This window comes from Streptomyces sp. NPDC037301 (assembly GCF_055602785.1).
In genome coordinates this window covers 435,015-517,297 of record NZ_JBVJWD010000001.1, presented here as the reverse complement: position 1 = coordinate 517,297, position 82,283 = coordinate 435,015, and the positions used below count along the sequence as shown (strand labels likewise).

Genomic DNA, 82,283 nt, shown 5'->3' with positions numbered 1-82,283 from the left:
GGGTGCGTAGGGGACCTTTTTCTTTTTCAACTCCTTTGTCCGCGCTGCGGAACGCCCCCTCCCTCCCGGCTGGGCAGAGCGGTGGGGCGGGACCCCCACAGACCCCCCCCCCCACTGTCGTACGGATCACACGGCGACCGCGGTCACCGCGCAGATCACGGGCTCCGCTACGGCGTGACCTTCTCGATCACGACGCTGCCGGTGCCCGCCGCGGTCCCACGGCTGTTCACCAGGTGGACCTCGCCGAAGAACTGCCGGCCCTCGGGGGCCGCCCCGGCGACCGAGACCTCGGCACCGATCCGGGCCGAAGCGCCGTTGGCCAGGTTCACGGCCTTCGACTCGTCGACCTTGATCGTGCCGAGCGACGGTGCGTAGTACACATCGCGGTAGTCGTACGTGGTCGTCCCGGCCGGGACGGAGTAGCCGTCGATCACGACGGTGTACGTACCGGCGGCGGGCTTCACCAGGCTGACCGACTCCTCGGACCCGGCCGTGGTGGACTTGCCGACCTCGGTGTTGCCCTTCTTGACGTACAGGTCGATGTCGGCGTTGGTGTCCGACGTGCCGCCGATGGCGACGTCCAGCTTCTCGACGCCCTCACCGATGGTGACCGTGTACTCCTGCTCGTCGCCCGTCTTGATCGACGGGGTGGCGACCTTGGCCGAGCCCAGCGAGCCGCCCTTGAGCGTGCCCTGCAGGTCACCGGCGTTGTTGGTGACCTGCCAGTTCACCGCGGCCGGCGTGCCGACCTTCGCCTCGGCGATGGTCTGCACCGCCGGGGCGAAGGTCGCACCGAGCAGCGAGACATCCAGCTTGTACGGGTTGTCCAGCAGCGGCGACGTACGCCGTGCCTCGACCTCGATCTCCCAGACGCCCGCCTGCGGGTCCTTGTAGGAGCGCACATCGGGGCGGCAGGTGTTGGCCGGGTTCTCGTAGTTCGGGTAGCAGAAGATCGTGGAGCTGTCCTCCATCTGCACCCCGTACGGGTGGATGGAGATGAAGCGGGTCTGGCTGCCCGAGCGCAGCGCGCTCATCGCGACCTCAAGGGTCTTGGCGCCCTCCGGCACGGTCACGAAGTACGACGTGGTGCTGTTGCGCTGCACCGAGCCGGGCGCCTTGAACGCGTAGGCGGGCTTCACGAGCGGTGTGGAGACGACGACCGTGGTGAGGATCTGCTGGTCCACGCCGACGGTCTTGCTGTCGTCCACCTGCAGGATCGCGCTGTGCACTCCCGCGCTGCCCGGCTCCGCCTGGACCTTGACGGTGACCGGCTCGCCGAGCGGCAGGGAGACCGTGCCGGGACCGGTCAGCTTGAACGTGCCGTCGTTGTTCCTCCACGACAGCCGGTGCTTGACGGCCTTGTCCGGACCCGTGGTGCGGGTGATCGTGACGTCGTACGACTTCTTCTGGCCGGCCTTCAGGCCGCCCTCACGGTCGTACAGACCGGTACCGAAGCCGGGGGTCTTCAGCGCGAAGTCGATCGCGGTGTCGACCGGGGCCTTCACCGAGTACTCGTGCGCCGGGGCGCCCTGCTTCTCGATCTGCTTCCAGGCACCGACGATGTTGATCAGACCGGAGCCCTGGGCGTGCGCCGGCACCCCCATGATGTGGGTGGCGGTGCTGGTCAGCGCCGTACGCAGATCGGCCGGCGGCAGCTCGATGTGCTTCTGCTTCGCGGCCGACAGCAGCAGCGCGGTCGCGCCGGCGGCCTGCGGCGAGGACATCGAGGTGCCCTGCAGCATGGAGTAACCCGCCGGCAGGCTGTAGCCCGCCTCCTTGACCGGGCCGCCGGGCAGCCAGGTCTGGGTGGTGTTGATGGACGCACCCGGGGCCGTCAGGATCGGCGCGAAGCCGCCGTCCTCACGCGGACCGCGCGAGGAGAAGGGCAGCATGTCGTACTTCTTGGTGACGTTCGAGCCGTAGTTGGCGGCCCACGTCTCCTTGGAGATCGACGCACCGACGGAGATGACGTGGTCGGCGAGGCCGGGGTCGCCGATGGTGTTCACACCCGGGCCCTCGTTGCCGGCCGAGATGACCAGCTGGACGCCGTAGATGTCGATGAGCCGCTTGTAGAGCTCCGCGCGGGCGTTGTTGCCGTCGTTGAGCGGCGGCAGACCACCGATCGACATGTTGACGACATCGACACCGCGGTTCACGACGAGGTCGATCATGCCCTCGGTGAGCGCGATGTTGGTGCAGCCGCCGGACCAGGTGCAGGCACGCGAGGAGACGATCTTCGCGCCGGGCGCGGCGCCGTTCATCTTGCCGCCGAACAGGCCGTTGGCGGAGGTGATGCCCGCGACGTGGGTGCCGTGCTCGGACTCGATGACACCGATGTTGACGTAGTCGGCCTTGTCGCCGGCTGCGTTGTACACGACGTTCTTGCGGGTCTCGACGACGAACGGGATGCGCTCGACGACATCGGTCGCCGGGTTGTCCGTGCCGAAGTAGCCGACCTGGTGGCCGTCCTTGTACGGCTTCATGACGGCGTCGTTCGAGAAGTTGGCGTCGTTGTTCAGGTCGACGCGGGTGGTGCCGGTGACCGGGTCGTAGAGCACGGCCCAGACGTCGGTGGTGTCACCGTCGCGGTTCAGGTCTCCGGCCATGTCGCCGCCCTTGGTGGCGGCCTCGGAGAAGAGCTGGATCTTGTACGAGCCGGCCGGTGCCGAGTAGGTGCGGCCGCCGATGGTGAAGGTCGGGCCGCTCACCGAGGCCGTCATCGGCAGCCAGGTGCGGTCGCCGTCGTTGACCGGGTCGGTGGCCGTCACCCAGTCGACGATCTTGCGCTCGCCGGTGGTGGTCTTCTGGAGCGCCGGGTGACCGAGGTCGACACCCGAGTCCAGGATGCCGATGGTCACGCCCCGGCCGTCGGCCTTCGGGTGCTGCTCGACGAAGTCGACCGCGCCCGTCTCGAAGGACGGGTTGTACGGGTTCTTCGCCGGCGTCTTCTTGCCGGGCGCCGGATAGGTGCCCGTGGACTTCGTCGTCGCCCCGGCGGCCCGGTCGGCCGTGGGCGTCGGGTCGTCCAGCTTGATCTCCTGCTTGAGATCGATGCCGTGGACGGACGACAGCTTGGAGGCCGCCTTGATGGTCGCCTCGGCGGACGCGGTGGGCACGGTGGCCCGTACGTAGCCGAGCTTGTCGTACGCACGTCCCAGCACGGACCCCTTGACGGCGTCCAGTTGCTCGGTGACCTGCTCGGTCGCACCGGGAGTGGTGGCGACCATCATCGTGACGTTCTTCTCGCCCTTGGCCTTGGCCTTGGCCAGAACATCGGCGTCGGCCGAGCCGAGCTTGTCGGCCGTGGCACCGTTGGCGGCGGACTTGACCGGAGCGGGGGCGGGGGCATCGGCGGCGAAGACCGGGGCGGCACCGGTGGCGGCCAGTGCGGCCACCAGGCCGGCGGCAGCCGCGACTCGGGCCACGCGTCTCGCCCCGGGTATGGAACTGGGGGACTCGGAGGTCATCAGCATCCCTGAAGTGAAAGAGAGAGTCCGGAATTCGGTACCGGATGACCGCTCACCCTTTCGTAAATGACAGGGGTTTGTGGAGAGTCGAGGTGGGCGAGATGTGGACATGGCGGACTTCCGCCAGTGGTACTGATGCGCCATCAGGGACGAAACGGTGAGTAAGTGGCCTCCGTGGCCCGTCCTCAACGAGGCAGGATCATCACATACGCGGCCGGTTCACGGTCGGCCGCCGCCATCAGCGCCGTACGCACCACGACCGCCTGCTGCTCCCGCGCGTCGCGGAGCTTCTTCGGCGAGAGGTGGACGACGGTGACGCCGAGCCGCTCCAGATGTTCCCGCTTGGCGGCGTACGCGGACCACTGCGCGTGGTGATCCTCCTGGCGCCGGCCGTCGTCGAGCCTGCTGTGCCGTGGCGCCCTGGTGTCGAGCACCACGGCGACCGCCTCCTCGAGCCAGTAGGCGTCCACCCCGCCCAGATGTGGGCCGCCGGGCAGCCGCAGGTCCACGTTCCAGAGCGGCTCCGGCAGGCCGTACGTCCGCACCATGTCGTACAGCCGGCCCTCCGCCTGTGCCCGGCCCTCGGCGAGCAACGAGTCGACGGCGTTCACCACATGGGGGCGGCCCAGCAGTCCGGCCCGGCTCAACTCGCGTACGACGGCGGCCGGATCGCAGTGCCCGCCGCGGACGGCCTCGGTGAGCAGACGGCGTACGGCCGAGGTGTCCCCGAGCCCGGCGGCCGCGTCGGCAAGCGCCCGCTCCACCGGGGCCACGGGCAAGCCGCGCACCTGCTCGGGGCGGGGCGGCTCGGAGGCCCGCACCAGATGTACGTACCGGACCGAGCGCAGTCGCCGGATGCGCGGCACCAGTACATCGATCCGGTCCGACGACGCGGGCGGCGGCGTGGCCGCGAAGCCGTACAGGGCGAGCGCGGCAAGCCCGGTGACCATGGCCTCGCCGTACCCGGGCTCCGTGTCCGGCCCGGGCTGCGCGGGTACGCCCCGGCGGCCGGAGGCCGGTGGCCGGCCCGCGTACAGCAGGGCGGAACGCAGCCGTTCCTCGCCGGTGGGTGGTCCCGGGTGCAGGACGTACACACCGGGCAGCGGCTGCTGCCACGGCCCACCGGTCCTGCATCGCGCGGCAGCCTCCGCGGCGGACACGCCGTTTGCTCTCAACTGCGCTGCGGACAGCACACGTTGACGGACATCGCCGGCGATACGGATGCGGCAGGGAGAGAGTGGGGTGTTCTGGGTCATGTTCCGGGGTTTCCCGCATGCGGTCGCGGTGCTAACCCCTGTTACACGCCCGTTGGCAATTCAGGACAACGCCGTCCTAAAGTACGCACGTTCGACGACCCAAAAGGACTGTCCTGGCCACTTCCAGCCCGTCCCGGACACCTCCAGCCCGTCCGGCGTTCGAGGACGGAACCGCTGCCGGGTCGCCGGGCGCTCTCCACGGCCCCCCACCCCCGGACGGGCCAGAAAACCAAGCCCGTCCGGCGATTGAGGACAGAGCCGGAGCGCCCGGCCCAGGCGCATCCGTCAGACCCCGTCCGCCGCCACCGCGTCGCACCCCTGCGCCCGCAACGCCCGAGCCAGATCGTCCCGAGCCTCCAGCACCAGCCTCCGCAGCGCCGGCGCCGCATCCGCGTGCGCGGTCAGCCAGGCGTCCGTGGCCGCCAGCGTCGACGGGTCGTCCTGCAGGGCCGGGAACAGGCCCCTGACCACAGCCATCCCGATCTGGATCGACCGCTCGGCCCACACCCGCTCGATCGCCTCGAAGTACTTCTCCGCGTACGGTGCCAGCAACTCCCGCTGCGACGACTGCTCGAACCCCGTGATCGTCGCCTCCACCAACGCGTTGGACAGCGCCTCCGACTCCACGACGCCCGCCCAGGCCTGTGCCTTCACCGCAGCCGAGGGCCGCGAGGCCAGGCACCGCACCTGGTGCCGCTTACCGGACGCCGTGTCGTCGCGGGCCAGCTCGGCGTCGATCACCGACTCGTCGGCCACCCCGTGCGCGGCCAGCGGGGACAGCAGCGCCCACCGCAGCTCCTGGTCGACGTCCAGCCCGTCGATCTGGGCCGAACCGTCGAGCAGCCCGGACAGCAGCTGGAAGTCCGTGGCCGAGTCGGCGACCGACGCGAAGAACCGTGCCCAGGCCAGCTGGTGCTCGCTGCCCGGCTCGGCGATCCGCAGCTCCCGCAGCGCACCCTCGGCCAGCGCCCGGCCGCCCTCCTCGCGCCACTCGGGGGCGACGTAGTGGACCAGCGCGGTCCGGGTCCAGGCGTGCAGCATCTGCAGGACGCCGATGTCGGACTCCCGGCCGGAGAAGGACAGCACGAGGGAGATGAAGTCACGGGCCGGCATCAGCCCGTCCCGGGTCAGGTTCCACAGCGCGGACCAGCACAGCGCCCGAGCCAGCGGGTCGGTCATGTCACCGAGGTGCGCCCGCAGCGTGGCCAGGGACACCTCGTCGAAGCGGACCTTGCAGTACGTGAGGTCGTCGTCGTTGACCAGGATCAGCTCGGGCCGCTCGGCCCCCGCCAGCTCCCCGACCACCGTGCGCGGCCCCGCCACATCCACCTCGGCACGCGCGTACCGCACCAGGTCGCCGTCGGCGGCGCGCCGGTACAGGCCGACCGCGACCCGGTGCGGCCGCAGGTCCGGGTGGGAAGCGGCGGCCTCCTGGAGAACCGCCAGCTCCGTGATCCGGTCCGCCGAGTCGTACGTCGCCACCGGGGTCAGCGAGTTGACGCCCGCGGTCTGCAGCCATGACCGGGACCAGGCGGTCATGTCCCGCCCGGACGTCTCGGCCAGGACCGACAGCAGATCGCGCAGCTGCGTATTGCCGTAGGCGTGCTTCTTGAAGTAGCGCCGGGCGCCCTCCAGGAACGCGTCCCGCCCCACGTACGCCACCAGCTGCTTCAGCACGGAGGCGCCCTTGGCGTAGGTGATGCCGTCGAAGTTGAGCTTGGCGTCCTCCAGGTCACGGATGTCGGCCGTGATCGGGTGCGTGGACGGCAGCTGGTCGGCGCGGTACGCCCAGGACTTGCGGTTGTTGGCGAAGGTGATCCAGCCGTCCTTGAAGCGGGTCGACTCGACCATGGCGAAGACGCCCATGAAGTCGGCGAACGACTCCTTCAGCCACAGGTCGTCCCACCACTGCATGGTGACGAGGTCGCCGAACCACATGTGCGCCATCTCGTGCAGGATGACGTTGGCCCGGCTCTCGTACGACGCCTGCGTCACCTTGCCGCGGAAGATGTACTCCTCGCGGAACGTGACACAGCCCGGGTTCTCCATCGCGCCGAGGTTGTACTCGGGCACGAACGCCTGGTCGTACTTCCCGAACGGGTACGGGTAGTCGAAGTTGTCGTGGAAGAAGTCCAGGCCCTGCTTGGTGACGAGGAAGACGTCGTCCGCGTCGAAGTGCCGGGCGAGGCCCTTGCGGCACATCGCGCCGAGCGGGATCTCCAGCTCCGTGCCGTCGTCGAACGTGCGGGTGTAGGAGTCGGTGACGTAGTGGTACGGACCGGCCACGATCGCCGTGATGTATGTCGAGATCGGCTTCGTCTCGACGAACCGCCGCACCTCGCCGTCCCGCGACTCCTCGGCCCCGTTGCTCCAGACCGTCCAGCCCTCGGGCGCCGTCACCTCGAAGCGGAAGGGGGCCTTCAGGTCGGGCTGCTCGAAGTTCGCGAAGACCCGCCGCGCGTCGGCCGGCTCGTACTGCGTGTAGAGGTAGACCTCGCCGTCCTCCGGGTCGACGAACCGGTGCATCCCCTCTCCGGTCCGGCTGTACGCGCACTGCGCGTCGACCACCAGGACGTTGTCGCCCTCCGGCAGCCCCTCCAGTGCCACCCGCGTCCCGTCGAAGACGACGGCGGGGTCGAGCGGCTGCCCGTTCAGCGTCACCGTGTTCACGCTCGGCGCCACCAGATCCGCGAAGGTCGACGCCCCCGCCCGCGCGGTGCGGAACCGGATCGTGGTCACCGAGCGGAAGGTCCGCGGACCGGAGGAGGCCCCGTCGCCGTCCCCGTCGGGCCCACCGACGGCGGAACGCAGATCGAGAGCGACCTCGTAACCGTCGACGGTCAGCAGCTCGGCCCGCACACGGGCCTCGTCGCGGGACAGGTTCTCACCGGGCACGGCACACTCCTTTGTGTCACGTTCGAATAGTTTGATCCTCCCATGTCGCCACTCGGCCCGGCAGGCGGGAATGGCCGGTGCGTCCTGAGGCGTTCTCGCCTGCGAATGCCCTTATGAGGAGAGACATGTCTGACAACAGCACGGCGACCGGCAAGACCCCTGCCGATTTCTGGTTCGACCCGCTCTGCCCCTGGGCCTGGATGACCTCCCGCTGGATGCTGGAGGTGGAGAAGGTCCGTGACGTCGAGGTCCGCTGGCATGTGATGAGCCTCGCCGTTCTCAACGAGGACAAGCTCGACGAGCTGCCGGAGGAGTACCGCGACCTCCTGGAGAACAAGGCCTGGGGCCCGGTACGCGTCGTCATCGCCGCCCAGCAGAAGCACGGCGACGAGATCGTCGGCCCGCTCTACACCGCGCTCGGCACCCGCTTCCACAACCAGGGCGAGGGCCCCACCCGCGAGGCGATCGTGGGCGCGCTCCAGGACGTCGGCCTGCCGGCCGAGCTGGCCGACTTCGCGGACTCGGACGTGTACGACGCCGAGCTGCGCGCCTCCCACAAGGAGGGCATCGACAAGGTCGGCCAGGACGTCGGCACCCCGGTCATCGCCGTCCCGGGCTCGGACGGCGAGCAGATCGCCTTCTTCGGCCCGGTCGTCACGCCCGCCCCGAAGGGCGAGGAGGCGGCGAAGCTGTGGGACGGCACGCTGCTGGTGGCGTCGATCCCCGGCTTCTACGAGATCAAGCGGACCCGGACCCAGGGCCCCATTTTCGACTGATCGCACACGGCGCGCTGCGGGGTCCGGCCACCGTCCGGGCCCCGCACCGCTCCACCTCACGTGTACAGCGCGTCCAGCTTCGGCAGCCGCAGCGCCACCCGCTCCGCGTCGTCGAAGTCGAAGTCCCACTCCGGGTCCAGGCCGGGATAGTCGATCGTGAACGAGTCGTCGGGCATGTCCTCACCCGTCGCAGCCCGATGCGCGTCCCAGGCGATCCCGAGCATCCGCTCGCACTCCATCTCCAGGCCCTCGGGCGCCGCAGCCCTGATCACCGGCAGCTCGGCCAGCGTGTCCGGATCGGCGACGACCCGCTCGAACACCTCACGCCCCTGCGCTATCAGCCAGCCCCGGAAGTAGTCGAAGCCGTCGTCGGAACAGCCCCCGTTGACCGTGTACGCCGCCGCCCAGAGCGGAGCCCGGTAGGAGGCGGCCATCAGGTCCCAGAGAAGCTGCTGCGCGGCTACGATCTCGTTCCGGGGCCGGGCGGCGAGCAACGCGGAGGCCCGCTCGACGACGGCCTCCGCATCCTCTGGGGCGGTGACCTGCGCGCGGGCGTCGTCGATCAGATCCCAGAAATCCGTGGTGTCCATACGGTGCAGCATGCCGGAGGGGTCTGACAGTCTCGGGTGCGGCGAGCTGCCGAGGGGGCTGACGGAAGGGATTCGGGCGGACATGAACGTACGACCGGCACGGCGGTCCGAGGCCGGGATGCTGACCGAGCTGGCCCTGGAATCGAAGGGCCACTGGGGTTACGACGAGGCGTTCCTCGCCGCCTGCCACGACGAACTCACCATGTACCCGGCCGACATCGACCGTCGCCGCACCACGGTCGCCGAGGAGGACGGCCGCGTCCTGGGCTTCACCACCCTGGACGGCACCCCGCCCGAGGGCGCCCTCGGCATGATGTTCGTCGCCCCGGACGCCCTGGGCCGGGGTATCGGCCGGCTCCTCTTCGAGCACACCATGACGGAGGCCCGCCGCCTCGGCTTCGCACGCCTCACCATCGACGCCGACCCGAACGCGGAGCCCTTCTACCTTGCGATGGGCGCGGTACGGATCGGCGCGACCCCGTCGGGCTCGATCCCCGGGCGCGAACTGCCGCTGCTGGAAGTCGGCCTCATGTCAGGCTGACCTCCTGCCGGGGGCCGGGGCAGGGCCATCAGGTGTTCCCGGGGCAGACATACCCGCGTCAGTCCGGCACGATGATCAGCTTGCCGCGTACGTGGCCGCCTTCGCTCTCCCGGTGAGCGTCGGCTGCCTGGGACAGCGAGTACGTCCGTGCCACCGACAGGGTGAGTTCGCCGTTCACGACCAGCGCGGCTGCCTGCTCAAGACGCTCACGGATCGCACCGGCGTCGGCGAACACAAAGCGCACGCCGTGTTCCTCCGCCCGGTGGTCGGCGATGGTGACCACGCGTTCCGGCCCGCCGGTCACGTCGACGAGTGCCGGCAACGAGCCCTTTCCCGCGGTGTCGAATGCCGCGTCCGCGCCGTTCGGCGCGATGGTGCGGATCCGCTCGGCGAGCCCCTCGCCGTAGGTCACGGGCTCGGCGCCGAGCGAACGCAGGTACGCATGGTTGCGCTCGCTCGCCGTACCGATCACGGTCGCGCCGAGATGCCTGGCGATCTGCACGGCCACGGACCCGACACCGCCGGCGGCCCCGTCCACGACCAGAGTCTCCCCGGCCTTCACATCGAGGTCGCAGAGTGCCTGGTATGCCGTGTTGGCGGCCACCGGCAGTCCGGCCGCGATCTCCCAGGGCACGTTTCCGGGCTTTCGCGCAATCTGGGCCGCGGGGGCCAGTACGAACTCGGCGTAGCTGCCGAAGCCGATCGAACCGAAGACCTCTTCACCCGCAGCGAAGTCGGTCACGTCCTTGCCGACGTCCGCGACGACACCGGCTACGTCGCCCCCGGGCACCGCGGGGAACTCCACCGGCATCATGGCCGCGACGGCCCCGCTGCGCAGTTGCCAGTCCAGCGGATTCACCCCGGCAGCCCGGACCTCGACCAGCACCTCCCCAGGACCTGGGCGCGGCACCTCGCGGTCCACAACGTGCAATACCTCGGGTCCGCCGTACTCCGTGAACTGCACAGCGCGATACGTCTTTAACATGTTTTCCTTTGCCCATTCGGGTTTTACCGAGACCGGTCAGGAGCGCGGATGCTCCGCCAGCACGCATCCAAAACTACCGAGCGATGGCCCGACGGGGCACCCGAGTTCACCCCGGACGACCACCACCGGGCGCTGTCCCGTCTCGGGTCCCTGCCGCACAGCAGCAGGAGCCGGTCACGCTCGTCGACCGGCAGAACCCGTGACGTCCACCGCTTCCGAAGTCCCGTGGGGCTCCACGCCATCCACCGCTCCCGCAGCCCGGCGTCCGGCCGCGGCCAGGGTCAGGGTGACCGCGAGGGAGGCCGTCGCCATCACGGTCATCGCCGTTGCCGGGGAGGTCCGCTGGGCGATGGTGCCGGCCAGCGTCGCCGCGACGCCCTGCATGGTGAGCATGCCGGAGGAGTGCAGGCCGAGTGCCTGACCGGTGATCTCGTCCGGGGTCAGGGCCATCAGCCGCTCCTGGAGCAGCAGACTCGCCGAGAAACCGACCGAGGCGAGCGCGGCCAGAGCGAACGCCACGGGCAGCGCCGGTCGCGCGGCGAAGAGCAGATACGGGGCGGCCAGGAGCAACTGCATCGGCATGGCCAGCCGCCCCCGCCAACGCTGTGCGACGAACCGGCCCGCCACGGTGTCCCCGACGAGCATCCCCAGCGCGGCGAAGGCGAAGAGGAGCCCCGCGTGTTCGGGGGCGTACGGGACGAACAGCGACTCGCAGCCGACGATCAGCCCGTTCGGCACCCAGAGCGCGAGATAGACCCGGCGGCGCGGGCCCGAGGACCACAGAACGGCATTGGTCCGCCACGTCTGTGCGACCGACGGCCGCCCGGCGGCGCGCGGCGGACGGCGTGCCAGCCCGAACCGGGCCACGGCCGCACCTGCCAGATACAGGGTGGCGGCGACGAGCAGCGTGCCGCGCGCGGACAACGCCGTCACCAGCAGCCCGCCGAGCGCGAAGCCGCCGATCTGCATCAGGCCGACGCACATGTTCAGTACGGAACGCCCCAGCAGATAGCCGTCCTTGGGCAGCACCTCATTGAGCAGGCCGTACCGCACGCCGCCGCCCACCGCGGCGACCACACCCTCCATCAGGGTGATCGCGAACACCACCGGCAGCGGAAGCCCGGGGACGGCGAGGACGGCGGTGGCCAGCCCGAAGGCGAGCGCCATGCCGGTCATCGCGGCCCGTGGCGGCAGCCGGTCCGCCGCCGACATCAGCACGGTCGCGCCGATCACCTGGGCTAGGGAGGATCCGAACATGGACAGGGCGGCGAGCAGCGGTGAGTCGGTCGCGGCGTAGACGAGGGTGCCGAGGGCCAGTCCGCTCATCGTCGACCCGGCGACCTGTACGGCACTGGTCGCGAACAGCGGTCTGAACTGCGGCGTTCGGAAGAGTTCCCGGTAGGTGCGCATGTGGGGGAGTCTCGGAGGGGGCTCACGGCAACCGTTACTGTTTCGCGCGGAGGCGAAACATCATGGGCCTGTGGCAGATCAACACGGACACGCTCGCGGGGAGCCGGTTCGTCGTCTCGCCGCTCGCCGAGACCATCTCCGCCCTGAACTCCCTGGAGAGGGGACAGCCCGAGCACCCCGGCGAACGGGCCTGGCTCGACGCCCATCTGGCGGCCTACCGTGCATGGCAGGCCGCCGACCCGGTCGCCGCCCTTCTTGTACCGGCGGCGCTCGGCGGCAGCTGGAACGCGGACTTCATCACCCCCACGCCGACGGGCCAGGGCACACCGTCCTTCGAGGAGGAACTGGCCCCCATCCGGGCGACCACGCCCGAGCGCGCCCGAGCAGACCTGGTGGTGTCCCTCGGCGGCGGCCCCCTCCCCGCCCTCCTGGACCGCGACGACCTCGCACAGCGCGCCGCCGACGTACTGGAGTGGGTCTGGCAGCGGACCGTGCTGCCGGACTGGCCGCGCCGCCGCCGGATTATCGAGGCGGACATCGTCGCGCGGACCGGACAGCTGAGCCAGGGCGGCTGGGCCGCCGCCCTGAGCGGCCTGCGCCCGGGAATGCGGTGGCTCGGCGGCAGCCGGCTCCAGATCAACGCCCACGACTATCCGCCGAAGCAACTGGCGGGTGCGCGGCTGCTGTTCGTCCCGGTCACCCAACGCACGGGCTGGGTCTCCTGGGACGACGACGCCGAGCGGTACGCGGTCGTCTACCCCTGCTCGGGCGCCCTGGCCGATGCGGGGCGGGCGCGGGTGCCCGACAGCCTGGGCCGTCTGCTGGGCCCCGCTCGGGCAGCCGTCCTCGTTCTCCTCTCCAGCCCGAAGAGCACCACCCAACTGGTGGCCCTGACCGGCCAGGGGCTGGGGTCGGTGGGCCGCCACCTCAAGGTGTTGCTGGACGCCGGCCTGGCGGGCCGCCGCAGGGCCGGTCGATCGGTCCTGTACTTCCGCACGGAGGCGGGCGACGTGCTGGTGGGGGCCGCCGCGGGTGACTCGTCCGGTCGCGGACGGGACTAGGCTGCGGCGCGGTGTCGGAGGTGTGCGCCGAAGGGTGGCCGGGTGAGCATCGAACTCGCCCTGGAATCAGCGGATACGACGGAGGATCAGGGATGGGGGCCATGGCGGATTCGCGGTGAACGTGGCTACGGGCAAGGCCCGCACGGGGCGCGCGGACCAGTTGATCACGGTGACGCCCGCTCGTGCGGTGTAGGCGTACGGCTCGCCGGCCTTGAGCCGTATGACGGCCTCCCACTGACCGTGGTCGAGCCAGCGGAAGGTGCGTTCGTGGTTTTCCGCGTCGAACCCGGAGAGCAGATGCCGTACGGAGACCCGCATCCAGATCAGCGCCTGCGTCGGGGTGGCGGCCTGCTCGGCCCGTACGAGAAGTCCGTCGACGGTGACCTCGCACCGCCAGGCGGTACTGAGGGGCGGCGTCACTGCAACTCCGCCCGGCCGATGGCGAGATGGACCCAGACGGTCTTGCCGGGGTCACGCGGCCGTACGCCCCACTTTGCGGCGATCGCGTCCACGATGACGAGGCCCCGGCCGGAGAGGTCGTCGAGCGACGGCGTGCGGAGTTCGGGCATCCGCCACTGGTAGGAGTCGGACACCTCCAGGATGAGCGTGCCGTTGCGACGACGTAAGCCCAGCTCGAAGTAGTCGCCGGTCCCCTTGGCGTGGTCGATGACGTTGGTGCTCAACTCGCTGACGATCAGGGCGGTGTCGCCGACGAGCCCGCCGAGTCTCCACTCGGTCAGGACCCTCTCGGCGTGGCGTCGGGCGGCGGGGACGGAGTCCCTGCGGGCCCGGAATCTCTTGATGTGCGTGCGCCCGGACATGGGTCCCCCAAGGTCGGTGGGTGGGCAGGCGGAATTGCGGTCACGTGTCGTGTTCGGCAATGAGCACTGTGTGATGCAAGCCAAGCTAGAGGTGGACTTCAATGGAAGGCAAGTTGCTTACAGATGCAAGCTTGCATTCACTCGTGAGGGTCAACTCGCTAGCGTCTGCGAACAGTTAGTGGGCACACTGGCCCGGAGAGTGAGGGGGGCGTATGCCCGCAGGTGGGAAGCCCACGGTGCGCAGTCGCCGGTTGGGGGCGGCGCTGAAGCGCCTGCGCTTGAACGCGTTGCTTGACCAAGAACATGCTGCTGAGGCGGTGGCGTGCTCAACGGCCAAGATCAGCCGGATCGAGTCCGGGGCGGTCAGCGCGCGGGTGGGCGATGTGCGCATGCTGCTCGACCTCTACGAGGTGGAGGACGCCGAGGAGCGCAAGCTGCTGGAGAAGCTGGCTCGGGACAGCAACAAACGCGGTTGGTGGCTGGATTTCGAGACCGACCAGCCCATGCGCGACATCCTGGGCGACTTTCTTTCGCTGGAGTCCGATGCGACGTACATCCGTACTTGGCAGCCCTTGCTGGTGCCAGGTTTGCTCCAGACCCCGGACTACACGCGAGCCCTGACCGATGCCAGTCCGGACGTCGTCGATGACGCGGCGGCCGACCTGGTTGTCAAAGTGAGGCAGGAGCGGCGTCGGATCTTTGAGGAAAACGGTGCGCGGTTCGCAGCTGTCATCTGGGAGCCGGCAATCACTGGTCCGATGCCCAATCCGGTGGTCCACCGGGAGCAGTTGGCCCATCTCATCAGGATGGCCAAGCAGCCGAACGTGACCATCCAGGTGCTGCCCATCAACGAGTGGACAGCGGCCAGGGTGTCACCATCCTTCGTTGGGCTTTCGTACGCGAACGAGACGTCCCCGGAGGTCGTTGTTCTCGATACGGTGTCCAACTGCGTCATCCTTGAAGATCACGACGTCATGGCTGGCTACGTGCATGCCTTTGACGCGCTCAGGTCCGCCGCTTTTACACCGACCAAGAGTGTCGCCTTCATCCGGACGATCATGAACAGCATTGCCGTAGGGAACGAGGAATCGTGAGCAGCCAGATAATCAGCACCCGTTTCGTGAAGTCGTCGTACTCCTCCGGAGGGCAGGGCTCCGAATGCGTCGAGGTCGCCCACACCGCCGACGGCGGCCGGGCTGTCCGGGACAGCAAGAACTGGGACGGCGGGCTCCAGTTCTACGCCCCCGAGGGGTGGGCCGCTTTCATCGACGGGGTGAAGGCCGGGGTCTTCACGGGCTGAGCCAGTCCGTGACCTCGGCCACGTCCCCGACGGTCACCACGCCCTCGCGGACCACCGCGTTCTTCGCGCCGAAGCTCACCTTGTTCTTGTACTCCGGCTCGCGCCGGTACGTCGCGAGGGTCCGGACCGGTTCCGGGCCCGCGCGGCGGCCGGTCTCCTGGTCGACGAGCGGGACATTGCACCGCATGGCCCGTACCGAGTAGGCGAGTTCCGTCGTACCGAGGGTCATCCGGCGTACCCGGTCCTCGAAGTGCGGCTCGTCGTTGCCGGTCAACACGATGTTGGCGCGGAAGCGGTTCATCGGCACCGGCTCGGCGTCGCCCCGGGCGGCGATGCGGGTGTTGAGGCCGTCCAGGGAGGCCATCGAGGCGACCAGCACCGCGTGGGCGTCGGCGAAGTTGACCTTGCCGGGGGTGTCACCCCAGCCGTCCCGGTCGAAGCCGGGCGCCACCCGTACCAGGCGGGACTTCGCGCCGAGCGCGTCGGAGAACCATTCCGCCGCCGCGTCCCCCTGGTCGGCGGCCGCGCCGAGCGGGCGGTCGAACATGCTGACCTCGCGGCGCGGGCCGTCCCGGTCGACGTCCAGACGCAGCGGCTCCACTCCGTCGGCGGACAGGGCCAACGCTGCCCCGTCGTACAGGACTTCGACCCTGATCGCGGCCATCGAAGGATGCGTACGCTGGCTGCGGAATGAGCCGTCCGCCGCGTCCACGACCATGAACGTCCGGTCGTGCTCAAGACCGGTCGCGCCGACCCGCGCGGAATCGACCGTGATCCCGGCACAGCCCTTGACCGGGTAGTAGGCGAGCTCTCGAACAGTGATCGTCACGATGTCCCCTCCGGGGCAGCCGCTTCGAGGTCCTCGACGCTGCCGGACATGATGGTGCGGATGTGTCGGGTGAGGTGCTCGGTGGGCCAGTCCCACCAGGCGACGGCAAGGAGCCGGGCAACGGTCTCGTCGTCGTACCGGGTACGGATCAGCCTGGCCGGATTGCCGCCGACGATGCCGTAGTCGGGCACGTCGCCGACGACGACCGCGCCGGCGCCGATGATCGCGCCGTGCCCGATCCTTACCCCCGGCATCACCATGGAGTTGTAGCCGAACCAGACGTCGTTGCCGACGACCGTGTCACCCCGGCCCGGCAGCCCGGTCAGCAGATCGAAGTGCTCGGCCCAGGAGCCGCCCATGGTGGGGAACGGGAACGTGGACGGGCCGTCCATCCGGTGGTTGGCGCCGTTCATGATGAACCGCACTCCGGTCCCCAGCGCGCAGAACTTCCCGATGACGAGCTTCTCCGGGCCGTAGTGATACAGCACATTGCGGGTCTCGAACGCGGTCGCGTCGTCGGGATCGTCGTAGTACGAGTAGTCGCCGACCTCGATCAGTTCGGACTTCACCAGGGGCTTCAGTTGAACGACCCGGGGCTGACTCGGCATCGGGTGCAGAACGGTGGGGTCGGCGGGAACGGAACTCATGGCGCCCATCATCGCATTCACCTCGCATGATGTAAGTTTCTTTTGGGAACTCACAAGTGATCGAGAGAGGAACACGCTGTGACGCTGGCGCAATGGGCCGAGGTCGACGACTACTTCAACGGTCTGCTGGTGGGCCCGGACGAAGCTCTGGACGCGGCCGTCGAGGTCAGCGACAAGGCCGGGCTCCCGGCGATCCAGGTCGCCGCCAACCAGGGCAAGCTGCTGAACCTGCTGGCCCGGCTACAGGGGGCGCACACCGTGCTGGAGATCGGCACCCTGGGCGGTTACAGCACCATCTGGCTGGCCCGCGCGCTGCCCGAGGGCGGCAGGCTCGTGACGCTCGAATCCGATCCGGAGTGCGCCGAGGTCGCGCGCGGGAACATCGAGCGCGCCGGTCTGTCGGATGTCGTCGAGATCCGGGTCGGCCGGGCCCTCGACACGCTGCCGGAGCTCGCGGAACAGGGGTGCGGGCCGTTCGACGTCGTGTTCATCGACGCGGACAAGCCGAGCAATCCCGACTACCTGGCCTGGTCGCTGAAGCTGACCCGGCCCGGCAGCCTGATCATCGCCGACAATGTCGTACGCGACGGAGAGGTGGTCGACGGCGGGAGTGGCGACCCGAAGGTGCAGGGTGTGCGCCGGTTCACCGAACTCGTCGCGGCCGACCCGAGGTTGAGCGCGACCGCTCTGCAGACCGTTGGCAGCAAGGGGTACGACGGGCTGATGCTGGCGCTCGTCACCGACGGCCGGTAGTCGAGGGGCGGTGAAAACTCCTTCGACGCGGGTGACGGGGTCCGCCAGAATGAGGCGCATGAGTTTGAACGTGATTGACCCGGTTCGTATCGGTACGGAACAGCTGGCGGGAGGGCGGCTGCTGGGCTGGGCCGAGTGGGGGCCGCTGGACGGGGCGCCGGTGCTGCTGTCGCCCGGTGCGGCCACCAGCAGGCATCTCGGGTTCGGTGCCGATGTGCTGGACGGTCTCGGTGTGCGGGTGATCTCCGTCGACCGCCCCGGTCTGGGGGTCTCCTCGCCTGCGCCGGGGCGTACGTTCGGTGACTTCGTCGACGACATCCGCGCGTTCACCGGTCTGCGCGGCCTGGAGCGGCCCCTGATGGTCGGCAACTCGCAAGGGGCGCCCTTCGCCCTCGCCTGCGCCGCCGCCGGAGTGGTCGGCGCGCTCGCGGTGGTCTCCGGTGCGGACGAGATCGCCGCGCCGTACTTCGCCGACGCGCTGCCGGGGGAGCTGCGGCGCCTCGTCGATCTGGCGGTGTCGGACCCGGCCGCCGCAGAGAAGCTCTTCGCCGGGTTCACCCCGCAGGCGATGTGGGACATGGTCATGTCCGGAAGCCCGGAGTGCGACCTCGCCGTCTATCAACAGCTCGCGTTCGCGGCCGCCTACCGGCGCGCGCTCGACGAAGCCTTCGCGCAGGGGGCCGACGGCTATGCCCGGGACACCGTTCTGGCCATGGGTCACTGGGGCATCGAACTCTCGGACATCGACGTACCGGTGGACCTCTGGTACGGGGAGAAGGACACCGGTCACTCGCCCGACCAGGGGGCCGGCCTGACCTCGCGCATCCCGCGGGCGGTCCGGCACCTGGTGCCGGATGCCGGCGGGGCGGTGCTCTGGACACATGCCGAGCAGGTGCTGAGCACCCTGCTGGGGCGCGCCGCAGGCCGTTGAGGCGTCGGACGCACAGAAGGACCCCCGCCTGTCACGTCCAGGCGAGGGTCCCCCCTTCATCCGCCTGCCCGGTGAAGGTTGAGAAGACGATCACGAGGCAGGACGTTCATGCGCCTCCCGGTCAGGGGGCGAGCAGCAGTACGTCGGCGCGCTTCTTGGCGGCCGCGTAACGCTTCGCCACGTCCTGCCAGTTGACGACGGCCCACATCGCCTCGATGAAGTCGACCTTCTGGTTCTTGTACTGGAGGTAGAAGGCGTGCTCCCAGGCGTCGAAGACCAGGACCGGGACGGAGCCCTGGCCGACATTGCCCTGGTGGTCGTAGACCTGCTCGACGATCAGCCTGCCGCTGACCGGCTCGTACGCGAGGACGCCCCAGCCGGAACCCTGAGTGGTGGCCGCGGCCTTCGTCAGCTGTGACTTGAAACCGGCGAACGAGCCGAACGACTCCGTGATCGCGTCCGCGAGGTCACCGACACCGTCGGCCGCGAGGGGCTCGCCGCCACCGTCGCCGGTCATGTTGTGCCAGTAGATCGAGTGCAGGATGTGGCCGGAGAGATGGAACGCGAGGTTCTTCTGGAGCCCGTTGATCGCTCCCCAGACCCCCTTGTCGCGCGCTTCCTCCAACTGCTCCAGGGTGTCGTTCGCACCCTTCACATAGGCGGCGTGGTGCTTGTCGTGGTGGAGCTCGATGATCTGCGGATTGATGACCGGTTCGAGCGCCGCGTAGTCGTACGGGAGTTCCGGAAGCGTGTACGTGGCCATGTGGTCGAACCCTCCAGCTGCTGTCCTGTTGTTATTGCAACCTATATGCAAGAGCAGGCTAACAGCAGGAGGAGGCGAAGGTGATCAGCCCTTCGGACTAGGACTCGTCTCTCCGGTCAGTCGATGACGGAGCGACGCGGCGCCGCTGCCAGGGCAGAGTCGCATCGAGAGCGGCGGCGAGTTCGGGGATCGTGGGCCTGGTAGCCGGGTCGGGGCGGAGGCAGCTGTCGACGGCCGCGCCGGCGCGTGCAGTGGCGGCGGTTCGCCCTCGCTGCGGCGGCAGCGGCAGCGGGCCTCGCCCTTGGCGGCGGCGGTTGGGTGCTCGGCGCATCCGTCGGCCGTCCGGCCCCGGTCGCGCCCATCGTCTCCCCGGTGCAACCGCACCTGCTCACCGCCCAACTCGCCCACGCGGGCAAGTCGTTCGGGCAGGTCTATCTCTACACCGGGTCCTCGCCCTGGTTGTACATGGCGGTGGACGCCGACGGGCACTCCGGCACCGTCCGCTGCCAGTTGCAGCGGGCCGACGGCTCCATCGTCAAGGTCGGTTCCTTCACCCTCAATGACGACGGCTACGGCTCCTGGGGTGGGCCCTACCTCGCCGGCACAGCACCTGTCACCGGCGTCCGCCTGCTCAACGCGGACGGCTCCCTGCTCGCGAGTGCCACCTTCAACCAGCCTTACAGCTGAGGGGGCGGGTACCGGCCGGCGGTCCGCGTCCTCGGACCGGGAACGAGTGCTCATGCGCGGGCGTGCGTACGGGCCGTGGCGAGCCGGGCCAGATGGTCCGCGTACGCCTTCGCATAGAACACCGCCCGCTCCGGGTCCGGTTCGACGACCGTCGTCGGGGCCGTCCAGGCAGCCGTGTCCAGCTGCGCACCGAAGCGCTGCGCCGCCGCGAGCACCGCGCCCCGCGCACCGACCTCGCCCTCCACGATCCGGACCGGCCGGCCCAGCACATCGGCGAACAGGCGCATCCAGGCAGGGGAGCGGGTGCCGCCGCCGCACAGGGCGAGGGCGCCGGTGAGGCCCGCGGCCTCCAGGCAGTGGCGGGCGGCGAAGCCGATGCCCTCGCAGACCGCGCGGATCAGATCCGCCGGGGTGGTCTCCAGGGACACACCGGTCAGCTCGGCCCGCAGGCGCGGCTCGACGAACGGGGCGCGTTCGCCGGACGGGGCGAAATAGGGGAGCACGCGGACACCGTTCGCGCCGGGCGCAGTGGCGGCGAGGAGCGAGTCGACCTCTGTATGGCGTACGCCGGTGGTGGTCAGGATCCAGTCGAGCGCCGCGGTGCCGACCATCGCGGGCATGGCGCGCAGCCAGTGGCCCGGGCGGTCGGTGGAGATGTGCAGACCCGCCGGCTCGCCGTCCAGATCGAGCCGCTCCGTGGCCACCAGCGCGGCCAGGCAGGTGCCGACGATCAGCAGACCGTCGCCGGGCCGGGTGACGCCCGCGCCCAGGGCGGAGGCCGGCAGATCGTACGGGCCGTTGGATATCCGTACCCCGGAGGGGAGTTCGGCGGTGGCGACCGGATCGCTGACCGGGGCGAGGAGCGCGGCCCGGTGGCCGAGGCCGAGCGCGGCCACGACATCCGAGGAGTACATACGGGTCATCGGGTCCAGGAACGGCATCGACGCATCGGAGACATCCGTGGCCCGGACCCCCGTCAGACGCTGGAACACCATGTCCTTGCAGTACAGGGCGGTCGTCGCCGCGTCGAGCGAGGCCGGGTCGTGACGGTCGAGCCAGGCCAGCACCGGGCCTGGACAGCCCGGGAACATCGCGCTGCCGGTGCGCCGGTAGACGGATCCGAAGACACCGGACGCCAGCCAGGCGTCGACCAGTTCATGGGCTCGGCCGTCCATCCAGGAGATCGCCGTACGCACCGGCCGGCCCGCCGCGTCGACCAGCCAGACGCCGTCGCCCTGACCGGTGAGGCCGGCGAACGCGACCCCGTCGGAGCCCAGCGCGGCCAGGACCTCGCAGACCGCCCCGTACACCTCGTCCATGTCCTGCTCCACGAAACCGCCGCGGATCGTGAGCCCCACGGGGCGGGACTCGACGGCCAGCGTGCGGCCCTGCGGGTCGAAGGCCGCGGCCTTCACCATGGATGTGCCCGCATCGATGCCGATGTACCTCGTCATGGGACAGGCTCCCCTCACAGCGCGTGGGCGAGCGGTTCGCCCCGCACATAGCGCGCCACCTCGGCAGCAGCGATCCGGGCCGCCTTCTGTGCGACCGACCGGCTGGCGCCCGCCACGTGCGGGGTCATCAGCAGATGCGGGGTGCGGAAGAGCCGTGACGTGGGCGGGGGCGGCTCCTGCTCGTACGTGTCGAGTGCCGCGGCCCGCAACTGCCCCGAGTCCAGGGCGTCGCACAGCGCGTCCGTGTCCAGCAGCCCGCCCCGGGCCGCGTTCACGAGGACCGCGCCGCGCGGCAGCTGCGCCAGTTCGCGGGCGCCGATGAGATGCCGGGTCTCCGGGGTGAGCCGGGCGTGCAGGGTGAGGACGCGGGAGCGGTCCAGGAGCGCCTCCAGCGAGGTGGCGCGCATGCCGTGGACGTCGCCGCGCACATACGGGTCGTACACCTCGACCTCGGCGCCGAACGCGGAGAGCACCCGGGCCACCCGGCTGCCCACCGCGCCGTAACCGATCAGGCCGACGGGGGTGTCCTCCAGCTCCAGGCCGCAGTTCTCGTATGTGTAGTGGGAGGCGTCCCAGCGGCCGTCGGCGGCGAGGGAGCGGTGGGCCTCGGGGATGCGGCGCAGGGCGCAGAGCATCAGCCCCACGGCGAACTCGGCGGTCGCCGCCGCATTGCGTCCGGGCGCGAAGCACACCCGCACACCCCGGGCCCGTGCCGCGGCCGCGTTCACATTGACCGGGCCGCCCCGGCAGACCACGACCAGCCGCAGATCGGGTGCGGCGGCCAGGACCCGCTCCGTGAACGGGCCCATCTGTGTCACGCACACCTCGACCCCGCCCAGGGCGCGGATCAGTGCGTCCTCGGCGTCGCTCGCCTCGTCGACCTCGGCGACCTTGCCGAAGGGCTCCAGGGGCCAGGGGAGGGTGAGTTCGGTGAGATGGGGCTCCGGGCCGAGAGCGTGGTGCAGGGCCTCGGCGATCAGGGAGTTGCGGACGAAATGGTCACCGGCGACCAGAATCCTCGTCGCGGGGCGGACCGTCATGGGGCGGGTCATCACAGAGCGTCTCCTGTCCGGGCGTCGAAGACATGGATGTGCCGGGGATCGGCGGTGATGCGTACGGTGTCGTCCCGGTCGAGCCGTACCTCCGGACCGGTCGCGACGACCAGCGGCTTCGTCACCCCGTCGAGCGAGAGCGTGGCGATGCCGGATTCCAGCAGGGGTTCATGGGCGGCGACCCGGGCCCGTACACCCGTGTCGTCCAGGCGCACGTCCTCCGGGCGGATGCCGAGCACCACCGCGCGCCCCGCCGCGGGCCGCTGCGGTACGGGGATGCGCACGGAGTCGGAGAGGCGCACCACGCCCGCCCCGTCGGCCGTCCCCGGCAGCAGATTGATCGCTGGTTCCCCGACGAAGTCGGCGACGAACAGATTCACCGGGGCGTCGTAGATCTCCTCGGGCGTGCCGAGCTGCTGGATCTCGCCGTCCCGCATCACCGCGATCCGGTCGGCGAGCGACAACGCCTCCTCCTGGTCGTGCGTGACGAGGATGGTGGTGTGGCCGCTGTCCCGCTGGATGCGTTTCAACTCACGTCGTGTGGTGTCCCGTTGCGCTGCGTCCAGATGGGAGAGCGGTTCGTCGAGGAGCAGCACGTCGGGGGTGCGGATCAGGGCGCGGGCCAGGGCGACCCGCTGCTTCTGGCCGCTGGAGAGTCCGGCAGGCCGGGCGCCCAGGAGGTCCGTGATCCCGATGCGTTCGGCCATGTCGGCGACCCGGCGGCGGATCTCGGCCCGCCCGTACCGGCGCCGGGCGGAGAGTCCGAAGCCGAGATTCTCCGCGACGGTCAGCGGCGGATACAGGGCGTAGTTCTCGAACGCCACCCCGATGTTGCGCTGTTGGGCCGGGAGCGGCACCACGGACGAGCCGCCGATGAGGATGTCGCCGTCGGTGACCGACTCCAGTCCGGCGATCATCCGCAACGTTGTGGACTTGCCGCAGCCGGACGGGCCGAGCAGCCCCAGCAGTTCGCCGGAGCGCAGCTCGATGTCGATGGAGCGGACGGCTTCGACGGCGGCCCGGCCGCGTCCGGTGTAGGTCTTGCGCAGTGCGCGCAGGGTCAGTTCAGTCACCCGTCATCGCCGCCTCCCGTTCCGGGTTCCCGGCCGGTGCCGCAGACCTCGTAGGGCACCTTGTGCTCGTCGAGTTCGCGCAGTGCCCGGTCGGACGCCCCGTCGTCGACCAGCAGCAGATCGAAGCGGGAGAGCGGGGCGAGCCGGTGCAGGGCCACCCGGCCCAGCTTGGAGTGGTCGAGCAGCAGCACATTGCGGCTCGCCGAGTCGAGCATCGCCCGCTTGACGGAGACGATGTGCTGCTCCTGGTGGTAGGCGTAACCGCCGGACACCGCGGAGGTGGAGGTGAAACAGATGTCGACCTGGAGCGACTGCACCGCCTCCACGCACGAGACGCCGAGGAAGGAGGAGTGCAGCGGATCGAAGTCGCCGCCGAGGCCCATCAGATGGATGCCACGCTCCTGCGACAGCAGGTTGATCGCTTCGAGGAAGTTGGTGACGACGGTCAGCGGAGTGATGGAGCGCAGCCTGCGCGCGATCTCCAGCGTGGACGTCGAATCGTCGAGCATCACCGCCATGCCCGGCTCGATGAGCTGCAGGGCCCGTTCGGCGACGGCGGCCTTCTCGGCGCGCATCGTCTTCAGCCGGTAGGAGACGTTCGACTCGAAGACGCCGGAGGGCTGGGCGGTGACACCGCCGCGGAATTTGCGGACGATGCCCTGTCGTTCCAGCTCGTCCAGATCGCGGTGGATGGTCATCAGACTGACGTCGAAACGCTCCGCCAGTTCGGCGGCGCTCACCTCGCCCTGCGCGAGGACGTACTCGGCTATGGATGCCTGGCGCGGGGCGGGGCCCCGCTGCGGAACGTTGTTCACGTGCTGATCCTTCGTCCTGGACGTGCCGGCCGGTCGGCCTCGAACAGCAGCAGACTCTCAGGCGGTACGGAGAGCCGGACCGGGCGGTCGGGTCTCAGGCCCGCCGCGTCGGCGCGCGGGGCGACGAGGGACAGCTGCTGCCCACCGATCCTGACCGTGACCTCGGTGGCCCGGCCCAGCAGCTCGGTGACGTGAACGGTGCCGGTCAGCTGCAGGGCCGGGCCCTTGCCGGTGCCGGCCGGCTCCACGCCTGAGCCCTCGCCGGGCCCCAGGAGACCGATGTCCCTCGGCCGTACGCCCAGTTGGACCGCGGTGCCCGGCGGTGCGGACACCGTCAGCGGCAGCTCGTACGCCCCGTCCGGCGACCGGAAGTGTCCCTCTGCCGTCACCGTGCCCGGCAGCAGATTGATCCGGGGTCTGCCGAAGGACCGGGCGACGAAGGTGTCGTACGGGCGGTGCCACAGCTCCTCACGGGTGCCGGTCTGCACCATACGGCCGTCCCTGATCACCCCGATCCGGTCCCCGAGCGCCAGCGCCTCCACCGAATCGTGGGTGACGTACAGCGTGGTCGTGCGCCGGACCGAGCCGATCGCCCTCAGTTCCGCGCGCATCGCCTGCCGCAGCTTCGCGTCGAGATGCGACAGCGGCTCGTCGAGCAGGAACGCCCGGGCCGGCCGCACCAGCACCCGGCCGAGCGCCACCCGCTGCCGCTGACCGTTGGAGAGCCGGCCCACCGGACGGTCCAGCAGGGCCCCGATGCCGAGGAGTTCGGCAATATCCCCGATCCGCTCGCGCGCCTCGTGCGCGGGGAGGCGGTGGCGCGGCGAGCGGAGCGGGGACGCGAGATTGTCGTACGCGGTGCGGTGCGGATACAGGGCGTACGACTCGAAGCACATGGCCACGCCCCGGTCGTACGGCTCCACGCCCGCCATGTCCACCCCGCCCAGCTCGACCGCACCGGAGTCCGGCTCCTCCAGGCCCGCGATCGTCTTGAGCGTGGTCGTCTTCCCGGCGCCGGACGGGCCGAGCAGACAGAAGAACTCGCCCTCGGCCACCTCCAGGTCCAGGCCGTCGAGCGCGGTGTTCTTCCCGTACCTCTTGTGCACGGAACGCAGCGCGATGGCTGCGGGGCCGGTCACGACTTCACCGCCCCGAACGACAGGCCGCGCACCAGGTAGCGCTGGATGGTGAGCGCCAGCAGCAGCGGCGGGACCACCGAGACCAGGGCCGCCGCGGCCGTCAGGTTGTACTTGGGCCGGTCGCCGCCGAGGAAGGACAGCGCGCCGACCGTCACCGTCTGCGCGTTCGACGAGGTGAGGATCAGCGGGAAGACGAAGTTGTTCCACGCGAAGATGAACGCCAGCAGCGAGACGGCCGCGATCCCCGGCTTCACCAGTGGCAGCGCGACCTTGAAGAACGCCTGCTTGCGGGTGTAGCCGTCCAGCAGCGCCGCCTGCTCCAGCTCGGGGGAGAGGTCCAAGAAGTACGACCGCATGATCCAGACGATCAGCGGGAGGGTGACCAGCTGCAGCACCCACACCATGCCGGCATATGTATCGAAGAGTCCGAGCTTCTGGTAGAGCACGAACAGCGGGATGATGACGGTGAGTTCGGGCGCGAAGCGGAACGAGAGCAGGGTGAACATCAGGTTCTCCGAGCCGCGGAACCGCCACCGCGCAGCGGCGTACGCGGCGGGCAGCCCGATCACCAGCGACAGCGCGACCGCGCCCACCGACACGACCAGGCTGTTCACGAAGAACCGTACGAACGGCACGCCCTGGTCGTCCCCGGCGCCGAGGACCGTGCGGTAGGAGTCGAAGGTCGGGGTGAACGAGAAGTACGTACTGAACAGCTCGTTCGCCGGCTTCAGCGACAGGATCACCATCCAGGCGACCGGGAACAGCGCGAAGACGAAGTAGAGGATCAGCGCCAGGTCGGCGGCGACGGCGAGCACCCTGCGCTTCATCCCGGCACCTCCGCCGCCCGGTTCTGGATCCGGCCGAGATAGCGCACCAGCACCATCGTGACCAGGTAGACCACGGCCCAGAGCACCACCATGTAGCTGATCCCGAACGAGTAGCGCTGGAAGCGGATCGCCTCCAGATAGGCCCGGATCTGGAGCACCATCGTCGAGTCACCGGGGCCGCCCTCGGTCAGCGCGTAGATGATGTCGAAGACCTTCAGCGAGTCCATGAACCGGAAGATCACGGCCACCAGGACGTACGGCCACAGCATCGGCAGGGTGAGGCGCCGGAAGGTGAACCACCAGCCCGCCCCGTCGACGGCCGCCGCCTCGAAGGGCGAGGCGGGCAGCGAGCGCAGACCGGCCAGCGCGAGGATCGCGACGAACGGTGTGCAGACCCACACGTCCACGGCGATCGACGACAGCAGGGCGCCCGTCGGGGTGTCCGTCCACTGCACACCGCCGAGGCCGAACGGTTGCAGGAGGTGGTTGATGACGCCGACCGACGGCTGGAGCATCAGCTTCCACATGATCGCGGCGATCACCGGCGCGATCATCAGAGGCAGGATCAGGATCTTCTCCAGCACCCGTCCCACGAAGCTCGCCCGGTGCAGCAGCAGGGCCACGGCCACCCCGAGCACCGTCTCGACGGCCGCCGCGCCGACCGCGTACGCCACCGTCACCCGCGCCGAGTCCCAGAACGAGGACTGGGTGAAGATCCGCCGGTAGTTCTCGATGCCCACCAGGTCCGGCTGCGGTCTGCTCGCCGCGAAGTCGAACACCGTGTAGTAGAGGCCGAGCCCGAACGGATAGAGGATGCCGCCGGTCAGCAGCAGCGCGGGCACGATCAGCAGGTACGGCCGCAGCGAGCGGCGCCATGCCGGTACCGCCCGCACCGCCCGCTTCCCGGCCCCCGTGCCCAAGGCCGCCCCGTGGTCGGCCTCCGGCACGGGCGACGCGCGTCCTGACATCGGTCAGCCGACCTTCGACGCCAGATCGCCGGCCAGAGAGTTCAGTACGGACGAGGCGTTCTTCCCGCCGTAGATCTCCTGGAGCGCGGCGGCCCAGCTGGTCGTCGCGTCGAAGAACTGCTCCTGCGGGGTGAACTGGATCTCCGTCCGGTCGATAACCGTCTCGAACGTCTCGATGAAGCCGGGGATGGCCCGCATCTTGGCCTTGTACGCGGGGTCCTGACTGACCGACTTCCGTACCGGGTCGATGTGGTTGTACTCGATCGCGCCCTTGCGCAGATGCTCCTTGCCGGTCGCCCACTGGAGGAACAGCCAGGCCGCGGACTTGTTGCGGCTCTTGGCGTTCATGCCGAGCGACCAGATCCACATGTTCGTGGCGAGCGAGCCGTCGGGGCCCTTGGGACCGGGGTGGAAGGCGATCTTCCCGGAGGCGGGGGAGGCCCCCTTCACCGCCTGGAAGTAGGCGGCGGTGTCCGCGTCGAAGAGCATCCCCGCCTTCTTCGCGCCGAGGTCGCTGGAGCACTGGTACCAGGTGTACGAGGTCCAGGACGGCGGCCCGCCCTTCTTGACCATCTCCGCCCAGTCCCGGGTGAACGCGATCGCCTCCGGGGAGTTCATCGCGGGCTTCACCCTGCCGCCCTCGACGGTGAAGTCCTTCAGCCCGCCCCGCGCGTACATCGTCATGAAGCCCGGATGGATCGTCGCCCAGCTGCGCGAGCCGCGCACCGCGACCCCGTACATCCCGTCGAAGCCCGCACCCGGCGCCCGGCGGGTGATGGCCCCGGCCACCTCGCGCAGCTCGTCGAAGGTCTCGGCGGGCTTCAGGCCGAGCTTCTCGAACACCTCGGTGTTGTACGCGACGACATTGGTCTCCCAGCCCCACGGCAGCGCGTACTGCCCGCCCTGCCCGAGCGGGGCGCCCGCCTTCAGCGACCACTGGTCGGATGCGAGAAGGGTCGGGAAGAAGTCCGCCTGGTCCCATTCGGCCCCGGTCGCCGAGGAGTTGCGCATCCAAGGGCCGAGATCCTCCAGCCAGCCCGGCGGGCCGTACTGCCACACCATGTATGCGCCGAGCATGAACACGTCGTAGGAGGCGCGTCCGCTGGAGAGGTCGACGGTGAGCTTGTCGAAGTAGTTGTCCTCGGGGAAGACGTCGTACTCGACCCTGATGCCGGTCTTCTCGGTGAACGCCTTCAGATCGGCGATCAGGGCATCGGTGTACGGATGTTTGTTGAGCAGCGCCTTGACCGTCCTGCCCTTGGCCCGCCTCCAGTCGAAGGAGCCGGTGACATCGTCGGCCGCGGAGCCGCCGCCCTTGCTGTTGTCGCCGCCGAAGCCCGCGCCGCAGGCGGTGAGCAGCGGGGCGGCGGACGCGGCCGCCGCCGCGCCGATGGCGAGGAACCGACGCCGGTCGTGCGCGTGCATGTCCATCCGTGACCTCCACGGTCCGGCCGGGGACGAGTTGGGGCGGTGCCCATTCACACGTTGAGTCGACTGGTTAACAGAGCTTGGAACAACGGAAGTTGGCCGTCAATCCCTCGCGCAACGGAAATTCTCGGTGCAGAGTGAGAAGTTCACAGAGAGGGCCGATATGTGGATGGGCATCGATCTCGGCACACAGAGCGTCCGTGCGGTGGTGGCAGGAGACCGCGGCGAGATACTCGGCAGCGGCTCCGCCCCGCTCGTGGGCAGACGCGACGGCGTACGGCATGAGCAGCGGCCCCTCGACTGGTGGACGGCCGTCTGCGCGGCCAGCCGCCAGGCGCTGCACGACTGCCCCGCACCGCGTGCGCTCGCCGTCTGCTCCACCTCCGGCACGGTTCTGCTCGGCGACCGGGCGGGCCGGCCGCTGACCCCGGGGGTGATGTATGACGACGGGCGCGCGGTGACCGAGGCGGCCAGGGCCCGGACCCCGCCGAGCTGGGCGCTGCCCAAGGTGATGTGGCTGCTGCGGGAGTACGGGGGAGGAGCGGGCGAGGCCGTACGGGTCATGCATCAGGCCGATCTGGTCCTGGCGCGGCTCGCCGGAACCCCTCTGCCCACCGACTCCAGCCACGCCCTGAAGACCGGCTACGACCTGGAGCGGGACGCCTGGCCGCACCGGAGGTTCGGCAAGCTCGGCCTGCCGGACGGGCTGTTTCCGGAGGTGGTGCGGCCCGGCCGGCGGATCGGTGAGGTGGGGCGGGTGGCGGCGGAGGAGACCGGGATACCGGCGGGCACGCTCCTGGTGGCCGGGATGACGGACGGGTGCGCGGCGCAGATCGCCTCCGGTGCGCTCACCGTGGGCTCCTGGAATTCGGTGCTCGGTACGACGCTGGTGCTGAAGGGGGTCACCTCGTCGCCGGTCGCGGACCCGGCCGGGGTGGTCTACAACCACCGTGCCCCGGACGGCCGCTGGCTGCCCGGCGGGGCCTCCGGGGCCGGCGGCGGGGCGCTGACCGCCGCCTTCCCGGGCGGGGACCCGGCCCGCATGGACGCGCTGGCCCGCGAGCACGAGCCGGCGCGTGTGGTGGCGTATCCGCTGGTGGCCACGGGTGAACGCTTCCCCTTCGTCGCGCCGGAGGCCACCGGGTTCCTGCTCGGCGAACCCGCCACCGACGCCGAGCACTGGGCGGCCCTGTTGACCGGCGTGGGCCTGGTCGAACGGCTCTGTCTCGACTACCTTGACCTGCTCGGCGCCCAGCTGTACGGCCGGCTCACCTTCACCGGCGGCGCGGTCCGCAGCGGCTACTGGAGCCGGCTGCGCGCCGACATCCTGGGCCGGGCCGTGTACATCCCGCAGTACAGCGAACCGGCGCTCGGCATGGCCGTCCTCGCCGCGTACGGGGCGCGGGCCACGCCCACGCTGCAGGCGGCGGCGGGCCGGATGGTGCGACTGCGGCACGTGCTGCGCCCGCATCCGGTGCGTACGGCGTGGTACACCGAGCCGTACCTCACGCTGGTGGACGAACTGGAGCGGCGCGGCTGGCTCCCCGGCCCGGTCGCCGCCCACGCCCGTACCCGAACGGAGAAACCATGACCGCCCGTCCGAGTGCCACCCTGCTGCTCGCCCGCCACGGTCAGACCGTCTGGCACGCGGAGAACCGCTACGCCGGGGTCAGTGACATCGCCCTCACGGACGAAGGACGCCGCCAGGCCGGGCAGCTGGGCGAGTGGGCGGCCCGGCACCCGGTCGACGCGATCTGGACGTCGACGCTCACGCGCGCGATCGAGACGGCGGAGCCCGCGTGCTGGGCGCTCGGCCTCGTCCCCCGCCGCGAACACGACCTGCGCGAATGCGACTTCGGCGAGGTGGAGGGACGGACCCTGGCGGAGTTCGCGGCCGAGCACCCGGAGCGGGCCCGGGAGTACCGCGCCGACCCGGTGGCCCACCCCTTCCCCGGTGCCGAGGACCCCCGGTCGGCGGCGGCCCGGGGGGCGATGGCGCTGCGCCGGATCGCGGACGGGCACCCGGGGCAGCGGGTGCTCGTCGTCGCGCACAACACACTGCTGCGGCTCGTGCTGTGCGAACTGCTGTCGATTCCGCTGGGCGCCTACCGCCGGGTCTTCCCGCGGCTGCGGAACACGGCCCTGAGCGAGGTGCGGATCGGGGACGAGGGCGGTGCGCTGCTCTCCCTCAATGTGCCGTGCGCACCGGACGTCAGTCCTTGACGGCCACGGAACGCCGCTGCCGTATGACACCGATGGCCGCCAGTACGACGGTCAGGGCGCCGGACGCCACCAGTTGGTCACGGGTGTCCGGCTCGCGCAGCATCAGGACGAAGATGCCGAGCATGGCCAGGAGCGCCACCACCGTCAGGACCGGGAAGAGCCACATCCGTACGACGAGTTTCTCCGGGGCCTCGCGTTCCAGCCGGTCGCGAAGGACCACCTGGGAGAGGGCGATGAAGATCCAGACGATGAGGATCACCGCGCCGATCATGTTGAGCAGCCACGGGAAGACGTCGTCGGGACGCCAGTAGCTGAGCAGCACGCACAGGAAGCCGAACACGGACGAGACCAGGACGGCCGTGCGCGGGACGCCCGAGGAGATCCTGCCGAGCCGCTTCGGGCCCTGGCTACGGGCGACCAGCGAACAGGCCATGCGCGAGGCGCCGTAGATGTTGGCGTTCATCGCGGAGAGCAGGGCGACCAGGATGACCACGTTCATGATCTCCGCGGCGCCGCTGATGCCGAGGTGGTCCAGGGCCGCGTAGAACGGGCCGACCTCCACGACCTTCGGGTCGTCCCACGGGACCAGCGTGACGACGACCGCCATCGAGCCGACGTAGAAGAGCGCGATCCGCCACATCGCCGTGCGCACGGCCTTGGCGACACCCTGCACCGGGTTCTCGGACTCGGCCGCTGCGATGGTGACGGTCTCCAGACCGCCGTACGCGAAGACTGAGGCGAGCAGTCCGATCACCAGGCCCTCGGCGCCGTTCGGCATGAAGCCGCCCTCGCCCTTGAGGTTGGCGGTGCCGGGGGCGTCCGTACCGGGCAGCACACCGAGGATCGCCAGCACACCCAGGACCAGGAAGAGCGTGATCGCCACGACCTTGAGGGCGGCGAACCAGAACTCGAACTCGCCGAACTTCTTCACCGAGGCCAGGTTCGTGCCCAGGAAGACCACCATGAACAGTGCGACCCAGGCCCACTCCGGCGTACCGGGCAGCCAGCCGGTGGCGATCTTCGCCGCGCCGATGCCTTCCAGGCCGACGGCGACACAGAGCAGCACCCAGAACGCCCAGCCCACGGTGAACCCCGCCCACGGCCCTATCGCCCGCTCCGCATGGACGGAGAAGGAACCGGAGGCCGGGTTCGCGGCCGACATCTCGCCGAGCATCCGCATCACGAGCATGACCAGCAGCCCGGAGACGGCGTACGCGATGATGATCGACGGGCCCGCGGCGGCGATACCCGCACCCGAGCCGACGAAGAGTCCGGCGCCGATGACACCGCCGAGGGCGATCATCGAAAGATGGCGCTGCTTGAGCCCGTGGGTGAGCGCCGAATCGGTCTTGGCGTCGGAGACGGCGACCGGGGAGCCGGTGGGGGGAGACGCGGAATTCCGAGACATGGACAAGCTCTGTTCGGTAGGTGAGACGTGGGGGGACGTGCGCGCACAGTCTGAGCACGCACCCCGTTCACAGGGAACCGCTGTCCGCCATACGGGCATGACGCTCACACAAGGTGCACACCCGGGCACGGGGCGACGGCCGGTGCGGTCGCCCGGCGGACCCTGGGCGGTTCCTGGACGGTTTTGGCAGGAACCTACAGTCTCTCCCGACGGCCTCTCCCGGCAAAATACGAGCCGATCCGCACCCACCTCAGTGACGAGCATCACGCCATCACGTGATTGTGCAAGCCCCTTTGTGTGAACCCCACCAATGCCTCAACCACCGCTTTGTGGGCCACTGATGGTGATCGAGCGTTAACCCTTGGGCTAACGTCAGCCTCAGTCTGTCCCCACCTGCCCTCACCCCGCGGAGTCCCGATGAGCACTGCTGCCGCCGCCCCTGCCCGTACCGGAGCGGTCCTCGCCGACCTGCTGCCCGCCGCCAGGCACCGTTACGCCGTCGACACGGCCCTGGTTCTCGGTGGCGCCGCGCTCACCGGCATCGCCGCCCAGATCGCCGTCCCGGTCCCCGGCTCCCCGGTCCCGGTCACCGGCCAGACGTTCGCCGCGCTCCTCGTCGGCACCGCGCTCGGCGCCCGCCGCGGCTTCCTCTCCCTCGCCGTGTACGCGCTCGTCGGTATGGCGGGCATGCCGTGGTTCTCCGAGGGCACCTCCGGAGTCGGCTTCCCGTCGTTCGGCTACGTCCTCGGCATGCTGCTCGCCGCCACCGTGGTCGGCGGCCTCGCCCGCCGCGGCGGAGACCGCTCCGTGCTGCGCACCGCGGGCACGATGGTGGTCGGCTCCGCGATCATCTACGCGGTCGGCGTCCCGTACCTGGCGCTGTCCACCGGTATGTCGGCGAGCGCCGCGATCGCGGCCGGCCTGGTGCCGTTCCTGCTCGGCGACGCCCTGAAGGCGGCACTGGCGATGGGCGCGCTGCCCGCTTCCTGGAAGCTCATCGGCCGTCGCGGCTGATGCCGTAGCTCCCTCCGAAGAGGCTCGCCGGGTCGTGACGCGACACCAGACCGGCGAGCCTCTTCTGTGTCCGCGCGTCGTGGAAGCCGTCGGTGCGGTCCCCGCCGCCGAAGGAGAAGTTCAGTGAACGGCCCAGGGCGAGAGGGGCGAGCACGGCGGCCACCTCCGCGTAAAGGGTCCGTACCGATGCCACATCCGTGCCGTCGAGCGGCGACAGCAGCCGCAGCAGGAATCCGGCCTCGCGGTAGGGCACCGCGTTGTCGACGGCGGGCCGTACGGCCAGCGCGCCGCCCAGGTGGTTGAGCTGGACCACGGTCATCATCGGCGCCTTCGGTCCGGCCAGCTCCAGCGTGCGCACGGCACGCTCCACGTCCAGATCGCCGAGCACCACGCTGTCGCCGTAGTAGGCGTGCGGGAACGGCGGGTCGCTGTGAATGGTGTGGCTGTCGGTGTACGGCATCTCCCGCAGCGAGTCCGCGAGCGCGGGCCCGATCGCCCGAAGCGGCGCGACCAGCCGCTCGCCCTCCGCCGCGCTGCCGGTGTACGCGACCCGCACCGAGATCACATACCGGCCGCGCATCGGCTCCGGCATCTGCGGGACATCGGGGAACCGCAGGGCGGACAGCGATGACGTCAGTGCGTCGGGGACGGTCCTGGTCCACTCCAGATAGCGGTGGATCACCCCGGCGGCCGTCACGCCGTCCCGGTCCCCGGCTCCGTCGCGGCCTCCGCCTCCGCTTCCGTCGAAGGCGATGGAGCCGCCGTACAGCCGCCCGGCCTCGACCAGCCCGATCTCCATTCCGGTCACGACACCGAGCCGGTGCCCGCCGCCGCGCAGCGCCCAGAAGAGATCGGGCTCGCTGTCCGGGGAGACATGGCGCAGTACGCCGTCGGCGGTCACCACGTCGAGTGCGCGCACATGGTCGGCGGCGTACCCGAACTCCCTGGCCAGTACGCCCAGACCGCCGCCGAGGGTGTAGGAGACGGCGCCGACACCCGGGGAGGAGCCGTTCAGCGGGGCGAGTCCGTGCGGTGCGGCGGCCTCGATGACCCGGTCCCAGGTGACGCCCGCGCCGATCCGGGCGGTGCGGTGCACCGGGTCGACCTCGACGGAGTCCATCCGGCGGGTGCTGATCAGTACCCCGCCCTCGACGGCCCCGGGCAGCCCGTGGCCGGTGGCGTGGACGTGGACCGGGAGGCCGCGCCCGACGGCGTCGGCCACGGCGGTCCGTACGTCATCGGCGTGGGCGGCCTCGACGACGAGGTCGGGACGGATGGCGAAACCGGTCTGGAAGCCGGTCTCGACATCGGCCGGGACATCGGCAGGGACCTGGGCAGGGGCGGTAGACATGGGAAGGCTCTCCGTTCGCTCGCTCGGTGGCGTTGCGACGGAGAGTCTTCCCGATAAACCTGACATCGGCCGTCAGGTATTGCTGGGGGTTTCCACAGCGGTGCGGTTCTTGCGGTTCTGGACCTCACGGATCAGCGAGATCGCCACCACCACGGCCGCGACGAGCAGCGAGAGCAGCACCTGCTCGCGTCCGCTGTCGTCGGTCAGCATGTAGACGAGGACGAACGAGATCATCGCGATGGTCGCCCAGGTCAGATACGGGAAGAGCCACATCCGCACGACCAGTTTCTCCGGCTGCTCGCGCAGGATGATGCCCCGCATCCGCAGCTGGGTGAAGCAGATGACCAGCCAGACGAAGAGGGCGACCGCGCCGGAGGAGTTCAGCAGGAACTGGAAGACGGTGTCGGGCCACTGGTAGTTGAAGAACACGGCGACGAAGCCGAAGACGACGGAGGACAGGATGGCCGCCTGCGGCACGCCCCGCTTGTTGACCCGGGCGAACGCCTTCGGCGCGTCCCCGCGGCCGCCGAGCGAGAAGGCCATCCGCGAGGCGGTGTAGAGGCCGGAGTTGAGGCAGGACAGTACGGCCGTCAGCACGATGACGTCCATCACCTGACCGGCGTGCGGAATGCCGATGGAGTTGAGGGCGGCCACATAGCTGCCCTCCTCCAGGATCGAGGCGTCGTTCCACGGCAGCAGGGTGAGCACGACGAAGATCGAGCCCAGGTAGAAGACGGCGATCCGCCAGATCACGCTGTTGGTGGCCTTCTGGACGGCGCGCTGCGGGTTCTCGGACTCGCCGGCGGCGAGGGTGACTATCTCGCTGCCCATGAAGGAGAAGACGACCATCAGCACACCGGTGAGGATGGCGCCGGGTCCCTTGGGGAAGAATCCGCCGGTGTCGGTGAGATGCGCGAGCCCCGAGCCGGGGTTGTCCGAGCCGGGCAGCAGCCCGAAGACGGCGAGCAGTCCGACGACCACGAACGCACCGATCGCCACGACCTTGATCCCGGCGAACCAGAACTCGAACTCGCCGTACGACCCGACCGAGACCAGGTTCGTCGCGGTCAGTACGACCATCACGATCAGCGCCCACGCCCACTGCGGGACGCCCGGCACCCAGCCCTCCAGGATCTTGGCACCCGCCGTGGCTTCGACGGCGAGCACCACGACCCAGAAGAACCAGTACAGCCAGCCGATCGAGAAGCCGGCCCAGCGGCCCAGCGCCTGATCGGCGTAGGCGGAGAAGGAGCCCGAGCTGGGACGGGCCGCGGCCATCTCGCCGAGCATCCGCATCACGAAGACGACCATCAGGCCGACCAGCGCGTACGACAGGAGGATGGCCGGTCCCGCGGCGGCGATGCCTGCGCCGGAGCCCACGAAGAGGCCCGCGCCGATGACACCGCCGATGGCGATCATCGAGAGATGGCGGTTCTTGAGACCTGCCTGGAGACCGTCGGAGGAGCCCGGTGCGTCCGGTCCGTTCGACCGGTCCGGCTTGCCGGGCTGGTGGCCCGGCCCGGCCAGAGTCGTCTGCGACGTCATGGATCGAATCCTTACGTTTTCGGATCACGCGGTGCGTGCCCAGCCGCCGAAGTGGGGTGCGGCAACGAGTGATGCATTGAAGCCCGCCGAACCGTGGAAGCGGAACCCCCTCTTCCGAATCGTTGACCAGATCGTTGCCTGAGTGGCGTTGCACACACAGGGCCCGCACATGGAGCCCACACGCAGCTTCCACCGCCGCTCCGGCCGCTCCGGCCGGTCCGGGCGGACCCGGCCGGAGGGTCCCGACCCCGATGGCGCTTACCCGGCGATGCTCGTGCCACACTCGGAACATGCGCGTGTACCTCGGCTCGGACCATGCCGGCTATGAACTCAAGAACCACCTCGTCGAGTGGCTCACGGCCCAGGGCCACGAAGCCGTCGACTGTGGCCCCCACATCTACGACGCCCAGGACGACTACCCGCCGTTCTGCCTGCGTGCCGCCGAGAAGACGGCCGCGGACCCGGACAGCCTCGGCATCGTGATCGGCGGCTCCGGCAACGGCGAGCAGATCGCCGCCAACAAGGTCAAGGGCGTGCGCGCCGCACTCGCCTGGAGCGAGCAGACCGCCGCGCTCGGCCGCGAGCACAACAACGCCAATGTGGTCGCCATCGGTGGCCGGATGCACTCGGTGGACGAGTCCACCAAGTTCGTCGAGATCTTCCTCGCCACTCCGTACTCGGGTGAGCAGCGTCACACCCGCCGCATCGAGATGCTGACGGCGTACGAGACGACCGGCGAGCTCCCCCCGATCCCGGCCCACCACCCGCAGCAGGGCTGACCGGTCTCCATCCCTGTGCCGCCGGTGTTCCCGGCGGCACAGTCATTTCCCCGCGTCACCCCGTCGCCGCGTCCCTACGTCACCGAGGAGAGTCGCCGCCGTGCCCGAGGGACACACGATCCACCGCCTCGCGGCGGACCACCGGGACAGGTTCGCCGGGCGGCCGGTGCGGGTGAGCAGCCCGCAGGGCAAGTTCTCCGACAGCGCCGCGCTGCTGGACGGCCGCACGTTCACCGGCGTCGACGCCCACGGCAAGCACCTCTTCCTCGGTTTCGAGGACGCCGGCTGGGTCCACATCCACCTGGGCCTCTTCGGCAAGCTCGGCTTCGGCACGACCCCGGCCCCGCCGCCCACCGACACCGTCCGGCTGCGCCTGGTGACCGACGACCACCACGCGGATCTGCGCGGCCCCACCACGTGCGCGCTGATCACCGACCCCGAGAAGCGCGCGATACACGACCGCCTCGGCCCGGACCCGCTGCGGACCGACGAGGACGGCGAGCGGGCCTGGCGGCGGATCTCCCGCAGCCGTATCACCGTCGCGGCCCTGCTGATGGACCAGAAGGTCATCGCGGGGGTCGGCAACGTGTACCGCGCGGAGGTGCTGTTCCGGCACGGGATCGACCCGTACCGCCTGGGCAGGTACCTCACGCGGGCGGAGTGGGACGCGGTCTGGGCCGACCTGGTGATGCTGATGCGCGAGGGCGTAAGGAACAACCGGATCGACACGGTCCGCCCCGAGCACATGCCGGAGGCGATGGGGCGTCCGCCGCGCGTCGACGACCACGGCGGCGAGGTGTACGTGTACCGCCGGGCCCGGCAGTCCTGCCACATCTGCGGTACGGAGATCCGCACCGCGGACCTGGCGGCCCGGAACCTGTTCTGGTGCCCGGGCTGCCAGTCCGCGTAGCAGCGGTGCGCTAGAACCCCCGCGGCAGCCACGGCGCCGTGTCGGACAGGAACGCCGACGACGCCTCCGCCAGCGCGCCCGCTCGCAGTTCCCGTACCCGCCCGGCCAGACCCAGCGAGCTCAGCGACTCGCCGCCCAGATACGCCGAGCCCAACTCCCTTACCGAGAGCGCCAGATCGGCCGCGTCATCGGTCCGCCGGCACGACGCGACGCCCTTCTCGTCGGCCGTGAGCCGCCAACGCCCCGCGTTCCAGGGGCAGAACACGTCCTCGACCTCGAACACCACGTCCAGCGGGCCCCGGTACGACCGGGCCTCCAGCGCCGCCCCCAGCTCCACCAGGCGCACATGGAGCGAATCGCGGACCCGGATGTTGCACCGCCGCACGTCCGACACCAGGTGCAGCACCGCGTCGTCGACCGGCCGGTTCCGGGCCACGATCGTCGTCATCAGGTCGATGTCGAAGACGAACCGCCACAGCGCCGCGTACGCTGCCGGGTCCAGGGCGGCCAGGTCGTTGACCACGACGGTGCCCTTGGGGCCGGCCGGCTCCCACTCCGGCTTGATGTGGTACGTCACATTGCCGACGATCTCCCCGTCCCGCTCCGCCAGCACGCACTGCTGCGCCGAGGAGCCCTGCCGGTTGGAGACCGGGTCGACCATGGGCTTGCGCTCCCAGCCGGGCCCGTGGGCCGGGACGCCGGGACGGCCGGAGACCAGCTGCTCGTACACGCTCTCGCACGCCGCCATCGCCTCGTCCGGCTTCGCGTGGCGCAGCCGCACCTCGTCCGTGCCCGGCGGCACGTCCAGCCGGATCCGGTCCTTCTCGATCGTCAGGGACATCTGCCGCGAGGCGGCGCCGTAGCCGAACCGGCCGTAGATCACCGGTTCCGAGGCCGTCAGTACGGCGAACGGCTCGCCCAGCGCGCGGATGTCGTCCAGCTGCCGGCGCATCATCGAGGTCAGCAGCCCGCGCCTGCGGTGCGTGGAGGCGACGCTCACCATCGTGATCGCGGCGGCGGGCACCAGCGCCCCGCCCGGCACCGCGACCCGGAAGCTGAACGCCCCCGCAGTGCCGACCACGTCGTCACCGTCCCAGATCCCGAGCGACCGCTCGTGCTCGGTCAGCCGCTCGAACAGCTCGCGCTCCTCGGGAGCCTCCGGGTCCCCGCCGAACGCCAGCTCCAGACACTCGAACCATTCGTTCCACTCGGACGGGCGCAACACGCGAAGCTCAGTAGTCATGGGCCATGCCTACCAGGGGGCAGGGCGGCGGGGCGACCCGATTTCGAACGCATTGTCACGGGGTCCCCCTGCACCTCGGGCGGCCGGGTAGATAGGGTCCCGACAATGGCCCGTCGCGCAGGAGCAGACACGTACCCGGCCCGATTTCGGAAATCGGCACACCGGGCACGCATCGCGCTGCGCAAGTCCGGTGTCGACTACTTCCGCGGCGACGGATCGGACTGGATCGCACTGGCCGGTCTGCTGCTCACCATTCCGGCCATCACCTGGGCCACCCTGCTCAATCCGGTGTGGTGCTCACCGGCCGCGCTCGTCCTGCCGATCGTCGCGGGCGGTCTGCTGCTGCGACCCGCGAGCCTGCTGGGTCTGTACGCCACCGCCGCCGCCGCCCTGATCGTGGAGTCGCTCGCACTGGGCCCGTACGAGGACGGCCCGGCCCGGGTGACACCCGGCATCGTCCTGGTGGTCGCGGCCTGCGGCTTCTTCGGGCTGGTCCTCGCCCAGTTCCGGGCCAGGGTCGGTGTGCCGTGGCGACGCGGCGGCACCATGCTCTTCGACCTGCGCGAACGCATCAGGGTGCAGAGCGCCCTGCCCCGGCTGCCGCAGGGCTGGCACCGCGAGATGGCGCTGCGCCCGGCGGGCGGCCAGTCCTTCTCCGGTGACTTCGTCGTCGCCGCCCGTACCAACGGCGGACGGACCCTGGAGGCCGTACTCACCGATGTCTCCGGCAAGGGCATGGACGCGGGCTCCCGCGCCCTGCTGCTGTCCGGCGCCTTCGGCGGCCTCCTCGGTTCGCTGCCCCCGCACGGCTTCCTCCCGGCGGCCAACGGTTATCTGCTGCGCCAGGACTGGGACGAGGGTTTCGCCACCTCGATCCATCTGGTCCTGGACCTCGAATCGGGCGACTACGAAATCCTCTCGGCGGGGCACCCGCCGGCCCTGCAGCTCCACTCGGGCAGCGGCCAATGGGAGGAGAAGGTCGCGGAGGGCCCGTTGCTCGGGGTGTACGACGGGGCGCAGTTCGACGCAGTGAAGGGCTCGTTGGCCCCCGGCGACGTGCTGATGCTGTTCACGGACGGCCTGGTGGAGGCGTCCGACCGCGATATCGCGGAGGGCATCGACCGGCTGACCGGTGAGGCCGACCGCTATGTCGCCACCGGTTTCGAGGGCGCGGCCTGGCATCTGATCGAGGCATGCGCCAAGGACGTCAACGACGACCGGGCGCTGCTGCTGTTGTCGCGCAAATCCTGAACCGTACGTAATCGGGATGAACCGGGCGTACGTCAACGGGAATTGGCCCGTCACCGGAACGTGGGCGTCGACATGTCCGGGTACGAGGCGGGCCCCCGTGCCCGGACACGCCGGCCGTCGTCTCAGGCCGGGACCGAGACCTGCCCGGCGCCGCTGCCGCTGTCACTGTCCTCACCCCGGCCCCGCCCGCCCGGCAGGATGCGGGCCAGCCAGTTCGACCTTCCGGCGGCCAGTGGTGCGAGGACCGCGAGGACGAGTACGTATCCGGCGATGAACGGGGAGAGCCGTTCGTCCAGCCCCGCGGCCGCCGCCATCGTGGCGAGGATCAGGGCGAACTCGCCGCGGGCCACCAGTGTGGTGGAGATGTTCGCCGTGGCCTGCGGGCCGAACGCGTACACCTTGGCGGCGGCAAGTCCGGCGAGGACATTCATGGCCAGGGTCACCGCGACGGCGGCCAGCACCGGCCACAGGACGGTCGGCAGATCGCCCGGGTTGATGGAGAGGCCGAAGGCGAAGAAGAAGATCGCACCGAAGGCGTCACGCAGCGGGTGGACCAGCTTGAGGATGCGCGTGCCGGAGGACGTACTGCCGAGCATCAGGCCGACCATGAAGGCGCCGATCGCGTCCGCGACCCCGAACCACTCCGAGACACCCGCCACGAAGACCGCGGCGCCGAGGAAGGAGATGACGAGGAGTTCGTCGTCACGGGTGTTGATCAGCTTGCCGATGACCTTGGTGCCGAACCGGGCGGCCAGGGCGAGCAGCAGCAGGAAGCCGAAGGCCTTGCCGCCGTCGACCGCCGCGGCGGAGAGGCTGTCGGCGCCCGACAGGATCGGCTGGAGGGCGGCCAGATACAGGGCGAGGAACACGTCCTCGACGACGATGATGCCGAGGATCGGTTTGGTCTCCGGATTGCCGATACGGCCCAGGTCGACCAGGACCTTGGTGACGATGGCCGACGACGAGATGCCGAGCACACCGGCGAGGACCAGCGCTTCGGATGTGCCCCAGCCCAGCGCGAAGCCGAAGCCGAGCCCGGCGCCGACATTCAGGGCGAGATAGGCGCCACCGGCGAGCGCCATCTTGCGGCCGCCTGCCTTGAGGTCGTCGAGATGGAATTCGAGGCCGAGGTAGAAGAGCAGCAGCACCAGACCGAGTGCCGAGAGCATCTCCAGGTCGTGCGGGTCGGCGACGAGGACGATGCCGGGCGTGTGCGGGCCGAGCAGGATTCCGGCCAGGATGAACAAGGGGATGGTCGGCAGTCCGATGCGGCTGCCGACGCGGGCGAGAACGGCGGCGGCGAGGAAGGCGCCGCCCATGGCGATGAGCGTGTCTGCGTGTCCGATGAGCCTGTCCTTCGGTAGGTCAAGAGAGCGTCAAGGAATCGTCAGTAATTAGTTTACCGAATGATTGACGTTGCAAGTATGGCCGCCCCCGACAGCACCCTGGGGTTTGCCCACCCCCGGTAGCACCCTGGGGTTTGCCCCACCCTCGATCCGCCAGCAGCCGCCATGGTCCGGACCCGCTGGTGATCCGTACGTTCGAGGTATCGGCCGGACGACCGGCCGACGAACAACGGAAGGCGGACACCATGGGGCTGCGACGCACCAAGCAGGGCGCGCAGGACAGGCAGTACACGGCGGACATCCACCAGGGGCCCGGCCCCTCGGACCTTGCCGTGGAACTGCGAGGCGTCCGCAGGCAGTACGGCCGCGGCGGCTCCGCCGTCCACGCCCTGAGGGGCATCGACCTCGCCCTGCCGCGCGCCAGTTTCACCGCCGTCATGGGCCCCTCCGGCTCGGGAAAGTCGACCTTCCTGCAGTGCGCGGCCGGACTCGACCGCCCCACCGAAGGCTCCGTACGCCTCGGCGGCACCGAGATCACCGGCATGAGCGAGAACCGGCTCACCGAGCTGCGCCGTACCCGCCTCGGCTTTGTCTTCCAGGCCTTCAATCTGCTCCCGTCCCTCACGGTCGAGCAGAACGTCGTCCTGCCCATGCGCCTGGCCGGACAGCGCACCGGCTCCGCCCGCAGCCGCCGCGCAGCCGCCGAGATGCTCACCCGGGTCGGCCTCGGCGACAAGGGTGCGCGCCGCCCCGGCCAGCTCTCCGGCGGCCAGCAGCAACGCGTCGCCGTCGCCCGCGCCCTGGTCACCCGGCCCGATGTGATCTTCGCCGACGAGCCGACCGGCGCCCTCGACACCACCACCGCCGCCGAGATCCTCGCCCTGCTCCGCAACGCGGTGGACAGCCTCGGCGCCACCGTCGTGATGGTCACCCACGACCCGGCCGCCGCCGCCTACGCCGACCAGGTGCTCTTCCTCGCCGACGGCGCGATCGCCGGCAGCCTGCCGCGCGCCGGCGCCGCACAGATCGCCGCCCGGATGACCGCGCTGACCGCGCGCACCGCCCCCGCCCACGCAGGAGCAGCAGCCTGATGTTCACCCCGCACGTCCCGAACGGCCTCGCCCGCGCGGCCGTCCGCTTCAAACCCTCGTCGTTCGTCGGGACCTTCGTCGCGCTCCTGCTGGCCGCGGCGATCGTCTCCGCCTGCGGCATCCTGCTGGAGACCGGCCTGCGCGCCTCGGTACCCGCGGACCGCTACGCGAAGGCACCCGTGGTGGTCGCCGCCGACCAGCGGGTCCACATGACCGTCGGCAGCGGCGAGGGCGCGTACGACGCCGCCACCCCCGTCCCGGACACCGCGCGGCTCCCCGAATCCCTGGTGGGCAAGGCCGCCTCGGCCCCCGGCGCGGCAGCCGCGATCGGGGACGTCAGCTACTCCGTACGACAGGACAACACCCCTCTCACCGCACACGGCTGGAGCTCCACCGCCCTCACCGGTACGAGGCTGCTCACCGGCGACGCGCCCAAGTCCGGCGAAGTCGTCGTCCCCACCGGCACCAAGGACCAAATCGGCGAGAACATCTCCCTCGACACGCCCGCAGGTGTACGGGAGTTCCGGGTATCGGGCACCACCGCCACCGACGGCACCGTCTGGTTCGCCGACCGGCAGGCCGTACAGCTCTCCGGCCACCCCGGCCAGGTCGACGCCATCGCCGTGCTCGCCACCCGCTCCACCCCCACCGGCACCCTCGCCGACCAGGTACGCGAGGCCGTCGGCCACACCGCCGGGGCCAAGGTCCACACCGGTGACGGCCGGGGCGCCGTCGAGGACGCGGAACTCGCGGGCGCCCAGGAACTCCTCGCCGGCCTCGGCGGCTCCTTCGGCGGCGTCGCCACCATGGTCGCCGTCTTCACCGCCGCCGGTACGGTCGCTCTCTCCGTGGGCCAGCGCAGCCGCGAGTTCGCCCTGCTGCGCGCCATCGGCGCCACCCCGCGCCAGCTGCGCCGCACCGTCGCCACCGAGTCCCTGCTCATCGCCCCGCTCGCCGGAGCGCTCGGCTGCCTGCCCGGAATCGCCCTGGCCCACTGGTGGTTCGGGCAGCTCCAGGACAGGGGAGCCATCCCTGAAGCCGTCGGCCTGAACGTGTCCTGGCTGCCCCTGACCATCGCCACGGCCGCCACGATGCTCACCGCGCTGAGCGCCGGATACTTCGCCGCCCGCCGACCGTCGAAGACCAAGCCGGGGCTGGCCCTCGCCGAGTCCGCGGTGGAACGCCCCCCGTTCGGCTGGATCCGCACCCCGCTCGGCATCGCCGCCCTCATCGGCGGCACAGTGTTCGCGGGCGTCGCCGCCTCCACGAGCGGCGACGACGCGGCGAACGCCGCGCTCGGTGTCGTCATGTTCTTCATGCTCGCGGTCGGCCTGCTCGGCCCGCTGATCGCCCGGATCTGCACCGCCGTCATCGGTTTCCCGCTGCGCGCGGCAGGTGCGTCCGGTTCGCTGGCCGCCGCCAACTCCCGCACGAACTCCCGCCGGCTGGCCTCCGCGATCACCCCGATCGTGCTCGCCATGGCCTTCTCCTCCACGCTCGTCTTCATGCACACCAGCGAGGAACGGGTGATCGCACACCAGCAGCGCGACGCCATCACCGCCGACCACATCGTCTCCGCCCCGGCGGGCCTCGCCTCCGACGCCACCGCACGGGCGGCGGCCACCCCCGGCGTCTCCACCGCCGTCGGCCTGCTCCGCGGCTCCGTCCTGGTGCCCACCGGATCGGGCGGCGACCGGAGGCTCCAGAACACCTCCGCCCAGGGGGTCATCGGCTCCGGCGCCGACCTCGCCAAGGTCCAGGACCTCGACGTGCGGACGGGATCGCTCACCGGCCTGCGGCCCGGCACCGTCGCCATCGACACCAGCCTCGCCGGCTCCACGAAGCTCGCCACCGGCGACCGGCTGGCCCTGCGCCTCCCGGACGGCACCAAGGCGTCACCGAAGATCGTCGCCGTCTACGGCCGCGGCCTGGGCACCAGCCTCGTCACCCTGCCCGCCACCGACCTGAAGACCCATGTCACGTCCCCGTACGCCTCCGACGTGCTGGTACGGGCCACTCCCGCCGCCGCGCAGAAGCTCACCGCGCTCGGCACCGTCACCGACCGCTCCGGCTACGCCGCCGCGCAGGACCAGGGCCGTGAGATCAACGCCTGGGCCAACACCGTCATGGCCGCGGTCCTCGGCGGATTCGCCGCCGTCGCCGCCGTCAACACCCTGGTGATGACCGTTCTCGACCGCCGCCGCGAACTGACCATGCTCCGCCTCGTCGGCTCCACCCGCCGCCAGGTCATGGGCATGATCCGCTGGGAGGCGCTGCTCATCACGGTGGCCGGAGCCGCGCTCGGCACGGCCATCGCACTGGCCACACTCATCCCGATGATGAAGGGGCTGACGGGTGAATCGCCTTACATCCCGCCGGTGTTGTACGGATCGTTCGTCGCCGCGACCGTCGGGCTCGGCCTCGCCGCCGCAATGATCCCGGCCCGTGCGGCCCTGCGCACAACGGCCGCCCGTCCGTAAAGTCGGACCATGACCACGCCGCGCAGGAACCTGAACCTGGCCGAAGTCGAGGCGATCGCCCGCATGGCCCACCGTTCACAGACGGACAAGGCGGGACGCCCGTACGGTGAACACCTCCACGCCGTCGCGGAGGGCGTACGGATCAGGGGCGGCAGCGACGAACAGATCGCCGCGGCCTGGCTGCACGACGCCGTCGAGGACGACGCGCTGTCGGAGGAATGGCTGGCCGACGCCGCGCTGTCTCAGGAGGTCAAGGACATGGTCCTCGCCGTCACCAAACGTGACGGCGAGGACCTCGGTTCGTACACCCGGCGCATCCTCGACACCCCGGGCGCCCTGCTGATCAAGGAGTCCGACCTGGCACACAACGCCGACCCGGCCCGCCTCGCCGTGCTGGAACCGGCGACCCGCACCCGACTGGCCGAGAAGTATGCGCTGGTACGGGGGCTGCTGGGACTCACCTCGGGCGAATCGCCCACCGAGCAATCGGATCCAGCCAACACGGCGAAGGACTGATCCGCGCGTCGGCGGGGCTCAGAGCCTGGCCGGGCCCCGCCGGAACGCCCAGTTCATGTCCGGCTCGGTCACCGGGCGCAGCACCCGCCGCACCGGCGGCGTACACATCAGCGTCACTGCACCGGCCGCGACCAGTGAGACGAGGACCAGGCCGCCGGGCGTCGAGAGCCATGCGTAGGTGTCGAACACCCCGGCGTATCCGGCGCCCTTGATCAGGAATCCGTGCAGCAGATAGCCGCAGATCGTTCCGGAGCCGAGCACGGTGAACCACATGTGGCGGCGCGGCACCCAGGACAGGAACCCGATGGTGAGCAGTAGCGCACAGCCGAACATCGCCAGTGTCATCACGGCTCCGGACCACCACGGAGCGCCCATCTCGGGCGCGCTGTTGCTGCGGTAGAACCAGCCCAGCTGCATCCGCGGTGCCGCCCAGTACGCGAACAGCAGGGCCCCGGCGAACAGCGGGAGCGCGAGCATCCGCACCTCACGCCGGCGGACGAGCTGGAAATGCTCGGGCTTCAGCCGGAGTCCCAGCACGAAGAACGGCAGGAACTGCAGAACACGCTGGAGATCGAGATCGTCGCCGATCGTCGGGGAGAAAGAGGCGAGCACGGCGATGACGAGCGCCACGGGCAGTGGATGGCGCAGTGCCTGCCACAGCGGTGTGGTGATCCGCCAGATGAACAGCGCGATCAGGAACCAGGTGAGATACCAGGGGTCGGTCAGGCTGATCGGATGATCGGGCGAGCCGTCCGCGTACCGCTTGAACAGCGAATAAGCCGTCTCGAACACCACATAGGGCACGGCAACGCCGGTGACCAGGCGTTTTACCTTGGCGGCGGACATGTCGAACGAGCGGGAGAAATAGCCGGAGACGATGATGAACGCCGGCATGTGAAAGGTGTACGCCACCATGTACAGCGCACGGGCGGTCCGGCTGCCGTCCATCACCGGTTCCCACGAGTGAGCCACCGCGACGAGCACGATGGCCAGATATTTGACGTTGTCGAAGTAGGCATCACGCTTCTTCGCCGGCGCGGCGGCCGGAGGCTTGTTCGCCACCGGTGCGGGGGGTGCCGCGGTGGCAGTCATCGTCCCTTGGCGTCTGGGCTCCGACTCCCGGGTCGCCGGTGGGAGCGGGGCCCTCTGAAATACGTTCGGAGCGTGGAACATCTAAGGCACCTTAGACGCCGCGATTGCAATTCGTAAAACCGCCCACGGATATTGCATGTCCGCGTCCAATCAAAAGCGAAACCGCCAAAAACCGCCCACTATGCCCGGCTTCATCCCTCTTAAATGGTGCATATCGTCAGGCGGTTGAGGGGGGTGAATTTCGTCGCACTCGAGTCTTGGAATTGCCTGTGAATAAAGTGTGTGGATATGGAAACCGTCACAGTCGCAAGCCGTTGTGATTATTCGATTCACAGTTCACTCGAAGGTGCGGAGAGCCTTGGCGGGGCCCTGTGCCACACCTTGTGCGGCCGTGCGCCCGGGGCGCACGCGGGGCGCAAGGATGGCGCGATCCCGTCCGTTCGATCCGTCACCTGGCAGCGACCACGGGGGAGTTGGTGGCACGATGGACGGAACGGAGGAGTGCTCGGCCGCACACCTCCGGGCCGGCAAGGCGGACCGACCAAGGGTGTGATCAGTTGTGGCCATTTCACTGTCTGTGGTGCTGATGTTGGCGATCATCCTGGTGGTCCTGATCCGAGGCGGCTCCATCAAGGCCGGACCCGCGATCGTCGCGGTGCTCTTCGGCTTCTTCCTGGCATCGACCGGCATGGCTCCGTCGATAAACAGGTTCATGAACTCGATAGCGGAGACCATCAACCAGATCAGCTTCTGATCGGGCCGCGCCGGCGGCCGCGCTCCGGCGCGAGAGGCCCGGCAGGGCGCGGGCAGAACACGGCCGGAACGCAAAGGGCCCGGTCCGACGAGGAATTCGTCGGACCGGGCCCAAACATGGAGCGGGCGACGGGAATCGAACCCGCGTAGCTAGTTTGGAAGACTAGGGCTCTACCATTGAGCTACGCCCGCAAGCACCGCACCGCAGGTCCGGGGACCGGCGGCAACGAGAAGTATCGTAGCGGGTCGATGGCGCTGCCCGCACACCCGATTGCGGTCACCCGGTGTCGCGTTCGGTGCCACCCGCGCAAAGCGGCTGATGCACTGCCCGTCTGCATGTACCCTACGTGTCGCACCGACGGGGTGTGGCGCAGCTTGGTAGCGCGTCCGCTTTGGGAGCGGAAGGTCGTCGGTTCGAATCCGGCCACCCCGACCATCGGCAAGATCGCAGACCACCGGCAAGATCGCATTGTGGGAGTGCGTCTCCTTGCCGTTACTATGCAAAACGCGTGCCCGTGTGTCTGATGTACCGGGCTCGGTCCGCGAAGCCGCCTCCCGTGCGGCGGAGCAGAACCCCAAGAAGTCAGCCACAAGGAGACCGAACCGTGAAGAGCGCCGTGGAGACCCTGAACCCGACCCGGGTTCGGCTCACTGTCGAGGTGCCCTTCGAGGAGCTCAAGGACAGCCTCGACGCGGCGTACAAGAAGATCAACCAGCAGGTCACGGTGAAGGGCTTCCGCAAGGGCAAGATCCCCGCCCGGGTCATCGACCAGCGGTTCGGCCGTGGTGCGGTGCTGGAGGAGGCCGTCAACGACGCCCTCCCGAAGTTCTACACCGAGGCTGTCAACGAGGGTGAGCTCAACGTCCTCGGTCAGCCCGAGGTCGACATCACCGAGCTGAAGGACGGCGAGCTGCTGGCCTTCACTGCCGAGGTTGACGTACGCCCCGAGATCGAGATTCCGGACTACTCCGGCATCGAGGTCACCGTTGACGCCCTCGAGGTCAGCGACGAGGACGTCGAGAAGGCTGTGGAGCAGCTCCGTGAGCGCTTCGCCTCCACCAACCCGGTCGAGCGCGCCGCCGCCGAGGGCGACGTCGTGACGATCGACCTGCAGGCCAAGGTCGACGGCGAGGTCCTGGAGGACGGCGTGGCCGAGGGTGTCTCGTACACCATCGGTTCCGGCGAGCTCCTCGACGGCATCGACGCCGCCGTCACCGGCCTGGAGGCGGGTGGCGAGGCCACCTTCACCTCCGAGCTGAAGGGCGGCTCGGCCGAGGGCAAGGAGGCCGAGGTCACCGTCAAGGTCACCGCCGTCGCCGCCCGTGAGCTCCCCGAGCTGGACGACGAGTTCGCCCAGATGGCGAGCGAGTTCGACACCCTCGACGAGCTGAAGGCGGACAGCCGCAAGCGCCTCGAGAACACCAAGCAGTTCGACCAGGCCACCCAGGCCCAGGAGCGCGTCCTCGACGAGCTGCTGAAGCTGGCCGAGGTCCCGATCCCGGAGAAGCTGCTCGCGGACGAGGTCCAGACCCGCAAGCACAACCTGGAGCACCACCAGCTCGGTCAGATGGGTCTGACCCTCGACAAGTACCTGGAGATCCAGGGCAAGACGGTCGAGGAGTTCGAGGCCGAGACCTCCGAGCAGGCGATCAAGGGCATCAAGACCCAGTTCATCCTGGACGAGATCGTCAACAAGGAGAAGCTGAACGTCAACCAGGAGGAGCTCACCGAGCACCTCATGCGGCGCGCTGCTTCCTCCGGCATGAGCCCCGACCAGTTCGCCCAGGCCGTCGTCGAGGGCGGTCAGGTGCCGATGCTCGTCGGCGAGGTCGCCCGCGGCAAGGCGCTGGCCGTGGTCGTCGAGGCCGCCAAGGTCGTCGACACCAACGGTGAGGTCGTCGAGCTGGAGGACGACGAGGAGGAGGCCATCGAGACGGTCGAGGCCGCCGATGGTGCCGCCGAGGCCGTTGCCGAGGCCACCGAGGAGAAGAACGAGGCCTGAGCCTCGCGCTGAACCCGTACGACGGGCTCCGGACGCTGTGCGTTCGGAGCCCGTCGTCGTATGGCGTACGGTGCCCCACAACCCTTGTGCGGACTGCGGAGCTTGCGCTCCCAGCGAACAGTTGCGGAAGCGGGATGGCGTTGTCCTACCTGCGCGTTAGGGTCCATGAATAGGAAGGGCAGGGGAGTCCCCGCCCACCGGTACGAAGACGCTGAGACGGCCGGAGCCGTCAGAGACGAGCAGGTGGATACGTGACGAATCTGATGCCCTACGCCGCCGGAGAGCCGTCCCTCGGTGGAGGCCTCGGTGACCAGGTCTACAGCCGACTGCTCGGCGAGCGCATCATCTTCCTCGGTCAGCAGGTCGACGATGAGATCGCCAACAAGATCACGGCGCAGCTGCTTCTCCTTGCCGCCGAGCCGGACAAGGACATCTACCTCTACATCAACAGCCCCGGCGGTTCGGTGACGGCCGGTATGGCGGTCTACGACACCATGCAGTACATCCCGAACGACGTGGTCACCATCGGTATGGGCATGGCGGCCTCGATGGGCCAGTTCCTGCTCACCGGCGGCACCGCGGGCAAGCGCTTCGCGCTCCCGAACACCGACATCCTCATGCACCAGGGTTCGGCCGGCATCGGCGGTACGGCCTCGGACATCAAGATCCAGGCCCAGTACCTGCTGCGCACCAAGCAGCGGATGGCGGAGATCACCGCCCGCCACTCCGGCCAGACGGTCGAGACGATCATCCGCGACGGCGACCGCGACCGCTGGTACACCGCGGAGGAGGCCAAGGAGTACGGCCTCATCGACGAGATCATCACGATCGCATCGGGCGTTCCGGGCGGCGGCGGCACCGGCGCCTGATCCGGTACCCACCGGATCCGGCTCCACCGCCCCGCACACCTCTCGTACGCCGAGACACCCAGCCACAGAACGCCACCAGGATGGTGAACACCCACATGAACAACTTCCCCGGCGCCTCCGCGAGCGGCCTCTACACCGGCCCGCAGGTGGACAACCGCTACATCGTGCCGCGCTTCGTGGAGCGCACCTCGCAGGGCGTGCGTGAGTACGACCCGTACGCGAAGCTCTTCGAGGAGCGCGTGATCTTCCTCGGCGTGCAGATCGACGACGCCTCCGCCAACGACGTCATGGCGCAGCTGCTGTGCCTGGAGTCGATGGACCCGGACCGGGACATCTCGATCTACATCAACAGCCCCGGCGGCTCGTTCACCGCGCTCACCGCGATCTACGACACGATGCAGTTCGTGAAGCCGGACATCCAGACGGTCTGCATGGGCCAGGCGGCCTCCGCCGCGGCCGTGCTGCTCGCCGCGGGTACGCCCGGCAAGCGGATGGCGCTGCCCAACGCCCGTGTACTGATCCACCAGCCGTCCTCGCAGACCGGCCGGGAGCAGCTCTCCGACCTGGAGATCGCGGCCAACGAGATCCTGCGGATGCGCACCCAGCTGGAGGAGATGCTGGCCAAGCACTCCACCACGCCGATCGACAAGATCCGCGACGACATCGAGCGCGACAAGATCCTGACTGCCGAGGACGCCCTCGCCTACGGTCTCGTCGACCAGATCGTGTCGACCCGCAAGCAGGCGGCCACGGCCGTCTGACATCAGCCTTCACCCCTTGGCACGGCGAGTTCACACCGCATCGGCGGTGTGAACCGTGCCAAGGGGGGCCCGAACGGGGGGCAAGGCAAGGTACCGTCGGATAGAGGCACCAGGAGCCGCTGAACCAAGCTGCTCCCAGGCGAAGGGGAAGCACCTCGTGGCACGCATCGGTGATGGCGGCGACCTGCTCAAGTGCTCGTTCTGCGGAAAGAGCCAGAAGCAGGTGAAGAAGCTCATCGCGGGACCCGGTGTGTACATCTGCGACGAGTGCATCGATCTCTGCAACGAGATCATCGAGGAGGAGCTCGCGGAGACCTCCGAGGTGCGGTGGGAGGAACTCCCCAAGCCGCGCGAGATCTACGAGTTCCTCGAGGGGTACGTCGTAGGGCAGGAGCCCGCGAAGAAGGCCCTCTCGGTCGCTGTGTACAACCACTACAAGCGGGTCCAGGCGGGCGAGAACGGCGGCGCGCAGGGCCGGGACGACGCCATCGAGCTGGCCAAGTCCAACATCCTGCTGCTGGGCCCCACGGGCTCCGGCAAGACGCTTCTCGCGCAGACCCTGGCCCGTATGCTCAACGTCCCGTTCGCCATCGCCGACGCGACGGCGCTGACGGAGGCCGGCTATGTCGGCGAGGACGTCGAGAACATCCTGCTGAAGCTGATCCAGGCCGCGGACTACGACGTCAAGAAGGCCGAGACCGGGATCATCTACATCGACGAGATCGACAAGGTCGCCCGCAAGAGCGAGAACCCGTCGATCACCCGCGATGTCTCCGGCGAGGGCGTCCAGCAGGCCCTGTTGAAGATCCTGGAGGGCACCACCGCCTCCGTACCGCCGCAGGGCGGCCGGAAGCACCCGCACCAGGAGTTCATCCAGATCGACACGACGAACGTGCTGTTCATCGTGGGCGGTGCCTTCTCCGGCCTGGAGAGGATCATCGAGTCGCGGGCGGGTGCCAAGGGCATCGGCTTCGGCGCGACGATCCGCTCCAAGCGGGAGATCGAGGCCAGCGACCAGTTCCAGGAGGTCATGCCGGAGGACCTGGTGAAGTTCGGGATGATCCCGGAGTTCATCGGCCGGCTGCCCGTCCTCACCTCGGTCCACAACCTGGACCGTGAGGCGCTGCTGCAGATCCTCGTCGAGCCGCGCAACGCGCTGGTGAAGCAGTATCAGCGACTGTTCGAACTCGACGGTGTCGAGCTGGACTTCGACCGCCCGGCCCTGGAGGCCATCGCCGACCAGGCGATCCTCCGCGGCACCGGCGCGCGTGGCCTGCGGGCCATCATGGAAGAGGTCCTCCAGTCCGTGATGTACGAGGTGCCGTCCCGCAAGGACGTCGCCCGCGTCGTCATCACGGCGGACGTCGTCCGCAACAACGTGAACCCGACCCTGGTCCCGCGCGAGCCGCGGACCATCGGTAAGGGCGATGACGGGCGGCACGAGAAGTCCGCGTAGCGGTACGTGAACGCAAGGGGCGCCCGGCCAGGTGAACTGGCCGGGCGCCCCTTTTGCCGTTCCGTGCTTGCTACTTGGCCTCGACACGGATCTCGTTGCGGAGATCCGTCGTGATCTTGACCGCGGTGTCCTTGTCCACGTTCTTGGTGACGTCGCCGGGGGACACCATCGCCATGGTGCTGAAGTCCGACCAGGCACAGAACCAGTCGGTCTTCAACTTGCCCCTGGCGTCCTTGGCCTTGGCGGCCTGGCACTTCATGATGCCGTTCTCGAAGCCGGAGGGAGACACCTGCTCCGGCTCGCCGAGTAGCTCGGCCTCGTTCTTCGAGTTCTCGGATGCGCTCTTCTTCAGCGTGGCGAAGAACGTGTCCAGCGCCTTCGCCGGGTCCGCGATCTTGCCGTACGCGCCGAGATAAGTGATGCCCTTCGCTGTCAGCGCGTCGGACGGCATGGTGCTCGGATCGCTGGGGTCGTAGTTGCTGAGGTCCGCCGCCGAGTAGATCCCGGTGACGGCCTTGCCGTTCTCGATGCCGCTGGACGTGAGTTCCTTCGTTGCCTTGTCGCCCTGCTTCACGCCCGAGCTGTCATCGCCGAAGCGGTTGTACTCGCCCAGCACCTTCGCCGGCGTGGTCAGCTTGTGCGGCCCGTCGTCGCTGAGCGTGTCGCTGCCCCCGCCCGACGTCAGGAAGTACACCCCGCCCGCTATGACCGCCAGCGCCACGACCACGCCGCCGATGATCAGGCCGGTCTTCTTCTTCGGCTGGGCCGGGGGGAACGGGGGCTGGCCGCCGTATGCCTGCTGGCCGCCGTAGGGGGGCGTGGGCGGCTGCTGGCCGTAGGGGCCCGGCTGCTGGGCCTGCGGGTAGCCGTAGCCCGGCTGGGGCTGCTGCTGCGGCGGGACACCCTGGGGGGCCTGCTGGGGGTACCCGTAACCGGGCTGGCCCTGCGGCGGACCCTGCGGCGGCTGGCCGCCGTACGGGCCCGGCTGCTGGCCGTACGGTCCGGGCTGGCCCTGCGGCGGCTGGCCACCGTACGGTCCGGGCTGGCCCTGCGGAGGCTGCCCGCCGTACGGGCCCGGCTGGTTGTAGCTCATCTGCGGTGTCCCCTGTTCGGAAATGCTCATCGGAATGCTTATGCGTTTCGAACATCCTGACGGAAGGTCCACCGCCGCGGAGTACCGGGAGCGACACCGTTACCGAACAAACCGGTTTCAGTGCAGGACTGTGACGGCTCTAAACTGTCCCCCGTGACCGAGAACACTCAGCAGACGCCAGCCAGCAACCCCGAACTGCCGACCCAGTACGCACCGGCCGAGGTGGAGGGGAAGCTGTATGAGCGCTGGGTAGAACGTGGTTACTTCGAAGCCGACGAGCACAGCGAGAAGCCTCCGTACTCCATCGTCATCCCGCCGCCGAACGTCACGGGCAGCCTGCACCTGGGGCACGCCTTCGAGCACACGCTGATCGACGCCCTCGTCCGCCGCAAGCGCATGCAGGGCTTCGAGGCGCTGTACCAGCCCGGAATGGACCACGCCGGCATCGCCACCCAGAACGTCGTCGAGCGTGAGCTCGGCAAGGAGGGCAAGTCCCGCCACGACCTGGGCCGCGAGGCGTTCGTCGAGCGGGTCTGGAAGTGGAAGAACGAGTCCGGCGGCCAGATCTCCGGCCAGATGCGCCGGCTCGGTGAGGGCGTCGCCTGGTCCCGTGAGCGCTTCACCATGGACGAGGGCCTGTCCACCGCCGTCCAGACCGTCTTCAAGAAGATGTACGACGACGGGCTGATCTACCGCGCCGAGCGCATCATCAACTGGTGCCCGCGCTGTCTGACCGCGATCTCGGACATCGAGGTCGAGTACCAGGACGACGACGGCGAGCTCGTCTCCATGACGTACGGGGAGGGCGACGAAACCATCGTCGTCGCCACGACCCGCGCCGAGACGATGCTCGGTGACACCGCGGTCGCCGTCCACCCCGACGACGAGCGCTACAAGCACCTGGTCGGCAGGCAGATCAAGCTGCCGCTGACCGACCGCACGATCCCCGTCGTCGCCGACCACCACGTCGACCCGGAGTTCGGCACCGGCGCCGTGAAGGTCACGCCCGCCCACGACCCGAACGACTTCGAGATCGGCAAGCGCCACGACCTGCCGTTCCTCACGGTCATGGACGAGCGCGCGGTCATCACCGTCCCCGGCCCGTTCGAGGGACTCGACCGCCTGGAGGCCCGGTCCGCCATCGTCGGCGCGCTGCGCGCCGAGGGCCGGATCGTCGCCGAGAAGCGTCCGTACCTCCACTCCGTCGGCCACTGCTCGCGCTGCAAGACCACCATCGAGCCGCGCCTGTCCCTCCAGTGGTGGGTCAAGGTCGCCCCGCTCGCCAAGGCGGCCGGTGACGCCGTCCGCGACGGCAGCGTCAAGATCCACCCGCAGGAGATGGAGAAGCGGTACTTCGACTGGGTCGACAACCTCCACGACTGGACGATCTCGCGCCAGCTCTGGTGGGGCCACCGCATCCCCGTCTGGTACGGCCCGAACGGCGAGGTCGTCTGCGTCGGACCGGACGACGAGGTCCCCACGGGCGAGGGCTGGACGCAGGACAGCGATGTCCTGGACACCTGGTTCTCCTCCGGCCTGTGGCCGTTCTCCACGCTCGGCTGGCCGGAGCGGACCGACAGCCTCGCGAAGTTCTATCCGAACTCCGTCCTGGTCACCGGCTACGACATCCTCTTCTTCTGGGTCGCCCGGATGATGATGTTCGGCCTGTACGTCAACGACGGTGTCCCGCCCTTCAAGACCATCGTCCTGCACGGCATGGTCCGTGACGAGTTCGGCAAGAAGATGTCGAAGTCGTTCGGAAACGTCGTCAACCCGCTGGACTGGATGGACAAGTACGGCTCCGACGCGCTGCGCTTCACCTTGGCGCGCGGTGCCAACCCGGGCACCGACGTCCCGATCGGCGAGGAATGGGTCCAGGGTTCCGCCAAGTTCGCCAACAAGATCTGGAACGCCACCCGCTTCGCCCTGATGAACGGCGCCACGATCGAGGGCGAACTGCCGTCCGCCGACGAGATGTCCGTGACCGAGCGCTGGATCCTGTCCCGGCTCAACAAGACCGTCGCCGAAGTCGACGCGTACTACGACGACTTCCAGTTCTCCAAGCTCAGCGAGGCACTCCGGCACTTCGCCTGGGACGAGGTCTTCGACTGGTACGTCGAGCTGTCCAAGACCACGTTCTTCGCGGGCGGCAAGCCGGCCGAGGTCTCGGGCCGGGTCCTCGGTGAGGTCCTCGACGTGATGCTGCGGCTGCTGCACCCGGTCGTCCCGTTCGTCACGGAGACACTCTGGACCGCGCTCACGGGCCGGGAGTCCGTCGTCATCGCCGACTGGCCGACCGACTCCGGTTTCCGCGACGACGCGGCCGAGAAGGAGATCGAGCTCGTCCAGCAGGTCGTCACCGAGGTCCGCCGTTTCCGCTCCGACCAGGGCCTGCAGCCCGGCCAGAAGGTTCCGGCCGAGCTCACCCTGACCGGCACGGCGCTCGCCCCGCACGAGGCGGCCATCCGCCAGCTGCTGCGCCTGCAGCCCGCCGGCGACGGCTTCCACGCCACCGCGTCGCTGCCGGTCGCGGGGGCCACCGTCGCCCTCGACCTGTCCGGCACGATCGACGTCGAGGCCGAGCGCAAGCGCCTGACGAAGGACCTGGGCGCTGCCGAGAAGGAGAAGGCCCAGGCCAACGGCAAGCTCTCCAACGAGGCGTTCCTCGGCAAGGCCCCGGACAACGTGGTCGACAAGATCCGTGGCCGGCTCACCAAGGCCGAGGCGGACATCGAGCGGATCACCAACCAGCTGGCGAACCTGCCGCAGGGCTGACTCACCCGCTGAGGGCGAAGCCCCCGCACTCCCGCTGCCGGGAGCACGGGGGCTTCGACCGTCCCCGCGCACGGTGCAGGACTCCGGCGACCGGGCGCTGCGCGCGATGTCCGTGTCCATCCGTAGACTGGCCCCGTGAGTGAGCCCCGCCCTTCCGACCGGCACGACGCCTCCGATCCCGACGAGACCTTCGCGGAGATCGTCGACGAAGCGACCCAGCGCGACCCCGACCTGGCGGTGATCGAGGCCGGGAGCCGTACCCTGCGTACCCGCTCGGGACCGCCGCAGGGCCAGGACGTCCCCGTCCGCCCCGCCGACCCCGAGGTGGACAAGGCGCTTCGCGCGGTGGAGCAGGAGCTCGCCGGGCGCTGGGGCGAGACCAAGCTGGAGCCTTCCGTCGCGCGCATCGCCGCGCTGATGGATGTGCTCGGCGAGCCGCAGCGCGCGTACCCCTCGATCCACATCACCGGGACCAACGGCAAGACGAGCACGGCCCGCATGATCGAGGCGCTGCTCGGCGCCTTCGACCTGCGCACCGGCCGCTACACCTCGCCGCACGTCCAGTCGATCACCGAGCGGATCAGCCTGGACGGTGCCCCGATGGACCCCGAGCGGTTCATCGAGGCGTACCAGGACATCAAGCCGTACGTGGAGATGGTCGACGCCCAGCAGCCGTACCGGCTCTCCTTCTTCGAGGTGCTGACCGGCATGGCGTACGCGGCCTTCGCCGACGCGCCGGTCGATGTCGCGGTCGTCGAGGTCGGCATGGGCGGCAGCTGGGACGCGACGAATGTGATCGACTCCTCGGTCGCCGTCGTCACCCCCATCTCGCTGGACCACACCGACCGGCTCGGCGCCACACCCGCCGAGATCGCCGGTGAGAAGTCCGGGATCATCAAGCAGGACGCCACCGTCATCCTGGCCCAGCAGCCGGTCGACGCCGCGCAGGTCATGCTGAAGAAGGCCGTCGAGGTCGACGCCACGGTGGCCCGCGAGGGCATGGAGTTCGGCGTCGTCTCCCGCGAGATCGCGGTCGGCGGCCAGCTGTTGACGCTGCGCGGCCTCGGCGGCGAGTACACAGAGATCTTCCTCCCGCTGTACGGCGCCCACCAGGCACACAACGCGGCGGTGGCGCTCGCCGCAGTAGAGGCGTTCTTCGGTATCGGCGCCGAGCAGCCCGGCGCACTCGACCTCGACACGATCCGCCGGGCCTTCGCCTCGGTGATCTCGCCGGGCCGCCTCGAAGTGGTCCGCAGCAGCCCGACCGTCGTCCTGGACGCGGCCCACAATCCGGCGGGCGCCCGCGCCACCGCCGACGGGCTCTCCGAGGCGTTCGGCTTCTCCCGGCTGATCGGTGTGGTCGGCGCCAGCGGCGACAAGGACGTCAAGGGGCTGCTCGAAGCCTTCGAGCCGATCTTCGCCGAGGTCGTCATCACCCAGAACTCCAGCGGCCGCGCGATGGACGTCGACGAACTGGCCGCCGTCGCGGTCGAGGTCTTCGGCAACGACCGCGTCCAGGTCGAACCGCGCCTGGACGACGCGCTGGAGGCGGCGATCACCCTCGCCGAGGAGGAGGACGAGTATGCGGGCGCCGGCGTCCTGGTGACCGGTTCCGTGATCACGGTCGGCGAGGCCCGACTGCTCCTGGGAAGGCACTGACCCGTGCGTACGCTCTGTGCATCGACGCTGATCGGCGAGTTCTTCGTGATCGGCTTCGCCGGACTTGTCGCGATGAAGTCCGACGACCTGACGAACACCACGGTCTGGACGGTCTGCGGCATCGGCATGCTGCTGTCCGTGCTGCTCTGCGGGATGATCACCCGCCCCGGCGGGATACAGCTCGGCTGGGCGCTGCAGATCGCCCTGGTGCTGAGCGGTTTCGTCGTCCCGATGATGTTCATCCTCGGCCTGGTCTTCGGCGGACTGTGGTGGGCCTCGGTGCACTACGGCCGCAAGGTCGACGAGGTGAAGGCCCGTTGGGCGGCCGCGCAGGAGGCGGCCGAGGCCCCGGCCGGTGGCTGATCCGGTACCCCGTGGCCAAACCCGGCCGCAGGCCCGTCACCGTACCCCTGTAGCCTCGCTTCACCGCACCCGCATGCCTGCAAGGAGCCGCACACCATGACCCAGCGCACCCTCGTTCTCCTCAAGCCCGACGCCGTCCGGCGCGGACTCGTCGGCGAGATCGTCGGGCGGATCGAGCGCAAGGCCGGCTGGCGGATCACCGCGCTGGAGCTGCGCACCCTCGACCGCGCCACGCTGGAGCAGCACTACGCCGAGCACGTCGGCCGCCCGTTCTACGAGCCGCTCGTCGAATTCATGCAGTCCGGCCCGATCGTGGCGCTGGTCGCCGAGGGCGAGCGGGTCATCGAGGGCATCCGTACACTGGCCGGCCCCACCGACCCGATCGCCGCCGCGCCCGGCTCCATCCGTGGTGACTTCGGCACGATCACGCGGGAGAACCTCATCCACGCCTCGGACTCCGAGGAGTCCGCAGAGCGAGAACTGAAGCTTTTCTTCCCGGGGCTTTCCTGACCCCGGATCAGCCGTTCAGCGCTCATGACCTGGGGCGACCGAATTAATTCGGTCGCCCTTCGGCATAGGGTCCCGGATCGTGGGAACGCATCACTCCGACGTAACGTCACCATGAGTGGAACGACCACCCGTTCCGCCCACAAAGGCGAAGGACCCTCGCGCGGTGTCCGTGCACACGGCACTACGATGGAATCTTCCACGCCGCAGCGCTCACCTCGCCGACCAGAACAAGCCATCATCGCTTTCTTGGAAGGCCCGACGCATCCTCATGGGGAACAAGGGGAACTCAATGTCGTTCATCGGCCGTGACATGGCTATCGACCTCGGGACTGCCAACACGCTGGTGTACGTCAGGGGGCGCGGCATCGTTCTGAACGAGCCGTCCGTCGTGGCCATCAACACCAACACCGGCGGCATCCTGGCGGTCGGCTCCGAGGCCAAGAAAATGATCGGGCGTACACCGGGCAACATCGTTGCCGTACGGCCCCTGAAGGACGGCGTGATCGCCGACTTCGAGATCACCGAGCGGATGCTCCGCTACTTCATCCTGAAGATCCACAAGCGCCGCTACCTGGCCCGCCCGCGGGTCGTCGTCTGCGTGCCCTCCGGCATCACCGGGGTCGAGCGACGCGCCGTCATCGAGGCATCGACGCAGGCCGGCGCGCGCCAGGTGCACATCATTGAAGAGCCCATGGCGGCGGCCATCGGATCGGGGCTGCCGGTCCACGAGGCCACCGGCAACATGGTGGTCGACATCGGCGGCGGCACCACCGAGGTCGCGGTCATCTCGCTCGGCGGAATCGTCACTGCCCAGTCGATCCGGGTCGCCGGCGACGAGCTGGACAACGCGATCATCCAGCACATCAAGAAGGAGTACTCGCTCCTCCTCGGTGAGCGCAGCGCCGAACAGATCAAGATCACGATCGGTTCGGCGTACGACATGGACAAGGACGAGCACACCGAGATCCGCGGCCGCGACCTGGTCTCCGGGCTGCCCAAGACCGTGGTCGTCTCGGCCGCCGAGGTCCGCAAGGCCATCGAGGAGCCGGTCAACGCGATCGTCGACGCGGTGAAGACCACGCTCGACAAGTGCCCGCCGGAGCTCTCCGGCGACGTCATGGACCGCGGCATCGTCCTCACCGGCGGCGGCGCGCTGCTGCGCGGACTGGACGAGCGGCTGCGGCGCGAGACCGGCATGCCGATCCACATCGCCGAGGACCCGCTGGACTCGGTGGCGCTCGGGTCCGGCAAGTGTGTCGAGGAGTTCGAGGCGCTCCAGCAGGTGCTGGACGCCCAGCCCCGCAGGTAGTCGGCACAGCCCGGCCCGCAGGTGGGCGGCGCAATCAGTCTGCTGTGCGGACCACTGCCGCTCCGTACGGCCGATCGTTGATATACAGGCACGAACATTCCGACGAGGAAGGCACGGCCGCCGCACGTGAGGGACACACGAGAGAGCCGGCTGCTCCTGGTGCTGCTGATCGCCATCGCATTCGCATTGATCACGGTGGACATCCGCGGCGGCGAGGAGTCACCGGTGGACGGCGCCCGGCGGGCCGCCGCCACGGTCTTCGGGCCGGTTGAGAACGGCGTCGCGGCAGCCGTCGATCCGGTGGGCAACGCCATAGGGGCGGTACGCGACTCCGGCGCACGGCACAACCGGATCGCCGAGCTGGAGCAGCAGAACGCCGCGCTCAAGACGAAGCTCGGCAGCGACGACCAGAACCGCAACCGGGTCCGCGAGCTGGACCGGATGCTGAAGAAGTCGGCCGCCGGACAGTACGGCATCAAGGCCGCCGAGGTCATCGCCATAGGAGCGGCCCAGGGCTTCTCCTGGACGGTCACGATCGACGCCGGTTCCAACGACGGCATCAAGCGCGACATGACCGTCATCAACGGCGACGGTCTCGTCGGCCGGATCACCACCGTCGGCCCGGACACCGCCACGGTGCTCCTGGCCAACGACCCCGACTTCACCGTCGGCACCCGTATGGAGAAGACCGACGAACTGGGCTTCGCCACCGGCCAGGGTTCCCAGCCGCTGTCCGTCCAGTTCCTCAACGGCAAGGCCAAGGTGAAGAAGGGCGACCGTCTCGTCACCTTCGGCTCCAGCAAGAACAAGCCGTTCGTGCCCGGCGTCCCGGTCGGCGAGGTCGTCCGCGTCGACCCGTCCGGCGGCGGCCTGACCCGTACCGTCTATGTCCGCCCGTACGTCGGGTTCACCAAGCTCGACATCGTGGGCATCGTCGTCCAGGCCCCGCGCGAGGACCCCCGCGACATGGTCCTCCCGAAGGCGCCCGCCAAGCCCGCCAAACCCAAGCCCACCCCGACCGTCACCGTCACGATCTCGCCCAACGGCGACGTCGTCGACACCAACGGCAACGTCGTCGGGAACGTCAACGAGAGCCCTGACCCGAGCGGCAGTCCGAATACCACACCGAGCGCCGGCAACGCGGTAGACGAGCAGAGGTAGAGCTGATCCCCATGCGCTTGAACCGGACTCTGCTCTCCATCGTCCTGGTCGTGGTCGCTCTCGTCGTCCAGGTCTCCGTGCTCGCCCGCCTCCAGCTTCCCGGCGCCGCGCCCGACCTGCTGCTCCTCGTCGTCCTCGCACTCGCCTTCGTGTACGGGCATGTCAGCGGCGCCCTCATCGGCTTCGGTGCGGGACTCCTCGCCGACCTGGCACCGCCCGCCGACCACGCAGCCGGACGCTACGCACTGGTCCTCTGCGTCATCGGCTACTTCGCCGGACTGGTCAAGCCGGAGAACGGGCAGCTCAAGTCGGCCTTCGTGCCGATGGTCGCGGTAGTCGCCGCGGCGATCGGCTCGACGCTGCTGTACGCGCTCGTCGGCGCGCTCGTCGGGGACACGGCGGCCCGTCACGTGGGCCTCGGCAGCCTGCTGTTCACCGCCGCCGTCTACGACCTGCTCCTCGCGCCGTTCGTCGTGCCCTTGATCATGGCGATCGCCAGACGCACGGTGAACGATCCGCTCGCCGACTCCTCCGGCGGCGGCGATGTCGCCGCCGGCTGGCTGGCCTCCGGCACCGGACTGCGGATCGGCAGCCAGCGCGGCGGACTGCGCGTCAAGGTCGCCCGCAACCGAGCGGCACGCGCCGGACGGATCAAGGGAGTCAAGCGACTGTGAGGCCGCACCACAGCGGGGACACCCCCCGTATCTCCGGCCCGACCACCACCGGGGGCGCCCCGTGAGCAATATCCCCGAGACCGGCCGGACCCAGCGGGTCCAGATCCGTCTCGTCGTCATCCAGGTCCTCGTCTTCTCCCTGCTGCTCACCCTCGGCGGGCGCCTCTGGTACCTCCAGATCCGCAACGGCCAGGAGTACTCCGCCGAGGCGAAGAACAACCACGTCCAGCAGGTTGTCCAGCCGGCAGTCCGCGGATCGATCCTCGACGCGCGCGGGGTGCCCCTCGCCGACAACGAGACCCGTCTGGTCGTCTCCGCCAGCCGCACCGATCTGCTGAAGATGGACGACGACGGCAAGGGCGTCCTGACCCGGCTCGCCGATGTGCTCGGCATGAAGCCGAAGGACGTCTTCGATAAGATCCGGCTCTGCGACGCGAAGACGCCGCAGCCCTGCTGGAACGGTTCGCCTTATCAGCCGATCCCGGTGACCGACGAGGCCACCACCCAGCAGGCCCTCGAGATCCGCGAGCGCGCCGAGGACTTCCCCGGCATCACCGCCGAACCCACCGCCGTACGCCGCTACGCCGCACCCGGCAAGGCCAACACCGCCCAGGTCCTCGGCTATCTCTCGCCCGTCACCGACCAAGAGATCACCAAGGCCCAGGACACCGACTCGCCGTACCTCCGCTCCGACCAGGTCGGCCGCTCCGGCCTGGAGCGTACCTACGACAAGGAGCTGCGCGGCAAGGCCGGCGTCACCCGCTACGAGGTGGACAACCTCGGCCGGGTCATCGGCCAGGCGAAGGACGACGAGGCCGAGCCCGGATCGAGCGTCGTCACTTCCATCGACGCCCGGGTCCAGGCCGTCGCGGAGTACGAGCTGAACGACGCGATGAAGGTCGCCCGCACCCAGTTCGACAAGAACACCGGCGAGAACTACAAGGCCGACTCCGGTGCCGTCGTCGTCATGGAAGCCAAGACCGGCCGTGTCGTCGCGATGGCCTCCCTGCCCGACTACGACCCCAACGCCTGGGTCGGCGGCATCTCGGGCAAGGACTACGCCCGGATGACCAGCAAGAAGTCCAACTACCCGCTGCTCAACCGCGGCATCCAGGGGCAGGCCGCACCGGGCTCGATCTTCAAGGTCGTCTCGACCGCGGCCTCCGTCCAGGCGGGCTACCCGTTCGACGGCCACTACACCTGCGGCAGCTCGTACACCGCCGAGGGCCACACCTACAAGAACTTCGAATCGCAGAGCCACGGCCCGATCTCCCTGGGCCAGGCACTCGAGGTCTCCTGCGACACCGTCTTCTACGCCCTCGGCTACCAGCAGTGGCAGAAGGACGGCGGGCTGACACCCAAGAAGAACGCCAAGGACTGGTTCTTCAAGACCGCCCACCAGTTCGGCCTCGGCAAGGAGACCGGCATCGACCTCCCCAACGAGGTCACCGGCCGCGTCCCCGACCGCCAGTGGAAGAAGGACTTCTGGAAGGCCAACAAGGACACCTGGTGCGAACAGGCCAAGAAGTGGCCCAAGAAGAAGGACTTCAACACCGTGCTCGCCCACGAGAACTGCCTCGAGGGCATGAAGCTGCACGCCTATGACTCGATCAACTACTCCATCGGCCAGGGCGACACCCTCGTCACCCCGATCCAGATGGCGACCATCTACGCCGCGATCAGCAACGGCGGCACGCTCTACGACCCGACCGTCGGCAAGGCGATCGTCAGCCCCGACGGCAAGCACGTCAGCATGATCGGGCCCCGTGCGCACGGCAAGCTGCCGGCCAGCGCCAAGACCCTGAAGCAGATGGAGGGGGCGCTGGCAGGCGTCGCCACCCGCGGTACCGCCGCCTGGCGATTCGGCGGCTGGCCGCAGGACAAGATCCCGATGCACGCCAAGACGGGTACGGCCGAGGTCTACGGCAAGCAGACGACCTCGTGGTTCGCCACGTACACCAAGGACTACTCGATCGTCATGACGATCTCCCAGGGTGGTACGGGCTCCGGCGCCTCCGGGCCCGCCGTGCGCAACATCTACGACGCGCTCTACGGACTCGACGACTCCGGCAAGCAGGACCTCAAGAAGGCGCTGCTGCCCACCCCGCAGAAGTCCCTGCCGAAGATCCAGCACGACGGCTCGATCGACGCCCCGGAGATCAAGCCGTACGACCCGAACTCGCAGAAGACCCCGGAGGAACAGACCCTCGCGGCAGTGCTCGGGAGGCGCGACTGATGCCTGGCTTCTCCGTCTCGCGGTACGCCCCCGAGCGCTCCGCCTGGGGCAAACTCATCGCCCGCGACTCCCTCGTACGCAAACTCGACTGGCCGCTGCTCGGGTCCGCGATCGCGCTCTCCTTCATCGGCTCGCTGCTGGTCTACTCGGCGACCCGGGGCCGTGACTCGCTCACGCACGGCGACCCGTACTACTTCCTCCTCCGGCACGCCCTCAACACCGGAATCGGCTTCGCCCTGATGGCCGGCACGATCTGGCTCGGCCACCGCACCCTGCGCGGAGCCGTCCCGATCCTCTACGGCCTCTCGGTGCTCCTCGTACTGGCGGTCCTCACCCCGCTCGGCGCCACCGTCAACGGCGCGCACGCCTGGATCATCATCGGCGGCGGCTTCTCGCTCCAGCCGTCCGAGTTCACCAAGATCACCATCATCCTGATCATGGCGATGCTGCTCGCCGAGCGCGTCGACGCGGGCGACCAGCTCCACCCCGACCACCGGACCGTAGCCAAGGCCCTCGGCCTCGCGGCTGTTCCGATGGCTGTCGTCATGGGGATGCCGGACCTCGGTTCCGTGATGGTCATGGCCGTCATCGTGCTCGGTGTGCTCCTCGCCTCCGGCGCTTCGAACCGCTGGGTCTTCGGCCTCCTCGGCGCGGGCACGGCCGGCGCCGTCGCCATCTGGCAGCTCGGCCTGCTCGACGACTATCAGATCGCCCGCTTCGCCGCCTTCGCCAACCCGGCGCTCGACCCGGCGGGCGTCGGCTACAACACCAACCAGGCGCGCATCGCGATCGGCTCCGGCGGCCTCACCGGAACCGGCCTCTTCCAGGGCACCCAGACCACCGGCCAGTTCGTCCCCGAGCAGCAGACCGACTTCGTCTTCACCGTCGCGGGCGAGGAGCTCGGCTTCCTCGGCGCCGGGCTGATCCTCGTCCTGCTCGGCGTTGTCCTGTGGCGCGCCTGCCGGATCGCCCGCGAGACGACCGAGCTGTACGGCACGATCGTCGCCGCCGGAATCATCGCCTGGTTCGCCTTCCAGGCGTTCGAGAACATCGGGATGACGCTCGGCATCATGCCGGTCGCAGGGCTTCCGCTGCCGTTCGTCTCGTACGGAGGGTCCTCGATGTTCGCCGTCTGGGTGGCCGTCGGACTGCTCCAGTCGATCAGGGTGCAGCGGCCGATAAGCGCCTGAGCCGGGACGGGAGCACTGCCCATCCGCGTGCAACACGTCTAGATTCGGGTCATGGCGGACTCGAAGCGTGAGATCGAGCGGAAGTACGAAGCCACCGCGGAAACCCGGCTCCCCGACCTGAGCCGGGTGGCCGGGGTCTCGGCCGTCGCCCACCGGGGCGTCAGTGAACTGGACGCCGTGTACTACGACACCGAGGACCTCCGGCTCATGGCCGGCTCCCTCACCCTGCGCCGCCGCACCGGCGGGAGCGACGCCGGCTGGCACCTCAAATTCCCGGTCGCCTCCGGTATCCGGGACGAGTTCCAGGAGCCGCTCTCCGACACCCTGCCGCGCTCCCTCGCCGGCCTGCTCCGCTCCCGGGTGCGGATGAGTGAACTGGTCCCCGTCGTGCGGCTGCGCACCGCCCGTGACGTCCACCACCTGCTCGATGCCGAGGGCGCGCTGCTCGCCGAGGTCAGCATCGACACGGCGCGGGCCGAACGACTGACGGGCGGCAGCGGCACGGCCGCCTGGACCGAGATCGAGGTGGAACTCGCCGACGACGGCGACCCCGCCCTCCTCGACGCCGTCGAACGCCGGCTGCGCAAGGCCGGTGTCCACCCGTCCGCATCGCCGTCCAAGCTGGCCAGGGCGCTCGCCGAGACCGCGCCGGAGCGGAAGCGGAAGCGGGACAAGGGCGCGCGCGGGAAGGCCGGGCAACCCACCGCGGGCGACCACGTCCTCGCGTACGTCCGCAACCAGACCGAGGCGATCGTCGCCCTCGACCCCGCCGTACGACGCGACCTCCCCGACTCCGTGCACCAGATGCGGGTCGCCACCCGCAGACTGCGCAGCGCGCTGCGGACGTACCAGAAGATCCTCGACCGGAGTGTCACCGACCCGGTCGGCGACGAGCTGAAGTGGCTGGCCGCCGAGCTCGGCATCGACCGCGACCAGGAGGTTCTCGACGCCCGTCTGCGCTCCGGCCTCGCCGGCCTGCCCGGCACACTGATCCTCGGCCCCGTGCGCAGCCGGCTGCGGATCTGGTCGGTGGCCCGCCGGGGCGGCTCTCGTCGCCGGACCGTCGCCGTACTCGACGGGAAACGGTACCTGGCACTCCTGGAGAGCCTCGACGCCCTGCTCGCCGCCCCGCCGCTGATGCCCGCCGCGTCCCACACCCCCGGGCAGGCGCTGCCCCGCGCCGTGCTGAAGGAGTACGAGCGCCTCGCGACCCGCGTCGGCCACGCCCTGGAGCTCCAGCCCGGCCACGACCGGGACCTCGCCATGCACGACGCCCGCAAGGCCGCCAAGCGCGCCCGTTACGCGGCGGAGGCGGCCCGGCCCGCGCTCGGGAAGCCGGCCAAGCGGATCGCCAGACGGATGAAGGCCGTGCAGACCCTCCTCGGCGACCACCAGGACAGTGTGGTGGCCCGTGACGCCCTGCGCACCCTGGCCGTCCAGGCGCACGCGGCGGGGGAGCCGGCATTCACCTGGGGACTGCTGTACGGGCGGGAGGAGGCGGCCGCCGCCGGCCGGGAGCGGGAGCTGCCACAGGCGTGGGAGCGGGCGTCGCAGCCGCGCGTGCGGGCGGCTCTGGAAGGCTGAGCATCGGGTTACGCTTGATGGCCACCCTTGCCGGCTCTCGAAAGTTCGCGATGTCTGTCGATTCGGTCTTCCCACAGCTCGAAGCTCTGCTCCCGCATGTGCAGAAGCCCATCCAGTACGTCGGCGGTGAGCTGAACTCCACCGTCAAGCCGTGGGACGAATGCGACGTCCGCTGGGCGCTGATGTACCCGGACGCATACGAGGTCGGACTCCCCAACCAGGGCGTCATGATCCTGTACGAGGTGCTCAACGAGCGCCAGGGTGTCCTCGCCGAGCGCACCTACAGCGTGTGGCCAGACCTCGAAGAGCTGATGCGCGAGCACGAGGTCCCGCAGTTCACCGTGGACAGCCACCGCCCGGTCAAGGCGTTCGACGTCTTCGGGCTGAGCTTCTCCACCGAGCTCGGCTACACCAACATGCTCACTGCCCTGGATCTCGCGGGCATCCCGCTGGACGCCAAGGACCGCACCGTCGACGACCCGATCGTGCTGGCCGGCGGCCACGCCGCGTTCAACCCCGAGCCGATCGCGGAGTTCATCGACTGCGCGGTCATCGGCGACGGCGAGCAGGCCGTCCTGGAGATCACCGAGATCATCCGCGCCTGGAAGGCCGAGGGCCGCCCCGGCGGTCGCGAAGAGGTGCTGTTCCGCCTCGCGAAGACCGGTGGCGTCTACGTCCCGGGCTTCTACGACGTCGAGTACCTCCCGGACGGGCGCATCGGCCGTGTCGTGCCCAACAAGTCGGGTGTGCCGTGGCGGGTGTCCAAGCACACCGTGATGGACCTCGACGAGTGGCCGTACCCGAAGCAGCCCCTCGTTCCCCTCGCCGAGACCGTCCACGAGCGGATGTCCGTCGAGATCTTCCGCGGCTGCACCCGCGGCTGCCGTTTCTGCCAGGCCGGCATGATCACGCGCCCCGTTCGGGAGCGAAGCATCACCGGCATCGGCGAAATGGTCGAGAAGGGCCTCAAGGCGACCGGCTTCGAAGAGGTCGGCCTGCTCTCGCTCTCCTCCGCGGACCACACCGAGATCGGCGAGATCGCCAAGGGCCTCGCCGACCGGTACACCGAGGACAAGATCGGCCTCTCGCTGCCCTCCACCCGCGTCGACGCGTTCAACGTGGACCTGGCCAACGAGCTGACCCGTAACGGCCGTCGCTCCGGACTCACCTTCGCCCCCGAGGGCGGCTCCGAGCGCATGCGCAAGGTCATCAACAAGATGGTCTCGGAAGAGGACCTCATCCGTACCGTCGCCACCGCGTACGGCAACGGCTGGCGCCAGGTGAAGCTGTACTTCATGTGCGGTCTGCCCACCGAGACCGACGAGGACGTCCTCCAGATCGGTGACATGGCGGTCAATGTGATCGCCAAGGGCCGCGAGGTCTCCGGCCAGAACGACATCCGCTGCACCGTCTCCATCGGCGGCTTCGTGCCCAAGCCGCACACGCCGTTCCAGTGGGCCCCGCAGCTCGGCGCCGAGGAGACCGACGCCCGGCTGGCCAAGCTCCGCGACAAGATCCGCGGCGACAAGAAGTACGGCCGCTCCATCGGCTTCCGCTACCACGACGGCAAGCCCGGCATCGTCGAGGGCCTGCTCTCGCGCGGCGACCGCCGTATCGGCTCCGTCATCCGCGCGGTCTACGAGTCCGGCGGCCGCTTCGACGGCTGGCGCGAGCACTTCAGCTACGACCGCTGGATGACCGCCGCCGAGAAGACGCTGCCCGACTACGGCGTGGACGTCGACTGGTACACCACCCGGGAGCGGACCTACGAGGAGGTCCTGCCCTGGGACCACCTGGACTCCGGTCTCGACAAGGACTGGCTCTGGGAGGACTGGCAGGACTCGCTCGACGAGACCGAGGTCGAGGACTGCCGCTGGACCCCGTGCTTCGACTGCGGCGTCTGCCCGCAGATGGACACGAGTATTCAGATCGGCCCGACCGGCAAGAAGCTCCTGCCGCTGTCGGTCGTGAAGTAGGCGCCTTGGGCACGTCCGTCCGGGTGACAGCTCGGTGACGATGGCCCGGTCCGGTAAACTCCGGACCGGGCCATCGCGTCATGTACGGCATGGACTACGGCAAGCACCAGGCCCCCGCGTACTACGAAGCCGACGAGGGTTGTCTGACCACCCTGATCAGGATTCCGGTACGGATCGTGGTGCTGGTGATCGTCCTGCCCGTACGCATGATCTGGGACGCACTGGTGATGGGAGCCCGCGCCGCCGACCGCACTCTGCTGCGCCCCCTGGGCCGGGCCTTGTCCTGGCTGTTCGCGACGCTGGTGGTGATCCCCGCGGTCTGGCTGTACGAGGCGGTGCTCACCCCGCTGGGACATGCGTTGCTGTGGCTGGCCGCGGCGGTTTTCGTCTGGCCGTGGGTCGCGCTCTGGCGGTATGTGCTGGTGCCGGCGGTGCGGTACGGGCTCGTGGTGCCGGTGGTGTGGCTGTACGAGGCGGTGCTCACCCCGATCGGGCACGGGCTGCGCTGGGTGCACCGCGAGCTGCTCGCCCCTGCCGGGCGGGGGATCGCCGCCGCGGTCGGCTGGGTGCTCACCGCCCTGTTCGTCTGGCCGGTGGCCGGCCTGTGGCGGTACGTCCTGGTGCCCCTCGCGCTCTCCGCCGCCTGGCTGGCGGAGCATCTGATCGTACGGCCGCTGGCCTGGGCGTACCGGGAGCTGCTCACTCCGCTCGGCCATGGCATCACCTGGCTGCTCGAACTGCTGGCGCGCGGGATCGCGGCCGTCGGGAGCGGTCTGTGGGCGGCGGTGGTGTGGCTGGTTCTGACACTGCTCGTCGCGCCGCTCGGCTGGCTGTACCGGCGGGTCCTCGCCCCGGTCGGCCAGGAGATCGCCGCGGCCTTCGGCGTCGCCTGGCGCATCGCGGGGTACATCTCGCGGGCCGTCGGCCGGGCCATCGCCTGGCTGGCGTGGCATCTGATCGGGGCGCCGGTGACCTGGGTCTATCGCACGGTGTGCACGCCGGTGGGACATTTCGTACGGGATGCCGTCTGGGCCCCCGCCAAGCGGGCCGCCGTCGAGGCGGGACGCGCGGCCCGGGCGGCGCTGCGCACCGCGCGCGAGACCGTGGCCCGGGCACGCCGTGACACATGGCGGGCACTGGTCGGCGGGCCGAGGGTGCCCGAGCCCCGGGAATCGGGGAGCCCCCTTGCGCGTAGGCTGGGTGTTACGCAACAAGCAACGACTGTGCCCAGCGCGGCGCCCGAACCAGAGATCTCCTCGCGCGGAGAGAAAAACGCCGAGCGGGGGTGAGCCGGACCGGACGCCCCGGGCCACCCGCATTTCGAGGGCGGCGTGTCACCGCGTCCGCCCCGCACCGAGGAGAAGAACCACTGGGCAAGCGACAGCCCGAAGGCCCGCCGCCCGCACCGGCAGTGCAGCGCATCCGGCTGCGCTACACGAAGCGCGGCCGCCTCCGGTTCACCAGCCACCGTGACTTCCAGCGCGCCTTCGAGCGGGCACTGCGCCGCTCCGAGGTGCCCATGGCCTACTCGGCGGGCTTCACCCCGCACCCGAAGGTGTCGTACGCCAATGCCGCCCCCACCGGGACGGGCAGTGAGGCCGAGTTCCTGGAGATCGCCCTCACCGAGGCACGGGATCCGGCCGTCCTGCGCGAGCTGCTCAACGCCTCGCTCCCGGACGGTCTCGACATCACCGACGCCGTGGAGGCCCGCACCTCGGGTCTCGCCGACCGGCTGACCGCCTCCATCTGGGAGCTGCGTCTCGACGGTGTCTCCACCGAAGAGGCCGCCAAGGCCGTGGCCGCTTTCAACGGGGCTGAGACCGTCGAGGTCCAGCGCCGGGCGAAGAACGGCATGCGGACCTTCGACGCCCGCGCTGCCGTGGTCGACCTGCAGGCCCTTGATCCACAGCCTGATAGGCCCGAGGACAAGCCCTGTGCGATACTGCGGCTGGTTGTTCGGCACGTGACACCTGCCGTGCGACCTGACGACGTCCTGTCCGGTCTCCGCGTTGTGGCCGACCTGGCGCCGCCGGTCCCCGCAGCGGTGACCAGGCTGGCGCAGGGGCTCTTCGACGAGGAGTCCGGCACGGTGACCGACCCGCTCGCGCCCGACCGCGAGGCAGCCCCGGCCGCTCCACCCATGGCCACCGGGACCGCCGTCGCGACGGCGCCGGAAGGTGCAGGTTCCGCGTAAGGCGGTCGTTGCAGCGCAGTCCTCCGACTCGGGAGCCACCTGGGTCGGGCCGCGCGATGACCCATAAGACTTTCGCCAGGCCGTACGCACATCGCTTACGGAACCGGCGAGCCAGACATTGAGTTCCCGTGCGGCGCCCGCGCCCCGGACGGCGGTCTCGCGTACATCACGCGGGCCGCGCCGGACCGGAATCAGACGCGGCGCCCGGGAGCCTGACGGGAGAACCGCCCGCATGCCCCAGTCCAACGAACCCGGCACGACCGGGAACGCCGAAGAGAACAACGCACCCGGAGACAAGCTGCCCCCGCGCCGCAGGCGCCGCGCCGCGTCCCGCCCGGCCGGCCCGCCGGTGGCGGACGCACAGGATGCCGCCGCTCCGGCCATACCGGCCGATGACGCCGCAGTGACCGACAACACCACCACCGACGCCGAGAGCGCTCCGGTGACAGAAGCCGCGCCGCCCGCGCGTACCCGTCGTCGTGCGGTGCGCAAGGTGACCGCTCCGGCGGGTGCGCCGCAGGCCGCCGAGGCCGTCGAGGCCGGGGAGCCCGTCGTGAGCGCCGAGGCCACCGAGACCGCTGCCGAGCCTGAGGCCGAGGTCGTGGAGGCACCGCCTGCGCGTACCCGTCGTCGTGCGGTGCGCAAGGCGACCGCTCCGGCGGGTGCGCCGCAGGCCGCCGAGGCCGTCGAGGTCGTGGAGCCCGTCGTGAGCGCCGAGGCCACCGAGACCGCTGCCGAGCCTGAGGCCGAGGTCGTGGAGGCGCCGCCTGCACGTACCCGTCGTCGTGCCGTCCGCAAGGCGACTGCCCCGGCGGGTGCACCGCAGACCGCAGAGGCCACCGAGACCGCTGCCGAGCCCGTGGCCGAGCCCGTGGCCGAGGTCGTGGAGGCGCCGCCCGCGCGTACCCGTCGTCGTGCGGTGCGCAAGGTGACCGCTCCGGCGGGTGCGCCGCAGGCCGCCGAGGCCGTCGAGATCGTCGAGGAAGCAACGCCCGTGGCGAGTGCCGAGCCCGAGACCGCCGCACACGCCGAGACCGCAGCCGCCGAGCCCGAGGCCGCCGCGCCGCGCGGCCGCACCCGGCGCAGGGCATCGGCTCCGGCCGGTGCACCGCAGCCCACCGAGGCCCCGGCCGAGGCCGCCGCACCCGCAGAAGCAGTAGCGGAAGAAGCCGTCACCGAGGCCGTCGAGGCCCCGCGTGGACGCCGTCGTGCCGTGCGCAAGGCGACCGCTCCGGCGGGTGCGCCGAAGGTCACCGAGGCCCCGGCCGAGGTCGGCGAGAGCCTGCCCGAGGCCGCTGTCGAGGAGCCGGCCGCCGAGCCCGCCGAGGTCGAGGACGCCGCACCGCGCGGCCGTCAGCGCCGCCGGGCCACCGCCGCCGCGGGCCGGCCCGAGTTCACCGGCAAGGTCGAGGAACCCGTACGCAAGAGCCGTCGCGAGACGCGCCCCGCCGTGGCCGTGTTCCAGGCGCCGGTCTTCGCCGAGCCGATGTTCCAGACCCCGGAGACCGCGGCCGCCGCCGCTGCCGCTTCGCGTCACGAAGAGGCCGAGGAGGAGACGGAGGCGGTCGAGGAGCCGACCGTCACCACCGAGGCCCCGGCCGCCGAGGCCGCGCCGCAGGCCGGTTCGCGCCGCCGTCGCCGCCGTCGCGGTGAGGCCGCCGAGCCCGAGCCGGCCGCCGCTGTCGAGGTGGAGGAGCACGCCGAGGAGGAGCCCGAGCCGGAAGGCGAGGGCGAGGCCGAGCACGAGGGCGAGGAGACGGACGAGTACGGGGACCGGCCTTCGCGCCGTCGCCGTCGCGGAGGGCGTCGCCGCCGTCGTGGCGAGGCCATCGAAGGTGACGAGGCCGCGGAGCAGCTCGGCGAAGAGGCCGCCGCCGAGCACGCCGAGGAGGACCAGGAGCGCGCTCAGGAGTCCGAAGAGGCTGAGGAGGACGAGGACCACGAGGCGTCCTCCGTCGGATCCAGCAGCCGTCGTCGCCGTCGCCGTCGCCGTCGCAGCGGTGACATCCCGTCCGACGCCGACAACGGCACGGACGACCCGGAGCGTACGGTCGTCAAGGTCCGCGAGCCCCGCAAGAAGGAAGAGCGGGAGCCCGGCACCGGCTTCGACGAGGTCCAGTCCATCAAGGGCTCGACCCGTATGGAGGCGAAGAAGCAGCGCCGCCGCGAGGGCCGTGAGCAGGGTCGCCGTCGCGTCCCGATCATCACCGAGGCCGAGTTCCTGGCGCGCCGCGAGGCAGTCGAGCGCGTGATGGTCGTCCGTCAGAATGGCGAGCGCACCCAGATCGGCGTCCTCGAGGACAACGTGCTCGTCGAGCACTACGTCAACAAGGAACAGGCCACCAGCTACGTCGGTAACGTCTACCTGGGCAAGGTGCAGAACGTACTGCCGTCCATGGAGGCCGCCTTCGTCGACATCGGCAAGGGCCGCAACGCTGTCCTGTACGCCGGTGAGGTGAACTTCGAGGCGCTGGGCATGGCCCACGGGCCGCGCCGTATCGAGACCGCGCTCAAGTCCGGTCAGTCCGTCCTCGTTCAGGTGACCAAGGACCCGATCGGCCACAAGGGTGCCCGCCTGACCAGCCAGGTCTCGCTGCCCGGCCGCTACCTGGTCTATGTGCCCGAGGGCTCGATGACCGGCATCAGCCGCAAGCTGCCCGACACCGAGCGGGCCCGGCTGAAGACCATCCTCAAGAAGATCGTTCCCGAGGACGCGGGCGTCATCGTCCGTACCGCGGCAGAGGGCGCGAGCGAGGACGAGCTCCGCCGCGATGTCGAACGGCTGCAGCAGCAGTGGGAGGACATCCAGAAGAAGTCGAAGAGCAGCGGCAGCTCCAATGCGCCGACGCTGCTCTACGGCGAGCCGGACATGACCGTCCGGGTCGTCCGCGACATCTTCAACGAGGACTTCTCCAAGGTCATCGTCAGCGGCGACGACGCGTGGGAGACCATCCACGGTTACGTCTCGCAGGTGGCGCCGGATCTGACGGACCGCCTGTCGCGGTGGACCTCCGAGGTCGACATCTTCGCGACGTACCGGATCGACGAGCAGCTCATGAAGGCGCTGGACCGGAAGGTCTATCTGCCGAGCGGCGGCTCGCTGGTGATCGACAAGACCGAGGCGATGGTCGTCGTCGACGTCAACACCGGCAAGTTCACCGGTCAGGGCGGCAACCTCGAAGAGACCGTCACCAAGAACAACCTGGAGGCGGCCGAGGAGATCGTGCGCCAGCTGCGGCTGCGCGACCTCGGTGGCATCGTCGTCGTCGACTTCATCGACATGGTGCTGGAGTCCAACCGGGATCTGGTGCTGCGGCGCCTGCTGGAGTGCCTGGGACGCGACCGTACGAAGCACCAGGTCGCCGAGGTCACCTCGTTGGGCCTGGTCCAGATGACCCGTAAGCGGGTGGGCCAGGGCCTGCTGGAGTCCTTCTCCGAGACCTGTGTCCACTGCAACGGGCGCGGCGTGATCGTGCACATGGAACAGCCGACCTCGGTCGGTGGCGGCGGCAACGGCAAGCGTTCCAAGAAGCGCGGCCGGGGCGGCGTGGACCACGAGCACGCGGCGGAGATCGAGATCGAGATCGAGACCGAGGCCGAGGTGGCTGCCGAGGTGGCCGCCCCGATGGCGCTGCCCGAGCCGGAGTTCGTCCCGGACGAGGAGCTGTACAGCAGCCCGGCCGAGGCCGAGGCAGCCGCCTCGCGAGGCCGCGGCCGGCGCCGCGCGACCCGTAAGGCAACGGCCCCGGCCGGCGCCCCGAAGGCCGCAGCAGCACCCGCTCCGGTGGCCGAGCCGGAGCCGGTCGTGGTCGCGGAGCCCGAGCCGGTCGCCGAGACCCCGGTGGTCGCCGAGGCCCCTCAGGGCCGTACGCGCCGCCGGGCGACCCGGAAGGCGACCGCCCCGGCGGGCTCGCCGGCCCCGGCCGAGCAGGTCGAGGAACTGGTACCGGTGGCGGCCCCGGTCGTCGAGGCTCCGGTTGTCGCCGAGGCCCCGCAGCCCGAGGCCGCACCGGAAGAGGTGGCCCCCGAGGCCGCCCCGCCGCGTGCCCGTCGCCGGGTGACCCGCAAGGTCACCGCCCCCGCGGGCTCGCCCGCAGGTGCGGACGCGGCAGAGGTCGTCGTGGTGACCGGTTCCATCGAGCCGAAGCCCGACGCCGAAGCCGCGGAAGCGGAGGCACCGGCGAAGAAGACGGCGCGCAAGACCGCGAAGAAGGCCACCGCCAAGAAGGCAGCCACCAAGAAGACGGCTGCCAAGAAGACCGCCGCGAAGAAGACGACGGCCAAGAAGGCGGCGGCGAAGAAGACGGTTGCCGCGGAGCAGTCGCCGCAGCCTTCCGTCTCGGCCGACACCGAGAGCTGACCAGCGGTCGGACGGCAATGCAAAGGAGGTGCGGGTTCCCTTCAGGGGGGCCGCACTTCCTTTGCATGCGGTAGGCAGACGTGGAGCATGTGGGCCACATCTCTTTGGTCGTAACCTCTACGAAAACCACCTGTGAAAACCCTGATAATGTGACGCGGCTGCCGTCGGATGTGTCATTCCCGAGAATGCTGACCGGCGCGTCGGCCCGCTTCAGTAGGACAAAGCAGCCTTTATGTCCTGGGTGCATCGCGCCGGGGCAAAAGGGCGATTTGTGCGCAACATATTGGTACAGAATCGGCCATGCGCCGGGGCGGCGGAGCCTCATCCGACATTCGCATGCCTTGGAGCCATCGCCGCTCACAGCTCTTGCGGTGTTCAAGGAGGATGTCCATGTCGAGCGACAACAGGGAAGCGATACCTGCTGCCCGGCCGGTGATCGGTGAGGAAGAGATCGAGGCCGTGGTGCGCGTACTGCGCAGCGGTCGTGTCGTGCAGGGCCCGGAGGTCGCGGCCTTCGAGGAGGGCTTCTCGGAGCTGGTCGACGGACGTCACTGCGTCGCGGTCAACTCGGGCACCTCGGCCCTCCATCTCCTGCTGCTCGCCCTGGGGATAGGCCCCGGCGACGAGGTCATCGTCCCGTCGTTCTCCTTCGCGGCCTCCGCCAACGCGGTCCGCCTGGCCGGTGCCGACGTGGTCTTCGCGGACATCGAGCCGGGCAGCTTCGGTCTGGACCCGGCCGCGGTCGAGGCCGCCATCACGCCGCGTACAGCCGCGATCATGCCGGTGCACCTGTACGGCCACCCGGCGGCGATGGACAAGCTCATGCCCATCGCCGACAAGCACAAGCTGGCCGTGGTCGAGGACGCCTGTCAGGCGCACACCGCCGCACTGGGCGGCACGCCGGTCGGCGCCTTCGGTTCCGGCGGCACCTTCAGCTTCTACCCCACCAAGAACATGCACTCCCTCGAAGGAGGCATGGTCACCACCGCCGACGCCGAGGTTGCGCGCACCCTCAGGCTGCTCCGCAATCAGGGCATGGAACAGCGGTACGCCAATGAGATCGTCGGCGCCAACATGCGCATGACGGACGTGTCCGCCGCCGTCGGGCGCGTACAGCTCGGGAAGGTGCTCGGCTGGACCGAGCAGCGGCGCGCCAACGCCGCGTATCTCGACCGGCACATCACCGCGCCCAACGTCACCGTCCCGCCCGTCGCCGACGGTGCACGCCACGTTTACCACCAGTACACCATTCGGGTGCAGGGTGACCGTGAAGCCGCCATGGCCAGGCTGAGCGAGGCGGGCATCGGCAACGCCGTGTACTACCCGACTCCGATCCACCGGCTGAAGCCGTACTGGGAGCCCGACCAGAAGGCGGGCCGGACCTGGGATCTGCCGGAGACCGAGCGTGCCGCCGCCGAGGTCGTCTCGCTGCCCGTGCATCCTTCGCTGTCGCCGGAGGACCTGGACCGCATCGTCGGCGCCGTGAACTCGCTGGGAGAAATGCAGTGACCGCAGGATTGAGAGCCGGACTGATAGGCCTCGGCTCGATGGGCCGCCACCACGCCCGCGTGCTGGCCGGCCTGGAAGGCGTACAACTGGTCGGCGTCGTCGACCCGATGGGGGACAAGAACGGCTGGGCGCAGGGCGCCCCCGTGCTGTCCACGGTCGATGAATTGATCGACCTCGGTGTCGACTACGCGGTCGTGGCCTGCCCCACCGCACTGCACGAGGAGGTCGGCCTTCAGCTTGCCGCCGCCGGTGTCTGCGCGCTGGTCGAAAAGCCCGTCGCCGACACCGTGGAAGGCGCCCGGCGGCTGGTCGATGCCTTCGAATCACGCGGTCTGGTGGCGGGCGTCGGTCACATCGAGCGCTGCAACCCGGCGCTGCGGTCGCTGCGCTCCCGGCTGGAGGCGGGGGAGCTGGGCGAGGTCTTCCAGGTCGTCACCCGCCGACAGGGGCCGTTCCCGCACCGCATCGCCGATGTCGGCGTGGTCAAGGACCTCGCCACCCACGACATCGACCTGACCGGCTGGGTGACGGGTCAGACCTACACGTCGATCTCCGCCCACACCGTGTCGAAGTCCGGCCGGCCGCACGAGGACATGGTCTCCGCCGTGGGGCAGCTCTCCGACGGAACCATGGTCAACCACCTGGTCAACTGGCTGAGCCCGCTGAAGGAGCGTTTCACCTCCGTCACCGGCGAGCGCGGCACCTTCATCGCCGACACCCTCACCGCCGACCTCACCTTCCACTCGAACGCCGCGGTGGCCACCGAGTGGGAGGCGATCCAGGCCTTCCGCGGTGTCTCCGAGGGCGACATGATCCGGTACGCCATACCCAAGCGCGAGCCGTTGCTGGTCGAGCACGAGCTCTTCCGGGACGCCGTGCGCGGCACATCGAAGGACATCTGCACACTGCGGGAAGGGCTCCGCACCGTGGAGGTGGCCGCAGCGGTACTGGAATCGGCGAAGACAGGGCGCACCGTCACGACCTCCGCGGGGGAGCCGGCCGCACATGGAACCTGAGAGCAGTGCGCGGCTGCTTCCCGGAAGTATGCGCACATCCGTCGAGCGAGCCGCTGAGGTGACCGTGTGACCGGCAGACCCGATGTCCCCGACGTAACCGTCGTCGTGGCCGTGTACAACACCATGCCCTACCTCACCGAGTGCCTGAACTCTCTCGTCGGGCAGTCCATCGGTCTCGACCGGCTGGAGATCGTGGCGGTCGACGACGGTTCGACGGATGACAGCGGCGCGGAAATCGACCGCTTCGCCGAGCGCTACCCCGGCACGGTCAAGGTCCTTCACCAACCCAACTCCGGTGGCCCGGCGATGCCGAGCAACCGGGCGCTGGAGCTCGCCACCGGCAGGTACGTCTATTTCATAGGATCCGACGACTACCTCGGTGAGGAGGCGCTGGAGCGGTTGGTGAAGTGCGCCGACACCCACGGTTCCGATGTCGTCGTCGGCAAGATGGTCGGCACCAACGGCCGGTACGTGCGCCAGTCGCTCTACAAGGCCAACGATTCCGACGTCAGCCTCTACGGACCCGAGCTGCCGTTCGCGCTGGCCAACACCAAGCTCTTCCGCCGCGAGCTCGTGGAGCAGCACAAGCTGCGCTTCCCCGAGGACCTGCCGGTCGGCAGTGACCAGCCCTTCACCATCGAGGCATGCGTCCACGCCCGCAGAATATCCGTGGTCGCCGACTACACCTGCTACTACGCCGTGAAGCGCGGGGACGCCAGCAACATCACCTACCGCGCGAACCATCTGGCACGGCTGCGCTGCACTGCCGTGATCATGGACCATGCGGCCGGGCTGATCGAGGCCGGGCCGAACCGGGACGCTGTGCTCAAGCGTCACTTCACCTGGGAGCTCTCCAAGCTCATCCAGGACGACTTCGTGGACCTCGATGTCGAGACGAAGCGCGAGATCTGCGCCGGTATCACCCGGCTCGCCGACTCCTATCTGACGGATCCGCTCAGCGATTCGCTCCCCGTCAAGCTGCGGGCGAGACTCCGGCTCGCGCAGCGCGGCGCCGTCGACGAACTCTGCCGTGCGATCAGCGAAGAGGCCGAGCACGGTGCGCCCCCCTTCCATCTGGAGGACGGCCGGGCCTTCGCGCGCTACCCCGGCTTCCGCGAGGCGGGGCTGGAACTGCCCGACCGCTGCTTCGAACTGGTCGGGGAGACCGTTCCCGGACGCCTGGCCAACAAGACCGAGCTGATCGAGTCGGAGTGGGTGCAGACCGGCGAGGAGCTGGCGCTGGCGCTGACGGTACGGATAGGTGTCGTCGGCGACACCAGCTCCGCGGTCGTCCGTCTCGTCAAGGGTGCCATGCCCAAGAGCGCCGACAAGGCACGCGCCCGCCGACTGCCGGACGGGCACGATCTGCCCCCGGCACAGGGGGAGTTGACCAGGGAACCGGCGCCCGACGGCAACGCCACCCTGCTGCACGCCCGGATCCCGCTCGCGCGCCGTACGGCCAAGCGAGGTGTGCGGGTCTTCGTGGACGTGGCCGGAGAAACGTACGAGATCCCGGTACGGGGCGATGGCCGGCCCATGCCGCTGGCGCGCAGATGGAGCCGTGAGACGGACCCGTACCGGGCCGCGGCGCGCCTCAACCCCAAGGGGCGCATGGTGATCGGCACCGGTCCCCTCCATCCGCCCAAGAAACCGCTGGGCTCGCGGCTGCGATCCCTGTTGTCCCGCGCCAAGCGCTTCAAGTTGACCCGCGCCATGCGCTCCAAGTTGACCCGCGCCAAGCGCTCCAAGAGGAAGTAACCATGAACATCTGTGTAGTCGCCCTGGGCAAGATCGGTCTGCCGCTTGCCGTGCAGTTCGCCGCCAAGGGCCACCGGGTGATCGGCGCCGACGTCAACGAGAAGGTCGTCGAGCTGGTCAACGCCGGCGTCGAGCCGTTCCCCGGCGAGCACGACCTCGACATCAAGCTCAAGGAGACCGTCGAGGCGGGGCTGCTGACCGCGACGACGGACACCGCGTCGGCGGTCGCCCAGTCCGAGGCCGTCGTGGTCGTCGTACCCCTCTTCGTGGACGCGGAGGGCACGCCGGACTTCGGCTGGATGGACTCCGCGACCAAGGCGATCGCCGCCGGTCTCAAGCCCGGCACCCTCGTCAGCTACGAGACCACGCTGCCGGTCGGCACCACCCGTACCCGCTGGGCGCCGATGCTCGAAGAGGGCTCCGGTCTCAAGGCCGGCGAGGACTTCCACCTGGTGTTCTCCCCGGAGCGGGTGCTCACCGGCCGGGTCTTCGCGGACCTGCGCCGCTACCCGAAGCTGGTCGGCGGGATCGACGAGGCATCGGCCGCGCACGGTGTGTCGTTCTACGAGTCGGTCCTGGACTTCGACGACCGTACGGACCTGCCTCGCCCCAACGGCGTCTGGGACCTGGGCACTTCGGAGGCGTCCGAGCTGGCCAAGCTCGCCGAGACGACCTACCGCGATGTCAACATCGGTCTGGCGAACCAGTTCGCCCGCTTCGCCGACCAGCAGAACATCGACGTCCTCAAGGTCATCGAGGCCTGCAACTCCCAGCCGTACAGCCACATCCACCAGCCGGGCATCGCCGTCGGCGGGCACTGCATCCCGATCTACCCGCGGATGTACCTCTGGAACGACCCCTCGGCGACCGTGGTGCGTTCGGCACGCGAGGCCAACGCGGCCATGCCCGAGTACGCGGTCGATCTGCTCGCCGCCGCCTACGGCGACCTGGACGGGGTCGGTGTGCTGGTGCTGGGCGCGGCCTATCGCGGCGGTGTGAAGGAGACGGCCTTCTCCGGCGTCTTCCCGACCGTCGAGGCGCTGAAGGCACGCGGTGCGGTGCCGTTCGTCTCGGACCCGATGTACACGGCCGAGGAGCTGACCGCGCACGGTCTCGTCCCGCACGAGGGCCAGACCGTCACCGCCGCCATCCTCCAGGCCGACCACGCCGAGTACCGCGAGCTGGCCGCCGCCGATCTCCCGGACGTCCGCGTCCTGGTCGACGGCCGTCGCACGACGGACCCGGCCCGCTGGGAGGGCGTCCGCCGCGTCGTCATCGGCGGCTGAGTCCGGCCGGAACACACCGACTCTCCTGGGACCCCGACGGCAGCCGTCGGGGTCTCACGTCTGCCCAAGGAAAGCGAGCATCGGGCACCACATGATCAAGAAAGCAGTTATTCCCGCAGCGGGCCTCGGGACCCGCTTCCTGCCGGCCACCAAGGCCACACCGAAGGAAATGCTCCCGGTCGTGGACAAGCCGGCCATCCAGTACGTCGTCGAGGAGGCAGCGGCGGCCGGCCTGTCCGACGTCCTGATGATCACAGGCCGCAACAAGCGCCCGCTTGAGGATCACTTCGACCGCAACCACGAGTTGGAGTCCGCCCTCACGCGCAAGGGCGACGCCGAACGGCTGCTCAAGGTCCAGGAATCCAGCGAACTGGCCACGATGCACTACGTGCGCCAGGGGGACCCGAAAGGCCTGGGGCACGCGGTGCTGTGCGCCGAGCCGCACGTGGGGGACGAGCCGTTCGCGGTGCTTCTCGGCGACGACCTGATCGATCCTCGTGACCCGCTGCTCTCCCGCATGGTCGAGGTCCAGGAACAGCATGGCGGCAGTGTCATCGCGCTCATGGAGGTCGAGCCGGCCCAGGTCCACCTGTACGGCTGTGCCGCCATCGAACCCACCTCCGCGGAGGCTGACGTGGTCGCGGTCACCGGCCTGGTCGAGAAGCCGCCCGCGCACGAGGCACCCAGCAACTACGCGATCATCGGTCGCTATGTTCTCGATCCTGCGGTCTTCGACGTGCTGCGGGGTACGGGGCCGGGACGCGGTGGAGAGATTCAGCTGACGGACGCCCTGCAGAGGCTGGCGGCGGACGCATCCCTGGGCGGCCCGGTGCATGGCGTGATTTTCAAGGGGCGCCGTTACGACACCGGTGACCGCGGGGACTATCTGCGGGCCATCGTCAGTCTCGCGTGCGAGCGTGAGGACTTGGGGGCGGACTTCCGGGCCTGGCTGCGGCGATATGTCGCCGAGGAACTCACGGACTGAGTGCGGGGGGGGGGGGGGGGGGGGGGGGGGGGGGGGGGGGGGGGGGGGGGGGGGGGGGGGGGGGTGGGGTGGGTTGTGGGGGGGGA

General features: G+C 69.7%; 67 protein-coding genes and 2 tRNA genes. 42 read left to right on the top strand and 27 right to left on the bottom strand.

Annotated elements, in window-relative coordinates; translation table 11 throughout:
* Nucleotides 1-167 precede the first annotated feature (167 nt).
* From ACZ7IB_RS02460 to pepN, 3 genes are all read right to left on the bottom strand, one after another.
* Complete coding sequence (locus ACZ7IB_RS02460) at nt 168-3,473, bottom strand: S8 family serine peptidase (protein ID WP_470908495.1); 3,306 nt, start codon at nt 3,471-3,473, stop codon at nt 168-170.
* 179 nt (nt 3,474-3,652) lie between these two features.
* On the bottom strand, nt 3,653-4,723 hold the full coding sequence (locus tag ACZ7IB_RS02455) for a hypothetical protein (protein ID WP_470908493.1): 1,071 nt from the start codon (nt 4,721-4,723) through the stop codon (nt 3,653-3,655).
* Between the two features lie 285 nt (nt 4,724-5,008).
* A complete protein-coding gene (gene pepN, locus ACZ7IB_RS02450) occupies nt 5,009-7,618 on the bottom strand; it encodes an aminopeptidase N (RefSeq protein WP_470908491.1) in 2,610 nt (869 codons plus the stop codon).
* Nucleotides 7,619-7,743: 125 nt separating this feature from the next.
* On the opposite strand from pepN, the gene ACZ7IB_RS02445 reads away from it, so the two are divergent.
* On the top strand, nt 7,744-8,394 hold the full coding sequence (locus ACZ7IB_RS02445; protein ID WP_398628760.1) for a mycothiol-dependent nitroreductase Rv2466c family protein: 651 nt from the start codon (nt 7,744-7,746) through the stop codon (nt 8,392-8,394).
* A gap of 56 nt (nt 8,395-8,450) precedes the next feature.
* On the opposite strand, the gene ACZ7IB_RS02440 is transcribed toward ACZ7IB_RS02445, so the two are convergent.
* The gene (locus tag ACZ7IB_RS02440; RefSeq protein WP_470908489.1) at nt 8,451-8,984 is read right to left on the bottom strand and encodes a DUF4240 domain-containing protein; all 534 of its coding nucleotides are present in this window, start codon (nt 8,982-8,984) and stop codon (nt 8,451-8,453) included.
* A gap of 82 nt (nt 8,985-9,066) precedes the next feature.
* Between ACZ7IB_RS02440 and ACZ7IB_RS02435 the strand changes: the two genes are divergently transcribed.
* Nucleotides 9,067-9,525: a GNAT family N-acetyltransferase gene (locus ACZ7IB_RS02435; protein ID WP_470908488.1), complete on the top strand. Its 459-nt coding sequence runs from the start codon at nt 9,067-9,069 to the stop codon at nt 9,523-9,525.
* Nucleotides 9,526-9,583: 58 nt separating this feature from the next.
* On the opposite strand, the gene ACZ7IB_RS02430 is transcribed toward ACZ7IB_RS02435, so the two are convergent.
* Complete coding sequence (locus ACZ7IB_RS02430) at nt 9,584-10,510, bottom strand: NADP-dependent oxidoreductase (RefSeq protein WP_470908487.1); 927 nt, start codon at nt 10,508-10,510, stop codon at nt 9,584-9,586.
* 174 nt (nt 10,511-10,684) lie between these two features.
* A complete protein-coding gene (locus tag ACZ7IB_RS02425) occupies nt 10,685-11,920 on the bottom strand; it encodes an MFS transporter (protein ID WP_470908485.1) in 1,236 nt (411 codons plus the stop codon).
* A 62-nt stretch (nt 11,921-11,982) separates the two neighbouring features.
* Here ACZ7IB_RS02425 and ACZ7IB_RS02420 point away from each other — a divergent pair, with 62 nt between their 5' ends.
* Nucleotides 11,983-12,981, top strand: a complete 999-nt coding sequence (locus ACZ7IB_RS02420) for an ArsR/SmtB family transcription factor (RefSeq protein ID WP_470908483.1) — start codon at nt 11,983-11,985, stop codon at nt 12,979-12,981.
* Between the two features lie 66 nt (nt 12,982-13,047).
* On the opposite strand, the gene ACZ7IB_RS02415 is transcribed toward ACZ7IB_RS02420, so the two are convergent.
* Together ACZ7IB_RS02415 and ACZ7IB_RS02410 are read right to left on the bottom strand one after the other, a co-directional pair.
* The gene (locus tag ACZ7IB_RS02415) at nt 13,048-13,401 is read right to left on the bottom strand and encodes a hypothetical protein (protein ID WP_470908481.1); all 354 of its coding nucleotides are present in this window, start codon (nt 13,399-13,401) and stop codon (nt 13,048-13,050) included.
* Nucleotides 13,398-13,802: an ATP-binding protein gene (locus tag ACZ7IB_RS02410; RefSeq protein WP_470908479.1), complete on the bottom strand. Its 405-nt coding sequence runs from the start codon at nt 13,800-13,802 to the stop codon at nt 13,398-13,400. The genes ACZ7IB_RS02415 and ACZ7IB_RS02410 overlap by 4 nt, the downstream gene beginning before the upstream one ends.
* A gap of 212 nt (nt 13,803-14,014) precedes the next feature.
* Here ACZ7IB_RS02410 and ACZ7IB_RS02405 point away from each other — a divergent pair, with 212 nt between their 5' ends.
* Nucleotides 14,015-14,896 carry a helix-turn-helix domain-containing protein gene (locus ACZ7IB_RS02405; RefSeq protein WP_470908478.1) on the top strand — a complete coding sequence of 294 codons (882 nt, stop codon included), beginning with the start codon at nt 14,015-14,017 and terminating at the stop codon, nt 14,894-14,896.
* Complete coding sequence (locus tag ACZ7IB_RS02400; protein WP_470908476.1) at nt 14,893-15,102, top strand: DUF397 domain-containing protein; 210 nt, start codon at nt 14,893-14,895, stop codon at nt 15,100-15,102. The genes ACZ7IB_RS02405 and ACZ7IB_RS02400 overlap by 4 nt, the downstream gene beginning before the upstream one ends.
* Here the strand turns inward: ACZ7IB_RS02400 and ACZ7IB_RS02395 are convergent.
* Together ACZ7IB_RS02395 and ACZ7IB_RS02390 are read right to left on the bottom strand one after the other, a co-directional pair.
* Nucleotides 15,092-15,931 carry an MOSC domain-containing protein gene (locus ACZ7IB_RS02395; RefSeq protein ID WP_470908474.1) on the bottom strand — a complete coding sequence of 280 codons (840 nt, stop codon included), beginning with the start codon at nt 15,929-15,931 and terminating at the stop codon, nt 15,092-15,094. The two genes, ACZ7IB_RS02400 and ACZ7IB_RS02395, sit on opposite strands and share 11 nt — an antisense overlap.
* Nucleotides 15,928-16,578 carry a CatB-related O-acetyltransferase gene (locus ACZ7IB_RS02390; protein ID WP_470908472.1) on the bottom strand — a complete coding sequence of 217 codons (651 nt, stop codon included), beginning with the start codon at nt 16,576-16,578 and terminating at the stop codon, nt 15,928-15,930. Before ACZ7IB_RS02390 ends, ACZ7IB_RS02395 begins: the two co-directional genes overlap by 4 nt.
* Nucleotides 16,579-16,656: 78 nt before the next feature.
* Here ACZ7IB_RS02390 and ACZ7IB_RS02385 point away from each other — a divergent pair, with 78 nt between their 5' ends.
* Nucleotides 16,657-17,331: an O-methyltransferase gene (locus ACZ7IB_RS02385; RefSeq protein WP_470908470.1), complete on the top strand. Its 675-nt coding sequence runs from the start codon at nt 16,657-16,659 to the stop codon at nt 17,329-17,331.
* A 58-nt stretch (nt 17,332-17,389) separates the two neighbouring features.
* Nucleotides 17,390-18,262 carry an alpha/beta fold hydrolase gene (locus tag ACZ7IB_RS02380; RefSeq protein ID WP_470908468.1) on the top strand — a complete coding sequence of 291 codons (873 nt, stop codon included), beginning with the start codon at nt 17,390-17,392 and terminating at the stop codon, nt 18,260-18,262.
* 121 nt (nt 18,263-18,383) lie between these two features.
* Here the strand turns inward: ACZ7IB_RS02380 and ACZ7IB_RS02375 are convergent, their stop codons facing one another.
* Nucleotides 18,384-19,025: a superoxide dismutase gene (locus ACZ7IB_RS02375; protein WP_470908466.1), complete on the bottom strand. Its 642-nt coding sequence runs from the start codon at nt 19,023-19,025 to the stop codon at nt 18,384-18,386.
* 246 nt (nt 19,026-19,271) lie between these two features.
* Here ACZ7IB_RS02375 and ACZ7IB_RS02370 point away from each other — a divergent pair, with 246 nt between their 5' ends.
* A complete protein-coding gene (locus ACZ7IB_RS02370; protein ID WP_470908464.1) occupies nt 19,272-19,712 on the top strand; it encodes a hypothetical protein in 441 nt (146 codons plus the stop codon).
* A 50-nt stretch (nt 19,713-19,762) separates the two neighbouring features.
* Here the strand turns inward: ACZ7IB_RS02370 and ACZ7IB_RS02365 are convergent, their stop codons facing one another.
* Genes ACZ7IB_RS02365 through ACZ7IB_RS02330 form a run of 8 tightly spaced genes read right to left on the bottom strand, consistent with a single transcriptional unit; the run spans nt 19,763 to nt 28,471 of the window.
* Nucleotides 19,763-21,166, bottom strand: coding sequence for an FGGY family carbohydrate kinase (locus ACZ7IB_RS02365; RefSeq protein WP_470908462.1), 1,404 nt, complete (start codon nt 21,164-21,166; stop codon nt 19,763-19,765).
* A 14-nt stretch (nt 21,167-21,180) separates the two neighbouring features.
* Nucleotides 21,181-22,218 (bottom strand): NAD(P)-dependent oxidoreductase, encoded by a 1,038-nt coding sequence (locus tag ACZ7IB_RS02360; protein ID WP_470908461.1) that lies wholly within the window; start codon nt 22,216-22,218, stop codon nt 21,181-21,183.
* Nucleotides 22,218-23,291, bottom strand: coding sequence for an ABC transporter ATP-binding protein (locus ACZ7IB_RS02355; protein ID WP_470908459.1), 1,074 nt, complete (start codon nt 23,289-23,291; stop codon nt 22,218-22,220). Before ACZ7IB_RS02355 ends, ACZ7IB_RS02360 begins: the two co-directional genes overlap by 1 nt.
* The gene (locus ACZ7IB_RS02350) at nt 23,288-24,106 is read right to left on the bottom strand and encodes a DeoR/GlpR family DNA-binding transcription regulator (protein WP_470908458.1); all 819 of its coding nucleotides are present in this window, start codon (nt 24,104-24,106) and stop codon (nt 23,288-23,290) included. The genes ACZ7IB_RS02355 and ACZ7IB_RS02350 overlap by 4 nt, the downstream gene beginning before the upstream one ends.
* Nucleotides 24,103-25,245 (bottom strand): ABC transporter ATP-binding protein, encoded by a 1,143-nt coding sequence (locus ACZ7IB_RS02345; protein WP_470908456.1) that lies wholly within the window; start codon nt 25,243-25,245, stop codon nt 24,103-24,105. The genes ACZ7IB_RS02350 and ACZ7IB_RS02345 overlap by 4 nt, the downstream gene beginning before the upstream one ends.
* Complete coding sequence (locus ACZ7IB_RS02340; protein ID WP_470908454.1) at nt 25,242-26,072, bottom strand: carbohydrate ABC transporter permease; 831 nt, start codon at nt 26,070-26,072, stop codon at nt 25,242-25,244. Before ACZ7IB_RS02340 ends, ACZ7IB_RS02345 begins: the two co-directional genes overlap by 4 nt.
* Nucleotides 26,069-27,040, bottom strand: coding sequence for a carbohydrate ABC transporter permease (locus tag ACZ7IB_RS02335; protein ID WP_470908452.1), 972 nt, complete (start codon nt 27,038-27,040; stop codon nt 26,069-26,071). The genes ACZ7IB_RS02340 and ACZ7IB_RS02335 overlap by 4 nt, the downstream gene beginning before the upstream one ends.
* A 3-nt stretch (nt 27,041-27,043) precedes the next feature.
* Entirely contained in the window at nt 27,044-28,471 is a 1,428-nt protein-coding gene (locus ACZ7IB_RS02330; protein WP_470908450.1) for an ABC transporter substrate-binding protein, read from the bottom strand.
* 160 nt (nt 28,472-28,631) lie between these two features.
* Between ACZ7IB_RS02330 and ACZ7IB_RS02325 the strand changes: the two genes are divergently transcribed.
* Nucleotides 28,632-30,059, top strand: a complete 1,428-nt coding sequence (locus ACZ7IB_RS02325) for an FGGY-family carbohydrate kinase (protein ID WP_470908758.1) — start codon at nt 28,632-28,634, stop codon at nt 30,057-30,059.
* On the top strand, nt 30,056-30,691 hold the full coding sequence (locus ACZ7IB_RS02320; protein ID WP_470908448.1) for a histidine phosphatase family protein: 636 nt from the start codon (nt 30,056-30,058) through the stop codon (nt 30,689-30,691). The genes ACZ7IB_RS02325 and ACZ7IB_RS02320 overlap by 4 nt, the downstream gene beginning before the upstream one ends.
* Here ACZ7IB_RS02320 and ACZ7IB_RS02315 read toward each other — a convergent pair.
* Nucleotides 30,681-32,099, bottom strand: coding sequence for an amino acid permease (locus ACZ7IB_RS02315; RefSeq protein ID WP_470908446.1), 1,419 nt, complete (start codon nt 32,097-32,099; stop codon nt 30,681-30,683). The genes ACZ7IB_RS02320 and ACZ7IB_RS02315 overlap by 11 nt on opposite strands.
* A gap of 417 nt (nt 32,100-32,516) precedes the next feature.
* On the opposite strand from ACZ7IB_RS02315, the gene ACZ7IB_RS02310 reads away from it, so the two are divergent.
* Entirely contained in the window at nt 32,517-33,113 is a 597-nt protein-coding gene (locus ACZ7IB_RS02310) for a biotin transporter BioY (RefSeq protein WP_470908444.1), read from the top strand.
* On the opposite strand, the gene ACZ7IB_RS02305 is transcribed toward ACZ7IB_RS02310, so the two are convergent.
* Complete coding sequence (locus ACZ7IB_RS02305; protein ID WP_470908442.1) at nt 33,094-34,464, bottom strand: FAD-binding oxidoreductase; 1,371 nt, start codon at nt 34,462-34,464, stop codon at nt 33,094-33,096. The genes ACZ7IB_RS02310 and ACZ7IB_RS02305 overlap by 20 nt on opposite strands.
* Nucleotides 34,465-34,536: 72 nt before the next feature.
* Nucleotides 34,537-36,009: an amino acid permease gene (locus ACZ7IB_RS02300; RefSeq protein ID WP_470908440.1), complete on the bottom strand. Its 1,473-nt coding sequence runs from the start codon at nt 36,007-36,009 to the stop codon at nt 34,537-34,539.
* A gap of 290 nt (nt 36,010-36,299) precedes the next feature.
* Here ACZ7IB_RS02300 and ACZ7IB_RS02295 point away from each other — a divergent pair, with 290 nt between their 5' ends.
* Nucleotides 36,300-36,788: a ribose-5-phosphate isomerase gene (locus ACZ7IB_RS02295; RefSeq protein WP_470908438.1), complete on the top strand. Its 489-nt coding sequence runs from the start codon at nt 36,300-36,302 to the stop codon at nt 36,786-36,788.
* Nucleotides 36,789-36,888: 100 nt separating this feature from the next.
* Nucleotides 36,889-37,698: an Fpg/Nei family DNA glycosylase gene (locus ACZ7IB_RS02290; RefSeq protein ID WP_470908436.1), complete on the top strand. Its 810-nt coding sequence runs from the start codon at nt 36,889-36,891 to the stop codon at nt 37,696-37,698.
* 10 nt (nt 37,699-37,708) lie between these two features.
* On the opposite strand, the gene ACZ7IB_RS02285 is transcribed toward ACZ7IB_RS02290, so the two are convergent.
* Nucleotides 37,709-38,941, bottom strand: coding sequence for a GNAT family N-acetyltransferase (locus tag ACZ7IB_RS02285; RefSeq protein ID WP_470908434.1), 1,233 nt, complete (start codon nt 38,939-38,941; stop codon nt 37,709-37,711).
* Nucleotides 38,942-39,046: 105 nt separating this feature from the next.
* On the opposite strand from ACZ7IB_RS02285, the gene ACZ7IB_RS02280 reads away from it, so the two are divergent.
* On the top strand, nt 39,047-40,192 hold the full coding sequence (locus ACZ7IB_RS02280) for a PP2C family protein-serine/threonine phosphatase (RefSeq protein WP_470908432.1): 1,146 nt from the start codon (nt 39,047-39,049) through the stop codon (nt 40,190-40,192).
* Between the two features lie 122 nt (nt 40,193-40,314).
* Here the strand turns inward: ACZ7IB_RS02280 and ACZ7IB_RS02275 are convergent, their stop codons facing one another.
* On the bottom strand, nt 40,315-41,511 hold the full coding sequence (locus tag ACZ7IB_RS02275) for a cation:proton antiporter (RefSeq protein ID WP_470908430.1): 1,197 nt from the start codon (nt 41,509-41,511) through the stop codon (nt 40,315-40,317).
* A 272-nt stretch (nt 41,512-41,783) separates the two neighbouring features.
* Here ACZ7IB_RS02275 and ACZ7IB_RS02270 point away from each other — a divergent pair, with 272 nt between their 5' ends.
* From ACZ7IB_RS02270 to ACZ7IB_RS02260, 3 genes are read left to right on the top strand one after another with little or no spacing between them, the layout of a single operon-like run.
* Complete coding sequence (locus ACZ7IB_RS02270) at nt 41,784-42,629, top strand: ABC transporter ATP-binding protein (RefSeq protein WP_470908757.1); 846 nt, start codon at nt 41,784-41,786, stop codon at nt 42,627-42,629.
* Nucleotides 42,629-45,109, top strand: a complete 2,481-nt coding sequence (locus ACZ7IB_RS02265; RefSeq protein ID WP_470908428.1) for an ABC transporter permease — start codon at nt 42,629-42,631, stop codon at nt 45,107-45,109. The genes ACZ7IB_RS02270 and ACZ7IB_RS02265 overlap by 1 nt, the downstream gene beginning before the upstream one ends.
* Nucleotides 45,110-45,118: 9 nt before the next feature.
* Nucleotides 45,119-45,625 carry an HD domain-containing protein gene (locus ACZ7IB_RS02260; RefSeq protein ID WP_470908427.1) on the top strand — a complete coding sequence of 169 codons (507 nt, stop codon included), beginning with the start codon at nt 45,119-45,121 and terminating at the stop codon, nt 45,623-45,625.
* An 18-nt stretch (nt 45,626-45,643) separates the two neighbouring features.
* Here the strand turns inward: ACZ7IB_RS02260 and ACZ7IB_RS02255 are convergent, their stop codons facing one another.
* Entirely contained in the window at nt 45,644-46,798 is a 1,155-nt protein-coding gene (locus ACZ7IB_RS02255) for an acyltransferase family protein (protein ID WP_470908425.1), read from the bottom strand.
* 478 nt (nt 46,799-47,276) lie between these two features.
* Here ACZ7IB_RS02255 and ACZ7IB_RS02250 point away from each other — a divergent pair, with 478 nt between their 5' ends.
* Nucleotides 47,277-47,471 carry a hypothetical protein gene (locus ACZ7IB_RS02250; RefSeq protein ID WP_266419258.1) on the top strand — a complete coding sequence of 65 codons (195 nt, stop codon included), beginning with the start codon at nt 47,277-47,279 and terminating at the stop codon, nt 47,469-47,471.
* Between the two features lie 117 nt (nt 47,472-47,588).
* Here the strand turns inward: ACZ7IB_RS02250 and ACZ7IB_RS02245 are convergent.
* Nucleotides 47,589-47,662: transfer RNA gene (locus ACZ7IB_RS02245), tRNA-Gly, on the bottom strand.
* 167 nt (nt 47,663-47,829) lie between these two features.
* Here ACZ7IB_RS02245 and ACZ7IB_RS02240 point away from each other — a divergent pair.
* From ACZ7IB_RS02240 to clpX, 5 genes are all read left to right on the top strand, one after another.
* A tRNA-Pro gene (locus ACZ7IB_RS02240) sits at nt 47,830-47,906 on the top strand.
* Nucleotides 47,907-48,075: 169 nt separating this feature from the next.
* The gene (gene tig / locus ACZ7IB_RS02235) at nt 48,076-49,473 is read left to right on the top strand and encodes a trigger factor (protein WP_470908423.1); all 1,398 of its coding nucleotides are present in this window, start codon (nt 48,076-48,078) and stop codon (nt 49,471-49,473) included.
* Nucleotides 49,474-49,736: 263 nt separating this feature from the next.
* Nucleotides 49,737-50,342, top strand: a complete 606-nt coding sequence (locus ACZ7IB_RS02230; protein WP_176729207.1) for an ATP-dependent Clp protease proteolytic subunit — start codon at nt 49,737-49,739, stop codon at nt 50,340-50,342.
* An 80-nt stretch (nt 50,343-50,422) separates the two neighbouring features.
* Nucleotides 50,423-51,103 carry an ATP-dependent Clp protease proteolytic subunit gene (locus ACZ7IB_RS02225; RefSeq protein ID WP_093898221.1) on the top strand — a complete coding sequence of 227 codons (681 nt, stop codon included), beginning with the start codon at nt 50,423-50,425 and terminating at the stop codon, nt 51,101-51,103.
* A 157-nt stretch (nt 51,104-51,260) separates the two neighbouring features.
* A complete protein-coding gene (clpX, locus tag ACZ7IB_RS02220) occupies nt 51,261-52,559 on the top strand; it encodes an ATP-dependent Clp protease ATP-binding subunit ClpX (protein ID WP_114244485.1) in 1,299 nt (432 codons plus the stop codon).
* 70 nt (nt 52,560-52,629) lie between these two features.
* On the opposite strand, the gene ACZ7IB_RS02215 is transcribed toward clpX, so the two are convergent.
* Nucleotides 52,630-53,652, bottom strand: coding sequence for a hypothetical protein (locus ACZ7IB_RS02215; protein ID WP_470908756.1), 1,023 nt, complete (start codon nt 53,650-53,652; stop codon nt 52,630-52,632).
* Between the two features lie 153 nt (nt 53,653-53,805).
* Here ACZ7IB_RS02215 and ACZ7IB_RS02210 point away from each other — a divergent pair, with 153 nt between their 5' ends.
* The 19 genes from ACZ7IB_RS02210 (at nt 53,806) to galU (ending at nt 82,197) form a co-directional block, all read left to right on the top strand.
* Nucleotides 53,806-56,427 carry a valine--tRNA ligase gene (locus ACZ7IB_RS02210; RefSeq protein ID WP_470908420.1) on the top strand — a complete coding sequence of 874 codons (2,622 nt, stop codon included), beginning with the start codon at nt 53,806-53,808 and terminating at the stop codon, nt 56,425-56,427.
* A 135-nt stretch (nt 56,428-56,562) separates the two neighbouring features.
* Nucleotides 56,563-58,086 (top strand): bifunctional tetrahydrofolate synthase/dihydrofolate synthase, encoded by a 1,524-nt coding sequence (gene folC / locus ACZ7IB_RS02205; protein ID WP_470908418.1) that lies wholly within the window; start codon nt 56,563-56,565, stop codon nt 58,084-58,086.
* A gap of 3 nt (nt 58,087-58,089) precedes the next feature.
* On the top strand, nt 58,090-58,449 hold the full coding sequence (locus ACZ7IB_RS02200; protein ID WP_470908416.1) for a DUF4233 domain-containing protein: 360 nt from the start codon (nt 58,090-58,092) through the stop codon (nt 58,447-58,449).
* 96 nt (nt 58,450-58,545) lie between these two features.
* On the top strand, nt 58,546-58,959 hold the full coding sequence (ndk, locus tag ACZ7IB_RS02195; protein ID WP_093898216.1) for a nucleoside-diphosphate kinase: 414 nt from the start codon (nt 58,546-58,548) through the stop codon (nt 58,957-58,959).
* Between the two features lie 289 nt (nt 58,960-59,248).
* Nucleotides 59,249-60,268: a rod shape-determining protein gene (locus ACZ7IB_RS02190; RefSeq protein WP_114244480.1), complete on the top strand. Its 1,020-nt coding sequence runs from the start codon at nt 59,249-59,251 to the stop codon at nt 60,266-60,268.
* A 126-nt stretch (nt 60,269-60,394) separates the two neighbouring features.
* The gene (gene mreC, locus ACZ7IB_RS02185; protein ID WP_470908414.1) at nt 60,395-61,429 is read left to right on the top strand and encodes a rod shape-determining protein MreC; all 1,035 of its coding nucleotides are present in this window, start codon (nt 60,395-60,397) and stop codon (nt 61,427-61,429) included.
* Between the two features lie 11 nt (nt 61,430-61,440).
* Nucleotides 61,441-62,103, top strand: coding sequence for a rod shape-determining protein MreD (gene mreD, locus ACZ7IB_RS02180; RefSeq protein ID WP_470908412.1), 663 nt, complete (start codon nt 61,441-61,443; stop codon nt 62,101-62,103).
* Nucleotides 62,104-62,164: 61 nt separating this feature from the next.
* The gene (mrdA, locus tag ACZ7IB_RS02175) at nt 62,165-64,339 is read left to right on the top strand and encodes a penicillin-binding protein 2 (protein ID WP_470908411.1); all 2,175 of its coding nucleotides are present in this window, start codon (nt 62,165-62,167) and stop codon (nt 64,337-64,339) included.
* Nucleotides 64,339-65,529 carry a rod shape-determining protein RodA gene (rodA, locus tag ACZ7IB_RS02170; protein WP_470908409.1) on the top strand — a complete coding sequence of 397 codons (1,191 nt, stop codon included), beginning with the start codon at nt 64,339-64,341 and terminating at the stop codon, nt 65,527-65,529. Before mrdA ends, rodA begins: the two co-directional genes overlap by 1 nt.
* Nucleotides 65,530-65,580: 51 nt before the next feature.
* A complete protein-coding gene (locus tag ACZ7IB_RS02165; protein WP_470908408.1) occupies nt 65,581-67,113 on the top strand; it encodes a CYTH and CHAD domain-containing protein in 1,533 nt (510 codons plus the stop codon).
* A gap of 50 nt (nt 67,114-67,163) precedes the next feature.
* Entirely contained in the window at nt 67,164-69,089 is a 1,926-nt protein-coding gene (locus ACZ7IB_RS02160; protein WP_470908406.1) for a TIGR03960 family B12-binding radical SAM protein, read from the top strand.
* An 89-nt stretch (nt 69,090-69,178) separates the two neighbouring features.
* A complete protein-coding gene (locus tag ACZ7IB_RS02155) occupies nt 69,179-70,378 on the top strand; it encodes a hypothetical protein (RefSeq protein WP_470908755.1) in 1,200 nt (399 codons plus the stop codon).
* Between the two features lie 122 nt (nt 70,379-70,500).
* Nucleotides 70,501-71,283 (top strand): TIGR03936 family radical SAM-associated protein, encoded by a 783-nt coding sequence (locus tag ACZ7IB_RS02150; protein ID WP_470908404.1) that lies wholly within the window; start codon nt 70,501-70,503, stop codon nt 71,281-71,283.
* Nucleotides 71,284-71,515: 232 nt separating this feature from the next.
* On the top strand, nt 71,516-75,643 hold the full coding sequence (locus ACZ7IB_RS02145) for an Rne/Rng family ribonuclease (RefSeq protein ID WP_470908402.1): 4,128 nt from the start codon (nt 71,516-71,518) through the stop codon (nt 75,641-75,643).
* Between the two features lie 390 nt (nt 75,644-76,033).
* A complete protein-coding gene (locus ACZ7IB_RS02140) occupies nt 76,034-77,152 on the top strand; it encodes a DegT/DnrJ/EryC1/StrS family aminotransferase (RefSeq protein ID WP_470908400.1) in 1,119 nt (372 codons plus the stop codon).
* Entirely contained in the window at nt 77,149-78,168 is a 1,020-nt protein-coding gene (locus tag ACZ7IB_RS02135; protein ID WP_470908398.1) for a Gfo/Idh/MocA family protein, read from the top strand. Before ACZ7IB_RS02140 ends, ACZ7IB_RS02135 begins: the two co-directional genes overlap by 4 nt.
* Before the next feature lie 66 nt (nt 78,169-78,234).
* Nucleotides 78,235-79,926 carry a glycosyltransferase family 2 protein gene (locus ACZ7IB_RS02130; protein WP_470908397.1) on the top strand — a complete coding sequence of 564 codons (1,692 nt, stop codon included), beginning with the start codon at nt 78,235-78,237 and terminating at the stop codon, nt 79,924-79,926.
* Between the two features lie 2 nt (nt 79,927-79,928).
* Nucleotides 79,929-81,212 carry a nucleotide sugar dehydrogenase gene (locus ACZ7IB_RS02125; protein WP_470908396.1) on the top strand — a complete coding sequence of 428 codons (1,284 nt, stop codon included), beginning with the start codon at nt 79,929-79,931 and terminating at the stop codon, nt 81,210-81,212.
* 91 nt (nt 81,213-81,303) lie between these two features.
* On the top strand, nt 81,304-82,197 hold the full coding sequence (gene galU / locus ACZ7IB_RS02120) for a UTP--glucose-1-phosphate uridylyltransferase GalU (RefSeq protein WP_470908394.1): 894 nt from the start codon (nt 81,304-81,306) through the stop codon (nt 82,195-82,197).
* Nucleotides 82,198-82,283: the final 86 nt, after the last annotated feature.

Bases quoted from the DNA above. Each gene is read 5' to 3' on its own strand.
- ACZ7IB_RS02340 (WP_470908454.1), bottom strand. From the start codon at position 26,072: ATGAAGCGCAGGGTGCTCGCCGTCGCCGCCGACCTGGCGCTGATCCTC.
- ACZ7IB_RS02325 (WP_470908758.1), top strand. From the start codon at position 28,632: ATGTGGATGGGCATCGATCTCGGCACACAGAGCGTCCGTGCGGTGGTG.
- ACZ7IB_RS02270 (WP_470908757.1), top strand. From the start codon at position 41,784: ATGGGGCTGCGACGCACCAAGCAGGGCGCGCAGGACAGGCAGTACACG.
- ACZ7IB_RS02255 (WP_470908425.1), bottom strand. From the start codon at position 46,798: ATGTTCCACGCTCCGAACGTATTTCAGAGGGCCCCGCTCCCACCGGCG.
- ACZ7IB_RS02330 (WP_470908450.1), bottom strand. From the start codon at position 28,471: ATGGACATGCACGCGCACGACCGGCGTCGGTTCCTCGCCATCGGCGCG.
- ACZ7IB_RS02140 (WP_470908400.1), top strand. From the start codon at position 76,034: ATGTCGAGCGACAACAGGGAAGCGATACCTGCTGCCCGGCCGGTGATC.
- ACZ7IB_RS02160 (WP_470908406.1), top strand. From the start codon at position 67,164: ATGTCTGTCGATTCGGTCTTCCCACAGCTCGAAGCTCTGCTCCCGCAT.
- ACZ7IB_RS02305 (WP_470908442.1), bottom strand. From the start codon at position 34,464: ATGTCTACCGCCCCTGCCCAGGTCCCTGCCGATGTCCCGGCCGATGTC.
- ACZ7IB_RS02445 (WP_398628760.1), top strand. From the start codon at position 7,744: ATGTCTGACAACAGCACGGCGACCGGCAAGACCCCTGCCGATTTCTGG.
- galU (WP_470908394.1), top strand. From the start codon at position 81,304: ATGATCAAGAAAGCAGTTATTCCCGCAGCGGGCCTCGGGACCCGCTTC.
- ACZ7IB_RS02335 (WP_470908452.1), bottom strand. From the start codon at position 27,040: ATGTCAGGACGCGCGTCGCCCGTGCCGGAGGCCGACCACGGGGCGGCC.
- ACZ7IB_RS02230 (WP_176729207.1), top strand. From the start codon at position 49,737: ATGCCCTACGCCGCCGGAGAGCCGTCCCTCGGTGGAGGCCTCGGTGAC.
- ACZ7IB_RS02360 (WP_470908461.1), bottom strand. From the start codon at position 22,218: ATGACCCGCCCCATGACGGTCCGCCCCGCGACGAGGATTCTGGTCGCC.
- ACZ7IB_RS02155 (WP_470908755.1), top strand. From the start codon at position 69,179: ATGGACTACGGCAAGCACCAGGCCCCCGCGTACTACGAAGCCGACGAG.
- ACZ7IB_RS02410 (WP_470908479.1), bottom strand. From the start codon at position 13,802: ATGTCCGGGCGCACGCACATCAAGAGATTCCGGGCCCGCAGGGACTCC.
- ACZ7IB_RS02460 (WP_470908495.1), bottom strand. From the start codon at position 3,473: ATGCTGATGACCTCCGAGTCCCCCAGTTCCATACCCGGGGCGAGACGC.
- ACZ7IB_RS02285 (WP_470908434.1), bottom strand. From the start codon at position 38,941: ATGACTACTGAGCTTCGCGTGTTGCGCCCGTCCGAGTGGAACGAATGG.
- ACZ7IB_RS02390 (WP_470908472.1), bottom strand. From the start codon at position 16,578: ATGAGTTCCGTTCCCGCCGACCCCACCGTTCTGCACCCGATGCCGAGT.
- ACZ7IB_RS02280 (WP_470908432.1), top strand. From the start codon at position 39,047: ATGGCCCGTCGCGCAGGAGCAGACACGTACCCGGCCCGATTTCGGAAA.
- ACZ7IB_RS02420 (WP_470908483.1), top strand. From the start codon at position 11,983: ATGGGCCTGTGGCAGATCAACACGGACACGCTCGCGGGGAGCCGGTTC.
- mreD (WP_470908412.1), top strand. From the start codon at position 61,441: ATGCGCTTGAACCGGACTCTGCTCTCCATCGTCCTGGTCGTGGTCGCT.
- ACZ7IB_RS02215 (WP_470908756.1), bottom strand. From the start codon at position 53,652: ATGAGCTACAACCAGCCGGGCCCGTACGGCGGGCAGCCTCCGCAGGGC.
- ACZ7IB_RS02405 (WP_470908478.1), top strand. From the start codon at position 14,015: ATGCCCGCAGGTGGGAAGCCCACGGTGCGCAGTCGCCGGTTGGGGGCG.
- ACZ7IB_RS02310 (WP_470908444.1), top strand. From the start codon at position 32,517: ATGAGCACTGCTGCCGCCGCCCCTGCCCGTACCGGAGCGGTCCTCGCC.
- ACZ7IB_RS02320 (WP_470908448.1), top strand. From the start codon at position 30,056: ATGACCGCCCGTCCGAGTGCCACCCTGCTGCTCGCCCGCCACGGTCAG.
- ACZ7IB_RS02425 (WP_470908485.1), bottom strand. From the start codon at position 11,920: ATGCGCACCTACCGGGAACTCTTCCGAACGCCGCAGTTCAGACCGCTG.
- ACZ7IB_RS02375 (WP_470908466.1), bottom strand. From the start codon at position 19,025: ATGGCCACGTACACGCTTCCGGAACTCCCGTACGACTACGCGGCGCTC.
- ndk (WP_093898216.1), top strand. From the start codon at position 58,546: ATGACCCAGCGCACCCTCGTTCTCCTCAAGCCCGACGCCGTCCGGCGC.
- ACZ7IB_RS02430 (WP_470908487.1), bottom strand. From the start codon at position 10,510: ATGTTAAAGACGTATCGCGCTGTGCAGTTCACGGAGTACGGCGGACCC.
- ACZ7IB_RS02440 (WP_470908489.1), bottom strand. From the start codon at position 8,984: ATGGACACCACGGATTTCTGGGATCTGATCGACGACGCCCGCGCGCAG.
- ACZ7IB_RS02165 (WP_470908408.1), top strand. From the start codon at position 65,581: ATGGCGGACTCGAAGCGTGAGATCGAGCGGAAGTACGAAGCCACCGCG.
- ACZ7IB_RS02260 (WP_470908427.1), top strand. From the start codon at position 45,119: ATGACCACGCCGCGCAGGAACCTGAACCTGGCCGAAGTCGAGGCGATC.
- ACZ7IB_RS02295 (WP_470908438.1), top strand. From the start codon at position 36,300: ATGCGCGTGTACCTCGGCTCGGACCATGCCGGCTATGAACTCAAGAAC.
- ACZ7IB_RS02265 (WP_470908428.1), top strand. From the start codon at position 42,629: ATGTTCACCCCGCACGTCCCGAACGGCCTCGCCCGCGCGGCCGTCCGC.
- ACZ7IB_RS02435 (WP_470908488.1), top strand. From the start codon at position 9,067: ATGAACGTACGACCGGCACGGCGGTCCGAGGCCGGGATGCTGACCGAG.
- ACZ7IB_RS02225 (WP_093898221.1), top strand. From the start codon at position 50,423: ATGGTGAACACCCACATGAACAACTTCCCCGGCGCCTCCGCGAGCGGC.
- ACZ7IB_RS02190 (WP_114244480.1), top strand. From the start codon at position 59,249: ATGTCGTTCATCGGCCGTGACATGGCTATCGACCTCGGGACTGCCAAC.
- ACZ7IB_RS02145 (WP_470908402.1), top strand. From the start codon at position 71,516: ATGCCCCAGTCCAACGAACCCGGCACGACCGGGAACGCCGAAGAGAAC.
- ACZ7IB_RS02365 (WP_470908462.1), bottom strand. From the start codon at position 21,166: ATGACGAGGTACATCGGCATCGATGCGGGCACATCCATGGTGAAGGCC.
- ACZ7IB_RS02380 (WP_470908468.1), top strand. From the start codon at position 17,390: ATGAGTTTGAACGTGATTGACCCGGTTCGTATCGGTACGGAACAGCTG.
- ACZ7IB_RS02275 (WP_470908430.1), bottom strand. From the start codon at position 41,511: ATGGGCGGCGCCTTCCTCGCCGCCGCCGTTCTCGCCCGCGTCGGCAGC.
- ACZ7IB_RS02315 (WP_470908446.1), bottom strand. From the start codon at position 32,099: ATGTCTCGGAATTCCGCGTCTCCCCCCACCGGCTCCCCGGTCGCCGTC.
- ACZ7IB_RS02125 (WP_470908396.1), top strand. From the start codon at position 79,929: ATGAACATCTGTGTAGTCGCCCTGGGCAAGATCGGTCTGCCGCTTGCC.
- ACZ7IB_RS02300 (WP_470908440.1), bottom strand. From the start codon at position 36,009: ATGACGTCGCAGACGACTCTGGCCGGGCCGGGCCACCAGCCCGGCAAG.
- ACZ7IB_RS02455 (WP_470908493.1), bottom strand. From the start codon at position 4,723: ATGACCCAGAACACCCCACTCTCTCCCTGCCGCATCCGTATCGCCGGC.
- rodA (WP_470908409.1), top strand. From the start codon at position 64,339: ATGCCTGGCTTCTCCGTCTCGCGGTACGCCCCCGAGCGCTCCGCCTGG.